The 115,343-nt window shown below is 41.0% G+C and carries 94 protein-coding genes and 1 tRNA gene (2 of these 95 cut by a window edge); 42 read left to right on the forward strand and 53 right to left on the reverse strand.

Going from position 1 to position 115,343, the window contains the following annotated elements; translation table 11 throughout:
• The 4 genes from acnD to HQQ94_RS13880 all read right to left on the reverse strand — a co-directional run.
• Window positions 1-1,272, reverse strand: the beginning of a protein-coding gene (gene acnD, locus HQQ94_RS13865; protein ID WP_173294971.1) for a Fe/S-dependent 2-methylisocitrate dehydratase AcnD. 1,353 nt of this gene lie to the left of the window's left edge; the window shows 1,272 of its 2,625 coding nt (coding positions 1-1,272); the start codon lies at window positions 1,270-1,272; its stop codon lies off the left edge, out of view.
• A 137-nt stretch (window positions 1,273-1,409) separates the two neighbouring features.
• Window positions 1,410-2,534, reverse strand: coding sequence for a 2-methylcitrate synthase (gene prpC, locus HQQ94_RS13870; protein ID WP_173294972.1), 1,125 nt, complete (start codon window positions 2,532-2,534; stop codon window positions 1,410-1,412).
• Window positions 2,535-2,627: 93 nt separating this feature from the next.
• Window positions 2,628-3,506 (reverse strand): methylisocitrate lyase, encoded by an 879-nt coding sequence (gene prpB / locus HQQ94_RS13875; RefSeq protein WP_173294973.1) that lies wholly within the window; start codon window positions 3,504-3,506, stop codon window positions 2,628-2,630.
• Between the two features lie 15 nt (window positions 3,507-3,521).
• Window positions 3,522-4,190: a GntR family transcriptional regulator gene (locus HQQ94_RS13880; protein WP_173294974.1), complete on the reverse strand. Its 669-nt coding sequence runs from the start codon at window positions 4,188-4,190 to the stop codon at window positions 3,522-3,524.
• A gap of 168 nt (window positions 4,191-4,358) precedes the next feature.
• Here HQQ94_RS13880 and HQQ94_RS13885 point away from each other — a divergent pair, with 168 nt between their 5' ends.
• The gene (locus HQQ94_RS13885) at window positions 4,359-5,168 is read left to right on the forward strand and encodes a hypothetical protein (protein ID WP_173294975.1); all 810 of its coding nucleotides are present in this window, start codon (window positions 4,359-4,361) and stop codon (window positions 5,166-5,168) included.
• Window positions 5,169-5,820: 652 nt separating this feature from the next.
• Window positions 5,821-7,581 (forward strand): enoyl-CoA hydratase-related protein, encoded by a 1,761-nt coding sequence (locus HQQ94_RS13890; RefSeq protein ID WP_173294976.1) that lies wholly within the window; start codon window positions 5,821-5,823, stop codon window positions 7,579-7,581.
• Window positions 7,582-7,704: 123 nt separating this feature from the next.
• On the opposite strand, the gene HQQ94_RS13895 is transcribed toward HQQ94_RS13890, so the two are convergent.
• The 5 genes from HQQ94_RS13895 to yejK all read right to left on the reverse strand — a co-directional run bounded on the left by HQQ94_RS13895 (window position 7,705) and on the right by yejK (window position 12,612).
• Window positions 7,705-8,514 (reverse strand): rhodanese-like domain-containing protein, encoded by an 810-nt coding sequence (locus HQQ94_RS13895; protein WP_173294977.1) that lies wholly within the window; start codon window positions 8,512-8,514, stop codon window positions 7,705-7,707.
• Window positions 8,515-8,712: 198 nt separating this feature from the next.
• A complete protein-coding gene (locus HQQ94_RS13900) occupies window positions 8,713-9,171 on the reverse strand; it encodes a hypothetical protein (protein WP_173294978.1) in 459 nt (152 codons plus the stop codon).
• Window positions 9,172-9,617: 446 nt separating this feature from the next.
• Window positions 9,618-10,448, reverse strand: a complete 831-nt coding sequence (locus tag HQQ94_RS13905; RefSeq protein ID WP_375335720.1) for a M23 family metallopeptidase — start codon at window positions 10,446-10,448, stop codon at window positions 9,618-9,620.
• Window positions 10,449-10,501: 53 nt separating this feature from the next.
• Entirely contained in the window at window positions 10,502-11,383 is an 882-nt protein-coding gene (locus HQQ94_RS13910) for a 6-carboxytetrahydropterin synthase (protein ID WP_173294979.1), read from the reverse strand.
• A 194-nt stretch (window positions 11,384-11,577) separates the two neighbouring features.
• On the reverse strand, window positions 11,578-12,612 hold the full coding sequence (yejK, locus tag HQQ94_RS13915) for a nucleoid-associated protein YejK (protein WP_173294980.1): 1,035 nt from the start codon (window positions 12,610-12,612) through the stop codon (window positions 11,578-11,580).
• 295 nt (window positions 12,613-12,907) lie between these two features.
• Here yejK and HQQ94_RS13920 point away from each other — a divergent pair, with 295 nt between their 5' ends.
• From HQQ94_RS13920 to HQQ94_RS13940, 5 genes are all read left to right on the forward strand, one after another.
• Window positions 12,908-13,123, forward strand: coding sequence for a YejL family protein (locus HQQ94_RS13920; RefSeq protein ID WP_173294981.1), 216 nt, complete (start codon window positions 12,908-12,910; stop codon window positions 13,121-13,123).
• A 75-nt stretch (window positions 13,124-13,198) separates the two neighbouring features.
• The gene (locus HQQ94_RS13925) at window positions 13,199-14,986 is read left to right on the forward strand and encodes a DUF3413 domain-containing protein (protein ID WP_173294982.1); all 1,788 of its coding nucleotides are present in this window, start codon (window positions 13,199-13,201) and stop codon (window positions 14,984-14,986) included.
• A 188-nt stretch (window positions 14,987-15,174) separates the two neighbouring features.
• Window positions 15,175-15,251, forward strand: a tRNA-Pro gene (locus tag HQQ94_RS13930).
• A 164-nt stretch (window positions 15,252-15,415) separates the two neighbouring features.
• Entirely contained in the window at window positions 15,416-17,608 is a 2,193-nt protein-coding gene (locus HQQ94_RS13935; RefSeq protein ID WP_254304062.1) for a diguanylate cyclase, read from the forward strand.
• Complete coding sequence (locus tag HQQ94_RS13940; RefSeq protein ID WP_173294983.1) at window positions 17,589-17,891, forward strand: DUF6942 family protein; 303 nt, start codon at window positions 17,589-17,591, stop codon at window positions 17,889-17,891. The genes HQQ94_RS13935 and HQQ94_RS13940 overlap by 20 nt, the downstream gene beginning before the upstream one ends.
• 35 nt (window positions 17,892-17,926) lie before the next feature.
• On the opposite strand, the gene nadE is transcribed toward HQQ94_RS13940, so the two are convergent.
• Both nadE and HQQ94_RS13950 read right to left on the reverse strand, forming a co-directional pair.
• Complete coding sequence (gene nadE / locus HQQ94_RS13945; protein WP_173294984.1) at window positions 17,927-18,757, reverse strand: ammonia-dependent NAD(+) synthetase; 831 nt, start codon at window positions 18,755-18,757, stop codon at window positions 17,927-17,929.
• Between the two features lie 77 nt (window positions 18,758-18,834).
• Window positions 18,835-20,988: a CHASE3 domain-containing protein gene (locus tag HQQ94_RS13950; protein WP_254304063.1), complete on the reverse strand. Its 2,154-nt coding sequence runs from the start codon at window positions 20,986-20,988 to the stop codon at window positions 18,835-18,837.
• 342 nt (window positions 20,989-21,330) lie between these two features.
• Here HQQ94_RS13950 and HQQ94_RS13955 point away from each other — a divergent pair, with 342 nt between their 5' ends.
• Together HQQ94_RS13955 and HQQ94_RS13960 are read left to right on the forward strand one after the other, a co-directional pair.
• Window positions 21,331-22,152, forward strand: a complete 822-nt coding sequence (locus HQQ94_RS13955) for an AraC family transcriptional regulator (protein WP_254304064.1) — start codon at window positions 21,331-21,333, stop codon at window positions 22,150-22,152.
• Between the two features lie 98 nt (window positions 22,153-22,250).
• On the forward strand, window positions 22,251-22,889 hold the full coding sequence (locus tag HQQ94_RS13960; protein ID WP_173294986.1) for a LysE family translocator: 639 nt from the start codon (window positions 22,251-22,253) through the stop codon (window positions 22,887-22,889).
• Window positions 22,890-23,002: 113 nt separating this feature from the next.
• Here the strand turns inward: HQQ94_RS13960 and HQQ94_RS13965 are convergent, their stop codons facing one another.
• The 3 genes from HQQ94_RS13965 to HQQ94_RS13975 are packed head-to-tail and all read right to left on the reverse strand — an operon-like array spanning window position 23,003 to window position 26,019.
• Window positions 23,003-24,502 carry an ABC transporter permease gene (locus HQQ94_RS13965; protein WP_173296652.1) on the reverse strand — a complete coding sequence of 500 codons (1,500 nt, stop codon included), beginning with the start codon at window positions 24,500-24,502 and terminating at the stop codon, window positions 23,003-23,005.
• Complete coding sequence (locus HQQ94_RS13970; protein WP_173294987.1) at window positions 24,495-25,172, reverse strand: ATP-binding cassette domain-containing protein; 678 nt, start codon at window positions 25,170-25,172, stop codon at window positions 24,495-24,497. The genes HQQ94_RS13965 and HQQ94_RS13970 overlap by 8 nt, the downstream gene beginning before the upstream one ends.
• Window positions 25,165-26,019, reverse strand: a complete 855-nt coding sequence (locus tag HQQ94_RS13975) for a putative selenate ABC transporter substrate-binding protein (RefSeq protein WP_173294988.1) — start codon at window positions 26,017-26,019, stop codon at window positions 25,165-25,167. Before HQQ94_RS13975 ends, HQQ94_RS13970 begins: the two co-directional genes overlap by 8 nt.
• Window positions 26,020-26,258: 239 nt before the next feature.
• Between HQQ94_RS13975 and HQQ94_RS13980 the strand changes: the two genes are divergently transcribed.
• Window positions 26,259-26,933: a response regulator gene (locus tag HQQ94_RS13980; protein ID WP_173294989.1), complete on the forward strand. Its 675-nt coding sequence runs from the start codon at window positions 26,259-26,261 to the stop codon at window positions 26,931-26,933.
• Window positions 26,924-28,273 (forward strand): ATP-binding protein, encoded by a 1,350-nt coding sequence (locus tag HQQ94_RS13985; protein WP_173294990.1) that lies wholly within the window; start codon window positions 26,924-26,926, stop codon window positions 28,271-28,273. The genes HQQ94_RS13980 and HQQ94_RS13985 overlap by 10 nt, the downstream gene beginning before the upstream one ends.
• A gap of 278 nt (window positions 28,274-28,551) precedes the next feature.
• On the opposite strand, the gene corA is transcribed toward HQQ94_RS13985, so the two are convergent.
• The gene (corA, locus tag HQQ94_RS13990; protein ID WP_173294991.1) at window positions 28,552-29,499 is read right to left on the reverse strand and encodes a magnesium/cobalt transporter CorA; all 948 of its coding nucleotides are present in this window, start codon (window positions 29,497-29,499) and stop codon (window positions 28,552-28,554) included.
• A 229-nt stretch (window positions 29,500-29,728) separates the two neighbouring features.
• Between corA and HQQ94_RS13995 the strand changes: the two genes are divergently transcribed.
• Window positions 29,729-30,400, forward strand: a complete 672-nt coding sequence (locus HQQ94_RS13995) for a DUF2057 domain-containing protein (protein ID WP_173294992.1) — start codon at window positions 29,729-29,731, stop codon at window positions 30,398-30,400.
• Window positions 30,401-30,509: 109 nt separating this feature from the next.
• On the opposite strand, the gene HQQ94_RS14000 is transcribed toward HQQ94_RS13995, so the two are convergent.
• Together HQQ94_RS14000 and HQQ94_RS14005 are read right to left on the reverse strand one after the other, a co-directional pair.
• Complete coding sequence (locus HQQ94_RS14000; RefSeq protein WP_173294993.1) at window positions 30,510-30,662, reverse strand: hypothetical protein; 153 nt, start codon at window positions 30,660-30,662, stop codon at window positions 30,510-30,512.
• Between the two features lie 206 nt (window positions 30,663-30,868).
• Window positions 30,869-31,963 carry an RDD family protein gene (locus tag HQQ94_RS14005; protein ID WP_309247247.1) on the reverse strand — a complete coding sequence of 365 codons (1,095 nt, stop codon included), beginning with the start codon at window positions 31,961-31,963 and terminating at the stop codon, window positions 30,869-30,871.
• A gap of 287 nt (window positions 31,964-32,250) precedes the next feature.
• On the opposite strand from HQQ94_RS14005, the gene cysK reads away from it, so the two are divergent.
• From cysK to HQQ94_RS14025, 4 genes are all read left to right on the forward strand, one after another.
• Complete coding sequence (gene cysK, locus HQQ94_RS14010; RefSeq protein WP_173294994.1) at window positions 32,251-33,219, forward strand: cysteine synthase A; 969 nt, start codon at window positions 32,251-32,253, stop codon at window positions 33,217-33,219.
• Between the two features lie 314 nt (window positions 33,220-33,533).
• Window positions 33,534-33,965, forward strand: a complete 432-nt coding sequence (locus HQQ94_RS14015) for a CBS domain-containing protein (RefSeq protein WP_173294995.1) — start codon at window positions 33,534-33,536, stop codon at window positions 33,963-33,965.
• 172 nt (window positions 33,966-34,137) lie between these two features.
• The gene (locus tag HQQ94_RS14020) at window positions 34,138-35,106 is read left to right on the forward strand and encodes a TDT family transporter (protein ID WP_173294996.1); all 969 of its coding nucleotides are present in this window, start codon (window positions 34,138-34,140) and stop codon (window positions 35,104-35,106) included.
• 502 nt (window positions 35,107-35,608) lie between these two features.
• The gene (locus HQQ94_RS14025) at window positions 35,609-38,257 is read left to right on the forward strand and encodes a TonB-dependent siderophore receptor (protein WP_173294997.1); all 2,649 of its coding nucleotides are present in this window, start codon (window positions 35,609-35,611) and stop codon (window positions 38,255-38,257) included.
• 86 nt (window positions 38,258-38,343) lie between these two features.
• On the opposite strand, the gene yfcC is transcribed toward HQQ94_RS14025, so the two are convergent.
• The 3 genes from yfcC to HQQ94_RS14040 form a co-directional block, all read right to left on the reverse strand.
• Window positions 38,344-39,822 (reverse strand): putative basic amino acid antiporter YfcC, encoded by a 1,479-nt coding sequence (yfcC, locus tag HQQ94_RS14030; RefSeq protein WP_217274186.1) that lies wholly within the window; start codon window positions 39,820-39,822, stop codon window positions 38,344-38,346.
• Between the two features lie 242 nt (window positions 39,823-40,064).
• Entirely contained in the window at window positions 40,065-41,507 is a 1,443-nt protein-coding gene (panF, locus tag HQQ94_RS14035; protein WP_173294999.1) for a sodium/pantothenate symporter, read from the reverse strand.
• Complete coding sequence (locus HQQ94_RS14040) at window positions 41,500-41,691, reverse strand: DUF997 family protein (RefSeq protein WP_173295000.1); 192 nt, start codon at window positions 41,689-41,691, stop codon at window positions 41,500-41,502. Before HQQ94_RS14040 ends, panF begins: the two co-directional genes overlap by 8 nt.
• A 305-nt stretch (window positions 41,692-41,996) precedes the next feature.
• On the opposite strand from HQQ94_RS14040, the gene HQQ94_RS14045 reads away from it, so the two are divergent.
• The 3 genes from HQQ94_RS14045 to HQQ94_RS14055 all read left to right on the forward strand — a co-directional run bounded on the left by HQQ94_RS14045 (window position 41,997) and on the right by HQQ94_RS14055 (window position 46,816).
• Window positions 41,997-43,346 (forward strand): DASS family sodium-coupled anion symporter, encoded by a 1,350-nt coding sequence (locus HQQ94_RS14045; RefSeq protein ID WP_173295001.1) that lies wholly within the window; start codon window positions 41,997-41,999, stop codon window positions 43,344-43,346.
• A 467-nt stretch (window positions 43,347-43,813) separates the two neighbouring features.
• Window positions 43,814-45,337, forward strand: a complete 1,524-nt coding sequence (locus HQQ94_RS14050; protein WP_173295002.1) for a metallophosphoesterase — start codon at window positions 43,814-43,816, stop codon at window positions 45,335-45,337.
• Between the two features lie 279 nt (window positions 45,338-45,616).
• Window positions 45,617-46,816, forward strand: a complete 1,200-nt coding sequence (locus HQQ94_RS14055; protein WP_173295003.1) for a leucine-rich repeat domain-containing protein — start codon at window positions 45,617-45,619, stop codon at window positions 46,814-46,816.
• Between the two features lie 111 nt (window positions 46,817-46,927).
• Here the strand turns inward: HQQ94_RS14055 and HQQ94_RS14060 are convergent, their stop codons facing one another.
• From HQQ94_RS14060 to HQQ94_RS14125, 14 genes are all read right to left on the reverse strand, one after another.
• Window positions 46,928-47,407, reverse strand: a complete 480-nt coding sequence (locus HQQ94_RS14060; protein WP_173295004.1) for a GNAT family N-acetyltransferase — start codon at window positions 47,405-47,407, stop codon at window positions 46,928-46,930.
• A 101-nt stretch (window positions 47,408-47,508) separates the two neighbouring features.
• A complete protein-coding gene (locus HQQ94_RS14065; RefSeq protein WP_173295005.1) occupies window positions 47,509-47,928 on the reverse strand; it encodes a GNAT family N-acetyltransferase in 420 nt (139 codons plus the stop codon).
• Window positions 47,929-48,062: 134 nt separating this feature from the next.
• Window positions 48,063-48,416 (reverse strand): nitrilase-related carbon-nitrogen hydrolase, encoded by a 354-nt coding sequence (locus HQQ94_RS14070; protein ID WP_173295006.1) that lies wholly within the window; start codon window positions 48,414-48,416, stop codon window positions 48,063-48,065.
• A 150-nt stretch (window positions 48,417-48,566) separates the two neighbouring features.
• Entirely contained in the window at window positions 48,567-49,013 is a 447-nt protein-coding gene (locus HQQ94_RS14075) for a GNAT family N-acetyltransferase (RefSeq protein ID WP_173295007.1), read from the reverse strand.
• A 52-nt stretch (window positions 49,014-49,065) separates the two neighbouring features.
• Window positions 49,066-51,252, reverse strand: a complete 2,187-nt coding sequence (locus tag HQQ94_RS14080) for an OsmC domain/YcaO domain-containing protein (protein WP_173295008.1) — start codon at window positions 51,250-51,252, stop codon at window positions 49,066-49,068.
• A gap of 181 nt (window positions 51,253-51,433) precedes the next feature.
• Complete coding sequence (locus HQQ94_RS14085) at window positions 51,434-52,702, reverse strand: methyl-accepting chemotaxis protein (RefSeq protein WP_173295009.1); 1,269 nt, start codon at window positions 52,700-52,702, stop codon at window positions 51,434-51,436.
• A 96-nt stretch (window positions 52,703-52,798) separates the two neighbouring features.
• The gene (locus HQQ94_RS14090; protein ID WP_173295010.1) at window positions 52,799-53,428 is read right to left on the reverse strand and encodes an acyl-homoserine-lactone synthase; all 630 of its coding nucleotides are present in this window, start codon (window positions 53,426-53,428) and stop codon (window positions 52,799-52,801) included.
• A 262-nt stretch (window positions 53,429-53,690) separates the two neighbouring features.
• On the reverse strand, window positions 53,691-54,320 hold the full coding sequence (locus tag HQQ94_RS14095) for a thiol:disulfide interchange protein DsbA/DsbL (protein ID WP_173295011.1): 630 nt from the start codon (window positions 54,318-54,320) through the stop codon (window positions 53,691-53,693).
• 43 nt (window positions 54,321-54,363) lie between these two features.
• Window positions 54,364-55,179 (reverse strand): SDR family oxidoreductase, encoded by an 816-nt coding sequence (locus HQQ94_RS14100; RefSeq protein WP_173295012.1) that lies wholly within the window; start codon window positions 55,177-55,179, stop codon window positions 54,364-54,366.
• 67 nt (window positions 55,180-55,246) lie between these two features.
• Window positions 55,247-56,443 (reverse strand): HD-GYP domain-containing protein, encoded by a 1,197-nt coding sequence (locus HQQ94_RS14105; protein WP_173295013.1) that lies wholly within the window; start codon window positions 56,441-56,443, stop codon window positions 55,247-55,249.
• Window positions 56,444-56,710: 267 nt separating this feature from the next.
• The gene (locus tag HQQ94_RS14110; protein WP_173295014.1) at window positions 56,711-57,178 is read right to left on the reverse strand and encodes a DUF2919 domain-containing protein; all 468 of its coding nucleotides are present in this window, start codon (window positions 57,176-57,178) and stop codon (window positions 56,711-56,713) included.
• A gap of 148 nt (window positions 57,179-57,326) precedes the next feature.
• Complete coding sequence (gene ligA / locus HQQ94_RS14115) at window positions 57,327-59,336, reverse strand: NAD-dependent DNA ligase LigA (protein WP_173295015.1); 2,010 nt, start codon at window positions 59,334-59,336, stop codon at window positions 57,327-57,329.
• Between the two features lie 77 nt (window positions 59,337-59,413).
• Entirely contained in the window at window positions 59,414-60,295 is an 882-nt protein-coding gene (zipA, locus tag HQQ94_RS14120; protein ID WP_173295016.1) for a cell division protein ZipA, read from the reverse strand.
• Between the two features lie 27 nt (window positions 60,296-60,322).
• Complete coding sequence (locus HQQ94_RS14125) at window positions 60,323-63,721, reverse strand: AAA family ATPase (protein ID WP_173295017.1); 3,399 nt, start codon at window positions 63,719-63,721, stop codon at window positions 60,323-60,325.
• A 213-nt stretch (window positions 63,722-63,934) separates the two neighbouring features.
• Between HQQ94_RS14125 and cysZ the strand changes: the two genes are divergently transcribed.
• Together cysZ and HQQ94_RS14135 are read left to right on the forward strand one after the other, a co-directional pair.
• The gene (gene cysZ / locus HQQ94_RS14130) at window positions 63,935-64,708 is read left to right on the forward strand and encodes a sulfate transporter CysZ (RefSeq protein ID WP_173295018.1); all 774 of its coding nucleotides are present in this window, start codon (window positions 63,935-63,937) and stop codon (window positions 64,706-64,708) included.
• A gap of 273 nt (window positions 64,709-64,981) precedes the next feature.
• A complete protein-coding gene (locus tag HQQ94_RS14135; protein WP_173295019.1) occupies window positions 64,982-65,755 on the forward strand; it encodes an ABC transporter substrate-binding protein in 774 nt (257 codons plus the stop codon).
• A gap of 115 nt (window positions 65,756-65,870) precedes the next feature.
• Here the strand turns inward: HQQ94_RS14135 and HQQ94_RS14140 are convergent, their stop codons facing one another.
• The 4 genes from HQQ94_RS14140 to HQQ94_RS14155 all read right to left on the reverse strand — a co-directional run bounded on the left by HQQ94_RS14140 (window position 65,871) and on the right by HQQ94_RS14155 (window position 69,797).
• Window positions 65,871-66,737, reverse strand: a complete 867-nt coding sequence (locus HQQ94_RS14140) for a nitrilase-related carbon-nitrogen hydrolase (RefSeq protein ID WP_173295020.1) — start codon at window positions 66,735-66,737, stop codon at window positions 65,871-65,873.
• Complete coding sequence (gene preA / locus HQQ94_RS14145; RefSeq protein WP_173295021.1) at window positions 66,722-68,065, reverse strand: NAD-dependent dihydropyrimidine dehydrogenase subunit PreA; 1,344 nt, start codon at window positions 68,063-68,065, stop codon at window positions 66,722-66,724. The genes HQQ94_RS14140 and preA overlap by 16 nt, the downstream gene beginning before the upstream one ends.
• Window positions 68,066-68,067: 2 nt before the next feature.
• On the reverse strand, window positions 68,068-69,426 hold the full coding sequence (locus tag HQQ94_RS14150) for an NAD(P)-dependent oxidoreductase (RefSeq protein ID WP_173295022.1): 1,359 nt from the start codon (window positions 69,424-69,426) through the stop codon (window positions 68,068-68,070).
• A gap of 62 nt (window positions 69,427-69,488) precedes the next feature.
• Window positions 69,489-69,797 (reverse strand): aldehyde dehydrogenase family protein, encoded by a 309-nt coding sequence (locus HQQ94_RS14155; protein WP_173295023.1) that lies wholly within the window; start codon window positions 69,795-69,797, stop codon window positions 69,489-69,491.
• A 128-nt stretch (window positions 69,798-69,925) separates the two neighbouring features.
• Between HQQ94_RS14155 and HQQ94_RS14160 the strand changes: the two genes are divergently transcribed.
• A complete protein-coding gene (locus tag HQQ94_RS14160) occupies window positions 69,926-70,849 on the forward strand; it encodes a LysR family transcriptional regulator (RefSeq protein WP_173295024.1) in 924 nt (307 codons plus the stop codon).
• 38 nt (window positions 70,850-70,887) lie between these two features.
• Entirely contained in the window at window positions 70,888-72,330 is a 1,443-nt protein-coding gene (gene hydA / locus HQQ94_RS14165; RefSeq protein ID WP_173295025.1) for a dihydropyrimidinase, read from the forward strand.
• 119 nt (window positions 72,331-72,449) lie between these two features.
• Here hydA and HQQ94_RS14170 read toward each other — a convergent pair whose 3' ends face one another.
• Window positions 72,450-73,247 (reverse strand): ABC transporter substrate-binding protein, encoded by a 798-nt coding sequence (locus tag HQQ94_RS14170; RefSeq protein WP_173295026.1) that lies wholly within the window; start codon window positions 73,245-73,247, stop codon window positions 72,450-72,452.
• A 663-nt stretch (window positions 73,248-73,910) separates the two neighbouring features.
• On the opposite strand from HQQ94_RS14170, the gene HQQ94_RS14175 reads away from it, so the two are divergent.
• Entirely contained in the window at window positions 73,911-75,755 is a 1,845-nt protein-coding gene (locus HQQ94_RS14175) for a M4 family metallopeptidase (RefSeq protein WP_173295027.1), read from the forward strand.
• Between the two features lie 250 nt (window positions 75,756-76,005).
• On the forward strand, window positions 76,006-77,463 hold the full coding sequence (locus HQQ94_RS14180) for a sensor domain-containing diguanylate cyclase (protein ID WP_173295028.1): 1,458 nt from the start codon (window positions 76,006-76,008) through the stop codon (window positions 77,461-77,463).
• Between the two features lie 244 nt (window positions 77,464-77,707).
• Here HQQ94_RS14180 and fabB read toward each other — a convergent pair whose 3' ends face one another.
• Window positions 77,708-78,919 carry a beta-ketoacyl-ACP synthase I gene (fabB, locus tag HQQ94_RS14185; RefSeq protein WP_173295029.1) on the reverse strand — a complete coding sequence of 404 codons (1,212 nt, stop codon included), beginning with the start codon at window positions 78,917-78,919 and terminating at the stop codon, window positions 77,708-77,710.
• 112 nt (window positions 78,920-79,031) lie between these two features.
• Between fabB and mnmC the strand changes: the two genes are divergently transcribed.
• A complete protein-coding gene (gene mnmC / locus HQQ94_RS14190; protein WP_173295030.1) occupies window positions 79,032-81,080 on the forward strand; it encodes an FAD-dependent 5-carboxymethylaminomethyl-2-thiouridine(34) oxidoreductase MnmC in 2,049 nt (682 codons plus the stop codon).
• 53 nt (window positions 81,081-81,133) lie between these two features.
• Here mnmC and HQQ94_RS14195 read toward each other — a convergent pair whose 3' ends face one another.
• A complete protein-coding gene (locus HQQ94_RS14195) occupies window positions 81,134-82,381 on the reverse strand; it encodes a HAMP domain-containing sensor histidine kinase (RefSeq protein WP_173295031.1) in 1,248 nt (415 codons plus the stop codon).
• Window positions 82,382-82,412: 31 nt separating this feature from the next.
• Window positions 82,413-83,090 carry a response regulator transcription factor gene (locus HQQ94_RS14200; protein WP_254304065.1) on the reverse strand — a complete coding sequence of 226 codons (678 nt, stop codon included), beginning with the start codon at window positions 83,088-83,090 and terminating at the stop codon, window positions 82,413-82,415.
• 82 nt (window positions 83,091-83,172) lie between these two features.
• On the opposite strand from HQQ94_RS14200, the gene HQQ94_RS14205 reads away from it, so the two are divergent.
• A complete protein-coding gene (locus tag HQQ94_RS14205; protein WP_173295032.1) occupies window positions 83,173-84,483 on the forward strand; it encodes a DUF5666 domain-containing protein in 1,311 nt (436 codons plus the stop codon).
• 127 nt (window positions 84,484-84,610) lie between these two features.
• Here HQQ94_RS14205 and HQQ94_RS14210 read toward each other — a convergent pair whose 3' ends face one another.
• The 6 genes from HQQ94_RS14210 to prmB all read right to left on the reverse strand — a co-directional run bounded on the left by HQQ94_RS14210 (window position 84,611) and on the right by prmB (window position 90,139).
• Complete coding sequence (locus HQQ94_RS14210; RefSeq protein ID WP_309247248.1) at window positions 84,611-85,123, reverse strand: RNA methyltransferase; 513 nt, start codon at window positions 85,121-85,123, stop codon at window positions 84,611-84,613.
• A 17-nt stretch (window positions 85,124-85,140) separates the two neighbouring features.
• Window positions 85,141-85,410: a YfcL family protein gene (locus HQQ94_RS14215; protein WP_173295034.1), complete on the reverse strand. Its 270-nt coding sequence runs from the start codon at window positions 85,408-85,410 to the stop codon at window positions 85,141-85,143.
• A 64-nt stretch (window positions 85,411-85,474) separates the two neighbouring features.
• Window positions 85,475-86,599 (reverse strand): ATP-NAD kinase family protein, encoded by a 1,125-nt coding sequence (locus HQQ94_RS14220; RefSeq protein WP_173295035.1) that lies wholly within the window; start codon window positions 86,597-86,599, stop codon window positions 85,475-85,477.
• Between the two features lie 17 nt (window positions 86,600-86,616).
• Window positions 86,617-87,792 (reverse strand): MFS transporter, encoded by a 1,176-nt coding sequence (locus HQQ94_RS14225; RefSeq protein ID WP_173295036.1) that lies wholly within the window; start codon window positions 87,790-87,792, stop codon window positions 86,617-86,619.
• Between the two features lie 160 nt (window positions 87,793-87,952).
• Window positions 87,953-89,047 carry a chorismate synthase gene (aroC, locus tag HQQ94_RS14230; RefSeq protein WP_173295037.1) on the reverse strand — a complete coding sequence of 365 codons (1,095 nt, stop codon included), beginning with the start codon at window positions 89,045-89,047 and terminating at the stop codon, window positions 87,953-87,955.
• Window positions 89,048-89,194: 147 nt separating this feature from the next.
• The gene (prmB, locus tag HQQ94_RS14235) at window positions 89,195-90,139 is read right to left on the reverse strand and encodes a 50S ribosomal protein L3 N(5)-glutamine methyltransferase (RefSeq protein ID WP_173295038.1); all 945 of its coding nucleotides are present in this window, start codon (window positions 90,137-90,139) and stop codon (window positions 89,195-89,197) included.
• Between the two features lie 119 nt (window positions 90,140-90,258).
• On the opposite strand from prmB, the gene smrB reads away from it, so the two are divergent.
• Window positions 90,259-90,789 (forward strand): endonuclease SmrB, encoded by a 531-nt coding sequence (smrB, locus tag HQQ94_RS14240; protein ID WP_173295039.1) that lies wholly within the window; start codon window positions 90,259-90,261, stop codon window positions 90,787-90,789.
• Between the two features lie 16 nt (window positions 90,790-90,805).
• Here smrB and sixA read toward each other — a convergent pair whose 3' ends face one another.
• Window positions 90,806-91,276 (reverse strand): phosphohistidine phosphatase SixA, encoded by a 471-nt coding sequence (sixA, locus tag HQQ94_RS14245; RefSeq protein WP_173295040.1) that lies wholly within the window; start codon window positions 91,274-91,276, stop codon window positions 90,806-90,808.
• A 230-nt stretch (window positions 91,277-91,506) separates the two neighbouring features.
• Between sixA and HQQ94_RS14250 the strand changes: the two genes are divergently transcribed.
• Entirely contained in the window at window positions 91,507-94,281 is a 2,775-nt protein-coding gene (locus tag HQQ94_RS14250; protein WP_173295041.1) for an insulinase family protein, read from the forward strand.
• A gap of 119 nt (window positions 94,282-94,400) precedes the next feature.
• Here the strand turns inward: HQQ94_RS14250 and HQQ94_RS14255 are convergent, their stop codons facing one another.
• From HQQ94_RS14255 to fadI, 3 genes are all read right to left on the reverse strand, one after another.
• A complete protein-coding gene (locus tag HQQ94_RS14255) occupies window positions 94,401-94,604 on the reverse strand; it encodes a hypothetical protein (protein WP_173295042.1) in 204 nt (67 codons plus the stop codon).
• Window positions 94,605-94,842: 238 nt separating this feature from the next.
• A complete protein-coding gene (gene fadJ, locus HQQ94_RS14260; RefSeq protein ID WP_173295043.1) occupies window positions 94,843-96,984 on the reverse strand; it encodes a fatty acid oxidation complex subunit alpha FadJ in 2,142 nt (713 codons plus the stop codon).
• A 6-nt stretch (window positions 96,985-96,990) separates the two neighbouring features.
• Complete coding sequence (fadI, locus tag HQQ94_RS14265; protein ID WP_173295044.1) at window positions 96,991-98,301, reverse strand: acetyl-CoA C-acyltransferase FadI; 1,311 nt, start codon at window positions 98,299-98,301, stop codon at window positions 96,991-96,993.
• A gap of 448 nt (window positions 98,302-98,749) precedes the next feature.
• Between fadI and HQQ94_RS14270 the strand changes: the two genes are divergently transcribed.
• From HQQ94_RS14270 to HQQ94_RS14330, 13 genes are all read left to right on the forward strand, one after another.
• Complete coding sequence (locus HQQ94_RS14270; protein WP_173295045.1) at window positions 98,750-99,706, forward strand: MoxR family ATPase; 957 nt, start codon at window positions 98,750-98,752, stop codon at window positions 99,704-99,706.
• The gene (locus HQQ94_RS14275) at window positions 99,707-100,636 is read left to right on the forward strand and encodes a DUF58 domain-containing protein (protein WP_173295046.1); all 930 of its coding nucleotides are present in this window, start codon (window positions 99,707-99,709) and stop codon (window positions 100,634-100,636) included.
• Complete coding sequence (locus HQQ94_RS14280) at window positions 100,636-101,172, forward strand: DUF4381 domain-containing protein (RefSeq protein ID WP_173295047.1); 537 nt, start codon at window positions 100,636-100,638, stop codon at window positions 101,170-101,172. Before HQQ94_RS14275 ends, HQQ94_RS14280 begins: the two co-directional genes overlap by 1 nt.
• Complete coding sequence (locus HQQ94_RS14285; RefSeq protein ID WP_173295048.1) at window positions 101,166-102,158, forward strand: VWA domain-containing protein; 993 nt, start codon at window positions 101,166-101,168, stop codon at window positions 102,156-102,158. Before HQQ94_RS14280 ends, HQQ94_RS14285 begins: the two co-directional genes overlap by 7 nt.
• Before the next feature lie 2 nt (window positions 102,159-102,160).
• Complete coding sequence (locus HQQ94_RS14290) at window positions 102,161-104,179, forward strand: VWA domain-containing protein (RefSeq protein WP_173295049.1); 2,019 nt, start codon at window positions 102,161-102,163, stop codon at window positions 104,177-104,179.
• Between the two features lie 85 nt (window positions 104,180-104,264).
• Entirely contained in the window at window positions 104,265-105,911 is a 1,647-nt protein-coding gene (locus HQQ94_RS14295) for a BatD family protein (RefSeq protein WP_173295050.1), read from the forward strand.
• A 116-nt stretch (window positions 105,912-106,027) separates the two neighbouring features.
• Window positions 106,028-106,591, forward strand: a complete 564-nt coding sequence (locus tag HQQ94_RS14300) for a sigma-70 family RNA polymerase sigma factor (RefSeq protein WP_173295051.1) — start codon at window positions 106,028-106,030, stop codon at window positions 106,589-106,591.
• Window positions 106,584-107,288, forward strand: coding sequence for a DUF3379 domain-containing protein (locus tag HQQ94_RS14305; protein ID WP_173295052.1), 705 nt, complete (start codon window positions 106,584-106,586; stop codon window positions 107,286-107,288). Before HQQ94_RS14300 ends, HQQ94_RS14305 begins: the two co-directional genes overlap by 8 nt.
• A gap of 158 nt (window positions 107,289-107,446) precedes the next feature.
• Complete coding sequence (putP, locus tag HQQ94_RS14310; protein WP_173295053.1) at window positions 107,447-108,898, forward strand: sodium/proline symporter PutP; 1,452 nt, start codon at window positions 107,447-107,449, stop codon at window positions 108,896-108,898.
• 362 nt (window positions 108,899-109,260) lie between these two features.
• A complete protein-coding gene (locus HQQ94_RS14315; RefSeq protein WP_173296655.1) occupies window positions 109,261-110,550 on the forward strand; it encodes an OmpP1/FadL family transporter in 1,290 nt (429 codons plus the stop codon).
• A 210-nt stretch (window positions 110,551-110,760) separates the two neighbouring features.
• A complete protein-coding gene (locus HQQ94_RS14320; protein ID WP_217274041.1) occupies window positions 110,761-111,474 on the forward strand; it encodes an SIMPL domain-containing protein in 714 nt (237 codons plus the stop codon).
• A 523-nt stretch (window positions 111,475-111,997) separates the two neighbouring features.
• Complete coding sequence (locus tag HQQ94_RS14325; RefSeq protein ID WP_173295054.1) at window positions 111,998-114,400, forward strand: S8 family serine peptidase; 2,403 nt, start codon at window positions 111,998-112,000, stop codon at window positions 114,398-114,400.
• A 269-nt stretch (window positions 114,401-114,669) separates the two neighbouring features.
• Window positions 114,670-115,026: a VF530 family DNA-binding protein gene (locus tag HQQ94_RS14330; RefSeq protein WP_173295055.1), complete on the forward strand. Its 357-nt coding sequence runs from the start codon at window positions 114,670-114,672 to the stop codon at window positions 115,024-115,026.
• A gap of 88 nt (window positions 115,027-115,114) precedes the next feature.
• On the opposite strand, the gene HQQ94_RS14335 is transcribed toward HQQ94_RS14330, so the two are convergent.
• Window positions 115,115-115,343: the 3' portion of a malate synthase gene (locus HQQ94_RS14335; RefSeq protein WP_173295056.1), read on the reverse strand. Its footprint extends 284 nt past the window's final position; only the last 229 of its 513 coding nucleotides appear in the window; its start codon lies off the right edge, out of view; its stop codon occupies window positions 115,115-115,117.

Genomic DNA, 115,343 nt, shown 5'->3' on the forward strand with positions numbered 1-115,343 from the left:
ACCGGCAGCAATCACATTGCGAGGGTTAGAGGTATTGGTACAACTCGTTATCGCCGCGATAATGCAAGCCCCATCAGGCATCAAGCCTTTGGCAATATCTTGTTGATAAGACTCTGATCTTATACTAATACCCTTTGCAGCCAGATCTTGAGTGGCAACGCGGCGATGAGGATTCGATGGGCCTGCAATGCTGCGGCTCACCGATGACAAATCAAAATACAGTACACGCTCATATTCTGCACTTTGTAGGCTATCAGCCCATAAACCGCTTTGCTTTGCATACGTTTCGACTAACTTGACTTGCTGATCATTTCGACCAGTTAATTTAAGATAATCAATGGTTTTTTCATCAATGTAAAAGAGTGCTGCTGTGGCACCAAACTCAGGTGTCATGTTTGAAATTGTCGCTCTATCGCCTAAGGTCAGCGCTGCTGATCCTTCACCAAAAAACTCTAAATAAGTCGATACTACTTTTTCATTGCGTAAAAACTCAGTGATAGCCAACACAATATCTGTCGCTGTGATCCCCGCTTGAGGTTTCCCCATTAACTCAACGCCGACGATTTCTGGCAAACGCATATAAGAAGGTCGCCCTAACATCACACTTTCAGCTTCTAGCCCCCCAACCCCAATGGCGATCACGCCAAGTGCATCAACATGGGGCGTATGACTGTCGGTGCCAACGAGCGTATCAGGAAAAGCGACACCGTCTAGGGATTGTACCACTGGGGACATTTTTTCAAGATTTATCTGATGCATAATCCCATTACCTGGCGGGATCACATCAATATTTTTAAACGCCGTTTTTGTCCAATTAATAAAATGAAATCGATCATCATTGCGCCTGTCTTCAATGGCCCGATTTTTATCAAACGCATCTTTATCAAACCCGGCATATTCAACCGCTAATGAATGATCAACAATCAGCTGAGTCGGCACCACAGGGTTAACTTTAGATGGATCGCCACCTTTGGCCGCAATCGCATCACGCAGACCCGCTAAATCAACCAAAGCCGTTTGGCCCAATATGTCATGACACACCACTCGAGCGGGATACCACGGAAAGTCTACATCGCGTTTCCGCTTAATTATCTGCTCTAACGAGACCGTTAATTTATCAGGCTCGCAGCGACGCACGAGGTTTTCAGCATACACTCGAGAGGTATAATCGAGCTTGTCATAGGCACCTGGCATAATCGAATCAACCGCGGCGCGCGTATCAAAATAATCAAGATCGGTATTGAGTAAAGGTTTACGGTAAGTCGTATTCATAAGGTGCTCCCCAGCTTATGCTATTCACTGCGCTAGTCACCCATTAATGATGAATATATTTGATGTGAATAAAATATTAATCGCTATGATTATCTTGATGAAAGGAACTTTACGCTCCCCTCATCACATTTTATGCTTTATCTTGCCTCGATAGGCTTAACCACCCTAGGATCTGCACCGATATAATCGGCACTAGGGCGAATAATTCGATTGTTTACACGTTGCTCCATCACATGAGCAGCCCAACCAGTCAAACGTGAACAAACAAAAATAGGTGTAAACAATTTTGTCGGGATCCCCATAAAATGGTAAGCCGAAGCGTGGAAAAAATCAGCGTTACAGAACAGTTTCTTGGTATCCCACATGAATTCTTCACACGCAACCGAGATATCATACAAAGCCGTATCACCATGTTCTTGGGCAAGCTTTTCAGACCACGCTTTAATAATCACATTACGGGGATCGGATGTGCGGTAAATGGCATGACCAAAGCCCATGATTTTTTCCTTACGCTCAAGCATACCCGCCATCTTTTCTTTGGCATCTACTGGTGATGAAAAAGATTGGATCATCTCCATCGCTGCTTCATTCGCTCCACCATGAAGCGGACCTCGTAAAGTGCCTATTGCGCCTGTAATGCAAGAATACATATCTGATAAGGTTGACGCACAAACCCTTGCAGTAAAGGTCGATGCATTAAATTCATGCTCGGCATAAAGGATTAACGACACATCCATCACACGCTGGTGTTGTTTAGATGGGGAGTTACCTTTCAGTAAATGCAAGAAATGACCAGCCAGTGAATCTTCATCGGTAACGCAATTTATCTCTACCCCTTCATGAGAAAATTTGTACCAATAACACATGATAGCTGGAAACGCTGCCAGCAAGCGATTAGCAGCTTGCTGCTGCTGACTAAAACCAGTCTCTGGCTCTATATTACCTAAAAAAGAGCAACCGGTACGCATCACATCCATTGGATGAGCATCAGCAGGAATGCCTTGTAAAGCGGCTTTTAATGCTTGAGGTAAATCCCTCAGTGCCATTAAGTGTGTTTTATACCCATCCAACTGTAACTTGTTAGGTAGCTCGCCGTTAAAAAGCAAATACGCCACTTCTTCGAAACTTGCATTGTCAGCTAAATCCGCCACATCATAACCACAATAGGTTAACCCTGAGCCAGATTTACCCACAGTACATAGGGAGGTTTCACCTGCGCTTTGGCCACGAAGTCCGGCACCGCTGAGTTTTTTATCTGTCATCACTTACTCCTGTTACTTTGGTGTGCCATCTAATGCCGAGGTTGTGTGGTAACCTGCCATAGAGGCATAAACAATAAAGGGGATTCATTGACGTTATTTATTTTTACCAACGGCAAATAAACTGTCTAATTTCTGCTCATAGTCGTGATATCCAAGATAATGATAGAGCTCCATGCGCGTTTGCATCGAATCGACCACCGCTTTTTGATCGCCATTGTCGAGTATCGAGCGATACACATTCTCAGCCGCCTTATTCATGGCGCGAAACGCACTTAATGGATACAGCACCATGTTCACCCCCCACTCTCCAAGCTCCTGCTTATTCCAAAGCTCTGTTTGACCAAATTCAGTCATATTGGCTAAGATCGGTACCTCAACCGCGGTTGAAAATGCGCGGTAGTGAGCTTGTGTTTGAATCGCTTCAGCAAATATTCCATCCGCACCCGCAGCAACATAGGCTTTGGCACGTTCGATGGCCGCGTCAAGTCCCTCTTGGGCGAATGAATCAGTACGAGCCATGATAAAAAAATCAGCATCGGTACGTGCATCTACAGCCGCTTTGATACGATCGACCATCTCTTGTGTGGATACAATTTCCTTATTTGGACGGTGTCCACAGCGTTTCTGAGCCACTTGATCTTCAAGATGAACTGCAGCCGCACCGGCTTTTTCCATATCACGAATGGTTTTGGCAATATTAAAGGCCCCCCCCCAGCCAGTATCGATATCGACCATTAATGGCAAGGGGCACGCTGCTGTAATGCGCTGCACATCAGCAATCACATCATTAAGCGATGTCATCCCTAGATCAGGTAATCCATAAGAAGCATTGGCCACGCCACCGCCCGATAGATAAATCGCTTGATGACCTATCTGCTGTGCCATCATGGCCGTGTACGCATTAATCGTACCGACAATTTGTAGTGGTTTATTGTTAGCTAATGCTTGACGAAATTTTTTTCCTGCACTCATGATTATCTCCTATGCTTATGGCGTCTTGATGCTCAATTTGTTAGCCACATTCTGCTTTGAATACATGATGTGGCGACGCATCAGCATCTCAGCTAACTCTTCATCACGATTCGATATCGCTTGCACAACATGTCGATGCTCATCAAAGGCGGTGGTAATTCTGGGTCCTGACATCCCAAGCTGCACGCGATACATACGTACCAGATGGTATATTCCGTCGAGCAACATGGTGATCAGGTATTGGTTTTTACTGCCTAAAATAATCCGATAATGAAAATCCACATCACCCGCTTCTTGATAATAAGACTCACCTGTTTTCACCTTTTGAGAATGACAATTAAGCAAATGATTAAGATCGTCAATTTCTTGCGTCGACATATTTTTTGCAGACAGTCGAGCAGCCATTCCTTCTAAAGACTCCCGCACTTGGTAGAGTTCTGCTAACCCATCAGGGGTTAATGCGACAACTCGCGCGCCGATATTGGCCTTACGCTCCACTAAATTACACGAGACTAACCGATTAATCGCTTCACGGATCACAGCACGGCTGACACCACATTTTGTCGACAACTCAGTCTCACTTAGCTTAGAGCCTGCTAATATATCTCCTTCAACAATATCTTTCCGTAACTTGAAAAAAGCCCTATCCGCTGTAGTGATAGGGTTCTCATTAAAAAAAGCCATAAGGTTAACATTTTAATTACACAGTAAATTGTCGACAATATAGCCGCATATTGATGTAAGATCAATCATGAATCATCAAATTATCAACATAAATGGACTGGCATTGTGTCATTCACCGCTTTAAGCTAGTCTCCCACATTCGCTAATCCTCTTCTTAGTAAGGATATTATGTTTACACAAGTGACTATCATAGGTAATGCTCAGGGTAACTGGGAACAGGCAGCCATGGGACTGACTATTGTCTTTAACGAAACAGGTAAACTAGACAGCACAGGCCAACTCGCCAAAAACCTCATTAATATCACCAATGGTCCTTTTGCAGGAATAAAAGCCCCCTTTCTGGTGTCAGGTTTAGCCGATGCTGAAGCGTTAACAAATTCGTTAGTTGAAACCGCCACAGATCTTGAATTGGCTCTTGACTGCTGGCCGTCTACGGGACTTGTCACAACGGTATTAATGAGCCAACAAGCACACAAGCTTGATGTTGCTCGCATGTCATTATTACCAAGTTTACAGCGAGATATGAATATGTCAGCAACGGCATATTTACCCTGTATGGTGCATAATTGGTTAGGGGAACGACGTATCGCATTGACATTATCAAATTCAAACCTCAATTGGCCTCAATTGCAGTTAAGTCAACCTGATTTACCTCACATCTTGACTGATAATGAATTCAGTCACTTTTCAGCACTATGCCCTTTTAGCCTACTCAACAACATCCACCAGCAAGCAATCACTGAGGCACTGGAATGTGAAGACACGCTCGCCATCCTAGCCTATCTCGCCAACACCAATATTGACATTTGGCTACAACACTCAAACCAAGAAAAGTTATTAAATTGTGAGCCATTATTTTTTAACCAAACACCGGAGTTGACATCCTCCTACTGGTATTTAATCAATAACCTCGCATCACAATATTTAGATCCTATTCGTCATCGCTTGGCCTATTGTCAGCAAGTGTTATCTCGCTAAAACAATATAAAGAGACACACGACGCCTAGTTAGCAAAACGCCCTATGAGATTTATGTGCATAACGATAGACTGCTTCTGCTACGGGAATTTCAATGCTGATATTCCGGTGTTGATCAATTCCGAATTCAATAATCATTCGGTGGTGAATGCCTTGATACAATGTAAAAATCAATTCACCCGCTATCTTTTAGGCGAACTTAATTGACATAAAAAGTGTATTTTAATGAATTTACTTTCTTCTTCAGCACAAAGGAACCACATCATTTACTCGGGTCTGTTTATCTTTATGATTGTTTTTGCAAGGAATGGTTGAATTTTGATACAAAACAGAACTTGTACAGCCTCATTATTCTACACAAACAAGTAATAACGCAATAGAAAGGGTCAACAAACCTTGCCCTAGAGCGTAGACGGCTTTGTACTAAATCCATTAAGCCTGATCGCACGACGTCTTTTACTAAATCCATTGAGATTGAGTAACATTAAAGCTCGAAAGATAAGCAGACGCTAATAGCCATAAAAACACCACTGTCAAAAAACTCATCTCCACAACTATTAAGAATCAAAAAAACAACCTATATTGACATTTTATTAACAAGAGACTAAGTTACTGCACGCAAAATACAACAAAATAGACGATTAAGGAAGTGCATGAATATTTTACTGATCTCAACTGGATTTAATGGTATGACACAGCGCGTGCATCGTGAACTGGCATTAATGGATCATACTGTGTCAGTTGAGCTGGCAATTAGTCCGCAATTAATGCTCGATACGGTATCTTCCTTTGCCCCTGATTTGATCGTGTGCCCATTTTTGACCAAGCGTATACCGGATTCCATTTGGCAGAATTACCCATGTTTAATTGTTCATCCAGGTATTGAGGGTGACCGAGGTGCATCCTCTATCGATTGGGCGTTAACTAATCATTGCACCGAATGGGGCGTCACACTATTACAAGCTGCTGAAGAAATGGATGCTGGTGATATTTGGGCAACGCAAAATTTTCCACTGCGCCAAACGTCAAAAGCAAGCACATATCGCCGTGAGGTTACAGCGACTGCAGCTGCATTGGTAAAGCAAGCAGTCACCCAGTTTGAAAATCAAATGATTAAGCCTAGGGTGTTGGATTATTCCAATCCCAATGTGAAAGGTTATTTGAACCCAACCATGACTCAGAGCAAGCGTGAAGTTGATTGGGAACTTGATAGCACTGATTTAATTTTGAAAAAAATTAATGCTGCAGACAGTTGCCCCGGTGTGCTAACCGACATATTGGGCATTGAAGTCGCGCTATTTGGAGCAAGGCTAGCCACTGATTTGTGTACTGTTCCTTCAGCTGTAGCGGGATCGTTAATTGCGCAAAGTCACGGTGCAATTGCTATCGCAACAATTGATGGTGCCATCTGGGTGCGGCAATTGAAATTAAAAGCCCCAATAGGTGAACGTACGATGAAATTACCGGCGACTCTCGTGTTGGCTGATGCTTTAATAGTCCAAGAGCTTGATTTACCGCATTACAACCATTCAAATTCACAGGATGCTTGCTTTGATATCAATAATCACAGCAATGAAATTTCGATTGAAATTGTCAATGCCGTTGCTTACCTACATTTTGATTTCTATAATGGTGCGATGGATACCGAGCAGTGCCACCGCCTTCGCCACGCATTAAATTATGTTAAATTAAATGAGGATGTAAAAGTGATCGCCTTAATGGGCGGTGAAGATTTTTGGAGTAATGGCATACATTTGAAAACAATTGAACACGCTTCAAACCCTGCCGATGAATCTTGGGCGAATATTAATGCCATTAATGATATTATTAAAGAAATTATTGAAACCACAGATAAACTAACTGTAGCAGCTTTACGTACTAATGCAGGTGCAGGTGGCGCTATGATGGCATTGGCTTGCGATCATGTAGTAATACGCGACGGAGTCATATTAAACCCTCATTACCAATCGATGGGCTTGTACGGTTCTGAATATTGGACTTATTGTTTGCCGAGACGTATCGGTATTATGATGGCGGATAAATTAACCACTGAATGTATGCCTTTGTTGGCAGCTGAAGCCTTGAATCTATCTTTTGCCGATGAATTGTTCGAAGAAAACTGGGATCAATACGATAAAAATCTGCGCGCTTATTGCGAAGCTCTGGCTGTCTCCAATGATTACATCGACAATTTGTTAAGTAAGCGTACTCTGCGTGAGATTGACGAAATAATTAAGCCATTACAACAGTATCGTAATGAAGAACTAGCGAAAATGCATGCGTGTTTTTATGACAATAACAGTGAATATCATCAGGCACGCTATAATTTCGTTTATAAAATCCCTGTTGATGAAGCACCTGCATACATCGCTATTCACCGCAGCACTGCAGCCAAAGAAAAAAATACTGCTTGAAAACCTTCAGCATAGTTATCGGGATGAATGTCTCGATAACTATCGATGCTTGAATATGCTCAGGAAGAGGTCACTGAACTCAGACAATAAAGTTCGAAATGTTATGATAACCTAGTATCTCGATTATGACTGATTGTTGACTGTTAAGTGATGAATTAACTCCTCATTCGCTGCTCCATTTCTCAAAAAAAAATAATTATTATACTTATACTGTTCAAAATAATATTGTAACCATTTCACTTGTGTGCCTACTGCATCAACAATAACAATCGTTCTATCTTTAAATTTTTTAACTGTTATTACATTCTGCACCATATTCTTGAAAGATATATTTCTGAATTTTAAACTCTCAAGTGTGATATGACTCTCTTTTCTTTGCCTTTGCTCACGAATATCAACTAATATAACTTTACTGTCATCTTCGAGGATTTTAAGTAAATGTTGAAAGTCAATAAATTTAGCTTCGAGCCTGTCTTTAGAAATTAAGTCGTTAACATCCATAGGCGTTTCTTTCAATAATGTTGTCAAATCTGGATATTTTTTTGCCCAATCAAATATTCCAGCATCAAAGGAAAAGACATTATCAAATCCTAGTTTCATTGCAAGACGTACTGCTCTATAACTTTTTTTACAAGTATGACCATTACAATACATAACTAAAGGTTTTTTAGCATTTTTACTTCTATACTCCTCTAGATATTCATTAAACCCTAAATTAGACCAAGGAAGACAATGTGCTTTATTTATTTTGATAACATTACATTCTTGAACTGAGCGAACGTCTATAATTGTGACTAAATCATAGTTTTCTTTTAATTCCTCCAATCCTATAATTGGTACATCACTAAATGTCGAGCGAAAAGGGAAGCTATCATCACCAACGGAATAATTACAATGTAGGAACAGGAACATTAATATAACTAAAATCCTCATAAATCCCTCATTCAACAATATTTAGTGACTAACATGAAAATTCTATTCTTTACTCATAAATCTATAGCATAAATTAATCAATTTGGCTTCTGAATGAGTTTATTTTTGTAAGCTAAAATCATATTATATTTTCCTAGACATAGCTAAAGGCCTAAAACAGTTGTTTACACATCAAAATTAAGTGAACTTGAATATAAATTAGATTTTATTCGCCCATACAACCATCGACATCCTTGCCGTATCACCAACACTAACAGCATGTTCTAACCCAACAGGGATCGCCATCCAAACGCCCTGTTTTTCCTCTACCCGTTCACCCTTAATTAAAAACCGTGATGACCCATAACAATCCAATCGACAAATATAAGCAGTCGAATAACCGTATGCGTTATCAGCATGATTAATCACAAAGTCATCTTTCTCAAATAAATGCACTCTCGCTTCAACCACTTCATAGCCACTAAATAAAGAGCGTATCTCAGCTTCAAGTGTCGATGTCAATAACGAAAACCCTGAAAAATGGTGATGTTCATCGGCGATTATCGGCCTCATCGCGTTTAAGGCTTGAGCGATATACCAACCACACTCTGTTTGAGATAACTTGCTAATCGTTCCATCTGTGACACTATTACATTTTACATCATCACCTCTAGCCATATTCATTCCCTTCCAATCATTATAATTTAAGCCGTCATTCTCGCTGAGATTTTACCAGTAACGCTTATTATTTCTGTACTTAATTAAGCACTTAGGATAAAAATATTCATACTAAATAATAAAAGAGCATAGAAACATCCAATTTAGTCATAGCTTTACCAAGAAAATCATACAGCAGTTGTGTATTTAACAATTTGAGCACCACGAAAGAAACTAACAGTCAACCTAGTTAACCTGAACTAGGAATAACGAGCATCAGATATATTTCATTTAAAATCAACTCTTACCTGATTGTTTTTCACCCTCCTCTCTTGCTTGATGCCGAAATTTTGTCGATATCAAAGCGGAATTTCTAGTAACAACAGGCTATTACTAGAAAGCACAACGAAGATAGGAGTCAAAATAGCGACATTAAGCGGCGCTGCTTAACCTGAGCTCAGGTTAGTTTAATTAGCAGGTGACTTTTTTAATGCATCTGCCATAGATGGCACTATGGTCACAGGATCTAAGCGCATTTGATACCAGTTAATACGCCAATCCAAATGAGGGCCTGTCACTCGCCCTGTCGCCCCTACTTCGGCTATGGGTTGGCCTTGTTTAATCACATCACCCTCTTTGACATATAGCTTACTTAAATGCAAAAAACTCGAACTGACGCCATAACCATGATCCAAAATAATCGTGCCACCTGAATAAAACATATCAGCAACCGATAAACTTATCACACCATTAGCTGGAGCAACAACAGGAGTGCCGGTTTTAGCCGCGACATCGACACCGTAATGTGGGTTTCCAGGCGTACCATTATAGACTCGTTGACTGCCATACACACCTGATATTCTGCCAGTTAATGGCCAAATAAATGTTTGACTGAAAGCGGTTTGCTCTGAGAAGTGTGCTCGTGCTGCTTTAACTTGCTGACTGTCCTTTCTTGAACGTGTAATGTCCTTAGGATCTGGTGTCATGATTTTCTTACTGATCCCATTAACCTTATCAATCTTATATTCTTTAGGGCTTAGTATCAGTGGCATCACTTGAGTTAATCCATCGGGATAAACCAATTTAAGTTCTTGAGTTAATACAGCATCACGGGAAAAGCCAAAAGCCAAATATCCTTTAGGTGAAACCTTAATCGCGGCGCCATTTAGAAAAGCGCGAGTGCCCGACTCAACATGAGCACGGATTAAAGCGCCCTGCTCCATTTTTCCCATCAAGTCAATTTGAGCTGATGCTGTATTTGATACCAATAAGCTGACGGCGACGAAACTATGCAGTATGGACGAATAAATACGAGAAAATATCACGCGAGTCTCCAACAGAAAAATAGTATTTAGATTTGCGGGCCTTTCACTGATATAGCCCCTTTACCTACACCTTCATAAGCAATGACCTTAAATTGATCACCTGGTGATTTTTCTACTAAGGTGTTAGCCACAAACTCAGCCAACAACTCCACCGTGGTATCATGAGGGATAATGTCACAACAAGACTTTGGAATAGCTAACTGAAAATCGCCCTGAGGCGCTTGATAATGAAAAGCAAAATGTGTTTCATCACTGACTGTAGCCTGAGGTGAAAGTAACAGCTCGTCTAACTTAACCATATCTTCCTCAGATCCTAAATAGATATCTTTCCAACGCTTTGCCCAATACTCATCCCATTTAGGCGCAGCAATCCCATTTTCAAAAATATTAATCGGACTACGATGTCCATGAGCAATTCGCTGACAATTGCCATCATGTTTTTTTAATCCGTGGGAGTAATGATAAAAAGGAGTCTCGTGAATTTCATTCCTCAGTGTTAACGATAGCCCCTCTATATTATCCGGCAACACTGTGCTTAATGCAGTGTGTAAAAAAAGATTAACGCTTTCAAAGTCAATCATTTCACTTGGAATAAGTGCAAACGCTTGTTCAGGGCAAGCTAGATGTATACCACCTTGTAAACTTGTAAAGTCCACCCAAACAGTGTCGCTCTCTTGTTGCCAATGGGTTTTATTACAAACGGTAGGGATCAATAATCGATGATCGACCAAATTATCAATGGTGTCTTTGATGATGCGTTTCATTTTTGAAAAATCCAGCAGCATATTCTGCTCATCTAATCCTCCATCCAATAACACATCAACAATCCAGCTTTCTCCTACCATTCCACGGATCGGGCACAAGTAAGAAAAATCGATCACGGTCAGGTCTCTCACAAAAAGTTGCATCTTATCTCCTAGATAGAAAAACAGTCTATCGGCTAATACATCCAACCGGCAATGGCCGAAGGACTTAATGATGTTGAGGTGATAACCAAAAGTCATCACCTTTGAAGCACTAGTTTACATGGGATACTCCCATTTTTCGAGCCGTTTCATCAAGCACTGAATGATTGATGAAATAACCATCGAAATCCATCAAACTAATTATTGCCACCTTGCAAACGTCTATCTAACTGGTCTTTCAAATTTGCAGGGACACCTTTAATAATAATGGTATCAGAAACAGGATCATACATGACCCGCTCCCCAAGATGTGCACCATCAAAACTTAAGGTAACGCCTCCACCCGTGCCTGAAAATTTCTTTAACTGTCTTAAAGTCGGCTTATCACCGGGGAATTCATCTTCAAGACCATATTCACCACTGTGGGCAAAATCATAAAAAGAGTCCATGCCAGAATCTGCCAGCTCATCAGCAAGATCTTTAAGCTCTATATCACCACCAAGATCACAGCGCTCTGCACAATAGTCATATACTTTTTCACGGCATTGCTGACGTTCATTTTTAGTTAATTCATTGCTTGAAACAAAATCTTCAACTGCATTCATCAACTGTTTATTTTGTGCCTTGGTATTAGCCCCTTCAACACACCCCATAAAATCAAGAAAAAAATCAGCGACTTTACGTCCTGCACGACCACGAATAAATGATATATATTTACGAGAGTCGCTGTCAGCTTGCCATTCAGTCAAATCAATACGAGCCGCTAACTGCACATCTTTAAGATCTAAATGGGTATTTTGTGACAGCTCCATATCATCAAGCACTGTCATCGATGACTTGGCATTCAATAAAGAAACATACAAGTAATCACTAGTCATATGGGTGTAACATGATAACAGCAGGAATCCTCCCTGACTGAAATCATATTTAGACAATTCCTCTTGCAGTAATTTACCTGCTAAGCCTGAAAACTCAACGAATCCGAGCTCACCATTGCGATATGCCGTTAGTGCCTGTTCAAACTTAGGATCAGCCTCACCATCTTCGCCGTGTGTTCCAAAGTGACCAAAACCTTTACCAGCTTTGGTGGTATAAGTTTGGTGTAGCTCTTCAAGCATGGCTTCTACTGCCTCACTATTTAACAAAGGCTGCGGGCGTAATCGACAACTCAGTTGACCTTCACGATCCTGAGAAATGGCATGGATAATAGCTTGCTCAACGTTAATACTCATAGGCCTCAATATTGATAATTAATGTAAGAAACAACGATATGCTCGTTGCCAATAATAAGAGAAGCATAGGATAGTAAAATTTAGCTTAAATGGTAACAAATATATTGCTCAAATTGCGATAACGCACTAAATCGAAGAAGCTGAAGATTTATGGCCACGAACTCTTGTCACCATTGCCTTTTTATAACTCATTACGCGAAAATCAGACATTTTAACTGTGCAAGGATATCGTGATCTGATCAAATTTCAGTTATGCTATACAGTCATATTAAGTTTACAGTGACACTTTTTAATTATGGCTATCCAATCAAAGTATTCCAATACACAAGTTGAATCAATTATCGCCGAACTCAGTGCAGTGCTCGATAAACATCAAGCTCCGACCGATTTAAGACTCATGGTGCTAGGAAACTGTGTCACCGACCTTTTGGCACGTAAAGTGCCTGCAGAGGCAAGAGCGGGTGTTGTTGAGCAATTTTCAAAAGCACTTGCCCAATCAGTGAAAGGGTAATATCTTCATTTTAGATGCAAGCAAGATGCATAAACGGATAAATAGAGCCCTTAGCTAATCAATAAGCGGAGCAACATGGTCGAGCGTAAAACACAAATGAGCCGCGATCGCGTATCGCGCTTAATAAGTTGGGGGCATTGGTTTGCCTTTTTCAATGGCTTTCTTGCCATGATTGTCGGATTTCGTTATCTAGATACTGTTGGCTACCCAGAATCTTGGATTGGCTGGGGTTACTTGGCCATGAGTACCATTGGTCATTTTAGCTTTTTGTCTTTTATTGTTTATCTAGTACTTATTTTTCCTGTCACCTTGCTCCTACCTTACTCTAAAATATTACGTGGATATGCAGCATCCATTGCAACGTTAAGTCTGTGTATTTTACTGTATGACACCATCATTTATAATGACTATGGTCTCCATTTAAGTCCATTTGTATTCAATTTAGCATGGGCAGATCTTAATGCGTTACTGCACGGTACTTCCTATATAGTGACGCCATTATGTATCATAGCGATCGAGCTCACAGTAGCTAATTTTCTGTGGAAGCGCATCGATAACATTCATAAGATACAATGTGGCAACAAAGTCGTGGCTTTCATTGGACTTTGTTTTGTTAGCAGCCATCTTATTCATATCTGGGCAGATGCTGCGTCAGTCAAAGACATTACCCGCTTGGATGATGCTTACCCCTTATCTTACCCTGCAACCGCACGTTCATTTATGGAAAGTCACGGTATAGAGAGTATTGATAGTACATCTAATTTGAATAATAAAAACAAAAGTAACATCCGTTATCCTATTACACCATTACAATGCATCAGTGAAAATAAACCCAACATCCTCTTAATTACTATCGATAGCTTAAGAGCTGACATGGTCGATGACCTGACTATGCCATTTCTTCACCAATATGCTAGTGAAAATCAAGATTTTCAACAACACTTAAGTGGTGGAACTCAACTGTCCAATGGGATGTTCTCTATCATGTATGGCTTGCAAGGAAGCTACATTAATGATGCCACTTTAGCTGACACTCCTCCGGTACTTACTCAGATACTGAAACAACAAGAGTATCAAGCAGCTCTGTTTGCAACCGACGATATCGCCATCAAACCCAATGCTATCTTTAAAGGGCTAGAACATCACATATCACATGTTGAGGATAGCCATGCATTAGCAGATATCGCCTCTATTGAAAAGTTCAAACAGTGGAGCACTGGTCATCAAACACCTTGGTTTAGCCTGATCAATTTACGTTCACCAGAAAGTTATGATACTCCCATTGGCTTTTTAGGGGTAGAAACCGTTCCGCCCAAAAAATCATTGAAGTCTGCTCAAAAGGTATTATTCAGACAATATCGTCAATCATTAAATTTCATTGATAAAACGCTTGCTACACTGTTACAAAATTTACCAGAGAACACCTTGATTATCATCACAGGTGTCAGTGGTAAAGTGTTTACCAGTAACCCAAACGAAGTTCGCAGTAACATGTCACCGGCCAATGTGCATGTCCCCCTTATCATTCATTGGCCTGGCAGCGTTCCAGCAAAAGAAATTCAATATCGCACCAGTCATTATGGTATTGCTCCAACGTTACTCAGCCAAGTACTTGGATGTACTAATGCGACAACTGATTACAGTGTAGGTAGAAGTTTATTGCAACCCAATAGTAAATCCTGGGTCTATGTTGGCGATAATCTTATCTTTGGGATCTATCAAGATGCTGAAATAACCATTATCGACCGACATGGGCAGTATCGTATTTACGATGAAAATTATGAACGTCGACTCACTAAAAAATTAAGTGCACCTGAACTCATTGAAGTCATGCGTGAAGGTCGACGACTATACAATCACTAAGTAAAGGATTATTGCACTACCAAGATCGCCACCAAGAGGCGGTTAAATAAGCTTAATGTGAATATTAAGCAATAAAAGCTGATAAAATAAGCAATTAAACAAACAGAATGACTAATCACTTGCGTAAACTACAGTGAATTGCTAAAGTCCTGCCTCATCTTACTGGCCTTATTTAGTAAGATTAAAATCGGGATATGGCCTAGTCCGGTAAGGCGCTTGTCTGGGGGACAAGAGATCGCAGGTTCAAATCCTGCTATCCCGACCAAACATAGAAAAGCCGCTAATCGAAAGATTAGCGGCTTTTTAGTATAAAAATAACCCGTCACACATTGTTGCTTATGATTAATCAGCAGCAGAAAGCATAAGATAATGGATCACTCACAACACACCTTTTGTCGAAGCTCTCATTCTTAACGGTAAGCATCTATAATGAGTATAATAGATAAAAACAATACTCCTAATATGCACAAAATAAACCTGCAACACGTAAAGTTATCTGTCATATTTGGCCTAATAGGTTTACTGGTAAACCTTTATCCCATACAACTCTTTGCTAACAGCCAATTAATATTAGGGAATATTTTTTTTGTCATTACTGCTATATTATTAGGTCCTTGGTTTGCTCTGCTATGTGCAATTATATCTTCAATCGGGTTAATGATTGCTTGGGCAAGCCCACATATTTTACTATTATTTAGTTTAGAAGCTATTTGGCTTGGCTACGCCAGAAAAAAAGACATATATTCACTGTACGCTGACATAAGTTATTGGTTTTTTTTAGGCATGCCACTGTTTTACTTGTATTCGACTCACCTTTCAGATCTCCCAACCAGTCACATCTTTTTTATTACATTAAAGCAGGGGATTAATGGACTTATCTATGTCTCTCTAGCTTCATTAGCTGTCATTATTTTTTCTGGGTTATGGCATCTAGAAGGTAAAATAAAAGATAAAAAAAGACGGACTTTCAACGCTCAATTAACCTACAACTTTATCCTAGTGCTAACCCTTTCGTTACTCTGTTCAGCGTTGGTTTTCAACCATCAAATAATGTTACAACAACAAACCAATCTTAATCAAAAATTACACAACTCGGCTATCCATTTAGGTCACGCAACAGAAGCGTTTATCGATACTCACAAAAAAGCCATCGCTACAGCCTCTCGTTGGCTAAGCCTGTCGTCACGAGATCTTCAAGGGATGCAATCGAAATTAATAAAATTACATCACAGCTATACTGATTTTGGCAGCATGATAGTCACAGATGCTGAAGCTAGGGTTATTGCTGCAGCGCCCATTACAATACTCAACTTAGACAAACTCAACAGTAAGAGCTTAACCGTCAAAAACCCTCATTATTTCCAACAAGCATTCAATAAACAAGAAACATACGTTTCTCCTCCTTTCAGGGGAAAAGGAGACTTAGGTGCCCCTACTGTGTCAATAAGTGCGCCTATTTACCATAAAGAAGGCGCAGAAGAACCTGTAGGGGTCATCGAAGGCTTTATAAACTTAGCCAGTTTTGTCAATATAGAGAGAGCTGATCAAACAGATAATCTACAATCTATGATCATCATGGACGACAATAATCGTATTATCTACGCATCGGACAAGTTAACACTACCTGCACTTTCAATATTCAAATCAGTAAAAAAAGGCCAAGGTTACAATACCAGCTTACATTTATTCAACCTTTATGATTTTGAAAACTCAACTCCTGAATTTGTCTATAGTCGGTACCAGTTAAATAATGGTTGGAAGTTGTATATTGTGGCACCATTTTCTCCATTACTAAGGCTATTGGAAACACAATACCTCACCACTCTTACTGCCTTATTGTTTTCTTTACTCATCACTATTATTGTCGCTCAAGTGATCAGCATGAGATTAACTCATCCCTTAAACATAATTTCCAATAAATTTGCCGGCAAAGGCACGAGTAATGTCGACTCATATCATATCGATGAAGAATCACCTCAAGAGTTTTTAACATTATATCAGAGTATTAAAATGAGTAAGCAAGAACTTATTCGCTATCAATTAGCACTAGAAGAAAAAGTAGCAACTCGTACATTTGCGCTAGAAAAAGCCAATAAAAAGTTACAACTTTTAGCAGAGCATGATGATTTAACTAATTTATATAATCGCCGTAGTGCGGAAATAAAATTTAACACTACGCATCATTTATGCCTAAGAAGTGGTGAAATGATGGTTGTAGCGATTATCGATATTGATCATTTTAAAACGATCAATGATACCTTCGGTCATCTTGCAGGTGATGAGTGTTTACGCGCTATCGCAAATAATATGAAACTCTTTTTTAAGCGTGATAGTGATGTCATTGCCAGATACGGTGGAGAAGAGTTTCTGATCATCCTTCCAATGGCACAGCTCGAAAAAATTGAACAACATTTAAATAAATTCAGGGTACAAATAAAAAAAGGGATCATGCTCTCAACACAAGAAAAAACTGAAATAATAATGACTGTCAGCATTGGCGCTGTCGTCGCTAATCCAAATTACAGTAAATCATTACAAGAGTGGTTTAAACAAGCAGATAAAAACTTATATCAAGCAAAAAATCAAGGACGAGATAACGTCGTTGTTAGCCATCTTGCGTAAATTGTCATTAACTTTCGCACTTAAACAAGATAAGCTCATTATCATAGGGGCAAATCAATTAATCAACAAGGAAGTTAACACTAGTTTATGGCATATCCTTGCCGGTGCTGTTGTAGTAAAGCAACTTTCGATGGACCTCAACAACATTTCTTTTATGACTGTCGATAACGACCCAACACTGCATTACAGCAGCATGTCGATACTCAAAACACCTTACTTAGATCACCGACAGTATTCCAACCAATTAATAGCAAACACCCGTCAGTTAATTTCGAGACATTAAAAAGGCGCTTAACACGCCTAAAATAAATCTACTTCCTAGTCATAAATTGTCGGTATGGCATCTCGTTTATGCTGTGTCGCTTTATAGATCCCAATCAGCTTATCATCGACATAAGAGTCTACTGATTTGCCCTCTAAAAAATCATCAATCTGATCATAGGTCAAACCTAATGCGATTTCATCCTCAAGCTGAGGCTTATCCTCTTCAAGATCTGCTGTAGGAGCCTTATTCACCAGCACTAGAGGGGCACCTAAATGGGATGCTAGTTGACGAATTTGACGTTTATTTAAACCAAATAACGGTGCCAGATCACAAGCACCATCACCCCACTTAGTATAAAAGCCGGTAATATTTTCAGCACTATGATCTGTTCCCACAACGAGACCACCGGTTAGCCCTGCAATCTCGTACTGAGCAATCATACGCATTCTGGCTTTAGCATTGCCTTTCACAAAATCACGCTTTGAACTATCTAATATGTGTATATCACTCGCATCAAGTCCATTTAGGACATCGCTGTGGATCCCATTCACCCCATCATGAATATTCACTGTCACTAATTTTGATGGATTAATGAACTTACAAGCTAACTGGGCCTCATCTTCATCTTTCTGAATATGATAAGGCAGACGAACAGCAAGAAACTGGTAGTGCGTCGAACTTGTATCTTGATTAAGCTCATCAACTGCCAATTGGCATAATTTACCAGCAAGAGATGAGTCGACACCACCACTTATCCCAAGTACTAATGTGTGTGTGCTGGACTCTTTTAACTTTAGTTTTATAAATGCAACCCGTCTTTCAACTTCATAATCAGCCTCTATCGCTGGCTGAACTTTCATTTCACGTAATATCTGTCCTTTCACAAGCTGTGCTCCAAAATTAGTCTCATTTGCATCGCTAGTTATTATGAGCTAAGCATAAATGAATACCAATAAAATACTTACACATCACGTAATTTGAAACGCGATAACATCAACTGTAACTGCTCAGCTTGTTGAGATAACTGTACCGCCGCTGCTGCACTTTGTTGAGCTGTTTCATTATTTTGCTGCGTCACACCATCTATTTCAACTACGCCTTGATTGATGGTTTCTGCGCCTATTGCTTGTTCGTTGCTTGCCGTCGCTATTTCAGCAACAAGGGCTGAGGTTTGACTGACCGTCTCGAAAATATTTCTTAAACTTTCAGCAGTTTCATTGGCAATCGCACTGCCATTTTCAGTTTTCACAACAGAGCCTGCGATTAACTTAGATGTTTCTTCCGCCGCACTCGTGCTCCTCGCCGCTAAATTACGCACCTCATCCGCAACCACTGCGAACCCTCGACCTTGCTCCCCGGCACGAGCAGCCTCAATAGCGGCATTCAAGGCAAGTAAGTTGGTTTGAGCTGCAATTTCATCAATAATACTAATAAATCCTGAAATACTTTTACTTGCCTCTGACATTTCAGACATAGCCACGATCATACCTGCCATTTTCTCAATCCCTTCTTGAGCTGCAGTCTGCGCTTGACTGGCAAATTCACTCGCCTGATTCGCATTTTGTGCATTGGTATTAATTTGTGTGCTTAACTCATTGAGAGAGCTGGCGATATTATCTAGACTAGCTGATTGTTTAGAGGCACCATCTGACAGTGATGCGCTACTGGACGACACGTTGGCACTGCCTTGAGATATTTCATCGCTGGCTGTTTGAGTCTGAGTCAATACATCATTTAAGTTATCAGTCATGGTTCTCAATGCAATACCTAAAGAATCACAATCTGACGCCAACTCAACATTTTGATCTAAATCACCCTTAGCAATACGTTCTGCCAAACTCACTTTGGTATGTAACGATGCCATCATGCGCTTCATTTCAGCAAAGATACCTTTATCGACGCCATTTTTTTGTAGATCCATGGATAAGTCACCTTCTGCCACTTTCTTAGCAATACTGGCAATATAAACTGGTTCATCGCCAAGCAGATCCATAATGTGCCTTGTCAGCCAAAGTGCAATTGCAATCCCAATAATAATGGCGCATAACGTACCAAAAACGGCGACGTTAATGACCAACGCCTCTGTCGTTGCTAACGACTCCATACGTGCTTCCATTAGCACATGCTCTCTTCCTTTCAAGGTTTTGATCTGACCTCTGAACTTATCAAAGTAGATATTTCCTTTGGCTTGCACAATAAAATCAGAGATATCATCCATGGTTTTGGAATCACCTATCTGATGCCTTAATTCAATTTGCTTTTCAACAACCTTGCTAATCCAATCATCAATGGTCACCCGACTCTCTTGTAGCAACGTAACTTGAGCAGGATTATCCGACACCTTACTAGATAGCTCATCGATTAATTGATAGAAGTGCGTTTTCCCCTTGTTATAAGGTATTAAAAATCTCTCTTGCCCTGCAAGTAAATACCCTCTCATTCCCGTTTCCATATCAATAGCAGAGAGAAGAAGTGATTGAGCCATCGAGATAGCCTGATATGTGTGCTCTACCCACTGGGTTGATTTCCTCAGCTCCTCAATGTCATAAGTTCTACTTGCTTTTGCTTGTCGCGAAACCATCAAGGTGTTTTCACGTTCAATAAATGTGGCTAACTGCTCTCTAAACTTATCTAAATACTGCTCACCTTTAGCTTGCTGAACTTCTACAGCAATATCGTTCATGCTTTTGGAATCACCAACCTCACCTCGCAATACAAGGGCTGGTTCAGCGACATTTTTTTGCCAGTCGCTGAGTGTCGCCGAGACATCATTAAGTAAGGCCACTTGTGCTGTATTAATCGAAAGCTTGTCTCGAAGCTCATTGACGAGTTTATCAAAAGCTTGACTACCATTATTGTACGGGGCTAAAAAACTCTCTTCCCCGGCCAATAAATACCCTCGCATGCCGGTTTCCATATCAACCGCTGCAGCTTCAACTTTTGAGGCCTTGCTCAATACATCATGTGTAAAACTAACCCATGATGTATTGCTAGAAAGTGACTTAACACTGACAAAGACGACGAGTGTGATAACAAGCATCATGCCTAATATCAGTCCATATCCTAATAACAATTTTGTTCTAAAACTCATCTTGCCAAGCATGTTACTATCCATCTTCTACCTCTGTCATTCATTAGAAACCACATCCTTCTCAGACTAGTGGTTAACTTTTCACTCATGAATTATACAAACTCAAAACAAATAATCTTCTATATTAGGATTTAAGTATTGACGTAAAAAATGGCTATAGGGGAATTTATTTATAACTTTTTAAACTAAAAAAATTTAATTTTATATCAAAAAGTAGTATTTAGTTCACCGATAAATGTACTTTTTGGCCACTAAAAACAGAACCCATAGTGGAAAAATATTGGCACCGTTGCAATTTTTTACTCGCTCACATCACGCAGTCATTGCTATGATTAATACAGAATAAAGATGGCAAAAGATAAAATAATGAAACATGAAAACATGGAGTATTGGCGTAATCCTGCAATCAATGATGTGGTACTATGCAAAGCAGATATTTCCAAATTCGAATTTCAACAGCACGTTCATTTGGATTATCATATTGGTGTGGTTTCTCAAGGATGCCAACAGTATAGCCATAAAGGCATAAGTTACCAATTATCTCCGGGGTCTATTTCGACATTAAACCCAGACGAAGTGCATAATGGTCACAGTGTCGACCCTCTTGGTTACCAAGCGCATATTATGTCCATCCCTTACGAGTATCTTGTTCAAATCAGCCAAGAATTAAACCATAAAGAAATTTTTTTTAGCACTCCACTTGTTGAAGACTTTCAACTACAACAAGCATTTTTACAGCTACACCAAATGCTCACGACACCACAAGAAAGCAGCTTGCTGATTGAAACCAATTTAATGGCTTTTATCACAGAGCTTTTTTTAAGGCACGGTCATATGACACCACAAAAAAAACATACAAATAACGGCCTATCTCAGCTGCAAGTTAACTATATACGGGAACTCTTTCATGATGACCTTAGCCAAGCCTTTCAACTTGAGGACTTAGCAAGATCACTGGAGTTAAGTAAATTCCAATTTTTAAGAAAATTTAAACAGTCCGTGGGTATGACTCCCCATGCTTACCTGAAACGGATCCGATTAGAATATGCAAAAAAAGCATTAATTAAAGGTGAAAGTACCATTGAGATCGCCCATAACGTGGGGTTTTTCGATCAAAGTCATTTCAACAAAGCATTTAAAAGTGCCTATTTAATCACCCCAGCGTATTTTCAACAACGCGTCCTTTAGTTAAAATACACGTTGTTTTGCAATTTTATCCTATTCCTTATTGCCACAGCCCATCAAAATATCCTTAGCTTCTAACACTCTTATCTAAGGATATACACATGGATCTTCATCTACTTTTTTCACTCGTTATTATTCACAGTGCCGCACTAGCCAGTCCTGGGCCAGACTTTGCGTTAGTGCTCAAAATGGCCAGCCAAGAGAGCCGCCGCACAGCCCTTGCTGCAGCGTTGGGAATTTCAATGGCTATTTTGCTGCATACTTTATTAAGTCTTACTGGGGTCAGTCTCATCATTAAAAGTTCAGCAACCTTATTTTTAATTGTCCAGCTAATCGGAGCGAGTTACTTAGCTTGGATAGGCGCTAACGCATTAAAGGGGGCTATAGCACAATGGAAAACAAGCTTTAATGACACTAAAGTTGAGTGTGGTTATCTTCGATTAACCCCCATACAAGGCTTCAAACAAGGGTTTTACACTAACTTACTCAACCCAAAGGCAATGGTTTTTTTTATTGTCTTGTTTTCCGCTATGATAACACCAGATGTCAGTGTATTAACTAAAATATCTGCAACGTTAATCTTACTTTTACTGTCGATTTTATGGTTCTGTATTATCGCCCTAGTGCTTTCTAAGCCTGAGATACAACAAAAGATGAGCAAAGCCACTCCGATAATAAATCTACTAACAGGTCTTCTTTTTCTCACCATAGCACTGTTCATCATTTATGGTATTATGTGAACTAAATTTGACATGGATTTAACTTAATAAACTGTAAATAAAGTCATGTCCCATGGTCTTTCTGCTGATGGACCTTTATTCAAACGAGACATTTATTAAAACAAAACATTCATTCAGCTTACTATTCCTTTACAAAGCAATTTTCCCTGAATATTGTTTGCCAATAAATATCGACTCATTATGTCGATGGTAATATTAAGTAAACCGGTTACCCCCATTAAAAGTAAAGCTGAGCTGTAGCGGATCTCAACAAAGCAACTATCAATATAAAATCCTAAAGTAGCGACACCTAACATCCCAAAAATAGCAGTTTCTCTTAATATGACTTCAAAACGATAAAAAAGTAATCCCATCAAATTAGGGTATATTTGGGGTAAAATATCATAGCAATACCCATCAACGCGGCCATTATAGACCGAAGATGTCGTGAGCGTATCTGACTGCTTTAAACAAAGAAAAGCAATAAGCGCTCCATTATGCAATGCTAACGCTAACATCGCTGGTAACATGGAAGGACCGAGTAACATCATAAAAATAAAAGCAAAAATATATTCTGGGATTGATCTTAATATAAGTAAGAACAACTGCATTAAATGCGAAAACACCCCTGTCATTAATAGCTTACATGTCAGAAATAAGGCTACAAAGTGCGACATAGCCAGTGCCGTTAATGCCAAAAGCAAAGTAATTATCACGCCTGGAAAGGCTTGTTCAAATAATATATTTTGGCCCCATTTAATCACACCCACAAAGTGAAGGGGAGTAAATGACTCTAGATTTGGGAGTGCTGGTGGTAAAATATCCTGACTAATAAAACGCCACAATAGCATGCCATCGATAGAGGGAATACTCGGTAAGGTGAGCAAAGATAAAATCAAATAAATAACGATTAAGCGTGGCCGACACCAAAATGAAATAGTGCCTATTAGCGCAATAAACAGCATCAATAACGCAGATCCTTCATGGTAATTGCCCTGCCTAAATGCCGTCTCTAAATAGAAACCTAATGTCGGCATACCAATGAACCCCAACACAGCACTGCTTCTTAATGCACATTCAAAACGATACCTGACATAGGCCAATATGGGCGTCAGGGCATGGCTTATCCGCGCATAACAATACTCGCTAATTTTATCCGTATTAGCAGGTAAAATTTGTCTTGTGACTGTGGGTGACTGCAATAAGATGTCATGAAACACTCGAGCAAAAGTCGCACCATATGGCAGTGCAATGGCAAGGATCCCCGTAATAGGAGATAAGCCAAATACTTGCAAAAATAACATCGCCCAAAAAATCTCATGGATTGAACGGATCATGGCACATAAAACGGCAATGAAGGGATGAGCATATATCAGCGCTAAGGGAGCACCACAAAACAAGCCAACAATGATCCCCAACAAAGCAAAACTGACCGTTTGCCATAGTGCTTCAAACAAATATTCAGTGGCAAAAAAATCAGGACTCATTAACCCAAGTCCTATACGCTGAAACTCACTCCAAGGATCGAGTGAAATAATTTCAGTGTCACAGAAATAGAAACAAACACAAGCAATAGTCCATAAAGCCAAGGTAACTCTTTGCCAATAACCTATAAAAAGTAATGGCCTAAGCATTTCTATGCTGAAATAATGATTTTCCAGAGTAAAAACAGTCAACCAACTCTTTACTCATGTCACCTTGAGTGACGTCAAGGCATAATTCCCCTTCACGTAAGCCGATAATACGATCAAAATGCGCCAATGCATCGGATTTATCGTGCAGTACCATAATGGCAGTCGAATGACGTGTTAACACCATTTTTAACAAATTGTCAGCCATCAATGGATCTAACGCAGAAAATGGTTCATCACCAATAAAAATTGTCTTTTTTTGGTATAGGGCTCGTGCTAAAGCCACCCTTTGCCTTTGTCCACCAGAAAGTTCAGCCACTCTTTGATGCATAGAGACATCTAACGATAATTCCCGGCACAGAGCTTCTACCTCCATCAGCGGCGTCTTAAAAGGCAAGATTAAGTTAATCACATTATAGAGCCAATGATGTCGTGAAAGCCCTCCCATATACACATTATGATAGGCACTTAACCCTTCAACTAATCCCTGCTTTTGAGAACAATAGGCGGCATTATCTTCAACTAAGGAGTATAGGTGGAAGAGTAAAGTTGATTTACCTGCACCAGAAGAGCCTATGATAGCCAGTTTTTCACCGTGTTTTACTGACAAAGAAAGCTGACGAATAGCCAGCTTATCCGCATACTTAAGTGTAATATTATTAAGACTAATCAATAAGTCCTACCGCTTTAGCTACATTCTCAATCGGTTCATAATCAAGATTATCGGCAGGGACAAAAGACCTTCTAGGAAAGCTAGCAAGGAGCGCAGGATCATCCATACCCAGTAATGCTTCAGTCAAACGTTGCTTAAAGTTTTTACCAAAAATGTCATTAACGCCTTCTCGAACCGTCCACTGGTAATCTGGATAAGTCGGACTTCGCCATATCACGCTAACTTTATTCAAATCAACACGTCCCTTCTCAACAGCCGTTTCCCAAACTTTATAATTGACTGCACCGACTTGATAAGCACCAGACTGCACTTGTATAATAGTTCGACTGTGATCGCCTGAAAAACCAATCCGCTTAAATACATCTTTGGCTTTTTTACCTAGATTTCTTTCAATAAAGAACTCAGGCATCAAACGACCAGATGTAGAGCCTTTAGCACCGAAGGTAAAGGTCAGACCATTTAAATTAGGGAAACTGTCAGATGGAAAAATCTGTGCTGACTCATGGGCAATAAAATAACTTTGAAAAAATTGATCTTCATCACCCTGGGCTATTGCCTCAGAGCCTGGTACTAAACGACGTGCTTGAACCCCTGATAATCCTCCAAACCACGCCAATTGAACTTGATTGTTTCTAAATGCAGTTACTGCGGCAGAATAAGATTTAACAGGAATATATTTCACTTCCACGCCCAATTCTGTTTCTAAATAGGTGGCCACCTTTTCAAAACGTGTACGAAGCTGACTCTCATTTTCATCAGGAATGGCAGTAAAAGTAAAAACAGCAGCAAAGGCACTGGAGGTTATTATGCTTAAGACAACAAACAGCCCCATTTTAAACAATCCCATTAGATGTTTCTCATTGGTAACGAATTTGCGGCATTTTAACGAATCTAACGTTACATAACTAGCAGTTTCTCTGATAAAACCACATCTAATAGCGTTTATATCATATCAGTTCAATACACAAGTCAGCTCTGGTTAAGATAACTTCACGTAAAATAATTGATTAGATCAATATACACACTGTTGGCACATCGCAGAGTATGTAGGTAAACTGTACAAAAGAACAATAAAGGCATAACAACATGAGAATTTTGGTTGTTGAAGATGATCCAATCCTTTCCCATCATCTCAAAGTACAATTAAGCGATTTAGGTAATCAAGTTCAAGTGGCATTAACAGCCAAAGAAGGGTTTTATCAAGCCACTAATTATCCTATTGACGTGGCTATTATCGATCTAGGTTTACCGGATCAAGATGGTATAAGCCTCATCCAAAGTTTACGTGATAACGGTTTAAAAGCCCCTGTGTTGATTTTAACAGCAAGGGTAAATTGGCAAGATAAAGTAGAAGGTTTAAATGCTGGAGCAGATGACTATTTAGTCAAGCCATTTCAAAAAGAAGAACTCGTCGCTCGACTCGATGCCCTAGTGAGACGCAGCGCAGGCTTCGTCAAGCCAGTTATCACCAGCGGACCGCTGCATTTAGATCTTGCTGCAAAACAAGTAAGCATGCACGAAGAGCTCATGGAGGTCACTGCTTTTGAGTATCTGATCCTCGAATATTTGATGCGACATTGCCACGAAGTCGTCGCTAAACAACGGTTATTGGATGTCGTTTATGCAGATAAAGAAGGTGATCCTAACACCATAGAAGTGATGGTTTCACGATTAAGAAAGAAACTAACTAAGGGAGGTCTCGACAATCCTATTGCCACGATACGCGGCCAAGGCTATAAATTTAACTTGCCATGCAGCTAAAATTTAGGCCTAGAAAACGTCTGCTCACTCGGATGTTTCTCACTTCATTATCAATTATTGCCTTGGTAGGTTTTGGCCTCGCTTGGATGATCAACATTTTACATGCTCAAAATAGCTACAACAAAGAGACAGCACAACTCATCGCTGAGATCCCCAAAGTAGCAGCCGAGCTTAGAGAACATGATTTGATCCCTGAAACCAGTGAATGGCTTGATGAGAATAACACCCCTAAACGCTATGTTATTGCCAGTTGTGACGATACATTTAGGCAAGTATGGACCTCATCCTTAGCAGTCGATAAAGGGCTATTTGATACCTGCGAACGATTTAATGAGATCCGTAATGACTCCCCACCTTACTATCTCAGCTTAGCGGATAAGAAAGGTTACTTTATTTATCTTTTAGCCGTTGAAATTGCCGGTAACAAGTACAATTTATTGGTAATGAAGGATGCTGAAAACCTTGAAGCAGAAATGGATAAATTTAGTCGTCGAACCTATATAAGATTAGCCATGGTATTAGCATTAGCATTTGTGTTACTTATCAGTGCAGGTTACTGGGGGATGCGGCCTTTAGTACGAATGAGATCCGAACTAGAAAGCGTAAACAACGGAAAATCAAGAAGCTTATCTCAAGATTACCCAATAGAACTTGAAGGTGTAACGCAAGCACTGAACCAATTATTACGTCAATCAAGCGCACAGCAAGATCGATATCAAAATGCGATGAATGATTTAGCCCATAGCCTTAAAACCAGACTCGCTGCTGTTCACGCCATAACAGATGATGCCAGTTTAGATAAAACCAGCGCCAGTGAAAAAATCATGGAACAAGTGAGCCAAATGGATCTTTTGGTGAAATACCAACTAAAACGCGCCATGTTAGGTCGTAAAGGATTAAAACAAGAACATACGTTAGTTGCACCTCTTGTCAATCAATTATCACAGATGTTGTTTAAAGTTTATCGTGATAAGCAAGTCATTTTTGAAGCATATATTCCCATCGAACATGTGTTCCCAGGCGACAAGGGCGATCTAATGGAACTTTGCGGAAATTTAATGGAAAATGCTTTTAAACTCTGTATTAGCCAAGTAAGAGTCAGTGCCAGCTATAATGACCACGGAGAGTTTGTATTGACTGTTGAAGATGATGGTCAAGGCGTTGATGATAGCATAAAACAAAAAATCATCCAGCGTGGTGTCAGAGCTGATACCCACAAACCAGGACAAGGAATAGGGCTGGCAGTATGCCATGAAATTGTCACCAGCTATGGTGGTAAACTTGAAATTGAAGATTCACAGCTCGAAGGAGCAAAATTTATTATTACTATCCCTTTATAACAGGTAATAAGGCTAATCCTGAACCACTAGCCTCATTACCAATCCCTTCCAAGCACATCCTCAAATGCATCAATGTCACGTTTCATTTTTAGCCACTAGCGAAAATGGTTCAAAATACCCTAAGAAATAAAATAGAAACTCATTTCATCGGGGAATTGAATCTACATAAACGTCAATAACACCCATAACAGAGAATTTTTGATGATATAAACATCGCTGTGTCGATATAGAGCGTAAACATTTATATCCTAATATTAGGATATTTGACTTTACCAAGACTATAGCCAACCTTTCCTTTTAAAGAAAAAGTAAGTCCCAGCCGCACTAGCTATCATCATCACAATGGCCATAGGATAACCAAAACGCCATGCTAATTCTGGCATATTAACAAAGTTCATCCCATAGGCACTGGCAATCACCGTTGGGGGAAGAAAAATAACCGCAGCAACAGAGAATATTTTAATGATTTTATTCTGCTGTAATCCACTGAATCCCATCGCCGCATCTAACAAAAAATTTAACTTGTCAAAAATAAACTGACTGTGTGGCATTAACGACTCAATATCAGATAACATTTCACGCAGATCTTTCAGGTTCTCCTCGGTTAACTGCCCACGATAATAGCGTTGCATGTAACGTAATGAGCGTTGAGTATCCAAAAGGCTAAGTCGAATTTTACCATTTGAATCTTCTTGTAAAGTGATCAACTTAAATACTTTATCAAGCTTATCATTGTCAAAAACTTGCTCACTAACACCATCGACTACTGAATAGATATCCTCAATAAGATCAGATAAATAGTCAACTTTAAGATTGAAAAGTTCCAGAAACAATCCTTGTGGGGTACTCACCTCAATACGCCCTAATCGAAGGTAGTTACGTAACAAGCGGATCAAACCAACGTCATCCTCTCTCATCGTTAAGAGAAAATCTTTGCGTAGGTTAAAAGAAACGTTAACGCCACGTATATCTTGGCCCAGTCTCAGAGGAAATAAGGAATTTATGTGCAAGCCATCATTGTTTTGATAAAAACGTGCAGACGCTTCAATTTCATTAATATCCTCTTCATCAGGCACTTCTTCAACAGAGTATTTACTGAGCCATTCTCTTTCTTCATCGCTTGGCTTAAAAAGATCTAACCAAAGTGTCCCTTGAGGTACACCATCTTTAATATTTAATTCATTAATTGCTAATTTTCTATCAGTATAAACATACGCTGTTATCATCGTGACTCCTGAACAAACACTTCCCGTACACATTCTTAGCAAAGCGCAAGCTAAAATAACGGCATTTTACCTGATAAACAAATATTGAGAAGAGCTAAACGGCAACATTTTGAGATTGATTTTACGATCATGGTGCATAAGCCATCTAAAAATGATGCGGTATTTCTCCAACAAAAGTGCTATAAAGGCCTATAAATAAAAAAACATATGTTTACACTAGGATCGTTTGATGAAAAAAGCCCTACTGCTCACCAGCCTATCAGGTTTAATATCCTTTATTTTTACCGCACCAACATTAGCAAATATCAGCTTAACATTGCCAGAATCCGCTGAGATTCTTGTGGTAAATGGGGAAAAAACAACTTCAAAAAAAATAATTGAACTTGAAAACGGACGCCATCAGATAGTCTTTAAGTACCACACCACATACAGAGATCAGGGACAAATCAATCGATTTAATTCAGCAGCTATCATCATCAGCTTCACAGCAACAGATGCAGATTATCACTTATCTTTACCTACCTTAAAATCCAACAGTCAAGCTCGACACTTTAACCAATCACCCGATGTTTCCATCGAAGATAAACAAGGTCATCAACTTGAAAGTCAAATCGACACCCTAAACAAAGAAGGGATCCAGCTGGGACGTGATTATGATAATGAGATTCTCGCTTACAATAAAACAGATGGCCATGCAGCCATTAAAGCATTAGCACCTATCAATGTCGTCCCCTCTATTACTGCAAATTCAACACAAGCAGAAAAAGAAGCCATTTTGCAAACAACACCCGCTTTACAAGATCAGAAAAGTATCAGTGAAATGCTCGATTTCTGGTACAGTCAAGCAGATGAAGAGACCAAAAAAGCTTTTAAATTAAAAATTGAACATCAATCTATCTAAACAGTAATCAATAATGGTGTTGAAAATCATAAAACTAACACCATTAAACATATATAATTAAGACATATTATTCTTCACTTAGCTCACTGACTATGGCTACACCCATTGGTCAAGTCACTTCATTGCCTGAAAATGTACCTACCACTTCAAAAATTCTGATAATCATCAGATAAACCGTAACCATCAGTTCAGCGACCACATAAAAGTTATCTGTAGTAACAGATAATAATATCGAGATCCCTGTAACACCTTGAATTAGCATTTTGAAACTTTCATATGCGCTAAGTGGCAAGGATTCATATTTTGCTTTTTTCACAACATTTAAATGAGACTTAATTCTGGGCAATAAGGCGGTTAAAAAACAGAGATAGGCCTACTTTCCTGCCATATAAGGGAGCAGGGACATAAATTCATTGAAGCGGTGTATTGAGTATTATTTTGCTGATAAAATTAATGATATTAAGCAATTTACTGTTTGAATTTGCTGATATTTCTATTAACTCTCGATTGACTCAAATCAATCACCACAGTAGCCGATATTTTATCTTGAATAGCTTGTCTATTAGCATCCCAATAAATCTGCAAAAAACCTAATAATCCAGTCGCAAAACCTGCACCATAACCGCCATAACGGACAAAGGCACACCAAAACGACAGTTCTGTACCATCGAGTTGAACTACTCGTATTCTAAATAATTTTTTTCCTAACGTCTGTCCGTCAAAGCAGGCAGTAAAGACAGTAAAATATAATGCTGCCCACCCAAAACCAAGTCCCAGATCATTTAACAAGCCTTTAGTCCACTCGAGTAAGCTGTATTTATCATCCGATTCTTGTTCGATTCTTGACTCATTCTGGTAAGAATATTTTTTTGAAGAATTGTTATCGGACATCTGATAAGTCGCTTTTTTATCTGGCCATTGGTTAGCTGTTACATCCCCAATGTCAGTCATATTCGCTGAATACTGAGGTAACTCAGTATTCAGTATATCTAGCAGGGTATTTTTTTCTACTGAGGAAAAAGATAAATCATTAACCAAATTGATTAATACCGAACTTTTCAAATTATTATTTACATTTGATTCTTTAAGTACTGTGATCAAGTCTATTAGTTCGTTTTCCGCACACTCAATATCTTCACACTGATAAAGGCTCATAACTTTAGACCCAGAACCCAAAAGCACAATACGCTCTTTCATTGTACCTAACTCTTCACCTTCATTACCGTTCTCAACTTCACTTGATGTGGCAGGTGAAACTAAATTGTTAACTGTAACCAAGAGCATAAATAACATCACAAGGTACAAAAACCATTGGAATAATTTGCCTAATTCACGGCTTTTTTTCTGTATTGATAAGGTTAAACCAACAAAAAATATAAAAATAAACCCCGCTTGCTCAGCCAATACAGCCACAAATAAAGCATCGATGAACATTGCCAAAAAACGCTTTAAAGGGCTAGCCAGTGGAACATAAAGTAGTTCAGGTGCCATCTGAAAAGCCAACGGTGTCACCATGTATTTAGGATCAGCATCCTGATTCTGAATCGTCATATCATTAATCACTTATTATTATTATTATTATTATTATTATTATTATTTATTTTTTAGCGGCATACTGACAGTTTGACCGAAATGGACCTATATTCAATCATTGAACAAACGCTTAAGATAATGTTAAATTAATCATAAAAAACATCATACTAGCACTTTATAACATATGAAAAATTAAAAAATTCGAATAAATAAAGCAATATTGATAACTAAATGGAATAAAGAAGAACAAACAATCACTTCTATTGCTGTAAAAGGCGATTATGATTCAACTACTGTATTGTTAGGAGCTGCGAGCCATGAGCAACATTTTTGAAGATAATTCACATACTATCGGTCACACCCCCCTTGTTCGTTTAAAACGCGTTAGTCAAGGTAATATTTTAGCTAAAATTGAAGCTAGAAACCCAAGTTTTAGCATTAAATGTCGTATCGGTGCCAATATGATATGGGATGCCGAAAAAAAAGGGACACTGACTCAAGATAAAGAGTTAATAGAGCCAACTTCAGGCAATACAGGAATAGCACTCGCCTATGTCGCTGCAGCTCGTGGTTATAAGCTGACACTAACCATGCCAAACACGATGAGCCTGGAACGTCGTAAACTTCTCAAAGCTCTTGGTGCTAAACTCGTGCTTACTGAAGGGGCTAAAGGCATGAAAGGAGCGATAGATAAAGCGGAAGAAATTTGCCAATCTGCTCCCGACAAATATATTTTATTACAGCAATTTAACAACCCTGCTAATCCCGATATTCATGAAAAAACCACAGGGCCAGAGATTTGGAATGACACTGATGGTGAAGTCGATGTTATTGTTGCTGGCGTTGGCACTGGTGGTACGATTACTGGTGTGAGCCGTTACATCAAAAACGTTCAAGGTAAAGCCATCACTTCCGTCGCGGTAGAGCCTACCGATTCGCCGGTTATTCAACAAACTCTTTCAGGGCTGGAGATAAAACCAGGCCCCCATAAAATACAGGGAATAGGCGCAGGTTTTATTCCTGGCAATCTTGATTTAGAGATGATTGATCGAGTCGAAGCAGTGACCAATGAAGAGTCTATTGAAATGGCTCAACGCCTAATGAAGGAAGAAGGCATTCTCGTTGGGATCTCTTCCGGCGCAGCAGTCGTTGCTGCAAATCGTATTGCTGCATTGCCTGAGTTTAAAGATAAAAACATTGTGGTGATATTACCTTCTGCAGCAGAACGTTATCTATCATCAGCATTATTTCAAGGTGAGTTTAGTGATACTGAAAACATTCAATAACATAACCCAATAGTGACTTAAAAAAACCAGATCCTATCTGGTTTTTTTATAACTATACTTTTTACATTTAAGGAGATGGTCATTATCTCAATCATTGCCTTACTCATCTATCCTACGGGGACTCTGAAACAAACATCATGAAGTCGCTTGAGTATAGGCCCATCCTATCAAATACATGCTAAGTCACAGATATTTTATGTTTTTTAACAAAAAAAATAAAATCAGACTAACCTTATACACAGTGAGATAAGAATAATCAAAGTGCTAACTTACTGACTAGTGAATACAATTTAGTTAACATTAAGGGATGGAACATGGAATCAATTAAAATATCTAGTTTTATGAACCAACATCCAGTGACATTTACTGTCAATATGCATATTGCAGAAGCTGTGGAACTCTTCCTTAACGCTAAGCAAATTGGTGGGCCTGTTATTGATGAAAACAATTATGTTATCGGTTTTTTATCTGAGCAAGATTGTCTAATAAAAATGCTTGAGGCTACCTACCTGAATGAAAACCATTATGTCGTAGGTGATATAATGCATGCTAACCCGCTTACTGTGCGACCTGAAGGCTCAGTGCTAGATTTAGCACAACAAATGACACATGCTAAACCTAAAATATACCCCATCATCGATGAATCGAATAAACTGATTGGTATCATTAACCGTACCGATGTGCTCAAAGCTATTGATGACCAATTAAAAGCAATGTATAAGCAGGGCCATTCTCGTCTAGTTTAATTCATGTAATAAGATACATATTTTATCTGCCGTTATTATCGTGATAAGAAATCACAAGGCTTCAATTTGAGGTATTAAGTAAAAATGAACTAAAGAATAATTAGAATCAAATATTATTATCAAAAATACTCTTTTACTATTAAGCCATGGACGACTTATTAGGACAATAGAGATGAAATATTCATTAAAAAAAATCTCACATCATGCATCTCGACTCCCAAGCCCTATGGCAGGATTGGCATTAGCCATTGCTAGCTTAGGTTGGGCATGGGAAAGCATGCTGCCTGACATCGATGGCTGCGGGCAACTTATCGGCGCAGCGATAGCCGCAGTGATGTTAATCTCATTAGTGATTAAATTTATCCTTCACCCAAACATCCTAAAACAGGAACTTTCACACCCTGTGGTAGGTAGCGTAATTCCCACCTTCGCAATGGGATTGATGATAGTCTCTAATACTTTAGGGCAGTATTTCCCCAACCAAGGGCTGTTGTTATGGCTAGCAGCCATTGCTATTCATATTGTATTTTTAACCATGTTTGTTTACTTTCGCGCGATTGATTTTAAACTCGAACATATGGTACCAAGCTGGTTTGTGCCCCCAATTGGGATCATTGTCGCAGCGGTGAGTTTCCCCGGCGATCAATACCAGTGGCTAGCCAATGCCACACTCAACTTTGGCATGGCCTGCTACCTCATCATGCTGCCCATTATGCTATACCGTTTAATATTCTGCGCACCGATTCAAGATGCTGCCAAGCCTACCATTGCGATAATGGCAGCACCAGCCAGCTTATCTTTAGCCGGATATTTAACGGTGAGTGCCCAGCCTTCACTCGTCATCGTCGGGCTGCTGCTGAGTATTGCAGTATTAATGACCAGTGTTATCTACTTAGCTTTCCTTCACTTATTAAGACTGCCATTTTCACCAGGTTATGCCGCCTTTACCTTCCCCATGGTGATTGGTGCAACGGCACTCTTTAAAACAGCCCATTGGTTAAGCCAGTCTTACGGGCAAAGTCAGTTCACGGATTGGGTCACCTATGCAGCACAAGGAGAATTATTGATATCAACGGCAGTGGTGGTTTATGTTGCATACCGTTACCTGTCTCACTACCGCCCCAATACACTCACCGCCTAATAACCCAATAGATACCACACAAGTTACAGCCATTAAATCTATGTTAATGGCTTATTTTTATCATAATCAAAACTATCGAGCAAACCACTTTTCTTCCATTTCCGAAACCAATGTGGATCACATATTCTAATATTAACACAGTCAACCTAATATTTAATTTTACTCGCCCCTTCGCTTACCTTTCCTTGAAGTAAACACATTTTAAAACAGCAGATATCCCTCCTTTTAAGCTGTAAAGAAAAATAAACATATTAATCGTAATTAGCGGTATTAGATCCAAAAAAATGTATCACCACCAATTGCTAATGTTACTGAAAAGTGCTTCTATTCCCACCCAGTAATTACGATTGCAAAACAAAACAAACATAGACAAAACACACGATAAACATATTGGGAGCACAAAAAACAAAGGAGGCGTAAAGGAACTACTCCACTGTTACACAAAAAAAACAACAATAAACTCTAATAATAAAAATTGAAGATTACACCAGGGAGAGACGAGATGTTATTAAATTCAACAATAGCAAAGGCTATTCGATACTCATTAATCACGAGCGCAGCAGCGGCAACAGCGCTAACTGCACCCGCAGTATTTGCAGCAAATGAAGATGAAAAAGTAGAGCGTATTTCCGTAACAGGATCACGTATTAAGCGTACCGATATGGAAACAGCCTTACCTATTACCGTATTGTCATCTGAGGATATAGCAAAAACAGGCCTCAATGATATTTCTGCAGTATTAGCACAAATGCCATATAACACTGGCGGCAGCTTTATTAGTGATGCAGGTAGCTCTGCCAGTAATCATGCTAGTTCAGGCATGCGGGGGCTCGATTCCAGTCGTACATTGACACTGATTAATGGGCGCCGTATTGCCCCATCAGCGAGCCTAGGGGATGGGGCAACCAACTTAAACTTAATACCAATGGAAGCCATTGAGAGAATTGAAATTCTTCGTGATGGCGCATCTGCAATTTATGGCTCTGATGCCATTGGCGGCGTCATTAATATTATTCTAAAGAAAAGCTTCGACGGCCTAGCTTTAGGGATCAATATGAGTAACCCAACTCAAGGTGATCGAGATGAGAAATCTGCAACACTCACTTTCGGGAGTAACAGTGATAAAAGTACCAGCTTAATCGTCATTGAACATAAAGATTTTGATTCACTTCAAGGGGGCAGCCGCGAACACCTATCCGCCAACTGGGATGAAGGCTACGCGCGAAGTCAACTATATGCACCTGAAGGAACATACAGGCCTGTTCCTGTGTATGGAGGAACTAAAGATCCAATTACTGGCAAAAAAGTTTACACAGGAGATTATGTCGCAGGTAAAGACTGTCCAGCCGATCGCATTGTAAACAACGAAGGCACACGTTGTGGTTGGAATTACTACGATGGTAAAGATTATTTACCAGAGCAAACCAAAGACTCACTATTTACCAATATGACCTATAACATCAGTGATGAAATTGAATGGTTTGGCCAAGCCATAATCATGAGAGATAAATCAATAACGGCTTCTACATCTCTGTACTCAGAGGATCTATACATGACCGCGGATAACCCCAATAATCCAACACGAGGGACAGCTGATGTTTCAGATATCCAAGTATTCCATCGATTAACCGATGTTGCTGATCGCGAAACTGCATTTGAATCAAATGTCATTGACTTTGTTACTGGTATAAACCTTGAATTAGAAGCTGGTTCACTAAACTGGTATGTACAATATTCAGATCAAAACGTCGATATTACAACCAACTCGTACGTATTTAATGACGAGCTACAAGTAGCGGTTGACACAGGACGATACAATCCTTTCGTTCGTGGCGGTAATGCGACTCAAGAGACATTAACTAGTTTTCTTCATACCGCAACGCGTAAAGCGGAAACGACAACAACAGGGACGAGTCTGTCTTGGGCATCTGAGCTACCACTAGAGTTACATGGCGGCACGATCGGCTACGCAGTTGGCGCTGAATACCAAAAAATGGAATATTCAGATAAACGTGACGCTCAACAATCAAATGAAGACCTTATCGGTACATATGGAGGCGATGCAGCAGGTGAAAGAAGCTATAAAGCCGCTTATGTAGAGGTCGATATTCCTGTTCTTAGTAATGTCACCGTCAAACTCGCCAGTCGTTATGACGAATATAGCATTCCTGATGAAGGTCAGGTATCAAGTTCTATTAATGTCCGTTATGAGGTTGTAGATAGTTTAGTACTGCGAGCCTCATATGGTCAAGGATTTCGCGCCCCAGCGCTTGATGCCCTTTTTAGTGAAAAAGCAACCAGTTACGGTAGAGTTACCGATACAAAAAGCTGTCAAGCCCTGCCTCAAGCCGATAGAAAAAAAGCTGATGTTTGTAAAGAAAATTCATATTTGAGAACAAGTACCGGTAACCTTGACCTTGAACCAGAAGAGTCAGATCAATATTCTTTCGGTGGTGTTTGGAACATTGTTGATGATGTATCCTTATCTTTAGATTATTACAATATTCAAATCAGCAACCAAGTTAATTTTCTCGATGAACAAGCTATTTTAGATTTAGAAGCGAGCTCAGGTTTAGACGCTTATGATCCAAACACAATTTTTGTGAAACGTAATGCGGCTGGAGAAATAGAAGAAATTGGCGCTGGTTTTATCAACATGGCAGGCGTTGAAACCTCAGGTATTGATATTTCGTTTAAGTCTCAATACGAACTAGCCGATTATGGGACACTCAATTTTGGTGTCGAGGGAACCTATGCACTCACTTTTACCGAACAAGATAGTCCAATTGCAGAACGTTACGATGTCTTAGGCAGCAAAAGCTATCCACCCATACGTGTAAACGCCTCATTTGGTTATAGTTACGGTGCAATAACAGCATCTTTACTGGCTAAATATATAGATGCATATGATGGAGAAACCGCCGCTCAACAAGCATCTGGTATCAATAAACAAGACTTTGCATCAAGTACAATTTGGGATTTAAGCCTAACATACGATATGGATAACTATGGTAGAGCCTCTATAGGTGCGCGCAATTTATTTGATGCTATGCCTAATGTAAATTACGAGCTGGGATACCCAGGCTACGACGATAATACTCACAATATCACTGGACGCGTAATTTTTGCAGGTTACAAAATTCAATTTTAATAAAATGACAATAAGATACTGTTGATAATTTTCATATCGTACTAAAGTAAAACGGCATCCATGATGCCGTTTTATTGCCTACTTTATCAACTAAACCCCAAATAATGCGCCCCCACCACAACCACACTCGAGAGCACAAATAGTGCCAGCATAAATCGCCAGATAAACTTGAGCCAATCGCCCCAGTCCACACGGCACACGCCTAAGGTGGCCATCAATGAGGCCGATGTGGGCACCAAAGCATTACTAAAACCATCTCCGAGTTGAAATGCCAATACAGACACCTGCCGGGTCACGCCAACAAGATCAGCAAGTGGTGCCATTAACGGCATCGTTAATGCGGCTTGTCCCGAACCTGAGGTCACAAAGAAGTTAAACACGGTTTGAAATATCAGCATAAACCAAGCTGACAAAGCATCAGGTAGCTGGCCGATTAGATTGCCGGCACTGTTAAGAATAGTATTGAGTACGCTAGGCTCACTGGGGCCGCCATTACCCAATAAAATCAGGATCCCCGCGGCGCAGCCGACTAAAATACAAGGCTCTAACATGGTTGCAGCGCCTTGCTTAAAACTAATAGCAATATCATTGATTTTCATCGCATTGAGTTTAAATACCACCCCGATGATACCAATCACAATCCCCATGGTAAAAAACTGACTCGCGATTTCAGGGATAAACCAAGCTTGGGATACCACCCCCCAAATCACCCACACTAGCGTCGCCACAATCGTCATTAACACGAGAATATCACCGAGATTAAAGCGGCAATCTAGGCTGGCTTTACTTTGACTCTCTCGAAAATGGGCATCACTGTGATAGCTAAACGAATACTCAGGATCTCGCTTCACCTTATTAGCGTAACGCAGGGTAAAAGCAAGCGCCATCAGGGTAAATCCACCCCACATCACCACCCGAACACCTGAGCCTGACAGTACAGGAACATCCGCAATACTTTGAGCAATGGCCACACTGAAAGGGTTCATCCAGGAGCTGGCAAAACCTATCTGGGTGGCCACATAGGTGACCATCACAGTCGTGATCCCGTCATAACCGAGCCGTATCATCAAAGGGCAGATTATAATGGCAAAGGCGATCGCCTCTTCCCCCATGCCAAAAACAGCACCACCGAGTGAAAAAAGCACAAAGATCACTGGAATAAATAGCGCTTCATTACCCCGAGTTTTATCAATCAGTTTTAAGATCCCATTGTCTATGGTTCCCGTTGCCATGACCACACCAAATGATCCGCCGATCACCAGCATAAACATGATCACCCCAATCGCACTGCCCCATTTAGAGCCAGATACTAGCCCCTCAAACGCAAAATTAAAGAAACCTGCACCACCATTCCCCTCAAACAACCCAACCGGAGCCAATTGGGGCTCACCTTTATCATCAAGCGCATAGGCAAACGAGCTAGGATCAATAACACTGCGGCTTTTTTCAATACCCTCGGTAAGGTAGCTCACTTCCTGAGTTTGAAAGGAGCCTGTTGGAATAATATAGGTTAGCAATGCTGCCGCTAAAGCAACAAAAAAGATGATCACTAGGGTGTCTGGCATTTGCCAAGTTTTGGGCTGAGTGGTCGTCTCATTTAATAACGGCTCAGATGATATGACTGACGACACATCATCAGTTGAAGAGGTTTGAGTATGCATATTGGCACCATTATAATTATTATATGGCACAAATATAAACTAATTCTATTTTGAGTTACACACTCGCATCAAAATACACACAAGTAAATGCCTCAATATTAAAAAAATCGAATAACAATCATGACATACATTAAAATTATCATTCACTATTCTAAAGAATTAAGCACCTTGCTATTCATTTGTATCACAATCACATGCGACAATAACATCACCAATAATGACAAGGCTAAAGCCGGCACGATAGGATGGACATGCCACATGAGCGGCGCATTTAGTTGTAAGCCAAGATAACTGATTAATCCAGAGAACATGGCTAAAAAGGCGCTATGTCCTTTAATATTAGGCCAAAACACCCCCGCTATAATCGGCCATAGAAATACTGCCTGCAACGCACCAAATGCTGCCAAATTGATCCACACAATCATCTCTGGCGGCTTCATGGCCCAATAAGTTGCCACGACGGTGATCAGCAACATCGCCACGCGGGTTAACCTGATCTGTTGCGATGCATTTAAGCTAGGGTATAATTTTACCGCACCATCACGAACAAGGCTCACCGCCGATTGCAATAACATGGAGTCCACCGACGACATCACTGCTGCTATGGGAGCTGCAAGTAACACCCCTGCCCAAAATGGACTAAACAAACCAGAAATCAACTTGGGCATAATGTCATCAGGTATGGTTAATTCAGGATAAAGCGCACGGCCCAGAACACCACACAAATGCGGTAATAAGGTCATCAGGAAACAAATCACCGTTCCCCATACCATGCCACGTTTCAGTGAATGACGGTCTTTAACCGCAAATAAGCGCACTAAGGTATGAGGTAAGCCCATGGTACCAAAACAAATCAATATCCAAAATGACAACATCATAGGCCAGCCAAGGTAATTATTCACACCATGAGGGCTCAATATTTCAGGAGAAGAGACACTGGCTTTCGCCATCAAGTCACTTAATGTTCCTTGAGATAATATGGTGCCAAACAAGAGTATTAGCCCAGCCAACATCACTACGCCTTGCAGTGCATCAGTCATCACCACCGCTCTAAACCCACCCGTTAGGGTATAAGCCAGTACTGTGATGACAAACAACCCTAACCCTAGCTCATAACTCAAGCCGCTCACACCAGAAAACAAGCGGGCTCCGCCAATAAACTGCACCGCTATTATGGCAATGAACCCGATGACTAAACTCACAATGGCCAGACGACTCAACCAAATATGCTGATATCGACTGTCAAGCCACTCGATAAGTGTTGTGTGCTGTTGCTGTTTAATTTTTAAAAGCTTGGGCCCTAATACCCCTAAGGTTAATATGGCAACGGGAACTTGAATTAAGGCTAACCACACCCAACCTAGACCCATTTTATACGCAGCCCCTGGGCCGCCAATAAAAGAGCTAGCACTGGTGTAAGTGGCCACCAATGTCAGTGCTAATAAAGGTCCATTTAAAAACGAGCCTCCAATAAAAAAACGCTTCGCTTTATCTTGGTGCAAAGTACTGGCATCTTGTCGCTGACTCCACCATCGGGTGATCATGAGGCTTAAGAGCAAATAGATAAGCACTGGAACTAAGTTAATCATGTTTTAGTCCCACCAAAACGATAAGTAAACAAATCAATAGCATTGGCGCAAAAATACACGAAAACCAAAACCAAACAGGTAATCCCATATAAATCCAAGTATCATCAATCAATAATGGGCCTGCGCACCATAATATAAAATAACCTAAGGTCAATATCAGTGCAGTTTTAGGCAGTGAAGACATAATCAGCCCGAAGAAAAAGTCAAAATAGATAGCAGATTCTATCCCCAAACATGATAATTAAGCTAGCAGTTATCTTATTTTGACAATAATATATTACTCAAGACTTCATGCTCTAATTTAAAGGATAAATCAATAATAATGTCAGCCAATGTGGTTTCATTTCGCACAAAAACATGAAATTGAATGACTACTTTTAATCTCTTTTAGATCAGTGTTAAGCTTTTTATTGGCTTTGGTGGCTGGAAATATTAAAGTAATGAACAATAAATTCGATGTCGTTATTTAAACGTTAACGGAATAAAAATATGAATAATCTTTCACTCCCCTTAAAACTAATCTTAATTTTACTCTGGTCAATCACCAGTTATTTTGTGGGTAGCATGCTCGTCGAAGAAGCTGACACTCAGCTTGGCATATTCATGCTGTTAGTATTTGCAGGACTCTGGATGACGGAAATTATTCCATTATCCGTTTCTGCTATTTTAGTCCCTGTTGTCGCCGCGTTATCTCATGTGCTGACATTGAAAATTGGCATGAGTAACTTCTCTGCCAGTATTATTTATCTGTTCATGGGCGGCTTTACCTTGGCAGCGCTGTTGAATAAACACGGTATTGATCGCTGGCTCGCTTCTTCTGTTACTCAGTTCACTAATGGCAACTTATGGCTAACAGTGATTTTATTTCTCGCCGTGGTGTCCTTACTGTCCATGTGGATGAGCAACACCTCTACCACGGCGATGATGTTGCCAATTGCGATTGGTCTTATTGAGAAAAAATACATTCGCATGCGAGCGTTTGTTATTTTAGGTACAGCCTATGCTGCCAATATCGGCGGCTTAGCAACCATCGTTGGCTCCCCCCCTAATGGTATTGCAGCCGCTGCGCTAAATATTGATTTTTTCACTTGGTTAAAAGTGGGTTTACCCGCCACTATTCTTATGTTCCCAGCCGTTTTATTTGCATTATGGGTAGTGATCCGCCCAGAAAAAGAGGCGCAAGTGGTGCATTTATCAGCTAAAGAACCGATGCAATGGACACCTGAAGCAAAAGGCTCCATTGCTTTGTTTTTGTTTACTGTTATTTGTTGGGTGTTTGCTAAACCTATTGGTGATTTTTTACAGGTTGACAGTTTTGATCGCCTGATAGCATTGCTAATAACAGCCGCCGCTCCAGCATTAAAGTTAATTAGCTGGAAAGAATTAGAACATAAAATTGATTGGGGTATTTTATTACTCTTTGGAGGTGGTTTGTGTTTGTCCATGGTGTTAAAAGAAACAGGCACTTCGGTATGGATGGCTGAAAATTTGCTTGCAGGCTTAGAGCACGCACCTTCATGGTTACTGATATTATCCTGTATCGCTTTCATGATTTTTTTAACCGAGTTGGCGTCAAATACTGGTTCTGCAGCGATTTTAATCCCCATCATGATAGCCCTTGCGGACCAATTTAATCCCGCCATTACCTATTCACTGGTCTTTGGCGTCGGCGTCGGCGTCGCAGCAACCTGCGCCTTTATGTTACCAGTGGCAACTCCGCCTAATGCACTGGCTTATGCCACCGGGGAAGTTAAACAGAGTCAGATGCTGAGAGCTGGGATGATATTGAATATTATTGGTATTTTTACCGTGTATTTATCGGTGACCGCATTTTCATAGCCCCTCTCCCGCCGAGATGCACTCACTGCATTTCGGCACTCTTATTTGGGATGTTAAGACGAGTGTAAATAGCGATGATTAATATCAAGTTTCATCTATTTTAATTTTTATATTTTCAAATACTTGTTTGCATTATTGCTTCATTTTCACTTAATCCAAATTCTGATATTTAGCGAACGATGATCCCCTTAACTCCCCCCAACACACTTAACCTTCTAACAAACGTCTGTCTATTTTAGATGATCGCTAAATAGACGATGCCGTTGTCACCGCAATCCACTCAGCATAACAATGAAGCTGAATTAATTAGCGTACTGGCTACTTTGATAAGCACTGAACAACCACATCAGGTTACTAATTGTCACAAACTATCAAGTGCATTCAGCAATAGCATCAATTACATTACATGTAAATAACTGTTATAAATATAAAATAATAATGCGTATATTGCATAACGAAGGATTCTCATGAAACTAACACGTTTAGCACTGCTTCTTGTTGTCACCACATCCTCCCTTACCTCTACTCATGTTCTCGCCAATACAGTAAAATCGACACCAATGACACGTTTGTTATTTACAGCAGATCCCCAGTTTTATACTAAAAGATCCGATATCAACGATCCAACATTAGACAAACTATCAGGTGTGATCAGTGAACTCAGGGTTAGCCAAAACAGCCCAAATCCTATTTTGGGTCTGCTCGTGGGTGGAGATATGACACAAACCGCTCATGATACAAGCATCACAGGATGGGAGTTTCGTTTTTGGAAGGACATAATTAAATACTATGGTGTGACAAACAAAGCCTATGAAACAATAGGAAATCACGATGAAACAACTGGCGGTGCATCAGCACCAAAAGATATTATTAAATTTATTGACCGAAACCGTCAATACTCAAGACAGAGCTATCGTCGCACAGGGGCTTTATATTCTTGGAATGTGAATGACATTCATTTTGTTGCTCTTGGTACCGGCGTTTTTTCATCAGAAAACCCGACTGTTTTTGGAGATGTAAAGAATTCAAATCAGCTGGATTTTCTACAAAACGATCTCGATTTGAACGTCGGTAATAGCCAGAAAAAAGTGGTCTTAATGTTCCATATGCCTGCTAATCATAACGATTGGAAATTAGCAGATAGAAATCGGTTTTTAAATTTAATTCAAGAATATAACATCGTTCTATTGCTCACAGGTCACACCCACTCTTGGGGAGGTGAAACCTTTGTGTCCTTACCTAATGGGCGACGCATTCCTCAAGTCACTGCACCGACATTACGAGCAGATCAAAAACCACTTGGCCAATACACAGATATTAAATTCCGTAACCAAAGCGGACCTGCTATTGAAGTCGAACTCAAACACAATAATGGTACAACAAAATATAAAGGCACCCAAAATTTAAATTTACAAACAGATAGACTTTGGTATCCAGGGATCTCAGCTTACCAAGAGCCCAACTATAAAACTGAATACACATCATGGAATGGCAAAAACATCGCGACCAAAGGTGTTCATTACTATAATTTTACCAATTATTCTACCAATCGATGCATTACATACAATGAGTTAATCCCCCAAACCGGTACTCGACTTGTACAAGGAAACTGTAATATTACTGATCAGAGATCTCTGTGGTTCTGGTCTGCCAATACCCACCAAATTCATTCTAAGTTAGATTGGGATCTTTGCTGGACTTATGCTGGTAATTATCAAGGTGCTGCAATTACGCTAGAGCAATGCCGTGATAATGATAGTGATCAACGATTTAAATATATTAAAAAACATACTGATATGGATTGGGTACGCTACATACAAGCAGAAGATGATAGTCGCTATCAAGTCGATGGCTACGCCAATGGCAACACGATTGCACTGTATAATACTCATCAAGGCAATACACAAACATGGGGGGTCAGTCATGTTCGTTATCCTGCTAATGCATTGTCCTATGCTAAGGACTCAATGCCTAGACACCAAGATCAGTAGTATCTGCATATAAAAACAAAAAGCTGTAATGACACATCATAGCGAGCAAAGACAGAACAGTTATCTCAATACAGGCCCCAGCTAGTCATTATCGTGATCAATCAAGTATCAGGATAATGACGAGCTAGCTTTACATAAAAACGCTTGCGAATACTAAACTGGCTATAAAGTAACACCATGATCGTAAATGGAGTTGAAATTATGTAAAAAAATAGATTTAAAGCTTGATAATCTATATGATGCGCGCTGAAAAATAACAAAAATACAAGGATCTGTAACATGTTTAAAATATCATCGATTATCAGTCTGTTGACAGCTGTATTATTCCTCAATGGCTGTGGTGGCAGTAACAATAATAGTTCAGACACTCCCGCCGTTAACCCTCAAACTGCACCGCAAGTTAATCCGCCTATTGAACCTCAAACTGCACCGCAAGTTAATCCGCCTATTGAACCAATTTTGCTCAAGGATATTCATTTTGTCGATGATAACTTAAAAAATTGTATTATTGATGTTGCGACCAAGCAGAAATTGACGCGAGTCAGTCAAATAACGTCACTCAGCTGCATAAGTAAAAACATAACCGACTTATCAGGTCTAGCACAGCTTAGCGCCTTAGATGATCTAGTATTAAATGGTAATCACATCACAGATTTATCCGCTGTCGCTGGGCTCTTAAAATTGCAAAGCCTGAGCGTCGCTAATAATAACATCAAAACCTTACCTGACTTATCCAACCTGAATGCATTAACATTTTTAGATTTGTCAAATAATAGTCACCTTCAAGAGTCTGATGGGATAGATGATATTTCACCTCCGTTAAGTTCCATTAATGTCCCAAATATTGCCAACCTTGCCGATTTAACCAGCCTAATCACCTTACGTTTAGCTAACAACCATATTATCGATATTAGCCCGCTTAGTAACAAGGTGGCCTTAGAAAGGCTTTACCTTGATCATAATCGAATCGGAGATGTTTCAGCATTGTTTAATTTAACATCATTAAACACACTTGACCTCAGCACTAATATGCTTAGCAAACAGCAGATTCCTACAATAAACAATCTGACAAAATTAACTCATCTCTCATTAGCAGATAATTATATTTTCGATATTTCTGGGCTATACAGTTTAACCTCGTTAACCTCCTTATCATTAAGCGATAACCTCAGAACTGCTACACAAGGTGAACCCCACTATTTAAAACTGGGTGTATTAGCAAATTTCACCGCGTTAACTTCACTAGAGCTGGCTAATAATTTGATTTCTGATATAAGCCCACTAGCGTCATTGGTTAAGTTAACCAGCCTTGATTTAGCTGAGAATAAAATAACTGACATCTCAGTGCTATCTGGGTTGACTCAGGCTAGGATAATTAATCTACAAGATAACAATAACATAGCCTGTGCGGATATTGAGTTACTCATTGAAAAACTAGGAGAAACTGTGGTTGCAGCATCATCAAACTGCATAAAATAACGCTAAATTGGTCATAAGTGCAATATTCTGCCTGCAAATATCCCTTGCGGGCAGATACATTTATACCAAGCTCCTAAAAATACAGAATTGAGTATTTTGAAGTACTGTTATTTAGGTATTGGCAAACTCCTCAAGCGCTTTTCCGGATAAGCGGTAACCCACCCATTCATCTTGTGGCTTGGCACCAATGGATTGATAGAACTGGATTGCGGGTTCGTTCCAATCAAGCACACACCATTCAAATCGGCCACAACCTTCACTCACTGCAATATTCGCCAAATGTTTAAGCAGTTTTTTCCCCGCTCCGCTACCTCGCTCAGTATGAGAGATATACAAGTCTTCAAGGTACAGACCCCGCTTACCTAACCAAGTTGAATAATTAAAAAAGTACACAGCAAAACCAATCGCTACCCCCTTTTTTTCACAAATTATCGCTTTAGTCGAAGAATCTTTGCAAAAAATTGAATCTTCAATGGATAATTGAGTTGCGATCACTTCGTGTTCAGCTTTTTCGTATTTTGCTAATTCTTTAATGAACCCTAGAATTAAACTCGCATCCGCGTGATTAGCTTCCCTTACTACAATAGACATTGATACTCCTTGTTAACTCTTACATCGATTAACGGGCAAGATAACATATTTTCGTTAGCATGATGAATCAACTCAGGTTAGCTCACTGAATAACGCCAATTCTAGATGAATTTACACATCCCATTACCTAATGAATCATTTGGCCTTTCTGTATATCCAAAGCGAGCATAAAATTCTTCTTTTCCCTTTGCAGCGAGAAGAGCCACCGTTGCACCTTTCTTTGCAACGACAGATAAATATTTTTCTATTTCAAACATTAACCCATTACCAATACCTTGTTTTTGATAATCAGGATCAACAATGACATCTTGAACATAGAAATACATGAAACCATCACCAACCACCCGAGCCATTCCGATAACTTGGGATTTATCGCGGATAACGACGTGAAATAAGGAATTTTTCAAGCTCATTTTGGCCATTTCAACATCTGCTTCTCCCCAGCCGACTTTATTCCTCAAATTTAAAAATGCCTGCACAGATGGGGATTCTAACGTCGTAATATACTTTCCTAAATTCATTGTCAGTACCTTTTACCTTAACGCTTTGTTACATCACTCATTTGCAAATAAGCATTAAATCGATAGTTAAACCAGAATGAATTTATGGCATGGTTTTAAATAAAACCGTAAACTTATCAGTCATTCGTTGATGCTCAACTCTTGTATCTAGCACATTTATATTTCAACAACCAAACCAAACCAGACCAGCCATCGGCCGACTTTTCAGCAATAACCAGTGCATGTTGAGTTTCATTGGCCACTGCAAGTAACCCTGTATTTGACCAAATGGCACTTTTTCCCACAGGTAGGTACTCACCGGTTGCTTGATTATGATTGGCCATGGTAACCAGCATATTATATTCTTGAGCATAATTTTTCATAGCGGCCGTATAAGCTTCATACCCCCCTTCGGTGATCATGACTCCCGCAGTATAAACCCCTGCACCGATATTAGCGCAATATTTTACGTGTTCTGGGTGATTGGTATCGGCACAAATGGCATTCATCTAACATCCTTGTGTGTCCACATTCATTAATAAGCTCCAGCTGATAGCGATAAAAAAGGGTTAATTAAGCCATGATTTGTAGACTTAATAACGCACTTTATCACGACCTTAAAACGATGAAATACCACGGCCACATTGATTAACCTGTGCTCAAATATTGACATACAACCTCAGCATATCTTGGTGTTGTATGCCGTTTTCATAAATGGGCTTTGCATAATGTGTCAAAAAATGATTTTTAATCACCGAGTCCACTCTAAAACCCGCACGCTGATAAAATGTCAGTTGATAGCCAAAGCTACCAGTACCCAATACAACACGCTGTGCACCTTTTAACTTTAACTGTGACAAGGTAAACGCCAATAGCGTAGAGCCAATACTCTGACCTTGAAATTGAGGTAAAACAGCGATATTAAACAGCTCTACCTCATCATCAGTGACTGGTTTAACGATTGATGCGCCAACAATCGTGTCGGCCTCAATCGCAACAAAACACCATGAGTCGCTCAAGTAATTTCGAATAGTGTCTTCACAAGGGTCTGCTTCCAGCAATAGCGCCATAGGGACTAGACTCGGCGCACACTCAATGTATTCCATGACTTTATACCTTACTTCCTTTTACGGTAACGCTCAAAAAATAGCAGAAAAACTAACGCGATACGCTAGCTTGACGCGCTTGGTGTAGTTTTTTATAACTTTCAATCAATCTTAGGTGTGGCTCTATGCCTTCTAGCTGCATGCTAGTTTTCGTCAGGCCGAAGAACTTGATCTCCCCCGTGACAGAGCCAACCACATTATCCATGATCTCTTTGCCAAACATTCTATTGAAGTTATGGGTAAAATGTTCAATGGCTAGCGCTTCATCTAAGCTCACCTCAAGCACGGCATGGACCGCTTGATAGAATAAACCCCGTTCAACTGTATTGTCGTTGTATTGTAAGAATTCGCCAACAAGCTCAATGGCGTCTTCATGTTCACCTAAAGCCAGATAAATCAGAATTTTCAGTTCAATAATGGTTAACTGTCCCCACACGGTGTTTTCATCAAACACAATGCCAATGAGCGTGGGAATATCGGTGTAATTATCTAACTGACTCTCTTCTAAACGAGCAGCTAAACCGACGAGTTCATCGTCTTTTAATCCATGTAAATTTAAAATATCTTCACGATAATCGAGGGCTTTATTGGTGTTGTCCCAAATAAGATCATCAACAGGATACACTTCAGAATAATCAGGCACTAAAATGCGACACACAGCAGCCCCTAATTCATTAAATTCGGCCACATACACTTCTTTGCCCAATGTTTCTAAAATACCAAATAAACGGCTAGACTCTTCCTGATTACTGCCAGAGAAATCCCACTCACAAAAGTCATAATCATGATCGCTACTAAAAAAGCGCCAAGAAATAACCCCAGTAGAATCAATAAAATGTTCAACAAAATTTTCAGGCTCTGTGACAGTCATGCTATTAAAGGTCGGTTTAGGCACATCGTTTAACCCTTCAAAGCTGCGACCTTGTAACAGCTCAGTCAAACTACGCTCTAACGCCACTTCAAAGCTTGGATGGGCACCAAAAGAAGCGAACACCCCACCCGTTTTTGGATTCATCAGCGTGACACACATGACGGGGAATTGACCACCTAGCGAGGCATCTTTCACTACCACAGGAAAGCCTTGCGCTTCCAAGCCATGAATGCCGGCCAAAATTTCAGGATACTTTTCTAGTACGTTCATCGGTACGTCTGGTAAGACAATTTCTTGTGCAATAATTTGCTTTTTAACGGCGCGCTCAAAAATTTCTGATAAGCATTGTACTTGGGCCTCAGGCAAATTATTCCCCGCACTCATGCCATTACTCAAAAATAAATTTTCGATTAAATTAGAGGGGAAATACACGGTTTCGCCGTCAGAGCGACGAACATAAGGGATCGTACAAATACCACGATCAGCACGACCGGAATTGGTATCAATCAAGTTTGAACCGCACAGCTCACCATCTGGATTATAAATATCGACACAATATTCATCTAACATGCCAGCTGGCAGGGCATCATCTTCTGTTAACTGAAACCATTTTTCATTGGCGTAATGCACAAACTCACTGTTGGCGAGCTCTGTACCAAAAAATTGATCATTATAGAAAAAATTACAGTTTAGCCGCTCAATAAACTCACCTAAAGCCGAACACAGTGCGCTCTCTTTACTGGCACCTTTACCATTGGTGAAACACATAGGCGATGCCGCGTCACGGATGTGCAACGACCACACATTGGGCACGATGTTGCGCCATGATGATATTTCTATTTTCATGCCCAGGGAGGCTAACATGTCAGTCATGTTCGAAATGGTTGTTTCAAGTGGCAGATCTTTCCCCAGAATATAGGTACTTTCAGCATCAGCACCTTGCCCCATCAGCAGAGTATTAGCATCTGCATCGAGATTTACAACCGTTTCAATGTTAAACTCGGGGCCGGTTTGAACGACCTTTTTCACCGTACAGCGATCGATTGAACGCAAGATCCCGGTGCGATCTTTCTCTGAAATATCCTCAGGCAGTTCTACCTGAATTTGGAAAATTTGGTTATAGCGATCTTCAGGATCAATAATATTGTTTTGTGACAGCCTGATGTTATCTGTTGAAATATCTCGGGCTTTACAATATACCTTGATAAAATAGGCCGCACAAAGAGCGGACGATGCTAAGAAGTAATCAAAAGGGCTGGGGGCTGAGCCATCACCTTTGTAGCGAATAGGCTGATCAGCAGTGACCGTAAAATCATCAAACTTGGCTTCCAGTCTAAGATTATCGAGAAAATTAACTTTGATTTCCATTGCATTAAGTCCAGAGTCGTGCGCTATCAAATGAGTTGTCTTGATAGGGGAGTAAACGTATTTTATCGCGGTAGTCTGCCACGTTCAACGCTTAAGTGCACCCTCTATACTTAAGTTTTTAGCGTTAGCATGAGAGTAAAGCTAAGGCTTACCAATTGATCATATGTTTATGGCTGATACGCTAACTTTTCGTTATTTTGGCTAAGAAGAAATCAACTTGTTTTTCTAACATTTGAGCCTCTTCAGCTAACTGCCTTGTTGTCATTTCTACCAGATCGGTTTTTTCACGTTGTTTTTTTACTGCTTTTTCTATTTTTAATGAACCTGCATGCACTTCTTGCAATGCATTATTTGATTGAAGAATTTTAGTTTCAATATTAGTAGAAACAGTATTGATATTTTCAGCCATATTGAAGACTTCTTTGGTCGAATTAGAAGTTTGTGAAGATAAGCTTTTCACTTCATCTGCAACAACAGCAAAGCCACGCCCATTTTCACCTGCTCTCGCCGCTTCAATAGCCGCATTTAATGCTAATAAATTAGTATGTGTTGCTATATTGCTAATATTTGTTGCTACTGTCTGAATCTCTTGAGTTGATGTCTTTAAACGTTCAGAATCTTCATTAGCTGAATTTAATTTAGATAATGACTCATCAATTTCATTTTTTGTTCTTCGACATTCTAACTCAATATTAGAAATATCTGACTTTAATTGTGTACAAGATTCTGACATATTAGTTAAAGAACTCATTATTTTCATAACAGCTCCCTTCACTTCCAGTTCAAATGTTTTTGCTAATTTTTCTTTTTCAATAATATTATCGAAATGATAAAATGCATGACTGATTTCTTTACCTACAAAATCTGTTACTTTAAGCACCATATTATTTATATTATTTTTTTCATTGTTAAAAAACTCAAAAATAGCGCGCACTTCACCATCGTGTCTATCTAATACTGGAAATGCAAAACAACCATGCACATTATTTTTTTTAGCGGGTACCGCCCGAATAAAACCTGGTAATACCGTCACATCTTTCACTGTTAAGCTATCTTTAGATTCTATAACCTGACCGATTAATCCTTTACCTTTAACAAATTGTGTATTTTCTGATATTTTTTTGAATTCTGCTATATTATTAACATCGATAGAAGAAGAGGTAAACCAGCAATGACACGATCTAGCTGTCAATACATCATCTTCAATATTAACGATATAAGCATGTCCAATAGGCCAATCTGCATAATGACATATATATTGTAGCGCTAAAGATATACAGTCATTAATGTTATTTGACTGATTAATAATATCGGTAACTGAATTAAGTAAACTCATCAATGCCAATGCTTTATTTTGCTCAATTTCTTCTATTTTATTTTTTGTCTCTGCTTGAGCTAACTCCACAGTTTGATCTACTTTATACTTAGACATAAATGAGTTAAAAAACATAAATTAACGCTCCAAATAATCGATGTTGTTCGATACTTATCAGTTAAAAATAATGAATATTTAAGTAGTCTAGCTGAATTATCTGATCATCAGCACTCATTTCGTATCACTAATTTTTCCATAAGACAAAACGGGTTCGCTTATCCCTGTTCTTTCTCTGACGGCGCTTAACGTATCGTGATTTATCACTAATCGTGCTGCTCTAATTTTTTTCCCTTCATCATCTTTCATTACCTCACCCAACCAAGCAAGCTGACACCCATTATTAATGAATACACTTTTCCAATATACTGGCAGCATGACTCCCACGATACTATTAATACCATGAGCAAGGCCATACTCCAGATAACCAAGTACCAGCTCTTGGCAGACTGTTTGCCTCTCACTCGGTGTTAGGTCTTTATCAACACAAAGCCGACTGCCTTCCCATGTTGAGGCACTTTTAGGTAAGCTTTCCTTTGTCACCAAGTTAGGAAATATATCCTCTAGCATATACGGATAAACAGTAGGATATAATCTCGCCACACCACACACCTGCTTACCTTTACGATATACAAAATAAACAGTGGCCGGATTATCATACTGATCGAACTCAAGATCTCCCATGGTTTTCAATTGCCAGTTTTGCCTCATGATTAAAGCTTTATAACGCAGTTGATGTTGCCCTGTTAGCAAATTATCATCAAATAAATGGCTATTTAATACTGATACACACTCAATGGTCACTTAGTCTATTCACTCTAGAAATGTTAATTGCTGACAATAGCTTATTTATAAGATGACTAAAAACTTATCCATCAAAATCAACTTAAAAATCAGTCTTTAATTCTGTAAAAAAGAACATGGTTTGGGTACGTAGTAAGCTCATTGAATATGCTGCTTGATAATCATGTGCTGCTTAGATCATCATTCAATAAATGTGAGTATAGGCGCATGACAACCATAGCTACCCAAAATTGTAATATACAGAATAGATACCATCTGACACTTAAGGTTTATCCCCAAGTTGAGAAAGATAATCCACTAAAGCCGCCAGCTCCTCTGCCGTCCGATGTGTAGAAGTTATCAGGTATTTACCATTCACTAATAAAGAGGGCACCCCTTTAATCCCTGCTAGCTGCGCCTGAGTATCATAATTAGATAGCGCTAAACTTGCATCAGCTGAATCCAAAGCTTTTTCTACATCATCACGTTTAATACCTTGATTAACAAAATAATCAGTGAGTTGTTCTTGACGCGTAAACGCGCCCTCTTTCTGATGAATACGTGTAAATATATGGCTGTGTATGTGACGACCAACCTTAAATTTTTTGGTTAAATAATATGCTTTTTGGCTCAAAATCCAACTTGGGCGACCAGCACCTATTGGTGTCCGTGTAAACTCTACTTTCCCCTTGAGTAAAGAAGCTGTTTGCTCAAAAAGCGGATCTTGGCGGTAACAATGGGGACAATTGTATGAAAAAAACTCTCTCACGACGGCAGGACTCGATTCAGGGATCCCTACAACCTTGGTATAATCAACTCCTTCAACATAAATCTGAGCGTTGATATTGGCAGAAAACAGATTAAGTGCCAAAATAAACAAGCCTGCTGTTAATTGGTATTTAATTAATGTCATCTGATCTCCATTAGTAATTTATTTCTAAGGATAAATACTTAATTTAACATGCAAACAGCATGTCCATCGGATCTTTATATCGATATTCAAATCCTAATTCAGTGGTGATTTTGCTACCATCTATGACTTTCCCCAATTGAGTTTCACCGCTAAAATCAGGCGCTACAAGAGAGAGTAATTGTGCCGCCTTAGTATAAAAATCTTGCCGTCTTGGATGCTGTGGAGCACATAGGTTGTAACTCCTACTAGTGTGCTTACTCAATAGCACACATAACACACCACCTATACAATCGTCTAAATGCACAATATTCACAGGAGAATCTGCACCCGCCAGTGCTTTTTTACCGGCCAAAAAACGACCAGGATGCCTTGCAGGGCCCACGAGTCCTGCGAAACGAAGCACACTAACATGACTGTACTCACTGAATAAGGCTTCTGCCTGCAATAATATGGTACTTGCCGATGAATGCGGCTGGGCATCTTGCTCCGTTATGGTCTTCTGGGATGGAGGATAAACACCTGTCGTACTAATAAAAATGATCTTCTTGTATGGGTGATCTGCCATACACTGTTTAAGAAGGTTCAATCGCTGGAGATAAGCACCTGGTGATTGTCGCATTGATGGAGGAATATTGATCACTATCGCATCAGTATGAAGCTGGGCAGATAATGATTGTTTATTAACACCATTGTTATCCAGATCTAAAGCAAACCCAATAATATCATCACGGTTTAATCTTCTGGCAGCTTCGAGGGTTCTTTTACTGCCACTAACGATAAACCCCTGCTTAACTAACGCGTTGGCCAATGGTAATCCAAACCAGCCACATCCGACAATACTGACCGTTTTTATGTTCAAGATGATCTCAATATTTCTGTCATTTGAAACATCATAACGAAAGCCGCACTAGGATGCTAGTGAGACATTAGCTATTGAAATAAAAGCTTATCCCCATTTCAGGCTGTAAGGTTTTCATGGCGCCTTCAGAGAGTTCTTCAATCTTAATCACTTGCTCAATAGTCACGTTATCCTCTATCAACAACTTCAAACCAGAATTACTGCCATCGGGATCACATACCCACACTTGAGGTTGTTTGACTTCTCTGGTCGTCATCATCACCTTAGCTACGTTACCATCAGATAACATCACTATGGTGCCTGGTGGATAAATCCCTAAGGTTTTAACTAGGCTGGCAACTAAAGAATCATCATGTTTACCGGCTCGTTTTTTAAATAAAAACCCTAACGCCACCTGAGGAGAACGAATACTTTCAGCCCATAATTGACTATCAAAATCATTCGCTAAACTGACAATTTGGGTCAACATTGGAATATTATCCGCTGTGAGCCCATCAGGATAACCAGAGCCATCGATAAATTCATGGTGATGCCGCACAATATTAAGCACAGACTCCGGAAACAACCCTGATTTACTCAACATGTCATAGCCGAAATTAGGGTGAGTTTTCATAAAATTGGCTTCAGTATCAGATAACGGGCCCTTTTTAGTACGGATATTCTCTGGCACCTTAAGTTTGCCTATATCATGATATAAACACCCTAACGCAATATCGCTCATATCAGATTCGCTCATCCCCAAGACTTTGGCCATCATTAATGCAACCACGGCAACGGAGATCCCATGTTGTGTGATACTGGTATCTGACTCACCTGCACTGACAAGGGCTAATTCAGGTCTGTCGACTTCAGACATATGCTCCATCATGCCTTTAACGATGGCCATCGCACTATGGTAGGCTCCTTCAGGATCACTGCTGGTTTTACTAAATGCTGTACGACTGTCATTCACATTTTGAATGAACCTTTGTTGGCTTACCTTTAAGGCTTTACGGGCTTGTGATTTAGTATCTATTTGAGGAGTCTCATCCACCACTTCCTGTACTTCTTCGATCTCTTCTTCATCTTCAGGGATAAGCTCATGCCCTGAGACAAGGATCACATAAGAAATACCTAAGCTTTTGATCAATTCTATCTGTGCTTCTTCTTTTATTTTGATACGGTTAAACAGGAAAGGATGATGCTTCCAAGATATGGGTAATTTTATCGTGATCCCAAGCTGTAACTTAGCTAAAGGTAAATGTATCTTTTCGGCTCTAGCCACCCGATGACACTCCTTCTAAATACGATCTTCAGAGTCATTTAATGTGTAGAAGATACGACTGGTTTCAGACTCAATATCAAGTTAGCTCACATACGCTTGATAAAAACCTTCTAAACTGAATGACATAACTATAGAACACTGAGAGATTTCTAATAAGTCAAATACTAAAATATTTCCTCCCCGCCCTCTCTTATAATAAAAAAATCTAACTATGGTGATTTTGATATATTTTAGCTATATAAAATATAGCTGCAACATAGAAAGGGATCATTCACCTTTATTCCAATCAGCAAAATAATGCTCCAAACGTATAGATTTGAATAAGTACAAGAGACTCCAAAAAAGGATCAGGCCATCTAGACCCATACTCCAGCTGTATAAATGGTGCGAGTTAATGCTCCTCTCAATCAATAAACATCCATCGATAGTGAGCAACACCAGTAGACACCATTTTAGCTGACCAAAAAAAGGCCTTATCCAATTCGGGGATCGCTTACGTTCAGCGATAATGGCAATATAAAGCAATAGTGCTCCGGCTCCTGCCAATAAGGCCATAATAAAATCCGCTTTTTGGGGATAAAAAAGAGCAACTAAGCCAGCGCGATCACTGGATTGTGTTAACGAAATAATAAGCACACACCAGCCACGAGCAATAAACGCTAATATCAAATAAAGGTATATTGGAGGTTTAATGCGCCCTTTATCGTCAAGCCAAGTGATATGACTAAAATTCATAACGTTACCTTTTAGGTGTTCTCTTCCTTCTCTATATGGAGACAAATAATGCCAATTCAATCCTAATAACTTGAGTTTCAGCGCTGTAAAACTACCGTTATTGCGCTAGCGAACATAAGAGCATACTCCCAAGCGCACTAAAAAATCATTAATGCACAGAGAGCACTTGCAAGAGACCATCTTCATCAATCACGTTAATGCCTAAATCTTGGGCTTTCGTCAACTTAGAACCCGCTGCTTCACCCGCAACTAAGCAATCGGTGTTTTTAGAAACACTGCCAGCGACCTTGGCTCCAAGTGCTTGTAACTTAGCCTTGGCATCATTACGATTCAATTTAGTCAACGTACCAGTCAACACCCAAGTTTGTCCTTTCAAAGATAACGTCTCTTGGGCAGCATCTTCAATTTCTGGCCAGTTGACACCCGCTTCGACTAAACTATCTACGACTGCTAGGTTATGTGGCTGTGCAAAAAAATGTGTTAAATTTTGGGCAACAATAACCCCCACATCATCCACTTTCATAAATGTTGCTGCATCGGCCACTTTCAACTTATCTAACGTCTTAAAATAATTAGCTAAATTCGCCGCCGTAGCCTCTCCAACTTCCCTGATCCCTAAGCCATACAAAAAACGATTAAAAGTCGTGGTTTTAGCCACCTCAATCGCGGTGACCAAATTGGTCGCTGATTTCATTGCCATGCGATCTAACATAGTGATCGCTGATGCCGTTAATGTAAACAGATCCGCAGGGCTTTCGACCAACTCTTTATCAATCAACTGTTCGACAACTTTATCCCCCATTCCATCAATATCTAAGGCTTTACGGGAGGCAAAATGCTTAATGGCTTCTTTGCGTTGAGCTTCACAGAATAAGCCGCCAGTACAACGTGCGGTAGCCTCACCTTCAACACGTTCAACTCTGCTGTCACATACAGGGCAGGTTTGCGGAAATTCAATGACTGCCGCACCTTCAGGACGCAGCTCTGCAACAATCGCCACAATCTGTGGAATGACATCGCCGGCTCGTCGCACGATCACCGTATCACCCACTTTCACTCCGAGGCGCGCTATCTCATCAGCATTATGCAAAGTGGCATTTGATACTGTCACACCGCCAACAAAAATAGGCTTAAGTCTAGCCACTGGAGTGACAGCGCCCGTACGGCCAACCTGAAAATCAACCCCCTCTAATACTGTCATCTCCTCTTGAGCAGGGAATTTAAACGCCGTTGCCCACCTTGGCGCCTTAGCAACAAAGCCAAGCAGTTTTTGTTGTTCAAGGGTGTCTACTTTAATCACAACACCATCAATTTCATAATCAAGCGTATCACGACGGGTCATAATATCCGTGTAATAGCGCATGACAGAACCGGTATCATCACACTGCTTAACTTCAGCACTGACAGGAAAGCCCCATGATTTAAGCTGCATGAGTTGATCATAGTGTGTATCAGCTAACGGCCAAGTGTCAGGTTCTACGACACCAAGAGCATAAGCATAAAACCCAAGCGCGCGACTGGCGGTTATTTTACTGTCTAATTGTCTAAGACTACCAGCAGCGGCATTTCTTGGGTTAACAAACACCTTATCTCCTTTAAGTCGGGCTCTATTATTGAGTGCATCAAATGCCTTCTTTGGCATAATCACCTCACCTCTGACTTCAAGCAAAGGTGGAAAATGATCACCACGTAACGTAAGCGGAATAGAAAGAATCGTACGCACATTCTCAGTGATATCTTCCCCTGTTGTACCATCACCTCGTGTGGCTGCTCGCTCATACACCCCATCACGATAGAGTATGCTTACCGCTAAGCCATCAAGTTTTGGCTCACAGCAAAAAGTAGGCGCTTGGTTAACTTTATCGCTAATACGCTTATAAAAAGCATCAAATTCCTCCTCGCTAAACACATTATCCAAACTTAACATAGGCTTAAGGTGGATAATTTGTTCGAACTTAGCTAACGCTACCCCTCCGACTCTCTGGGTTGGTGAAGTTGCCAGACATAAATCTGGATTGTCCGCCTCCAGTGCTTTTAATCGATTGAGCAAACGATCATATTCTGCATCTGGTACGCTAGGTTCATCTTCAACATAGTAGCGGTGGTTATGCTCATTCAGTGAGGCTGTTAGTTGTTTGATTTCTTCTATCACGTGCATTCTATGTATCCAGATAAGCATGACAAAGGCCGCGAAAGCGGCCTTTGTTAATTAATTAAAAATATTCATTTAAAGGCTTAGTCGAGCTGTGCACGAATACGCTGCAAATAAATTTGCTTAGTACTTTCACTCCAATCTGCTCGACCACCATCTAACAACCGACCATTCACATCATCGGCCATTTGCTGGGCGGAATTAAGCATAATTGAAAAATTCATCAAGGCATCACCATGGCAAGGCAATGTCATAAATAACACCACCCCTTCAGTCATAAACTGCTCCATATTATCCAAATCAAATACGCCAGGCTTAACCATATTGGCCAGTGAAAAGAGAACTTTTCCATTACCAGCATTGTCTGCATGACGATGAAAAATATCCATATCGCCAAATTTAAAATTTAATGACAATAAACAAGGTAACAATTCAGCACCACTTAGACCTTGTCCATCATTGCCGACAACATGCAATACTAAGACATCCTTTGGCTCTCCAAGCGTCTCAGACTCAGCCTCTTTCACTTCTGTGTCTGCTGCATCAAACATTGATCGTTGGCTATCTTGGCCCAAACCTAACGCCACCTGCGCTTCATCATCTTTGATTTGAGGATCGGTCTTCAGTACTGGCTCTTGCCTATCGAATGATTCACCTTCAGTTAAGATCATGTCATGATTATCTACAGCGACATTATCCGACAAGTCGACTGTCGGCTTATGGTGACTGCTCATCTTGGCATACTCAGCACGATGGATCTCTTTTTTAACTCTCACCTCACCAATGCCATCGACATCGAAGCCTTGAGAATCACGTACCGATGCTGGATCCTTATAAAACCCTGTTATCGGGCTTTCTTTTAACGATTTAGGCTGCTGCTTTCTGATAGACCAAAAACCATGCACAAGCACAGCGATAATTGCAATCGCACCTAATACAAATAATACCAGTTGCAAATTTTCCATTTGTTACCCTGTCTTTCATATAAATGGTTATACAGCGTCGGCAATCGCCACCGCTTCTTCAATATTGACTGTAACTATACGTGAAACTCCAAGTTCATGCATAGTGACACCAATGAGTTGATCTGCGAGTTCCATTGTGATTTTGTTATGGCTGATATACACAAACTGCACACTTTGAGACATCTCTTTAACCAAACGACAAAACCGTTCAACATTCGCATCATCTAATGGCGCATCAACCTCATCTAACATACAAAAAGGTGCCGGATTAAGTCTAAATATCGCGAATACCAATGATAAAGCGGTTAGCGCTTTTTCTCCACCAGAAAGAAGGTGAATCGTACTATTCTTTTTACCCGGTGGTCTTGCCATAATGGTCACTCCTGTTTCAAGAAGATCATCATGGGTCAAGGCTAAGTGGGCACTACCGCCACCGAAAACTTTTGGAAAAAGCAAACCTAAATCTTTATTTACCTTATCAAACGTCTCTTTAAAGCGCATTTTGGTCTCTCGATCTATTTTACGGATCGCTTCTTCGAGACTGGTCAACGCCTTGGTCAAATCGGCATCTTGACTGTCTAAGTAAGATTTACGTTCATTTTGCTGCTCAAATTCCTCAATCGCTGCCAAGTTAATAGCACCAAGATGAAGGATCTGAGTTTTCGTCCTTTCAAGTTCTCGCTGACGAGCCATCAGCGTCATATTCATGTCCATGTTAGATTGAATCTCCTCAACGACAATTTCTTGCTCTTTGAGTAACATAGATTGACTATCCGCTTGCCCTTTTATTCCCTCTCTACGTAACTTTAACGTGCTGATAGATTGAGTCAAGCCTTCTATCTTTGTCCGTTGTTGTTTTTTCTTTAATATAAGGTTATCACTCTCTTCATGGACATGAGTTTGTTGCTGACGTAACTGAGATAATTCATTTTGCTTAATTTGCTGTAATGATAACGCTTCGCTTAATTGACGGTGTAGCCCACTTAACTGTCCATCTTCTTGACTGTCTTTGGACACCAACTGATGTTCTAGTGCTAACTTAGCCAATTTAAGCTCATCTACCCGCTCTTTTTGTTGGACTGTGGCCTGCTCCTTAAGCGCTAATTTAGTCTTCAATGTCTGAATATCATTATTCGATGCAGCTTGTTTGGCTTTAATATCGTTACGATGGCTTTTTAGACCATTGACCTGAGTCAGGTACACTTGTTGCTTAGTTTCAAACTCTACTAATGATGCGCAAGCCACCGTATACCTTGCTTCATCTTGCGCAAGTTTGGCCACTAAATCACTCTCTTTTAATTCATCTTGTTCAATATCTACTCTCAATTGCTTCAATTCAGTGTCTAATCGCTCAACATTGACCTTATGCTCAGCCGTTCTCTGTTTAGACGCGGACAACTGTGAACTAAGACTGGCTATCGATAATTTAAGCTGTTGCAATTGTTCATGCTCAAGTGTCAACTCCTGTCGTAAAGATCCCAACATCGTCGCGTGTTCATCACAGGTACCATTAATCTCTGCTAACAACACTTCAGACTCGTGAATGCTCTTATCCAATGCTTGCTGCTCTTGTTTTAGTTGTACAATAGAACTTGAGTCAGTGCCTTTTTTAATGCAAAAGCCCTTTCCTAAAAGGTATCCATCAGCGGTCACGATCCGTTCATGTTCAGTAAGGCTATCAAGCTGTACCGCAGCTAAACTTTCGACCCAATGGACATTCGCTAACCAAGGAGAAAGGTTGGTATGACAATTAACACCTTTCCAACTTTGTTTTTCAAATACAGTAAAACCCATGGCATCAGCGTCCACATTCGCAGGCACTTTTAATAAGCCATCAAACAAAAGCTCAACCGCTTTTTCCCAACCAGGTTGAACATCAAGTAACTGCCATAATGCTTTGCCCTCTATTTCGCTGTCATCAGGCAAAAGTCTGCAAACCAAAGAAAGACGACCACGCTCTTCGGCTAAAGATTGACGTAAAGCTTCCTGTTTCACTGTTAACCTTGCTTGAACTTGATTGACACCATGATGCTTTTCATTCAACTCATCGATGATCTCTTGTCGGCTTACCGACGCCTGTGTAAGCCGTTCAAGTTCATCTAATTGCGACTGTTTAATGTGGTTAGCACTGTGATTTGATAGTTCATCAAACTGTTGTTTCACCTTAGTACTCTGCTGAGTCTTATGCTGTAACATTGATTGATGATGACTTAACTCGCCTCTGCTTATTTCCTGAGCAAGTCGATAAGCAGCGACCTGTTCTTTATGGGCATTCACATCACTAACAAGTTGTTGCCCTTGTGTTTCCTGCTCAGCAAGCTGATTAAGCACATGGTTAACTTGCTCTGTTAGCGTATCAAAAACGGGTAATTTATTAGCAAGTTCAATCGAAAAATTTGCCGTTAATGCTTGATCGGCTGTGAGCAACTCTCCCTGCTCGGTGATTTTCATCACCATATCTTCGATACGTTTATCAATATACGCATCTTGCTGCTGCCTATACTTCAGATCTTGTTCAAGTTTGGTGATCTGAGTACCACAAGCATAAAAGTCTTCTACTTTATTTTGTTCTTGTCCGTCAAATTCAACCAATTTCACTTTAAGCTGAGTTAACATTAACTCTGTGCTTTGTTGTTGTGCCAACAGTTCAGCTAAATTAACGTCAAGCAGATTAATCTCGCGGGTTAATTTTTCTACCTGCAGACTTAATTCAACATAACGACTCACGCAGAGCTCAGCATCAAGCTGGCGCTCAGATTGCTTTAACGCTCGATACTGCTTAGCACTGGACGCTTGTTCTGCCAGTTTATCCAACTGACGCCCCAACTCACTGCGAATATCACCCAGTCGTTCTAAATTTTCACGCGTATGCCGAATGCGAGTTTCGGTTTCACGTCGGCGCTCTTTATACCTTGAGATCCCCGCTGCCTCTTCGATAAACACCCGAAGTTCCTGAGGTTTTGATTCGATAAGTCTGGAGATGGTACCTTGCTCAATAATCCCGTAACTGCGAGGTCCAAGCCCTGTCCCCATAAAGAGATCGGTAATGTCTTTACGACGACATTTTTGACCGTTTAGAAAATAACCAGAGTCGCCATCACGACTAACTTGACGTTTGACTGCAATCTCCTGATAGCTGGCATATTCGCCCGATAAACGTCCATCTTGATTTTCAAATAATAGTTCAACATTGGCCACCGAAACAGGCCGCCTCGCGGTAGAGCCGTTAAAAATAACATCCGCCATCGAATCACCACGTAAATGCTTGGCAGAACTTTCACCTAATACCCAACGTACGGCATCAATAATATTGGATTTTCCACAGCCATTTGGGCCTATGACAGCCGTTAAAGGATGAAGAAATGGGATTTTAGTTGGATCAACAAACGATTTAAATCCAGCAAGTTTTATCTGTTTGAGTCTCATGGGGTCAGTTAGGTCATTTTTTAGCTAATCACGAATATGGGTCGATTAGCGAAACAGAGCTTATTTAGAGTGGATTTACTAGCAACTACTTTACCAAGCAAGCTGTATTTTGTAACGTTTTTATTCTCCATTTAAGTATATCGCTTGTGATCATCCAGTCATTGGCACACAATCCAGTTAAGCCTTTTTCAATTCAATAGTCGTGTCTAATTTATGAATCAAACAGCTGAAAGACCCCAAAAAAGTGGCGTAAACTATTTTCTCGAGGGATTTAGTCTCATTAAAACGAAAGGGTTAAGAAGTTTCGTTTTTATCCCATTAATGATAAATCTCATGCTATTTTCAAGCGTGATCTACTTCGCCATAGGCCAACTCGACATAATGTTTAACTGGATATCAGCTCAACTGCCTGATTATCTAAGTTGGTTAAATTTCCTGTTATGGCCACTGGCCGTGCTCACTTTACTTGTGGTGCTCTCATTTTTGTTTAGTTCGGTGATGAACTGGCTAGCAGCCCCTTTTAATGGGTTGCTAGCAGAAAAGGTCGAACAACACCTAACAGGGCAATCACTTAATAGCGGGACGACTGTCGATCTAATCAAAGACCTGCCACGGGTGTTAGGACGAGAATGGATCAAACTAAAATATTACCTACCACGAGCTATTATTTGCCTCATTTTATTCTGGATCCCTTTTATCGGTCAAACTTTTGCACCCATTATCTGGTTTCTATTCAGTGCGTGGATGATGGCGATCCAATATTGTGACTATCCATTTGATAATCATAAAGTCGCATTCAGTGATATGAAATTTGCCCTTAACCAAACCAGGGGAACCAGTTTCAGCTTCGGGGCTGCAGTCACGTTATTTTCGATGATCCCCATCATTAATTTTATTGTCATGCCCGTCGCCATTTGTGGGGCAACATCAATGTGGGTTGATAAATACCGAGCTGCATACAAACACCCAGAAATCGCACCAGATTAACATTCATTACATAAGGATTGTGCTAAGCGATATTATTTAACTTATTAAATAATATCGCTTACGTTGGATGTAGACTATGCACACTCACCACTGAGCTTTTAGACATATGCTGTCGGTGTTTGGCTAAAACACTGTGGCATAGAATATTGATACCTAAAAACGAATACATAATAATGCTTCAATGTAAATGTACATAAAATCTCATAACCTCGAAATACTAACTATAATCAGGTAACTAAAATTTTTTATCTATGTGAAAAGAGGCGATAGTTCATGAATAAAGTTATCTTGTTAAGTGGATTAATATTTTTTTCTAGCTCCATTTCGGCACAAACTAAGGTCACCATTTATGGTGATGATGATTATCCTCCCTATTCATACGCAGAAAATGGCGAAATGACAGGGATCTACACCATGATCCTTCAAAGTGTAGCGAAGAAGATGCCTGATTATAATATCGTCATAAAAAATACCCCTTGGAAACGTGGCTTGGCTGAAATCGAAAAGGGAAAGATGTTTGCTCTTTACCCACCTTACAATCGGCCAACAGAACGACCTTACATGGAATACGAAACGGCCATTTTAGATGAAGAATTGAGCCTTTTTTGCAGTGATAAAATAACCCAAGAAAAACGGGCTAAATGGCCTGAAGATTATTATGGACTAAGTATTGGTAATAATGCGGGTTTTTCCCCTGGAGGAGAAGCTTTTTTAAGTGCTGTAAAAGCAGGAAAAATCACATTAAAGGAAGTTAAAGGGACATCAAAAAATCTCCAAAAATTAATCAGTGGTCGCATTGATTGTTATTTAAATGATGGTCTATCAATTGAATGGGAACTTAAGCAATTACAAAAAAGTGGCAAATACAGTGGCACTGGCGTATCTAAAGCGCTAGTCATTTCAGCAGAGCAAGGGTATTTAGGGTTTGTAACAGACGGTAGCAAATTTGCTTTTAAAGATGACTTCAAACAACAATACAATGCCGTGTTAAGCCAAATGAAAGACAGCGGTGAGGTCAAAAAAATTGTTGAGGAATTCTTAAAATAAACTCACTAAATATCGAGTGAAAATTTAACGCTCAAAGCGGTGGTGGTGAAGCCCAATTGACTATTGAGCTTGCTTATCAAGGTCAAAAAAACGCCTTGATAAGCAACATTATCGGTTATATTTCGGTAAGTTTTTCATAGGTTTCAGGGCGTCTATCTCGATAAAAATGCCATACTGTTCTCACCTCATCCAGCATATCTAAATCCAATGTCGATATCAGTAGCTCATCATTATCCTCAGATGCAATATCGATGATTTCACCGCGTGGATTAACGTGGTAACTACTGCCGTAGAATTTACCTATATTCCAAGGCTCTTCTGTACCGACTCGATTAATGCAGCCCATAAAATATCCATTGGCAACAGCATGCGCTGGCTGCTCCAATTTCCATAAATGTTGTGATAAACCAGCAACAGTAGCCGAAGGGTTATAGACAATTTCAGCCCCATTTAACCCTAAAATACGTGCCCCCTCAGGAAAGTGTCTGTCATAACAGATGTACACACCTATTTTTGCGTAACGAGTTTGAAATACTGGCCATGCATTATCACCTGGTTTAAAGAAAAACTTCTCCCAAAAACCATTGGTGTGCGGAATTTGTTTTTTACGATACTTTCCAAGATAAGTACCATCTGCATCGATCACTGCGGCAGTATTATAATACACACCAGGTTGAACATATTCATAGACAGGAACGACCATCACCATCTCATATTTTTTCGCGTATTCTGCCATCAACTGTGTCGTCGGCCCAGGGACAGGCTCAGCGGCATCATACCAACGTGCATCTTGAGATGGGCAAAAGTAGGGACCGTTAAATATTTCCTGTAAACATAAAATTTGCACCCCTTTTCTGCCCGCCTCTTCGATGAAGGGGAGATGGTGCTCTAAGGCCGCTTGTTGAATCTCTTTCACTGATACTGATTCATCATTAATGGGATTATGGCATTGAATTAGGCCACTTATCACGTTTCTTGGCATGTCGTTTCTCCATGTCGTTTTCTGGATGGTTCAATATTGTCGTCGTACATATTTTCCTTACCCTTCTCTTCGCGAAATGGATTTGCAGGGTGATGTAACCAACTTAAATGTGGCTCACCGGTATCGATATCTCGCATCACAATCGCATCTGGCTCTGGACAGGTGATCTGACATAAATTACAGCCAACACAATCCTCATCAATCACAGAATAGGTATTATGGATCCCATCGAGTTTTAAAATTGCTTGGTGTGAGGTATCCTCACAGGCAGCAAAGCAGCGTCCACATTGAATGCAGTTATCTTGTTCGATATAAGCGACCCGCTTATAATTCATATTCAAGTGTTTCCAATCCGTGGTGTTTTTTATGGCTGCGCCACGAAATTCTGCAATATTTCGATACCCCTTTTCTTCCATCCAGTTGCTCAATCCATCACACAGCTCAGTGATAATCTTAAATCCAAACAACATAGCTGCAGTACACACCTGCACATTACTGGCTCCTAAACTAATAAACTCCGCTGCATCTCGCCAATTTGACACTCCACCAATCCCTGAGATCGGTAGTTGATGTGTTGCTTTATTGCGTGCAATTTCAGAGACCATACTTAATGCGATGGGTTTAACCGCTGGGCCGCAATAGCCACCATGAGTACTTTTACCGTCGACACTCGGCTCTGGCGACATGGTATCAAGGTTAACAGAGGTGATTGAGTTGATCGTATTAATCAAACTTACCGCGTCTGCACCTCCCACCATTGCGCCTTCTGCTGGCTTGAGGATATCCGTAATATTAGGCGTCAATTTAACAATCACTGGTTTTGAGTAGTATTGCTTACACCAACGAGTCACCATTTCAACGTAGGCGGGTATTTGGCCAACAGCCGCTCCCATACCGCGCTCAGGCATACCATGAGGACAGCCAAAATTGAGTTCAATCCCATCAGCACCTGTGGCTTCAACCAAAGGTAAGATATGTTGCCAAGCCTCTTCCTCACAAGGCACCATTAATGACACTATGATGACCCTATCTGGCCAGTCTTTTTTAACTTGAGTAATTTCATCTAAGTTAATTTGTAATGATCTATCGGTAATAAGTTCAATATTATTGAGCCCCAACACCTCACGTTTTTGACCATAATGCACGCCATAACGAGAAGACACGTTGATTGGTGCGGGATCTTGCCCCAATGTTTTCCATACCACCCCACCCCAGCCAGCTTCAAACGCACGTATGACGTTATACGCCTTATCTGTCGGCGGTGCTGAAGCTAACCAAAATGGATTAATGGATTTTATACCAATGAATTCGCATGATAAATCTGCCATATTCAACTCCTTTCACCCTGTAATTTTTGATGTATTGCTAAGGCAGCTTTATTACCGTGATCAACCGCTTCAACGACTAAATCCTTGCCATTTATACAATCACCACCTGCATAGACATCATCAAGTGATGTCTTAAAGTGATGATCAACGGCAAGGCGTCCTCGTTGACAAAGAGTAGGCATATCATCGAACTCATTCGCCAGTGAAGTCTTATCAAATTTCTGGCCTATTGCTTTAAATACCACATCGCATGGCAGAGTAATGATCTCCTTTTGTTGACTGACATTTTGGTGCTGATGATCACCTGTGAGGGTAAAGCTCATGCTGGTGATCCCCTTATTATCACCTATGATTTCTAGCGGTTGTGCGTGACAAATAAAACGGACCCCATGCCTATAAGCCAGATCTTTTTCATGATCAGATGCCCCCATTGAATCCATATCGCGCCGATAAACAATCGTGACTTCTTCAGCCCCTAATTTTTTACTCTGCACTGCGATATCAATGGCTGTCATGCCGCCACCAATCACTAATACCTGTCGACCTACCGGTAAATTTCCCATGCTCTGTGTTTGGCGTAACTGATAAATATACTCTACCGCATCTTCAACACCTGGATACTCTTCGCCGGGAATATTTAAGGCATTCGTACTGCCCATACCAATGCCAAGAAACACAGAGTCATATTGCATTCGTAATGCTTTAAGACTGATTTGCTTACCTAATGCAGTATCATATTGAATGGTGATACCTCCGATCTGTAATACGAAATCAACTTCTTGCTGGGCATAGTTATCTACCAATTTATAAACTGCGATGCCGTATTCATTTAAACCACCGGTTTTACTGGTGCTTTCGTAGATGGTAATTTGGTGTCCTTCACGGGCAAGTCGATGGGCACAGGCAAGACCCGCAGGCCCAGCACCGACAACAGCAATATGTTTGCCTGTATCAGGTGCTCTTGAGAAAGGATAATCACGTTGCGGATCTAGTTGCTCAACGGCATAACGTTGCAGCAAACCAATAGCAACGGGCGCATGTTCTTTGCTATTACGCACACACACGTCTTCGCATAACGTCTCCGTAGGGCAAACTCGGGCACAAGTGCCCCCTAAAATATTAGCTGATAATACTTCCTTACCAGCACCATGGAGATTACCCGTATTAATTTTACGAATAAACAATGGAATATCAATCCCTGTCGGGCACGCCTTTATACAGGGCGCATCGTAACAAAAAAGACATCGTTCACTCTCAACCAAGACTTGTTTTTTAGTCAATGGCGGGGAAATATCTGTAAAATTAGCGATTATTTCTGCATCAGATAATCGCGGTGATTCAATACATTGATGGATGCTCATGTGGTTTCCTTTTAAATAATAAATTCAGCACCTAACCTTTTATGACAAATAGATTAAGTGTGTTAGTGATACTCAAAAGAAAATTGCGTATTGAGTGCGAACCTCGAAGCAGGCCACTTTTGCGTAATGACTTTTCGCCGAGTATTGAACCTAACGGCACCACAAGCATATCCTGCATTTTCAATACTCCGAGCCAGCTCACCAACAGTATCACTGATCACTTTGCCATGCTCAGAGGTGAACAAAGAGCAAATTTCATCGCTATCCTCTTCAAGTAACGGTTTAAACCTAAACATCACCTGAGCCCCCTTCGCTACTGGCGTTGAACACCATGCAGGCAATGACATTTTTGCTCCAACTATGCTTTGCATACTTAATTTCCGGTTATTTAATCAATGTAATAATGACGAATGTAAGTGAGAAATAGTTTGCAATTTGTTTCTATATTGTTAAATCTAGCATATTGAAAATTAACTTAAGTAAATGATTAACTAAATACATGGGACAAGAACAGAAAATTATCAGTCAACTTTCAAATTTTGACATTCGTTTATTACGCGTATTTCGCACAGTCGTAAATTGTGGTGGGTTTGCCGCAGCAGAAGTTGAATTGAACATCAGTTGCTCAGCTATCAGTATCAGTATGTCTGATCTAGAAGAAAGATTGGGGTTGCGTTTATGTCAGCGAGGCCGTGCCGGCTTTTCACTGACCAATGAAGGCCGACTCGTATACGAGGCAAGTTTACAATTAATGACCTCACTCGAAACATTCAGAACTCAAGTTAACGCTATACACCATGAACTCAAAGGTGAGCTCAGCATTGGTATTACAGATAACCTCGTCACACTCAAGCACATGCAAATCACAAAAGCATTGCAAAAACTAAAGCAACAAGGACCTCAAATAAAGATTCAGATCCGCATGATCCCTCCAAATGACATCGAAAGAAATGTACTTGATGGCGGGCTCAATGTCGGTGTAATACCTCAATTACGACCATTACCAGGCCTTGAATATCAACCACTTTATGATGAAAAATCATTATTATATTGCAATCATGAGCATCTGCTGTTTGACATGAATGACGATGACATTACAGCACAATTACTCTATCAATGTGACGCTGTCGCACCAGCTTATGCACAATTAGCCCAAACCAAGGAGCATTATCAAAAATTAAATACCACAGCAACCGCTACGGATCGTGAAGGTGTGGCTTTTTTAATATTAACGGGGTGTTTTATTGGCTATTTACCCACCCATTATGCCCAGCGATGGGTCACGTCCAAAGAGATGAGAGCCATATGCCCACAACAACTCCATTTCACCACAGAATATCAATTGGTCTTACGCAAAGGAGCCTGCCCAAACTTAGTACTGGATACCTTTCTAAGAGAAGTCAATCCTAAAAATATCACATAACATTTATTGTAACTTCATTCATAATAGGAAAAATGCACATGTCAATATTAATTAGAGGTGGCACCATTGTTACCGCCGACCGCAGTTATCAAGCGGACGTATATTGCGAAGAAGGGATCATTAAATTGATTGGTCACCACTTAAATGTTCCCTGTGGGTGTGAAGTCATCGATGCTGGAGATTTACTGGTGATGCCCGGTGGCATTGACCCTCATACCCATATGCAACTTCCTTTTATGGGGACCGTCGCCAGTGAAGATTTTTTTAGCGGTACCAGTGCAGGGGCTGCGGGAGGCACAACCTCTATTATTGATTTTGTGATCCCCTCAGTTAATCAACCTTTAATGCAAGCCTACGAACAATGGATGGAGTGGGCACGAAAATCAGCGACCGATTATAGTTTCCATGTGGCGATCACATGGTGGGATCAATCTGTCAGTGACGACATGGGAAAATTAGTGAGAGATCATGGCGTTAATAGTTTTAAACATTTTATGGCCTATAAAAATGCCATCATGGCTGAAGACGAGACGTTAGTGAACAGTTTCGCTCGCTGTCTTGACTTAGGGGCGATGCCGACAGTGCACGCAGAGAACGGTGATTTAGTTTACCATCTGCAAAAGAAAATTTTAGCACAAGGAATTTCAGGCCCTGAAGGGCATCCATTATCTCGCCCAGTTGAAGTCGAAGGAGAAGCATCAAATCGGGCGATCAGAATCGCACAAGCATTGAATGTGCCTATTTATGTAGTTCATGTCTCTTGCGCCGAATCATTACAAGCCATCACTAGAGCAAGAAACGAAGGGCAACGTGTTTACGGTGAAGTCCTCGCAGGTCATTTGGAAATTGATGATTCTGTTTATCAACACCCTGACTGGGCATTTGCAGCAGCGCATGTGATGAGCCCACCCTTTCGCCCCAAAAAACACCAAGAATTACTTTGGCAAGGATTACAATCTGGAAACCTACACACAACAGCCACTGATCACTGTTGCTTTTGTGCCCCCCAAAAAGCCGCTGGTAAGGATGACTTCAGTTTGATCCCTAATGGGACTGCGGGCATAGAAGACAGAATGTCGGTTATTTGGGATTCTGGGGTTAATAGCGGCAGATTAACAGAAAATGAATTTGTCGCGGTAACCTCCACCAACGCCGCCAAAATATTCAATATATACCCACGAAAAGGCGCGATCACTGTGGGAGCTGATGCAGATATTGTGATTTGGGATCCCAATGGCAGTAGAACCATTTCAGCTAACACCCATCATCAAAATATTGACTTTAATATCTTTGAAGGCAGAACCGTTAAAGGGATCGCTGTGCACACATTAAGCCGCGGTAAACTGGTGTGGACTCAAGGAGAACTCAGGACCATAAAAGGGGCGGGTCAATACATTAAACGACCAGCATTTGGTGGTAACGTCCAAGCACCCCAAAAAATGGCACTGCAAAAAGAAAGCAAATCAGTGTCAAGATCATAACCATACAATAAACTGTGATGTGTGTGATAGTGCTGATTTTCTTCCAGCCGGATCACACACAAGCAACGCCAATCAAGTCATGGTATCAATAAATAAACAGCATCGATAAGACCATGAGCTCATAAATTACCATCTTTATATTTATCTAAAATGGCTTGGTAGGTACCATTTTGCTTAATTTCATCTAAACCTGTATTAAAGTCATCATTAATTTTTTTATCTAACGTTTTTAAGTTTCTTGCTGATGGGATAAACAAAGGATAAATAATTAATGACTCTGTAATGCTTTCTTCCAATAATTGTCCCTTATTATACGCCAGCTTACGCCAATACATGAAAATACGTTTATCTGTAATCACAGCATCTACCTTATTAGCATAAAGCTGTCTAATTTGCAGATGCTGGTGAGCGTGTTCCTTGTATTCTGGATTATTGTGGATAACAGACAGAAAATCTTGCCCTAAGTATTTACTGGCATGTTGGAAAGCAATAATCTTTAATGTCGATAAATCTTCTACCTCATTTATGATCAGTTGCTTTTTTTTCAAAGCAATAACAACATTTTGAAGGCTAATGATGGTGTTGCTTGTATACGTCGCCCCCCCAAGTTCTTTGCTCATGTCATAACTGCTGTTTTCTACCACACCATCGAAAGGATTATTTTTCACAAAATACAGTAACCGACCTGTAGGGACATAATTAAAACTCACAGTGTGGCCCACAGCCTTAAAAGCACTTCTTATGATATCAACCTCTATACCTGAGTCTTCAGATGAAATGACATAAGGGGGGAGAAATGAGCCTATGGTTATGTTGACCTCTTTGGCCGCTAGCCCACCAACATTAAAAAATAAGGCCATTGACACCCAGATAACGTGATTAAAACTCAACATATCTTTAATGATAAAAATACCCAATACTAATCGCTCCCATTTCCTATAAATAATCCATATTTACTTATTTTTCATTATTTTAATGACATTTTTAATAAATATAGTATAGGGTGAAATAGCATTACTCGCCAAAATATGATTAATGGCGTTAACATCTTAAGTCTTCGATATGCAACATTGTGCATTTTGCCGTCACTAGCGCGTATGGACACATCACAGCAACGAGTACACTGTGCGTTTCGACAATCATCTGTTTCAATCCATTAATCTATCACTCCATTACATTGAGACATAAATCGACTCAATTAATATCAGCTAGTTACAAACATAATCGCTATATTCAGCCACGTGTTAGCTTATTGGTTGATAGACAATAGACGATAGACTCTGACATTAAAATTTTCATGAAATATTTTATATCCCCCACTCACAAAACACTCAATAAATAAAATTAAATTTTTTTATTTAACATGGTAATAGCCACATAAAACAAAAAAAAACAAGGTTGTCCGCATGAACATTGCATTAGAATTTTTCTTGCAAAATAATTAATTCACCCCAAGTCATAAATCGGATGTCTACAATTATTTGGCTTCGTTCAAAAATGTATTTACAGCCATCTCAAGGTTTCTAAGGTAGCTGAAAAATCAATATTTAACATAGATTTAAATCAAAGGAATGTATTAAATGAATAAATTATTTAAGCTTGCTCCCATTGCTCTCGCCGTCGGGTTTAGTGTCAATATTAATGCCGCGCAATGGCAAGATATTCAACGTATCAATACTGACAAAACAATAAAAACTAATATGTTACCCTCCGCTTCCCTTAAACAACAACTGCACCTGACTAACAATATGCAGATGAAAGAGCTCCTTAGAGTAAAAACGGCTGACGGTGATCACAAAGCACGCTTTCAACAACTCTATAAAGGCGTTCCTGTTTATGATAGCTCGGTCGTGGCAACTGTGACAAAACAGGGAACCGTACAGGCACACTCTGGGAAAATATTAACAAATATAGCCCAAGATATTGCCGTCGTTAATGCTAAGCTCAGTCCTCAAAAAGCGGTCCAAACTCTGATTGATCAAAGTCAATTGGCCACAACAATTGAAAATAAGCAAAGCAAGCTCTTTATTTATCATCATCAAGATGAAACTCGATTAGTCTATCAAGTTTCATTTTTCAGCGCAGGTAAGCAACCCAGTCGTCCATTTGCCCTCATCGATGCCAACAGTGGTGAAATCATCAGCCAATGGGAAGGACTTAATCATGCTCTCATCGGTACAGGCCCTGGTGGTAACGAAAAAACCGGTAAATATGAATATGGCCAAGATAGGGGGTTCCTTGATGTCGAGCAGTCTGGCGACACGTGTACCATGAGCAATACCAATGTCAAAACCGTTAATCTAAACGGTGGCACAAGAGGCAGTACACCTTTTAGTTACACCTGCCCACGTAACACAGTGAAAGAAATCAATGGTTCTTACAGTCCCTTAAATGACGCTCACGCCTTTGGTGGGGTTGTTTTCGATATGTATAACGACTGGTACGATACGGCGCCGCTTTCATTTAAATTGACCATGAGAGTTCACTATTCAACAAATTATGAAAATGCCTTTTGGGATGGCTCTGCCATGACGTTTGGCGACGGTGGCAGTCGTTTTTACCCATTAGTGAGTTTGGATGTGTCCGCCCATGAAGTAAGCCATGGCTTTACCGAGCAAAACTCAGGACTGGAATACCGCAATCAATCTGGAGGCATAAATGAGGCTTTTTCAGATATGGCGGGAGAAGCTGCAGAGTTCTTTTTTCTTGATGAAAATGATTGGTTGGTCGGTGGCCAAATTTTCAAAAGTGACGGTGCATTACGTTATTTTGCCGATCCCACATTAGATGGTCGCTCTATTGGCCACGCCAGTGATTATTATTCTGGTATAGATGTGCATCACTCTAGTGGCGTGTTCAACAAAGCCTTTTATCTACTTGCAACCTCCGAGGGCTGGGACACCCGTAAAGCATTTGAAGTAATGGTTCGTGCAAACCAACTCTATTGGACTCGAACCAGTGATTACGATAATGCAGCTTGTGGTGTAAAGCAGGCTACTGATGATGCAGGGTATTCAAGTGACGATGTGATCAACGCTTTTACTCAAGTTGGAGTGGATGCCACTTGTGGAGATGACACACCTGATGATGATAAAGAGCTATTCAATAACGTCACTGTCTCTGATTTAAACGCGGACAAAGGTTCACAAAACTATTACTTTATCGATGTGCCAGCTAATGCTACTAATTTAGTCGTCCAAATGGCTGGAGGAGCATGGCGACAAGATGCCGATATGTACCTCAAAGCAGGTGAAAAACCGACTAAGAGTAATTATGAATGCCGACCTTATAAATCCAATAGCCAGGAAACCTGCGCTGTGGATACCCCTCAAGAAGGCCGCTATTATATTATGATTGATGCTTACTCTGGTTATTCTAATGTGACCTTAACAGCCCGTTTTACAGAAAATAGTGTCAAAAAATAACGATATCAATACTAAAAACAACAGATAGACTGGTATTTTATTGTGTTTATTGACTCACCAACGGGCCACTCTGGATCAGAGTGGCCCGTTTAATGTATTAACGACCCACTATAAAAATCAATATCTTATATAAAACCTGTCGAATGTCTCACTGCTCTATATATAAAGACTGTTTTTCTAGATGTCTAATGTACTACGCTTAATTCTGGTAACGATACTTAATGCGATGCAATGAACTGGGTGAGCAAGTATGAGTAATATTATTGGCAATGATAAGAAAAAATTTATTTTGATCTTATTTATTCTCTTGTTAAGTGCATTTATTGTCACCAGTGTGATCAGTTATCAAGTCGCACATAATTCGCTCAGTAAGCAAATTGAAGAAAACGCTTTACCCTTAACCAGTGATAATATTTATTCAGAAATTCAGCAAGATCTACTCAAACCTATTTTTATTTCATCCTTAATGGCACATGATACTTTTGTACGTGATTGGGTTATCAACATGGAAAAGGAACCTGATCAAATGGTGCGCTATTTACGAGAAATTCAAGATAGATACGAAACCATAACCAGTTTTTTCATTTCCGAAAAAAGTAAAGTCTATTACCATTCCACAGGGATCTTAAAGCAGATTCAAAGATCTGATCCTAACGATGCTTGGTATTTTCATGTGACTGGGCTGCCAGATTCTGAATCTTATGAAATAAACATAGATTTAAATTCTGCAGATAGGAGTCAAACCGTTGTTTATGTTAACCATAAAGTTTTTGATTTTAATCGACAGCTAATTGGAGTAACTGGCGTGGGCTTGGCCGTTGAGAAAGTGGTCAAACTCATTGAATCATATCAAAAAAAACATAATCGTCATGTGTATTTTGTCGATCGAGAAGGAAACATTGCTTTACATGGGCAACAGTATAAAGGAGGCACGACATTACAAAGCTCTCCAGCATTAGCTGAATTTGCAACCCGTATACTCACGAACGCCAGTGCATCCATTAATTATATTCGTGATAACAAAAAGGTCTATCTTAACAGTAGATTAGTCCCAGAATTCAAATGGTACCTTATGGTCGAACAAGAGGAAACTCAGGATGAAAAAAAACTACTCAATACCCTCTGGGGAAATTTAATGATTAGTTTTTTGGTTATCGTCTTGATATTAATCATTGCTAACCTGACCCTAGGCCGTTATCAACGAAAACTCGAAGTGATGGCAACAACGGATAAGTTAACAGGGACAGCCAACCGTCAGATATTTGATGAACATTTTCTTCAAGCTATTAACGAAACAAAGCGTTCAAAAGCAGCAATATCGATCATTTTACTCGATATCGATCATTTTAAAAATGTGAATGACACCTATGGCCATTGCATTGGGGATTTGGTGATTAAGTCGGTGGCTTATGTCATCCAATCGCAAATAAGAAGCCATGATTTGGTCTGTCGTTGGGGAGGAGAAGAGTTTTTAATCTTACTACCGAATCTTGGCATTAATCATGCGGTAGAAATAGCCGAGCAGATCCGGCAAGCAATCGCTCAAAATCAAATAAAGGAGGACGAACATCAAATTAATGTGAAAGTAAGCATAGGCGTTGCCGAGTATCAATCTGGAGAATTGAGCACAGATCTCATCAGTAGAGCGGATGTGGCATTATATCAAGCAAAAAATGGAGGACGAAATCAAGTCGTATTGTCTCATTGACGTATTGGCGTATTGGCGTATTGGCGTATTGGCGTATTGATAGTCATTTAAAAACATCGATTATCAATAAACACGGCATTTCCCATGTTATGAACTGACATGGGAAATGTCGTTAATACGGGAGCAATTAGCGCCCTTGAACTTTTTTGCATCTCAAGATGCAGGATCCTGCATCTTGAGATGGTTTGGGTCATCGTAGGATACACATAAACATCACGTGCTAGGTGTATCTATACATAACAAATTACTGATACTTACGCATAACTAAAGTCGCATTCGTACCACCAAAACCAAAACTATTGCTCATAACAGTATTAAGATCAGCATCACGGTATTGCGTCACAACTGGCATGCCTTCAGCTTTCTCATCTAAGTTATCAATGTTGATACTAGGTGCAATAAAGCTTTCTTCCATCATAATTAAGCTGTAAATCGCTTCATGAGCCCCCGCTGCGCCAAGTGCATGGCCCGTCAAAGACTTAGTTGATGCTATCGCTGGCAAATTTTCGCCGAAGGTTTCACGTAATGCCTCAAGCTCACGCATGTCACCAACAGGCGTTGATGTCCCATGAGTGTTGATGTAATCAATTGGGGTATCCACATCAGCAAGGGCCATCTGCATGCAACGTACCGCACCTTCACCTGATGGAGCCACCATATCATAGCCATCTGAAGATGCGCCATAACCAATGATTTCAGCATAAATCTTTGCCCCACGGGCCAGCGCATGCTCCAGCTCTTCAACGACCACGATACCGCCACCACCTGAGATAACAAAGCCATCACGATCGGCATCATAGGTACGAGATGCTTTCTCTGGCGTGTCATTGTACTTAGTAGACAGCGCGCCCATCGCATCAAAGCCCATTGTTAATGTCCAATCAACCTCTTCAGAACCGCCCGCAAACACCATATCTTGCTTACCCATTTGAATAAGCTCAGCCGCATGGCCAATACAGTGAGCGCTGGTCGCGCAAGCTGAACTAATTGAATAATTCATCCCTTTAATTTTAAACGGTGTCGCTAGGCAAGCACTCGAGGTACTCGACATAATACGAGGAACGATATACGGCCCAACACGTTTAACACCTTTTTCACGCAAAATATCTGCAGCAGCAACTTGATTTGCCGACGAAGCACCGCCTGTACCTGCAATTATCCCAACACGTGGATCTGAATACTGTGCTTCGGTTAACCCAGCATCTTCAATGGCTTCAGCCATCGCGATATATGCATAAGCAGCAGCATTGCCCATAAAACGTAATGCTTTACGATCAATATAATCTTTAGGATCTAATTTGATATCGCCCCAAACATGGCTGCGAAGCTTCATCTCTTCAAATTGATCTGAGTGAGTAATGCCACTACGGCCAGCTTTTAGTGACTCAGTGACTTCTTGCTTGTTGTTACCAATACTTGAGACTATGCCAAGTCCGGTGATCACGACTCTTTTCATTATTTACTATCCATTTTGTACATTTAAGTACACTTAGAACCCATTCACTGTGGCTATAATATCGCTTTTAGCACAATAAAGTGGTCAGCTTTCAATAAACATAGGTAAAATAATGCCTAATATCAGACGAAGAGTAAATTCATTGCTTCAAGAATGTGAGAAAAATACCCAAATGAACCATAAAAATGATTGTGCAGACTTATTTTTAAACCATTTAGTCATTAACTGGCCTCTTAAGCAAAATTGGGTGTGTGGACAGTTTGGTCTGGGCGATCCACAACAATTACTCGCATTTAAACAATGTTTGAAACTAGACATAAACCCTATGTCTGTCAATATAAAAATCTTTGAATCTGATATGAGTGCATTAACACGGTTCATCACGCAACTAGGCGCACTTACCACACAAGACTCAAATGATGCGCATTTTATCACTGCACTATTACAAGCTAACCCTGTGGCTATATCAGGTTGCCAACGATTTATCTTTGATGACGGCAAGTTCATACTCGATCTCTACCTTGGAGAACCCTTACACTGCCTTAAACAAATACACTGTCCATCAAACTCAAATGCCCTCATCGATTTTTGGACTGTTACCCTAAACGTGCAGGCGTTAAACGAAGCAATATTATGGCAAATGGCAAGGTTAAGCCAAGATAACGCTCAAATATACAGCTTACATCACAGTGTTAATGACACACTCTCGGATCTTGCCAGAAAAACAGGCTTCGCTTTTTTCGTTAAGTCATCAAACTCAGTTTCCTATACTGAGGCCTATTCACCGACGACCTTAAGTACCATTGATAGTCAAGTCCTCGCACAAGAAAGAAAAGCATTACGACAAGCCCATCGTCAAAAAACACAATACAATCCTCTTAACCCTGCCATGATAAATCACAGTACTGGTGCCGATACTATTGCGATCATTGGAGGAGGCTTAGCCAGTGCCCACCTGACACTTTCCCTTGCCCAACGACGGCAAAAAATCCATCTTTTTTGCAGTGACAGCACACTCGCGCAACAAGCTTCTGGCAATAAACAAGGAGCGATATACCCCCTTTTGACACCAGATAACGGTCATCTAAGCCATTATTTTCAACAAGGCTACTTATTCAGTCGCCGTCGGCTTCAATCATTGGTTGATGACGGATTTACTATCAACTATGACTTCTGCGGTGTACTTCAAACAGGGTTTGATGAACGCAGTAGTACCAGACTGAATAAGATCATTACCTCACAAACATGGAATGAACAGATAGCCAGTGCCATCAGCAGCGAGGATTCCAGTAAGGTTGCTGGTATTGATATCGATAAAGCGGGAATATATTATCCGCTTGGAGGGTGGATAAACCCTCATGAGTTTACGCAAGCCGCTTTCGATAAAGCCACCCAACTTAGCGACGTCACAGCAGAGTTTACCTGCCAAATAGTTCGAATAGAGCGGGTTGTAGATCAGTGGTATATTTATAAAATAGATAGCAATAGCCACCAAGAGATCACATTTGGCCCATTCAACACTCTAGTGCTGGCTAATGGGCCAGGGCTTACACAATTTAAGCAAAGTGAGCAGCTCGCCATCACAGGATTTAGGGGACAAGTGAGCCATATCCCCACTCAAGATTCACTTCTAAAACTCAACACGGTACTTTGCTCCCATGGCTACTTCACGCCACAGCATAATGGCTTCCACTGTACTGGTGCCAGTTATGTTAAAAATCCTCAGCACCTTGATTATTGCCCAAACGAGCAATTGGAAAATTTACAGAAAGTGACACAAAGCTATGCACACAAAGCCTGGACAGAAGATGTGGATATCAGCGATAACCACGCCCGCATCGGCGTAAGAATGGTCACGCGAGATCATGCACCTATGATGGGATGCACACCAGATATTGATGATATTTTAGTGCATTATCAAGAGCATCAACACACAAAAGAAAGTATCAAATACTGGCAGGAAACACCGGCACCCATCCATCAAGGGTTATATGTATTGGGCGGACTAGGCTCACGTGGGATCACATCAGGTCCTTTAGCAGCAGAAGCCTTAGCCGCCCAACTTTGCGGTGAGATAATACCACTTGACGGCCCCACACTGGAAATGCTTAACCCTAACCGCATGTGGATGCGTAAATTGATAAAAGGTAAAGCCCTGTAGTTACACTCTCGTTAACTCGCTTTACTGTATAAGCAGCAAGGCGAGTTAATCAATTAAACGTTTTTAGAAAAATTAACAATCGCAACATAATGGTCAGAGGTATTATGGTGTTCGAAAATCCAATCCATCCGCTCACATATACGCTCAACGATCACTAATCCACAGCCATAGCCTTCATTATACAGTTCATGACCATCATGGCAATTACTGATAGTTAACTCGGTATCTGTTATACTGATATCAATATCACCCACGCTGTAACTAAAGGCATTCTTAATCAAATTATCGATGATCACAGTGACAAAGCTTGCGGGTGCATAAACCAGACTTGGCCCTCTCACTCTAAGTCGATAGCTGGCATCATTTTTAGCAAATAATATCGCCAACTTACCTATCTGTTTTGACAATAAACTCTCCAATGAATAACTTGCCATATGCCTCTGCTCAACCGATCCCCTTCCCAGTAATAAAAAAGTGTCTGTCAGCAACGCCATCTCATCACTGGCGCGCTCTAACCGTGCTATCGCCTTGGTGGCTATATGGGGGAGGTCGGGGATTTTTTGTAGCAACTCAGTGGACCCTTTTATAACCATGATAGGTGTACGCAGTTCGTGTGAAGCAAACCGGCTAAACTCCTTTTCTCGTATAAAGAAATTACTAATATTAATTTTACTTTCAAGCAGAGAGCTTTCTATCTCACGGGTCTCGCGAAACTGAGTTTCGACATCAAACAATTCATTATCCAGTGGCATTCTACCCACTTTTTGTAGAATTTTAGCCAAAGGCTGCGACAAGGTTCGCACAACGTAAAGTCCATAAACTAGCATGGCTAACGTCATCGCTCCCCCCAAAAATAGCGTTAAGTAGTGTAGATCCGCTTCATAACTGTCTAAATAATCATCCGCATCATCTTGAAAAACAATATACATTAATCCTTTTCCTGAAGGATGCTTACTAACAATAAAATGTTTGTCTTCAGTGCCGATTAAATGCTCATAAAAGCCCATTTTGGTGTAATTTAACAGCCAATTAGGCAGTGCCTCTTCACTCCAATAACTTCTAAACTCGACAATATTAGGCAATGGTGCTGCAAAACCAAACTCATTAAAGTCTCTAGCATATTGGCTCGCTTCAGTATCAAGCCAATGATGTAAACTGAGTATCTCAAGTCTATCTTCAGCAAAATAAATAAGTGACCAAAACAAACTAAAAATACACAAGGTCATCAAACCGAAGCTCCAGCGGAGTCTCCAATAAAAGCTGGGGAAATGACTGTGATCTACGGCAGGGTTGTTATGCATTTTACTCTCATCATTAATAATTCACTTGCTGCTAGGCTTTTATCCTGTAGCCTTGCCCATGTAAGGTTTCCAAACGTGATTCGGTAAATCCTCTATCGAGAGCGGTTCTTAATCCATACACGTGACTTCTCAGTGAGTCACTGTCAGGTGACTCGTCGCCCCAAAGTACTTGGGTAATTTCTTTCCTAGAGACAATGGTAGGTGCATTTTTAAGCAATAATGAGAGGATCTTAAACTGAGTTCGACTCAATTTGATGGCTAACCCTTCGCGACTCACTTTATCAGTACTCGTGTCAATCACAATATCGGCATAACTCAGCAGTCCGACATCTCGTCTAGGACCACGGTTACTTAATGCATGTAAACGTAAACTCAATTCCTGCATGGCAAATGGCTTCAGTAAATAGTCATCTCCGCCCGCGTTAAATGCCGCAACTTTATCATCAAGATGATCTTTAGCAGTGAGAAATAAAATGGGCGTCGGACAAAACAACTCCTGTCTTAATTTCTTCACGGTTGAGATACCGTCAAGCTTAGGCATCATGATATCCATAATGATCACATCATAATAATTATCACTGACTAACTTAATCGCACTTTCTCCATGATAAGCACAATCTATCACGACCCCTTCGAGTTCCAAATAATCAGCAATTGTTTCTGAGACATTATGATTATCTTCGACAATTAACACTTTCATTAAATTCATGTTCTCCTTCACGATCTCTTCACACCTATCTCGATACCATGCTCAGCATATCTTTAACCTCATTCATTAAGGCACGACAACCATGAAATCTTTAAATACAAAAAATCTATTATTAGCAAGCATTCTCGCCACCTTCGTTGTCGGTTGTGGCGGGGGGAGCAGCGATAACGCCCCTGCAGCTAACGTTCCTGAAGTATCTGCAACACCGACTAAAATATGGGGAACGGTTGGCGCCGTATCACCAGCGAATCAAACCATAACAGTCAATGGTTATACTCTGCAAACAGCAGGAACACCGATTTACTATGAAAACAACACGCTTGCACTCGCAGATCTCACACCCGGTACTCAAGTCAAAGTTGAGACACAACAAGATAAAGCCACTGAGATTGAACTCGACCCCGCTATTACAGGCGTAGTCTCTCAAATACAAGGCAATAACCTCGTGGTTAATGGCACAACTTTTACATACTTAGAGTTAAACAGCGATATCGAGGTTGGAAGCTGGGTTATGATTTCAGCCCGACAGCAAACTGATGGACTCTGGTCAGTATCCTCTGTAAACGCTTCACCTGCATTATCTTATTCAGAAATAGAAGGCCGTATTTCAGCATTAGACACCGCAATAGGTAAGTTTACCATTGGTTCAATGCAAGTTGAATACACCAATGCGATTATCGAAGACGGCGATATACTCAGCAATGGCCAATGGGTAGAAGTTTACGGACACTATAATCAGGATATACTCACCGCTCTCGAAATCGATGTTGAAAATGATATTGATTTCGCTGGCGTTGAAGCTGAAGGAACGATTACGTGGGTGAACGCTGAACAGACGTATTTTGAAATTGACAATCGAACTAAAGTGCAGGTAACCAATCAAACAACATATGAAGATGGCACTCACACTGATTTAAAAAATGGAAACTTAGTTGATGTCGACATGATACAGAGTAACGAGGGCTTAATTGCAAAAAGCATTGAATTTGAAAATAAACAACCAGAAACACCGGTTGATCAAATTAAGGAGTTTTCTGTGCAAGGTTTAGCTGAAACTAACGACGGCATTGTCACCATCAATGGCATTGAATTTATCATAGATGCCGCAACTCACTTCGATGATGGCCTAACTGAGTCAGCCCTTAACAATTTGTGGGTAGAAATTGAAGGCATTGAAGTCAAAGCCAGCAATACCAACCCAGCTCATTGGTTAATTAAAGACATTGAGCGTGAAACTAAAGCTATCCATATTAGTCTAGAAGGACCTGTAAGTAATAATAGTTTATGGAATTACCCCTCATCTGATAACTCACTCGCTCAGTTTAATACTCGTTGGGTAGACCTTGAATGCAGGCTTAATGGGCATGATTTAATTCAATGCCGTTTAGATTAATTTTTCAATCAAGGCGACAAAAAAACCAGCAACATTTGTTAGCTGGTTTTTATGCTTTTGAGGCTATATGAAAACCGCTCCAAAACACAATCTCTCGCATCTTGAGAAGTGACTGGATTTTGCATCGTTAAGGCTTCACTCTCACCCGATTGTTAGTATCGCGACTGCGCTTAATCAATTCATCATTGCCATGATGACAACCTGACTTAACGAGTCTATCGTAAAGTAGTACATTGACTGATGCTGCCAAATTCATACACCCTATAGTGGGTACATAGACCACAGCATCAGCACTGTCTATGATCTCTTGATCTATGGTGCCATCTTCCGGGCCAAATACATATAGGACTTTATCTGGGTGAACAAACTCAGGCAGAGGGATCGCACCAACCACAAGATCCACGCACACGAGTTTCACGCCATCGGCTTTAGCCAAAAGCAAACTATCAACAGATTGCAGCGGGATAATATGCCCTGCTCTTTTAGTATCAGTATTGTACTGAGCATTCCCCTTACTGACCGCTAATGCATACCGTTTCCCCGTATAAAAAACGGCATCTGCCTGATAGCAACCTGCAGCGCGCATGATCCCACCCACATTAGTAGGACTTTTGGGATTAACAAGTCCTATCTGAACCACATGTTCACCTTCCACACTCACGGGGCTAATCTGTCACTAAGCTGTTTCCATGCCGAATCAACAAGTGCATAATCTGCATCTGCCAGTTCTTGTTTAGCTAATGTCATACATACATGCATTTTTTCATTTAAGGCTGAAAAGTTTTGTTCCGTTTCAATTTCAAGTTGTGAAATGGCCACAGCAAAATGTCCTTGTAGATAACCACTGGCAAACAGGGCATCTTCATTCCCTTTGGCAACGATATCGTCTATCCATTCATACAAGGCGGTTTCATACTGCTCTAACATAATAACTCCACTATTTTCTTCCGCAGCAAGCTGCAAACATTATTTCGATTGGCTTCGAGATCATTCACATTAAATCAGGATTAGCGACTTGGTACATCACATGATCATGAAAACCGGTGATCACTCGATAATAACCGCATAAGTCTCGGTCTAATTCAGGATCGCCACTATCCACAATTAATGGCCGTCCTTCAAGTGCTTTTAGCTTAGTTTTGGTCGCCAAGATAATAATATTGTCTTTTCCGACCCGTTTTATTAACTCACTGGACAGTTGCTGATTTCCTCGGCCTAAAATGTGCCCTTGTCCACCAATCAAAGTGATCACTAATTTTACCGATTGATCTAAGGTCTGTTCAAGCAATTGCTGGGCGCTTAAATCAGCGGCTATTAGCTCCCTATTCTGTACTAAATCAACACCTAATAAAGTATTGTCCAATTGCAATTCATCCATCACAGCTGCAACGGTGGTTCCGGATCCCATAATATAGAGCTCATCATCCATGTTATCGAGCACTTCTGCTGCAATATCAAGCAATACAAGCTCATCGACTTCAACGCCCCCCATTTTTACCGATTGAATAAATCTCGGCTCAGCAGGCACTTGCATCTCTCCATATCGGCGAGCCTTAACGGTTCCTTGTCTAAAGGCGACTTCATCAATGTCCATCACGTCAGCATTCATCAAGCTCACTAGCTCACCTTCAAGTAGCATTTTAACCACGGTTCCAGCAGCATGAGGAGTTATCCCATATACCCCTGAATGGATTTTCACCCCCGCAGGGACACCAAGTACTGGCAATGTATCGCCTGCAACATGATAAATGTCGCGCGCAGTACCATCCCCCCCAGCAAACAACAGTAAATCTAAGGTTTCATCTAAAAGTTTTTTAACCACAGCTTGAGTGTCTACTGCGCCGGTCTCTTGATTAACATGATGCACCACTCGCACATCAAAGCCCATTTCTAATGCTAATGACTCGCCCATAAGACCTGAAGCAGTCATGATTTCAATCTCATGACGATAAGGTCTTATCACCTCAAGAGCCTGTTTCATACGCAAATGTGACTTAGGTTGTGCACCTTTAGCGATCGCTTCATCAGCGACACCGTCGCTGCCTTTTAGCGCAACACTGCCGCCTAATCCTGCAAGAGGATTGATGAGCAAACCTAAACGAAAACGAATTGTCATTGCGGATCCTTATTCAATTAATCAATAGAGTCGTGGCTTAATCTGGACTCATGAGGGATAAAAAATACCGCGACCATAGACATGAATGCACAAACACTCGCCGCAATCCATGCCATTGATGCACCAGAGCCATTTCCCCAAATCACGCCGCAAAGCCAAGTGCCTAGAGCCCCTCCAACACCAAAACTAAGACTGGCATAGAGCGCTTGCCCTTTGCTCCTATGATGAATATCAAAATGACGATGCACAAACTGAATCGAAGCGGCATGCACTAACCCAAACGTAAAGGCATGGAGTAACTGGCTAATTCCCAACAACATAAAGTTATCAACAAAGTAAGCCATCAACCACCAGCGTACAGCGGTAAAACCTAGGCTGATAACCAAGAGCCAGTTAACCCCATAACGGCCTAATAGACGCGGTGCTAGCATAAACATAATAATCTCAGCTAACACACCCAGCGCCACATAAATACCTGCAATCGCTTCACTATAACCCGACTGTTTAAGGTACAAAACAAAAAAACCATAAAAAGGTCCCGCACTCATCTGCAATAAAATGGCTGAGATTAAGAACCAGAATAAGGCTTTATTTAATACCAGTGGTGACTTCTGAGTAGCGTGCTTAATCACCACTCGCTGTGACGGCAAAGGCAAGGCGCTTAACAATAAACCAATAAACAGCACCATGCCGACATAAGGCAGGATTTCAGTTCCCCAGACACTTATCGCAAAACCAACCCCCACGACAAATACCAAATAACCAAGACTACCAAAACTTCTAATGGCACCATAACGTGACGTGTTTTCACCTAATGTTTCCAGCGTTATCACCTCTAGCTGGGCTAAAATAGCATTCCAGAAAAAGGTATACACCATCAAACTCATGGCTAAATAGGTAAAACTGCCATTATAAAAGAAAGTCAGGTAGCTAATGGCAGCCGCAGCGGCGCCCCATTTAACCAACTGAGCTCTCATGCCTGTTCTATCTGCAACCATAGCCCAGATATTAGGGGCGATGATCCGAGTCGCCATTAATATGGCTAACAAAAAACCTATTTCTTGAGGATTAAAGCCTCGATTTTCAAAGAAAACACCAAGATATGGCACCATCACACCTAAAATGGCAAAAAAGAAAAAATAACAGGCGCTAATCCAACGCAGTTGTATACTCGCTGGAGAGGTTAACTTCATAAAACAATACCACAACATAACAATGGCGCTATATTAACGCCAAGTAAGCCAAACAGTAAGATACTTTTAAATATTATTCACCGTAAACAATAATAATAAAAAGGCGCTTAATGCGCCTTTTAAAATTTTTATTGTTAACGTCAGTCGATAACCAATAAAACTACCGCATGCCTATCATCGGAGTTTGACTATGCACATCCATATTCTGCGCTCTATGCCTTAACAGATGATCCATAAGGACTATTGCTAACATGGCCTCCGCAATAGGCACTGCACGGATCCCAACACAAGGATCGTGACGGCCTTTGGTGATAACCTCTGCTGACTCACCTTGAGCTGTGATACTTTCACCTGCAATACTAATACTCGATGTTGGCTTCATCGCAATATGGGCTACAATTGGCTGACCTGAGGATATTCCTCCTAGAATGCCACCAGCATGATTAGACGCAAACCCTTGAGGAGACATCGGATCTCTATGTTCAGAGCCTTTTTGAGTGACAACCTCAAAACCATCACCAATCTCAACCCCTTTTACCGCATTGATCCCCATAAGTGCATGGGCTATCTCCGCATCCAGTCTATCGAACACCGGCTCACCAAGCCCTACAGGAACGTTAGAGGCTATCACACTGACCTTAGCCCCAATGGAATCACCACTCTTTTTTAACTCTCTCATGTATTCATCAAGTACATCAAGTTTTGATGCGTCAGGAAAGAAAAAAGGATTTTGCTCTATCTGAGTAAAATCTATATGCTCAGCCTTAATAGGCCCAAGTTGAGAAAGAAAGCCATTAATTTCAATGCCATGAACTTGCTTTAAATATTTTTTTGCAACGGCACCGGCAGCGACTCGCATGGCTGTTTCACGAGCAGATGAGCGTCCACCGCCACGATAGTCTCTTAGACCGTATTTCTGTTGGTAAGTGTAATCTGCATGACCGGGACGAAATACATCTTTAATATTGGAATAATCTTTACTGCGTTGATCAGTATTTTCAATCATTAGGCCGATTGATGTGCCTGTGGTTTTGCCTTCGAATATGCCAGATAATACGCGAATTTCATCAGGCTCACGCCTTGCCGTAGTATAACGAGAAGTCCCTGGGCGTCGACGATCTAAATCATGTTGCATATCAGCTTCATTGAGTTCAAGACCTGGGGGACATCCATCAATAATGCAGCCTAAGGCGACTCCATGACTTTCACCAAACGTTGTTACCACGAAATTTTGACCAATACTGTTTCCCGACATCCGCTTTATCTACCTCTGAACTTATTATAAAAAACGCTAAATTAACTGTATTCACTCAGACTAGCCCATATGAGCGCTAAGTAACAGAATTAAAAGAAGCAAGCATATTCGTTAGCCTCTTTCATCATCTGTATTATTTAATGCCTATTATTGACCATCTTTATGAATAGCAAACACAGATCCATGCTCAAGCAACTGCCCACGAGTCAAGACAAACACACCGTCCCCACCATGTTCAAAACTAACCCAAGTAAACGGAACATCAGGGAATTGTTCTATAAGGTGGAGCATAGAATTACCGACCTCAACCACCAAAACCCCCTCCTCGGTAAGGTAATCGGCAGCATTGGCTAAAATACGTTTCGTTAGCGCTAAGCCATCTTGACCCGACGCTAAACCAATTTCAGGCTCATGATGATATTCTGCAGGCATATCATCAATATCTTCGGCATCAACATAAGGAGGATTAGACACAATCAGATCATAATGAGGCCCTTTAGGTATTGTGGAGAAAAGGTTAGATTCAATAGGGAAAACCCTGTCCATCACTCCTAATGTTTCAATATTGATTTGTGCCACGTCTAGCGCGTCGCTACTAATGTCGACAGCATCGACTTCAGCATCCTCAAACTCATATGCACAAGCGATGGCAATACACGCACTGCCGGTGCAAAGATCCAATATGCGATGCACTGATTTATTGTATAACCAAGGACTAAATTGCGTGGCTATCATCTCAGCAATCGGTGAGCGCGGCACAAGTACTCGTTCATCGACATAAAACGCCAACCCAGCAAACATCGCTTTATTGGTCAAATAGGGAACAGGCAGACGCTCCCTCACTCTTCTAACAATAAGCTCAACAATTTTATGCTTTTCACTGCTGGTAAGATTTGAAAGTATGACTTGCTGGCCAATCTCTTCAGGTAAATGCAACGCATGAAAAACCAATGCAATCGCTTCATCCCACGCGTTATCAGTGCCGTGGCCATAATAAATATTCGCGTCGTTAAAGCGACTGACACTCCAACGTAACATATCTCCGATGGTGCGTAATTCAGTCACGGCCTCATCCACAAAAATCTTATCCACAACTCACTCCAGTATAATAATTCTGCTTCATTGTAACTGAACTCTATTCATATGGCATCGGATTCAATAAAATAGAGGAAGAATTGACACTATTAACGATAAATATAACAAATAGCCTTATGAATAAGAAAAAAAAGCCCCTAGATAACACTTTATTTTCCACGTTAACGGAAGGGATGAAGCCATTTAAGCAAAATAAACATCATTTTGGTACGCCACAAAAAGATAAGCAACAACTTGCAGAAAAAGAACAACAACTCGATTCTGATAGCTATTTTTCCGATACTTATCAACCTAACTTACCCAGTGAAGGTCCTATGCGTTGGCGTCGTGATGATGTTGACAGCTTCGAAATTAAACGGCTACGAAGGGGGGATTATCAGCCCGATCTGTTGTTAGATCTTCATGGTATGCGCCAATCTGAAGCCAAACTAGAGTTAGCAGCGCTGATCAGAGCATGCATCAAGCAGCAGTCTCATTGCTGCTGCATCATGCACGGACATGGTACCGGGATATTAAAACAACACATCCCCATGTGGTTAGCTCAGCATCCTCATGTCATGGCTTTTCATAAAGCCCCTAAAGAATGGGGAGCTGATGCAGCCTTACTTGTATTAATCGATATTGGTGAACTTCCCCACCGAAGATAACACCCCATCGCGCAGATTAGCTGATTGAGTGTGGACTATGCTGCCACACAACACTGCACTGCTCACCATGTTTATCGATAAGAGATACCCCAGAGGTTGCAAACAAGGGCGGCTCAATACCTGAAACTAATTCACTCACCATATAGCCCAGTAATGGCATATGAGCGATGACGAGTACCTTATCAGCCTTATATTGCTCAGCATAAGCGAGGGTGAGATCGACGGCGGTGCGTGGATCGCCTGATGGTATAAGTTCATCAAGCACGAGCCACTTTCTTGGCTCAGGAAAATGTTGACTCACCTCTTGCCAGCTTTGCTGGGCCCGCAAGTAAGGGCTTACCAATACTAAATCAAATGCCATCACCGAGTTAACCAACCAGTGACTCATCTCACTCGAATGGTAACGTCCCGTGTCAGTCAGTGTTCTTTCTCTGTCTGAATGAGCAAGGTAACTTGCTTCACCATGACGCATTAAAAATAACTGCATACCACTCTCGCCATTGATTATTATTATCTTTATATCTCATATTGTAGCCTGAAATCTTATCTGGAAAAACCTAAATGTAGGGATTAATTACGCGAATAAACGTGGTCATATTTGCCAAACTCGCAGAACAGACCCACTATATAATATCAATGCAAGAAAATCCCACTCTCATCACCCCTTTATTGGTCACTATTAAAGGGTTAATACATCGACATAACGGAGTCAACGATTTGAGCGGAGCTAAGGAAATAATTAAAAGTCCACATGATCATCGTCAATATCAATACCTTGTATTAGACAATAATTTGTCGGTGTTATTGGTTGAAGATAGCTCGGCAAGCCAAGCAGCAGTGTCTATGGCTATCAACGTTGGTCATTTTGACGATCCCATTTCACGCCCAGGTATGGCACATTTTCTTGAACACATGCTTTTTCTAGGGACCGAAAAATTCCCAGAGCCCGGTGAATTCCATGCTTTTATTAATCAACACGGTGGCAGTAACAATGCTTGGACAGGGACAGAATACACTAATTTTTTCTTTAGTATAGATGCCCACTTTATTGAAGAGTCACTCGACAGGTTTAGTCAGTTTTTTATCGCACCTTTGTTCCATAAAGATTTAGTCGATCGTGAGCGACATGCCATTGAATCTGAATTTAGCCTAAAATTAAAAGATGATATTCGCAGAACGTACCAAGTTCAAAAAGAAACCGTTAACCCTGCTCACCCATTTTCAAAGTTCTCTGTCGGTAACCTGAAAACCTTAAGTGGAGATCAAGGTATATTAAGAGAAGAACTGCTCAGGTTTTATCATCATCACTATAGCGCCAACGTGATGACGCTCTGCATAGTCGCGCCCTCACCACTGAAAGATCTTGAACATCTAGCCACCCACTTTTTCAGTCCCATTATTGATAAGCAGTGGCAAAAAAAATACCCTGACGTGCCTATTTACCAAGTAGAACAACTGCAAACTCACATCAATATCATCCCGATGAAAGATCAAAAGCGGGTGGCTATTACCTTTTCTTTGCCTCAAATATATTCCTATTATAAACATAAACCCCTTACTTTTATCAGTCACCTACTCGGCTACGAAGGCCACGGCAGCTTGCTTTCATATCTCAAAAACAACGGTTATGCCATTAACCTATCTGCAGGGGGAGGAGTCAATGGTTATAACTTTAAGGATTACAACATCAGCATTCAATTAACAGATAAAGGAGTCATAGCACTAGATACGGTGATTGATTGTGCTTTTGAATATATTGAACTCATTAAAACACAAGCCATGCAAGATTGGCGTTACCAAGAGCAAGCTAATCTCTCCAAGTTGGCCTTTAAATATCAAGAGCACATTAAACCTGTCGACCTTGCCAGCCACCTCAGTATTAATATGCACCATTATGACGTCGAAGATTTGATATTAGGTGATTATAAAATGGATGGCCTTCATGTACCTCAAACCATGAAGCTGTTAAACCTCATGACGCCATCAAATATGCGTATTCAGCTCATTTCAGCAGAACTTGAAACCAATAGTCAGACGGCTTGGTACCATGCGCCTTACCAAATACAAGCGCTGCCAATGGATAAATTAACACGTTGGAAACAGGTCAATATTCGCTCAGAATTAGCTTTGCCGAATAAAAACCCTTTTATCATCAAAGATGCTATAGCTAGATCACAATCAAGCCAAACCAACATGCCTATTATCATCTCTCAACACCATGGCTACCGTATTTGGCATCAAAAGGATGATGAATTTAATCTGCCAAAAGGACACATATATCTCTCTATAGATTCGATTGAAGCAGCCTCTTCAGCAAGAAAAGCCACCCTCACCCGTTTATATGTTGAGATGTTACTTGATCATCTTATTGAACACACCTATCAAGCTGAAGTAGCAGGATTAAGTTACAATATCTATCCCCATCAAGGCGGGATCACTTTGCACCTTACTGGATTTTCGGGAAAACAAAAAATACTCCTAGCACTGTTAATCAAAAAAGCCAGAACGCCATATTTCTCTCAAGAGAGGCTGACTCTAATCAAACGCCAACTATTAAGAGCCTGGTACAACCACACCCAGGCAAAACCCATTTCACAGCTATTTACAGGTCTCACCGTATCACTGCAAAGACGCAGTTACGAGCCATCCACTATGGCAGATGAACTCACAACAATTACCTTAAATGAGTTACACGATCATATTCGTCAATTTTACCAAGAAACACATCTTGAAGGATTGATATATGGAGATTGGCTAGCCAGTGAAGCCAGCATATTGGCAAAGAACCTTAAAAACATTGTCTCTCTTATCTCATCCCCCTGCCAAGGAGCAGAAAGAGAATTAGTGAGCCTATCGGGCAAGGGGACTTTAATGCGACAGATCCCTGCACAGCACCAAGATAGCGGGATCATCGTTTACTACCAAGCAGACACATCAACCCCTGCCATGATGGCCATATTTAGTTTATTAAATCACTCAATGTCATCAGCCTTCTTTCATGAATTAAGAACAAAGAAGCAACTCGGCTATATGTTAGGTACTGGCTATTTTCCTTTAAACCGATATCCTGGGATGATTTTTTATATCCAATCCCCCTTATCAGGCCCCTTACAACTCTTAGAAGCCATTGATGAATTTATCGCAGACTTTAATTATACCATCTTACAATTAACCCATGAGCAATGGACACTCACTAAACAAGGCTTAATGAATCAGATAATGGAACACGATCCCAACTTAACAACCCGTGGACAAAGATATTGGTCAAGTATAGGAAACAAGGACTATGATTTTAATCAACGAAAACTTGTTGTTACAGAGATAGAGAAGCTCACTCGTGAAGATTTAATTAAACTCATGATGAAAAAAATGCGTCACAAGCACCGCGACCGCTTGGTGCTATTCTCAACAGGTGAACATCACAAAAATCTTCCCCCTTTAACCTCAGAAAACATGATCACTGATCTGAATATTTTCAAAGATACTCAGTAAAGCTCATCTATTTAGCATTGGTAGTACTGGCTAATTGAAAAGTGTCATTTGGAAAAATACAATACTAAAGTGTTCTACGCAGTTCATTTACTCTTTCAATGTGCACCATTAACAAAAGATCACAGTGTTATTGTGCTTGTAAACTGTCCCACAGCCCGTTTTATGGCAAATCGTTTATGTACATTAAACAAGGGATAACCCATTGGTCCTAACATAAAGCCGACAATCGCCCACCGCTTCACTCCTAATCCGGCTTCAAACGCAAGCTTGCCCATCACAAAGCCCGATAAGAGGACACAAGCAATGAAAACTGAAAATAGCATTTATCTATGACCTTTGACAACAATCTACGACAGATAAACAAAGCAAGCATTCGCTTGTTGTATCAAAAAATGAAAATGAAAAATACCGTCTATTCTCTAAACAGAGAATAGATTCTACACAAAGATAAGGGTCAAAAAAAGCACTAAATATTCTAACAAGCAAAATGATGCAGCATCATCATACTGCTGCATCATTAATCGGTAATCTAATCGAGTAAAATCTTAACAATAAACGATTCTACTCAAAAAATTTATTGCCATTTTCTGCCATTGCTATTAATCGATCACACGGCGTAAATCGATCGCCGTATTGATCACGGTATCTTGCCAGCAAAGACACTAATGTTTGAGCACCTAATGTGTCAATATAATGAAATGGCCCACCCAGAAATGGTGGGAAGCCTATCCCGAAAATCGCCCCAATATCTCCATCTCTTGCAGAGGCAATGATCCCCTCATCCAAACAGCGCACTGCTTCATTGAGCATTTGTACCACACAGCGTTGTGACATGTCTGTCAACTGGCTTGCATTTAACTCACGATTTTCTGGCGTTGACAAACCTAAAACCTGGTAAACAGAGGTATCGACTTGCTTCAACTTTTTCTTACTCTTACTGCCGTAAACATAAAAACCTTTGTTGTTTTTACGGCCCTTACGATCGTCGTTAAGTAACTTATCAAATGCAGCAGGAGCCTTGAAGCGATCGCCAAGCTCTTTTTCTAAAATAGGTGAAATTTTAGCGCCAACATCGATACCAACTTCATCCAACAATGTCATAGGCCCTACAGGGAAACCAAAGTTAACTAAGGCTTTATCTAAAGACGCAACACTTTGCCCTTCAAGCAGAATCTGCGCTGCTTCATTCATATATAACGCTAAGATGCGATTGACATAAAAACCGGCACCGTCTTGTACAACAATGGGCGTTTTCCCTTGTTTTCGCGCAAAAGCAACGGTTGTCGCAATGGTTTCTGCCGAGGTTTTCGCATGGGCAATGACTTCGACCAGTGGCATTTTTTCCACAGGGGAAAAATAATGTAAACCAATCACATTTTCAGGACGACTGGCGGCCTCTGCGATCTGAGAAATAGGCAATGAAGAAGTATTCGATGCAAAAATGGTATGTTCACCACATTCACGCTCCACATCTTTCACCATCTGATGTTTCAACGCTAAATCTTCAAATACCGCTTCAATCACGATATCAGCATCTTTAACACCGTTATACACTGTCGTGGTCGTCATTAACGACATCAGATTATCCCTCACAGCTGGCGTCATATGACGACGCTTAACGCCTTTATTCAGCAACGTATAAGCATAGGACAGTGCATTGCTTAATCCCTGTTCGCTGATATCTTTAACCCTTGCTGGGATCTTGGCTTTAGTTGTCGTCACCGAGGCAATGCCGCCGCCCATCAAACCACCGCCCAAAACCATGGCCTTTTTGACACTGCGAGGCTTGGCATCACCGGCACCACTTTCTTTTTTCATCTCTGTGGTTGCAAAAAAGAGACGCCTTAACGCTGCAGATTCTTTGGACATCACCAGAGAGGAAAAATGACTTGCTTCAAGTTCAAGCCCTTGCACCAACCCTTTACTCATGCCTTGGCGCACACAATCGATAATATTAGCGGGCGCAGGATAGTTGCCCTGAGTTTTCTTCAAAACTTGCTTACCCGCCTGATCGAAAATAATATTTCGGCCCATCGTTGTGCTTTCAAGCACACGATTCAGCAATGATAATTTGGCTTTTTTAGGTAAGCGTTTCCCTTTAAGCGCCATTTCCACTGCAGTTTGTAATAGGATAGTTTCAGGTACTATGTCGTCGACTAAGCCAAGTTTAAGTGCTTGTTTAGGCCGTAACTGTTTACCTGTCAACATCATGTCTAATGCGGTGGTGATCCCTACAAGCCGAGGTAGCCTTTGCGTTCCACCACCACCGGGGAGCAATCCAAGTTGCACTTCAGGCACCCCCATCATGGTTTTATGGTGCAAGCTGCACACACGTTGATGACACGCTAAGGCTAACTCTAATCCCCCCCCAAGACAGGCACCGTTAATCGCAGCAATAACTGGGATCGCCAATGATTCAAGTTCATTGAAAACAGCATGTCCTTGTTGGGATAATTGCTTTGCATCTGCAGCTGTAGCACAGGCATCTAGCATAGAAATATCAGCACCCGCGACAAAAGAATCGGGCTTCCCCGAAATAAGCACTAAGCCTTTGATCTGATCATCAGCCTTAATGTCGGCCAATACTTGACTGATTTCAGGTCCGAATTCAGCACGTAGTGTATTCATTGTTTCACCGGGAACATCCATCACCAGTACAGCAATACCGTCTTCACGTCTCGTTAAATTAAATGTCTTATCCATTATCATTTACTCCACTTCAACTATCATTGCCGCACCTAACCCACCTGCTGCACACGCGGTCGTTAATCCTGTACCGCCGCCGCGACGTTTAAGCTCGTTACACACTTGAGTTATCAATCGAGTCCCGGTTGCCGCAAAAGGATGTCCATAAGCAAGCGAGCCACCTAGTACGTTAAACTTACTCATATCAATCTCACCGATGGCTCGCTTACGACCGAGCTTTTCTTGGGCAAATTTTTTCGAGCCAAACATCTGCATATTCGCTAATGTTTGCGCCGCAAATGCTTCATGCATTTCGATCAACGTCAGATCTTCAAGCTCCATCCCTGCACGCTTAAGTGCCAATGGTGTTGCATAAGATGGCCCCATCAACATGTCTTCCCACACATCAATGGCACTAAATGCATAGCTCTTTATGTAACCAATAGGGGCATAACCCAACGCCTTAGCACGGCTTTCACTCATCAACAGCACTGCAGATGCACCATCAGTCAGCGGCGTACTTGTCGCCGCCGTTACTGTGCCGTGTTTACGATCAAAGGCAGGCCTGAGCTTGGCATAAGATTCAATCGACGCATTTTCACGAATATTGTTATCACGATCAATAAAACTTTTATAAGGGGGAACATGAGCTGTCATCACCTCTTGAGTGAGGTGACCTGCATTCCAAGTTTCGGCGGCAAGTGAGTGTGAACGGTGGGCGAGTGCATCTTGATCTGCTCGACTAATATTGTAAGTTTTCGCCATCTGCTCTGCGGTTTGCCCCATCGACAACCCAGTGGAAAATTCAGCCACTGCGGGAGGAACAGGCAATAAATCTTTTAAACCTAACCGACGGAAAATCGCTAGTTTTTGACCAAATGAACGCGCCTTATTAAGATCCACCAAGGCATGGGCCAATTTTTTTGATACTCCAATCGGTAAAACAGAGGATGAATCAGCACCACCTGCAATGCCTATTTCAATGTTACCCGTCATGATCGATTCAGCGACATTGACCGTCGATTGAAAACTCGTGGCGCAGGCGCGCGTGACGCTATAAGCATCGGTGCTAATGTCCATGCCTGTGCCTAACACGATCTCACGAGCAATGTTTGGCGCCGCAGGCATCAAGACCACCTGACCATATACAAGCTGTTGTATTTCTTTAGGATCTAACTCAGAACGTGAAAGTAATTCATTAACAACCATCTTGCCCATGTCTAATGCTGATACACCGTGAAATGCAGTCGCTTGTTTTGCAAAAGGCGTTCTTAAGCCTGTCACGATTGCAATACGATCGCCCTTGGCGTTCGTTACCTGTTGTCTGTCACTCATTTTTCACCCTCTTTTCTACGTCTCCCTGTCACAGCAGCCGACGGTATGATATCCCTGTGGCTATTAATGGTCATATCCAGAACGGCTTACAACAGGTCTGACCATCAAAATATCATCTGATTCTAACTGCTTAGTAGAAAATTTTAAACATATGTTTGTTTTTTTAGCGAAAATGTTGTCTAAAAAAATATTAATTATGTTTAATGGAGTTTCTACTAAATTCCGCTGTCTATACTCAAGCAACCTCAAGCTGCTGTGGCTTACTGTACAGTACGCCAACTCATGGCCAGTGAAGGGTGATTAAATAATGGACAGTTACACCGACTAAGCCATACCATCATGATAAATTTTTAAACTTAATGGCAAATTGGCACTAGCCAAACTCAGCCAGAGTTTTTATTATGTTGTTGGCCAATACACAAATTAACTAAAATAAACGAGTAGCATCATGCCTTTGAGTCAATTCCACGCATTACGCGAATACCTAAATAAAGTCATCTTAGGGCAACCGATCCTAACCGAAAACCTGCTAATAGCACTCATAGCGGATGGACACTTACTCGTCGAAGGCCCACCAGGCTTGGCAAAAACACGTGCTATTAAAGCGTTATGTGATGGCGTTGATGGGGATTTTCATCGCGTGCAATTCACTCCCGATCTACTGCCGGCAGATCTCACCGGTACCGATATTTATCGTGCACAAACTTCAAGCTTTGAATTTGAGGCAGGTCCTATTTTCCATAATTTAATTTTAGCCGATGAGATCAACAGAGCACCGGCAAAAGTACAATCAGCATTACTCGAAGCAATGGGTGAAGGTCAGGTCACTGTCGGGAAAAACAGCTACAAATTACCCGAGTTATTTTTGGTGATGGCCACTCAGAACCCCCTCGAAAATGAAGGAACTTATCCGCTTCCAGAAGCCCAATTAGATCGTTTTTTAATGCACCTAAATTTAGATTACCCCAGTGCTGAAACCGAATTTGAAATCATGCGAATGTCTCGTAAAGAGGCACTTAAGCAAGATGCTCCGACCGTGACACCCATCATTCAAAAAGATATTTTTGTCGCGAGAAATGAATCACTTGAGCTCTACCTTGCCGAGCCGCTAGAACATTACATTGTCGACATTATCATGGCCACTCGTCAGCCTCAAAAATTTAGCGATGAATTAGCCTCTTGGCTCGAATATGGTGTCAGCCCACGTGCTACCTTAGCGCTTGAACGCTGCGCACGTGCTCGCGCTTGGTTATATGAACGCGACTTTGTCTCTCCTGAAGATATTCAAGCCGTGGCCCCTAACGTGTTAAGACACCGCCTGCTGTTAAGTTATCAGGCACAAGCCGAAGGGATCACCAGTGATCATGTGATTAATCATATACTTTCTCAAGTTGCGGTACCCTAAATGGTCGATATTACACTGCCGCTTTTTTCTGATGGGGTTAACCTGACACAAAAAGAGCTGTTAGCCTGTCAAAGCATTGCTAAGGCCTTACCTGAAACACGCTCTAAGGCGCGTGCAAATTTGGCCGGCCATAGAGCCAGCCAGATCAAGGGCCGAGGCATGGAATTCGCAGAAGTACGTCATTATCAACCCGGTGATGATGTACGAACCATCGATTGGCGAGTCACTGCACGTACTGGCAAAGTCCACACTAAACTCTTTGTTGAGGAGCGTGAGCGACCTGTGCTCATTCTGCTCGACTTGAGTCACAGCCTCTATTTTGGTTCCAGTTTATTGTTACAATCAGTGCAAGCTGCCCACTTGGCGACCACGTTAGGCTGGAGTGCTATTCAACATGGTGACAAACTCGGCGCCTTAATCGCCACTGAGATGGAGCATCTGGAGCTGAAACCTAGAAGTCGTCAGCAGGGCATTTTGCAGCTGATCTCAGGGATCACCGCGCTCCATAAGAAGCAACTCAATCAAATCTCTGAATATCAAGCTGAGCCTGAACACTTACTTCGAGCTTGCCAGCGACTCAGGCGTATTGCTAAACCCGGCTCCTTAATATGGATAATCAGCGACGGCAGTAATTTCAATGAAGCCTGTCTTGCCCCTTTGTCAGATCTCAAGCGTCACTGCGACATGGGCGCCTATCTTATTACCGATCCATTAAGACAAGGTACTCTGTCTCTGCCTAAGCAATTTCAACTGCCAGTCAGAGAAGGTAATAAAGAAATGACTCTCAATAGAAAAGGTTATGATGCTTGGCTAAAAAACCAACTCAATTCGCAACATCATTTTACCCAAATGATGCAAAAACTGCATGTCAGAACTCGTGTGCTCGATGCAAGTAAAACACTGCACGATCAAATAGGAACCTTGAGGTAATGCAAACAGTCAACGCTAACCCTGCACTTGAGGCATTAAAAGATATCCATACTCCGGCGATTATCGAAAACTGGCCGATAGCAATGGGTTACTGGCTAGTCATCTTGATACTACTCAGTAGTTTCATTGTTACCACCATCTGGCTCACTCGTCGCTACAAACGCGCTGCGGCAAAACGCATAGCCATTAAAGAACTCGACTTTCTCGATATCAACAACGCTAATATCACTGTTGAGATAAATACCTTAATTAAACGTGCAGCGATAAGTTATCTTCCTCGAGATCTGGTGGCGGGGTTAGAGGGCCAAGCCTGGTATGGCTGGATGGATAGCCAAGTCAAACACTCGACACCCGCACTGCATCAATTATTAGATAAACGCTATCAAAGAAATGGCCTCACGCTACATGAAGTGAAGCAATTGAAATACTTAGCCAAACGCTGGCTCACAGAAGCGCTTCCTCTTAATTCTAAGGCAAGTCAATCATTGTCTTCAACCACATATGCAAAGCAGCAGGAGCAAGAAGTTAAATGCTAACATTCGCATGGGCATGGTTACTTTTGTTGTTACCTTTACCCCTAATATTTCGAAAAAAACAACAAGATATTGAGATCAGCGGCCATTTACTTCTTCCTGGTATCACTACAAATGGCAGTCAACAAATTAAACAAGCCCCTGCATCACGCAAAGCATACTGGTTAGTCTGGGGATTATTGATTATTGCCGTGACACGTCCACTGTGGATGGGCGAGCCTATCGAACTGCCGAGTAAAGGTCGCGATCTCATGGTAGCTGTCGATCTTTCTGGCAGCATGCAGATTGAAGATATGGTGCTTGATGGCAAAGCTGTCAATCGATTCACTATGGTTCAAAGTGTGCTCAGCGAATTTATCGAACGGCGTAAGGGGGACAAGCTTGGATTGATATTATTTGCCGACCATGCCTATCTTCAGGCCCCTTTAACCCAAGATAGGCGTTCGGTTGCTCAATTTCTGCAAGAAGCACAAATTGGCTTAGTAGGTAAGCAGACCGCCATTGGGGAAGCCATCGCACTTAGTGTAAAACGTTTTGATCAAATTGAACAAAGTAACCGCGTGTTGATCTTGTTAACTGATGGTTCAAATAACTCGGGCTCTGTGTCCCCAGATCAGGCAGCAAAAATCGCTGCCAAAAGAGGCATTAAAATATACTCCATTGGGGTTGGTGCCGATGTGATGGAACGTCGAACGATATTTGGTAAAGAGCGCGTCAATCCTTCAATGGATCTTGATGAAAACCAGCTCACGTCACTGGCTGATGCCACTGGTGGACGCTATTTTCGAGCCAGAAACTCACAGGAGTTAGCTCAGATCTACCAAGAAATAGATAAACTCGAACCCATCAGCCGTGATCAAGTGAGCTATCGCCCACAGTCGGAACTGTTCTACTTTCCATTGGCACTTGCCCTACTCGTGACCATCTTAATGGCCTTAACTCAATTGCCGATGATGAAACGTGTCAATATTCACTGGGGGAAAAAATAACCATGTTGCACTTCTTACGCCCCGAATGGTTTTTCGCGCTATTACCTTTGCTGATCATTTTACTGCTCATTTGGAAAACAGAGCGAGTAAACTCTACCTGGAGTCGCTATATTTCGCCACATTTAGCCCACTTTTTGATATCGAAAAGCCAGCACGTTAAACGCAGTAATCTCGCTTATCTATCTGTATCTTGGTTGATTGCTGTGCTGGCTCTGTCAGGACCTGCCATCACCAAACAATCTTTACCTGTCTATGAAGCTGCACAAGGTCGCGTCATTATCATGGACATGTCGTTGTCTATGTATGCCACGGATCAAGCACCCAATAGGTTAACCCAAGCAAAATTTAAAGCGACCGATCTAATAGGAGCACTAAAGGAAGGAGAAACGGGACTGATTGCCTATGCAGGTGACGCGTTTACCATCAGCCCACTGACACGAGACAGCGCCACCTTACTGAATTTATTGCCCACTCTTTCACCAGATATCATGCCCGTTAGAGGCTCAAACTTACCCTTAGCATTAGCACAAGGTAAAAATCTACTTATGCAAGGCGGCCATATTCGAGGTGATATTATTTTAGTGACCGATGGTGTCAGCCCAAGCCAGATAAATGCAGCGAAAAAAGTCCTTCAAGATAGCCAGTACCGTTTATCAATACTCGCTGTAGGCAGTGAACAAGGCTCACCAATACGTTTACCCGATGGTCAGTTACTGCGTGATAATGCCAATCAGGTGGTTGTGGCTAAAACAAATTACTCATTACTCAATGAATTAACGCAAGATACCGACGGTTTACTTATCCCCTTTCGTACTGACGGAACGGATTTAGCGCAATTGATTCAATGGTTTGATGCAAGCGGGGATACTAAGGCCACTGAATTAAATGGGGAAATTTGGCAAGATGCGGGCCCCTACATTGCATTATTACTGCTGCTACCTGTACTGCTCAGTTTCAGGCACGGTTTAGTCGCATCGCTACTGGTGTGTGCTATCTCATCGCCCTCCCCTGTACAAGCATCCCCTTGGGATGACTTATGGAAAACACAAGATCAGCAGGGAATGCAAGCATACCAAACGCAAGATTATACTCGTGCATCAACCACATTCACCGATCCTCAATGGCAAGCCAGTGCGCACTACAAAGCAGGGGAATATGATCAAGCCCTAGCGTTATTTGAACAAGATAGCCGCCCAGAAGGTCTTTATAACCAAGCCAATACCTTAATGCAACAAGGTGAGTTTGAGGAGGCAGCAAAACGCTACGCCAGTGCACTCGAATTGGATTCAAATCTTAATGGTGCTAAAGAGAATCTTGAGCTTGCCAATAAGTTGGCTCAACAGAAACAAGAGAATTCTGAGAGTGATCCCGATAAGGATAAAAATTCAGATCAGGATGATAACAGCGATCAACAAAAGCAAGATAAGCAAGATAAGCAAGATAAGCAAGATAAGCAAGATAAGCAAGATAAGCAAGATAAGCAAGATAAGCAAGATAATCAAGATAATCAAGATAATCAGGATAAGCAGTCAGAACAAGATCAAAGTAAAGACAAACAATCTGATCAACAACAAGGATCAGAGCAAGAAAATGAGTCAAAACAAGAGAATAAAGAACAATCTGAAAAAGAATCATCACAACAAAACAATAATGATGCGAAAATGGAAGCCGATCCCAGTCAGAAACAGGATAAATCAGAGCCTAATGATCCTCAAAATACCCCATCAGCTGATGATCCCAAAACAGCGCAAAATGAACAGGATCAAGAGCGCTCATCAAAAGACATGACGAAAGCAGAACAAGCAGAACAAGCAGAACAAAATGAAAATCCTGACAATAAAGATAAACCAGCTCAGGCCGCACAAGCGGTTGCAACACAAGAAGATCTGCCACCAGAAATGGAACGCGCAATGCGAGTCCTAGTCGATGATCCTCAGGTGTTACTGAGAAACAAAATGCAGCTGGAATACCAAAAACGCCGCATGCAAGGCTTAAGCCCTAAGGAGCAGGAGCAATGGTAATGCCTAAAAAGTTATTACTCATTCAATTCCAGCAGGATATTATGCTTGTTATTCATCTTCGTCTCATTTCAAAGGAATTAGGCCAGTGTTAATACGACAAATTATGCTTGTAGCCATCATCACGCTATCAGGCTCATTCCCAAGTTTTGCTCTCAGCAATCTCGAGACCAGTGTCGACAGAAACCCTGCTGTCGAGGGACAATATTTAGTCCTGACCATCACTGCTGACGATGATGTCAACACTGGGAAATTAGATACTTCAGGGTTACTAAAAGACTTCGCTGTTGGCCGTACTAGTGTCAGCCGTAATACTCAAATTATTAACTTCAATACGAGTAAAAAAACTATCTGGCAAGTCATGCTATCCCCGCTCCACTCTGGCAATATTCAGATCCCAGCGATGACAATAGACGGAGTCAGTTCAGCGCCTATTATGCTCACGGTTACCACAGCTGAAAATCAACCTGAACAAATGGAGAGCCTTTTCATTCGAGGCGAACTGTCAACAGATGAAGCCTATGTGGGCCAAATGATCACTTATAAGGTCAAACTATACTTAGCAGTAGATTTGCAGCGTGGCGTCCTTAGCGCCCCAGTTCTTGACGGTGCTCAAATAAAACAAATTGGAGAAGATACCGATAAAACAGAATTGCTTAAAGGAAAACGATATCGAGTCATTGAACGAACCTACAGTATTATCGCCGATCAACCAGGAGAGCTGACCATTGATGGTGCGAGTTTCTCTGGCGATGTAGTGGTACAATCATCGAGACGTGGCAGTATGTTTTCATTTAACGAAAGCAAACCCATGCAAGCTAAAGCGCCAAAATCTATTATATTGATAAACCCAATTCCTAATGAATCTCATGGAAAATGGCTCGTCTCTGATCTCGTTGCACTCACTGAAGATTGGCCTACTGAGCCACAAGAATATGAAGTCGGGATCCCCATTACCCGTACCATTAGCTTATTAGCCTCTAATACAGATGAAACCAGTTTACCTGAATTTACTATTCAAGTGCCTGCTGAACTCAAAAGCTATCCAGAAAAAGCCCAGAGAAAAACCTTTCTGCGCGATCAACAAATGGTGTCACAATTAACACAAACCTTGGCCATCGTCCCCACTACAGCGGGCACTTACATTTTACCTGAGATCCACATACCTTGGTGGAATCCTCATACTAAGCAACAAGAGACTGCCAGCTTACCTGCTCGAACGATTAACGTGATTGACAGTCAAGGCGTCACAAATGAGCCATCACCTCTGAACGGCAATGCAAATAAGTCAACAACAAGTGAATTTTGGCCATGGTCAACCCTGCTTTTTGCAACCTTATGGATAGTCACCCTATTTTTATGGCGTAAAGCCGCAAATCAAACAACCTCCGTTAATCCAAAAGTAAAAGATAATTCACCTCGTGCGTTATCATCTAAAAAAACCAGCACAGCATTACAAATATTCATCGCTGTTTGTGAAGAAAACGATGCAGGAAAAGTCCTCTTTGCACTGCAAACTTATTTTAATGAAATATACAACAAGCCCATGTCTTTAAATGAAATTGCTGAATTATCCACCGCGCTTAACAATGCCATCAGTGAACTGCAAGTCAGTGCATTTAGTCGCAACAAAAGCCAGGTAGACTATCAGAACATTTTGTCAGCTGTGAGTTCGGCGCCAGATAAGACCAAAGTAAAAAATCATAGCCCATTAGCACAGCTCAATCCTCGCTAATTAAGCTTCATATCCAATGCAAGAGGCTAATTTCACATTAACCTCTTGCACTTAATGTTCATCAGGTTAAGCTAACGGGCATGGTTATCGCTACCTGAAACGGCATAAATTCTAACATGTTTACTTTCACGCGAAATAAAAAAACCGTTACCACGGTCCATTCAGACATGGTAACTAAACAAAGACGATACGATAGCCTTGTCAAGGCACTCCATGCAGATATCTTCAGATATGGCTATTGGCTATGCGGGGATAAACATGTTGCGGAGGACATCACTCAGGAAACGTTTTTAAGAGCGTGGCGATCACTTGAATCGTTAAAAGATGATAAGGCAGCCAAAGCATGGCTTATCACGATCTTAAGACGCGAAAATGCACGACGTTTTGAACGTAAACAATTTGATTATTCTGATGTCGAACAAGACACACTAGAAGATAATATTGCATCAAGCTCTGAAGAACAGGTTGAACAACACCTGATCCGCCGACAAATCGCGACATTGGAACTTGAGTACCGAGAGCCATTGCTATTACAAATCATTGGCGGCTTTAACGGTGAAGAAATTGCAAACATTTTGTCGCTAAATCGCAATACCGTGATGACAAGATTATTTCGAGCACGTAACCAACTAAAAGACGTATTAGAGCAACCCAAAGTACGAGGCCAATCCAATGGATGAGTTAACATTTAGGCGTCAAGCCTACGAAGACCCAAACTGCCAAGATGCCGACTTTTTAGCTGAAATGAATGATTCTCCAGAGCAGGCTGCCTTTGTCAAGGATCTTAAAAAGTTAGATAACAAATTAGCACGTGCATTAACCATCAGTGTGCCAGAAGATCTTGCTGCCAAATTATTACTCAATCAACAGTTGCATCAACATCAGAGCCAACGTAAACGTTCTGGATTTACTCTTGCGTTGGTGGCTTCAGTTGCATTTATTGCTGGAATAAGTTTCACACTGTTAAGAATGGCCCCAGTTGATTTAGGGCAGCATGCACTTGCACACGTTTACCATGAAACCCAAGCGTTGAAAGCCGATAATCATGTGGACTTTTCCGATGTCAACGTGCAACTGGCCTCCCTCGGCACATTAGGAGACGCCCAATTTACTCAACAACCTGGCAAAGTATACTATAGCACCTTGTGTGATTTTCAAGGCGTTCAGAGTCTACACCTTGTGATGCAAGGTGAGCATAGCAAGGTCACGCTATTCATTGTCCCTATCGAACATCGTATGGTACTGGAAGCCGCCTTCGCCGATAACCAATATAAAGGCAGTGGTTTTGTCACTGATAACGCCTATATGTTACTTGTGGGTGAAACGAGTGAAGATATTAATTTTGCAAAAAAAGAAATAGGTCAAACATTCATCTGATATGTTTGCTAGAAGTAACAACCTATGGTGACATGTTATCACCATAGGTTACATCATAGACAAGAGCGACATTACCTTTAATATCTAGATTGAGGTTTACCGCTTACATCTGCTAGCATGTCGGCCACATTTTAAAAATAATAACGAATGGCACTCACATGAATATTGAATTACCAATCTTAATTACCTTTACTGGCTACCTTGCCTTAATGATGGGAATAGGACTTTGGGCTTATAAAGCCACGGATTCTGTTGATGACTATATTTTAGGTGGCAGAGGCATGGGGCCTGCTGTTACCGCGTTAAGTGTCGGTGCATCCGATATGTCAGGTTGGTTATTATTGGGTCTTCCTGGCGCGGTTTATCTTGGTGGCCTAGGTGAAGCATGGATCGGAATTGGACTGGTATTCGGTGCTTGGCTTAATTGGCTATTTGTCGCCAAACGTTTACGCATCTATACAGAATTTGCCGACAATGCGCTCACTTTACCTGACTTCTTTGAAAAACGTTTTGAAGATAGCAAGGGCTTACTTAAGCTTGTCTCAGCCGTTACCATCTTAGTATTTTTCACTTTTTATGCCTCATCTGGCATGGTCGGTGGTGCCATATTGTTCGAAAAAGTATTCGGCTTAGACTACACCTTGTCTCTCATCATTGGCTCAACCATCATAGTATCTTATACCTTCGTCGGTGGTTTTTTTGCCGTCAGTTGGACCGATTTTTTCCAGGGTTGTTTAATGCTCATCGCTCTGCTTATCGTGCCTGTTGCTATTTTTACTCAACCTGAAACTCAAGCCGGATTTGATAGCATTGATCCTGCCATGCTCTCTTTGTTTAATGAAAACACCACTGTTATTGGCCTAGCATCGTTATTAGCGTGGGGACTTGGCTATTTTGGTCAGCCACACATACTGTCACGCTTCATGGCAATTAAGCATGCATCGGATATTACTGTATCACGCCGTATAGCCATGAGCTGGATGTTGGTTGCACTAATCGGTGCTCTAGCAACAGGTTTAGCAGGTCATCTCTATTTTGCCAGTGAGCCACTGTCTAACCCTGAAACAGTGTTCATTCAATTAGCCCACGCTGCCTTTAATCCTTGGATCGGTGGCTTACTCATTGCAGCCATTCTCTCTGCCATCATGAGTACGATCGACTCTCAACTGTTAGTCTGTTCAAGTGTGATAACTGAAGACTTTTATAAAAAGTGGTTACGACCAGAAGCCAGCAGCAAGGAGCTGATGCTAGTCGGCCGTATCGGCGTGATTGCCATTGCACTTATCGCTGGCATCGTGGCCCTCAACCCTGAGAGTAGTGTACTTGGCTTAGTGAGCTATGCTTGGGCAGGTTTTGGCGCTGCATTTGGTCCCGTCGTATTATTGTCTCTTTTCTGGAAAGGTTATAGTCGCAATGGCGCCGTCGCAACCATACTCATCGGTGCGATTACTGTCGTGATTTGGAAGCAGCTATCCGGTGGTATTTTTGATCTCTATGAAATCTTACCAGGCTTTATTTTGGCAACACTAACAGGTGTCGTTGTAAGTAAAATTTCTGCACCATCAGATGTGATAAAAGAACAGTTTAGAGTATTTACTTCAAAACTTTAAATCCTAAAAAATAACCCTTTCAGCGGGTTAACATGATTTGGGCATACATTTGTATGCCTAAATCAGTATTTATTTTAACTAGCTTAATTTACAATTTATTAACTTCTACCCCAATGTATACAAAGCCCTAACTTAGCTATCCATAGGCAATCTAGACATTAATTAATATCGTGACGCTATTCAACATATTCTTACACATTGAAAATTAACAAAAAAATAACATAAAAGTGCAACTGGTCGGAGTTGTTACAAGCAAAAACCCCCCTACTATGCACTGGTCTAATAAGTGGATCTCACATTGAGCCCAAGCCAACACCATTTGGCACTCGATAGAAGTGAGACCGCCAATAAAGGAAAGAATGATGAAATACTTCAACAAGACAATACTCGCTGTAGCCGTAACACTCGCTAGCTCTCAAGCTCTAGCAGCAGGCTTCCAACTTAATAGCCAATCTGCAACAGGTATTGGCCGCGCATTTGCAGGTGATGCCGTTATCGCTGATAATGCTTCTGTACTGTCACGTAACCCAGCTGCAATGGCAATGTTTGATAAAAAATCATTGTCTGTTGGCGTTGCGTATGCCGATCTTGACGTCAACATCACAGATGTTACTGGCATAGCTGGCACAGCCAACTACGGTAGCGTAGACGGCGCAGCAGAAAGTAAGATCATCCCTAATTTTTACTACATCCAGCCGATTAACGACAGCTGGGCATTTGGTGTCGCAGGATTCAGTAACTTTGGCACAGGCACAGACTTAACGGGTCTTGCCAATGTCAACCCCCAGTTACCTAATGGCGCATCTCTACCCGCTCCGGTTGATCTACTCGGTAACACTGAAATTGTCACCATGAACTTCAACGCAAGTTTATCCTACCGCTTTAACGAGCATTTCAGCATAGGTGCTGGCGTTGATATCATTTATGGTGAAGGTAACTTAAGCCGTGAAGGCAATCTTCCATCCCCACCTGATGGCAACATGGTACCGACTTCTTTAGTCGATGTTGACGCCGATGGGGTGGCATTTGGTGGCATTATTGGTACCGTTTATGAGTTTAACGCCGATAACCGTTTAGGCATGAGTTACCGCTTCAGCCCAGAATTTAGCGCCTCCGGTCATGTCAACTACACACAAACTACATATGATGAGATTAATATCCCGATGCCAGATATTTTCCAAGTGGCCGGTTTTCATCAACTCAATGACACATTTGCACTGCATTACACCGCTCAGCTCACCACTTGGGGCGATTTCGATGAAATCACCCTTAGCGATGGTCAAATCGCCAATGGAACTGCTACTGGTAACGCATCATTGAAGCAATATCAATGGGATGACTCTTGGTTATTCAGTGTCGGCGGCACTTACACTATTAATGAGCAATGGAAAGTACGCGCAGGTTACATGCATGATCAAGGCGTTGTGGGCGAACTTAGCTCACTATCAATTCCTGACTCAGACCGTAACTGGTATACCGCCGGCGCAAGTTATAACCTGAGTAGCCAAACCACCATAGATATGGGCATTGCCTTTGTTCGTGGTGAAGATGTGCACGTCACTGAAGCAAGTGATGTTCTTAAAAGTGATGTAACCGCATCGACTCGCTCAGATGCCGTCTACTATTCAGTGCAGTATAACTATCAATTCTAAGTTATTAGTATCTGTATAGCACTAGTTTAAAGCCGCACTGATGTGCGGTTTTTCGTCTGTTGCCCCTTCTTTGATAACGACTCAAATCGTCACTACATTGGAAGATAAACGATAAAGTCCCCTAACATGCAAGGTTTACCGCCATAGATTTACGACCTGAAAAGCCGTATTATGCAAGCATTACCCCCTCGTTAGATATGGAATACTGTATTGAAAAGTAATACGTTAGCCGCCTTGATATTAGGCGGTTTATTAAGTCTTGGATTCGTGCTCTCAGCCAAGGACATTGGCGAAAGCTTACTTAAAATGAAATCCATGGAACGCACCGTTACGGTCAAAGGACTGGCAGAGAAAGAGGTTAAAGCCACGATTGCTATTCAACCAATTCGGTTTACCGAGGTTGATAATGATCTCAACACCTTATATGCTTCAGTGCAGGAAAAAACCGATAAGGTCATTAGCTTCTTAACCGAGCAAGGCTTCACCGCTGACGAGATCTCAACTTCCCAGCCCTCCATTGAAGACAGACAAGCACAAGGCTACGTCGATCCCAATGTGAAATATCGCTACACGGCTAAAGTGAGCATTTCTTTATACACTAAACGGGTTGATCTATTACTCAACAGCCAACAGAAAATACTAGTACTCGCCAAAGATGGCATTGCCATTTCAAGCGAAGACTATAACAGTCGTACTGAGTTCCTATTCACCGAACTGAATAAAGTTAAACCTGAGATGGTTCAATCTGCCACACAAAATGCAAGAGAAGTCGCCAGCAAATTTGCCAGTGATTCCAACTCTACACTCGGTAAAATAAAACAAGCAAGTCAAGGGCAATTTAGTATTTCAAATCGCGACAGTAATACACCTTACATCAAAAAGGTGCGTATTGTGTCGACATTAACCTATTACTTAGACGACTAATATCAACCCCATAAATACATAGCGGCCACAATTAAGCAACATTTGAATTGGGCCGCCTTAGCAAAAAACTGCCACCCCCAATCGCCTTAATTAATTGATTACTTATTACTTATTACTTATTACTTATTACTTATTACTTATTACTTTTAAGAATAGTATATACCTGTTGATAAAATCTAGATTAATAATAATACTTTCATCACGTTGTAATATTGCTATGCATCCAACCTCACTGGTATCTCAACACTCACCACCTTGACACTAGATGAATATAAACTTATTTTTTATGACTATAAAATCTAAAATCAACCAAAAATTGATTTTTATGGTTTATAAGTAAGATATTTATTCATTTCACCACGATTCTATCACGCCCAACCTAAACCACTTAAAAAATTAAACATTTCATTTACAACTTACACACATACAGATACATTCACTAATGAGGTGCTATTTCTTTAGCGAAAATACTAAAAAAACATCAAATAACAATGATTAATACTAATTAACATGGAAGGCAACTATGACAAATACCCAATACACGACATGGGCTTTAAGCCTGTCTGCATTCGTGATCTCTGCCGCCGTCACTGCAAATTCAACCTTTAGCCCAAGAGCATACTCCTTAGATGCAAACATGAATCAAACATCACCTTTACCTAAGCGCTATATCGTCAAGTTTAACCATTTAAACGCCCTCGATCGCTTTCAGCCTCAATCAAATGCAGCCCTCTATGAACCTAGCTCAAACGAAATTTTTTCACATTACAAAGCCATGAGCAGTATATCTGCCAAAGAGATAAAACAGATTGCTCGTAGTAATAGCTATTCAGTCAAACTCAATGCTAAAGGCATTCAGGCACTCAAGCTTAATGCTCATGTTGAATACATTGAAGAAGATGTTCCAAGAAGGTTTCTGAGTGAAACAACACCTTGGGGCGAAACGTATGTGGGAGCCACTAAACTCAGTGATTCACAAACAGGCAACCGAACCATTTGTATTATTGATTCAGGCTACGATCGAGACCACAGTGATTTAAAAGATAATAAGGTCACAGGCACGAACAACTCAGGCACAGGAAACTGGTATGAACCGGGTAACAATAATGCCCACGGTACACATGTTGCTGGCACCATTGCAGCAATCGCCAACAACCATGGGGTGATTGGTGTCATGCCAAATCAGCATGCCAATATCCACGTGATTAAAGTATTTAATGAATCCGGTTGGGGATACTCATCCTCACTCGTATCAGCTGTCGATACGTGTGTTCGCAACGACGCCAATATCGTCACCATGAGTCTTGGTGGAGGTGCAGCCACGAAAACGGAGCGTAATGCGCTCGAGATCCATGCAAATAATGGCATATTACTGATCGCTGCATCCGGTAATGACGGCAATAATCAGCATAGTTATCCAGCATCTTATGACTCTGTGATGTCTGTCGCAGCGGTTGATAGTAATAAAGACCATGCGGCATTTTCTCAGTATACCAATCAGGTTGAGATTTCAGCGCCAGGTGAAGCCATTCTTTCAACCGTTACAGTAGGTGAAGGACGTCTTGCTGATATCACCTCTGAAGGGAAGTCCTATTTCGCCGAAGGCATTGTTCCTCATAATCGTTATGTGAAAAATGAAACGAACCATATAGTGGCACAGATTAATGGCAGTGTTACCGCAGAGTTGGCTGAGTGTACAGTATCGGGTTCTGACTTTCACTGCGACGACATGAACGATAAAATATGCCTTGTTGAACGAGTTGGCAATCAGATTGAATCTTACCCAGAAATCAATGCAATTACAGCATGTTATAATGCAGGCGCAAAAGGGGTTATTGTGTACAGTAATACCGCTTTACCTGGTTTACAGAATCCATTTTTAATTGATGTCAATAATGACGCCCCAGTCATTTCAGTCTCTGTTAGTCGCGCAACCGGCCAACACTTTCACAAGCTCGTAGGATCAACGTTTACCCTTACCACTACCGATAACGAAGATTACCAATACTATAATGGCACTTCCATGGCTGCACCTCACGTTTCAGGCGTTGCCACATTAATTTGGAGTCAACACCCAGAATGCAGCGCAGCACAAATTCGCACAGCACTCAATGCCACAGCAGAAGATCTAGGCACGACTGGACGTGATGATAAAACAGGCTATGGGCTGATTGATGCTGTCGCCGCAAAAGCTTACTTAGATGAATCTTGTGATGGCCCAACTCATTCTGGCACTGAGCCTAATTATAATATGCTGGTTAATGGCATAGCAAAAACAAGCTTAGCTGGCACCAATGATAGGGCGCTTTATTTCTCAATTGATGTTCCTATTGGCGCATCAAATCTCACCTTTACCATGACAGGTGGAACAGGAGATGCTGATATGTATGTTCAATATGGTTCGACCCCCACAACTAATAGCTACAATTGTCGTTCATGGGAGAGCGGAAACAGCGAGTCCTGTGCTATCTCCCAATCTCAAACGGGCACTTATTATGTCATGATCCAAAGTTACAGCACATTTAATGACGTGAGTTTACTGGCTAATTACACTGAAGCCAACCCTCACGACAACCCAGACGGTGACACTTACACCAGCAACATACACTACCCTATCCCCGATGATGATTCGGCAGGGATCAGCAGTACTATCTCAGTCACTCGAACCGGTGATTCAGGTAACCTAATTGCTAAACTTGCCATTTCACATGATTTTATTGGTGATTTACACGTTGAAGTCCACAGCCCTGATGGCACAATATCCCTACTTCATGACAATACTGGTGGAATAGGTAACAATCTCAACCAAAGCTATCCCCTCGACATGACAGGTGTGGAGTCCGCAGGCCTGTGGACACTTAAAGTGGTTGACAGTGTCAGAAACGATATCGGGACCATTAACGCTTGGACGCTAAGCTTCCAGTGAACAATATTCACTAGATGATCAATAAAAGAGAGTATTCATGCTCTCTTTTATTGTATACCCACGCCACTTCAAGATGTTCGTTTCAGTGTTTCATAGAATAATGGGAATGTTGTGAATGCAGATGCCATTACCCCCTTCAAATACAGCGCTTCTCGACAGACGAATCCTGCAGTATCTTAGGGGCGTTTGCGTATAGAAACTACGCTGACTATATCCCCCCTCCTATTTGCTGGTATAATACTGTTAATTCCAACTGATCCAGTAAACTCATGACACAAGTAAACAACCCATTACACGGCATCAAACTAGAAAGCTTATTAACTGACTTAGTCGAGCATTACGGCTGGGAAGCGCTTGGAGACCGCATCAATGTACGTTGCTTTAAACATGATCCGAACATGAAATCGAGCCTACGATTCCTGCGTAAAACACTCTGGGCAAGAGAAAAGGTGGAATACCTTTACTTGAAAATGAATAAGTTACCTTTACCTGCACAAAAACCAAGAGAGGATGGCTATCAAGCAAGCGATAAAACTCGCCGCGCCGCCAGTCATAAAGTCAAACCCACAAAAAATTCAATTGATGACTCAAGTGTGAATACCGATATTTGGGGAAAATCGTCATAATAAAGATATCACACTAAAAATAAGGCTACCCTTTCGTCAAGGGTAGCCTTATTTTTATCTCATGCCGATCACCATCATGCTGTCGATATTATTTTAATGTATAGTCACTGCCATCTTTGGCTGTAAAAATTTGATCTTGTAGGGAAGTTGAAATCTTATTTTGCTCCTCGATACTGAGCAAGCTTATCCAATATTGATGCCCTTCAAGTTGAATATCTTCTAAATCAGCCAAATCTTGCGATCCTCTCATACCACAACGATCAAAGGTTAATGCGACATGGGTCCCCTTATCTTGTAATAAAATTGCTGAAGGCTCA

It is taken from the genome of Shewanella sp. VB17 (assembly GCF_013248905.1).
GTDB lineage: Bacteria > Pseudomonadota > Gammaproteobacteria > Enterobacterales > Shewanellaceae > Shewanella.

Bases quoted from the DNA above. Each gene is read 5' to 3' on its own strand.
- prpC (WP_173294972.1), bottom strand. From the start codon at position 2,534: ATGACAGATAAAAAACTCAGCGGTGCCGGACTTCGTGGCCAAAGCGCA.
- prpB (WP_173294973.1), bottom strand. From the start codon at position 3,506: ATGAGTGCAGGAAAAAAATTTCGTCAAGCATTAGCTAACAATAAACCA.
- HQQ94_RS13880 (WP_173294974.1), bottom strand. From the start codon at position 4,190: ATGGCTTTTTTTAATGAGAACCCTATCACTACAGCGGATAGGGCTTTT.
- HQQ94_RS13885 (WP_173294975.1), top strand. From the start codon at position 4,359: ATGTTTACACAAGTGACTATCATAGGTAATGCTCAGGGTAACTGGGAA.
- HQQ94_RS13890 (WP_173294976.1), top strand. From the start codon at position 5,821: ATGAATATTTTACTGATCTCAACTGGATTTAATGGTATGACACAGCGC.
- HQQ94_RS13895 (WP_173294977.1), bottom strand. From the start codon at position 8,514: ATGAGGATTTTAGTTATATTAATGTTCCTGTTCCTACATTGTAATTAT.
- HQQ94_RS13900 (WP_173294978.1), bottom strand. From the start codon at position 9,171: ATGGCTAGAGGTGATGATGTAAAATGTAATAGTGTCACAGATGGAACG.
- HQQ94_RS13910 (WP_173294979.1), bottom strand. From the start codon at position 11,383: ATGCAACTTTTTGTGAGAGACCTGACCGTGATCGATTTTTCTTACTTG.
- yejK (WP_173294980.1), bottom strand. From the start codon at position 12,612: ATGAGTATTAACGTTGAGCAAGCTATTATCCATGCCATTTCTCAGGAT.
- HQQ94_RS13920 (WP_173294981.1), top strand. From the start codon at position 12,908: ATGGCTATCCAATCAAAGTATTCCAATACACAAGTTGAATCAATTATC.
- HQQ94_RS13925 (WP_173294982.1), top strand. From the start codon at position 13,199: ATGGTCGAGCGTAAAACACAAATGAGCCGCGATCGCGTATCGCGCTTA.
- HQQ94_RS13935 (WP_254304062.1), top strand. From the start codon at position 15,416: ATGAGTATAATAGATAAAAACAATACTCCTAATATGCACAAAATAAAC.
- HQQ94_RS13950 (WP_254304063.1), bottom strand. From the start codon at position 20,988: ATGGATAGTAACATGCTTGGCAAGATGAGTTTTAGAACAAAATTGTTA.
- HQQ94_RS13955 (WP_254304064.1), top strand. From the start codon at position 21,331: ATGAAACATGAAAACATGGAGTATTGGCGTAATCCTGCAATCAATGAT.
- HQQ94_RS13960 (WP_173294986.1), top strand. From the start codon at position 22,251: ATGGATCTTCATCTACTTTTTTCACTCGTTATTATTCACAGTGCCGCA.
- HQQ94_RS13965 (WP_173296652.1), bottom strand. From the start codon at position 24,502: ATGCTTAGGCCATTACTTTTTATAGGTTATTGGCAAAGAGTTACCTTG.
- HQQ94_RS13975 (WP_173294988.1), bottom strand. From the start codon at position 26,019: ATGGGATTGTTTAAAATGGGGCTGTTTGTTGTCTTAAGCATAATAACC.
- HQQ94_RS13980 (WP_173294989.1), top strand. From the start codon at position 26,259: ATGAGAATTTTGGTTGTTGAAGATGATCCAATCCTTTCCCATCATCTC.
- HQQ94_RS13985 (WP_173294990.1), top strand. From the start codon at position 26,924: ATGCAGCTAAAATTTAGGCCTAGAAAACGTCTGCTCACTCGGATGTTT.
- corA (WP_173294991.1), bottom strand. From the start codon at position 29,499: ATGATAACAGCGTATGTTTATACTGATAGAAAATTAGCAATTAATGAA.
- HQQ94_RS13995 (WP_173294992.1), top strand. From the start codon at position 29,729: ATGAAAAAAGCCCTACTGCTCACCAGCCTATCAGGTTTAATATCCTTT.
- HQQ94_RS14000 (WP_173294993.1), bottom strand. From the start codon at position 30,662: ATGCTAATTCAAGGTGTTACAGGGATCTCGATATTATTATCTGTTACT.
- cysK (WP_173294994.1), top strand. From the start codon at position 32,251: ATGAGCAACATTTTTGAAGATAATTCACATACTATCGGTCACACCCCC.
- HQQ94_RS14015 (WP_173294995.1), top strand. From the start codon at position 33,534: ATGGAATCAATTAAAATATCTAGTTTTATGAACCAACATCCAGTGACA.
- HQQ94_RS14020 (WP_173294996.1), top strand. From the start codon at position 34,138: ATGAAATATTCATTAAAAAAAATCTCACATCATGCATCTCGACTCCCA.
- HQQ94_RS14025 (WP_173294997.1), top strand. From the start codon at position 35,609: ATGTTATTAAATTCAACAATAGCAAAGGCTATTCGATACTCATTAATC.
- yfcC (WP_217274186.1), bottom strand. From the start codon at position 39,822: ATGCCAGACACCCTAGTGATCATCTTTTTTGTTGCTTTAGCGGCAGCA.
- panF (WP_173294999.1), bottom strand. From the start codon at position 41,507: ATGATTAACTTAGTTCCAGTGCTTATCTATTTGCTCTTAAGCCTCATG.
- HQQ94_RS14040 (WP_173295000.1), bottom strand. From the start codon at position 41,691: ATGTCTTCACTGCCTAAAACTGCACTGATATTGACCTTAGGTTATTTT.
- HQQ94_RS14045 (WP_173295001.1), top strand. From the start codon at position 41,997: ATGAATAATCTTTCACTCCCCTTAAAACTAATCTTAATTTTACTCTGG.
- HQQ94_RS14050 (WP_173295002.1), top strand. From the start codon at position 43,814: ATGAAACTAACACGTTTAGCACTGCTTCTTGTTGTCACCACATCCTCC.
- HQQ94_RS14055 (WP_173295003.1), top strand. From the start codon at position 45,617: ATGTTTAAAATATCATCGATTATCAGTCTGTTGACAGCTGTATTATTC.
- HQQ94_RS14060 (WP_173295004.1), bottom strand. From the start codon at position 47,407: ATGTCTATTGTAGTAAGGGAAGCTAATCACGCGGATGCGAGTTTAATT.
- HQQ94_RS14065 (WP_173295005.1), bottom strand. From the start codon at position 47,928: ATGAATTTAGGAAAGTATATTACGACGTTAGAATCCCCATCTGTGCAG.
- HQQ94_RS14070 (WP_173295006.1), bottom strand. From the start codon at position 48,416: ATGAATGCCATTTGTGCCGATACCAATCACCCAGAACACGTAAAATAT.
- HQQ94_RS14075 (WP_173295007.1), bottom strand. From the start codon at position 49,013: ATGGAATACATTGAGTGTGCGCCGAGTCTAGTCCCTATGGCGCTATTG.
- HQQ94_RS14080 (WP_173295008.1), bottom strand. From the start codon at position 51,252: ATGGAAATCAAAGTTAATTTTCTCGATAATCTTAGACTGGAAGCCAAG.
- HQQ94_RS14085 (WP_173295009.1), bottom strand. From the start codon at position 52,702: ATGTTTTTTAACTCATTTATGTCTAAGTATAAAGTAGATCAAACTGTG.
- HQQ94_RS14095 (WP_173295011.1), bottom strand. From the start codon at position 54,320: ATGACATTAATTAAATACCAATTAACAGCAGGCTTGTTTATTTTGGCA.
- HQQ94_RS14110 (WP_173295014.1), bottom strand. From the start codon at position 57,178: ATGAATTTTAGTCATATCACTTGGCTTGACGATAAAGGGCGCATTAAA.
- ligA (WP_173295015.1), bottom strand. From the start codon at position 59,336: ATGCACGTGATAGAAGAAATCAAACAACTAACAGCCTCACTGAATGAG.
- zipA (WP_173295016.1), bottom strand. From the start codon at position 60,295: ATGGAAAATTTGCAACTGGTATTATTTGTATTAGGTGCGATTGCAATT.
- HQQ94_RS14125 (WP_173295017.1), bottom strand. From the start codon at position 63,721: ATGAGACTCAAACAGATAAAACTTGCTGGATTTAAATCGTTTGTTGAT.
- cysZ (WP_173295018.1), top strand. From the start codon at position 63,935: ATGAATCAAACAGCTGAAAGACCCCAAAAAAGTGGCGTAAACTATTTT.
- HQQ94_RS14135 (WP_173295019.1), top strand. From the start codon at position 64,982: ATGAATAAAGTTATCTTGTTAAGTGGATTAATATTTTTTTCTAGCTCC.
- HQQ94_RS14140 (WP_173295020.1), bottom strand. From the start codon at position 66,737: ATGCCAAGAAACGTGATAAGTGGCCTAATTCAATGCCATAATCCCATT.
- preA (WP_173295021.1), bottom strand. From the start codon at position 68,065: ATGGCAGATTTATCATGCGAATTCATTGGTATAAAATCCATTAATCCA.
- HQQ94_RS14150 (WP_173295022.1), bottom strand. From the start codon at position 69,426: ATGAGCATCCATCAATGTATTGAATCACCGCGATTATCTGATGCAGAA.
- HQQ94_RS14155 (WP_173295023.1), bottom strand. From the start codon at position 69,797: ATGCAAAGCATAGTTGGAGCAAAAATGTCATTGCCTGCATGGTGTTCA.
- HQQ94_RS14160 (WP_173295024.1), top strand. From the start codon at position 69,926: ATGGGACAAGAACAGAAAATTATCAGTCAACTTTCAAATTTTGACATT.
- hydA (WP_173295025.1), top strand. From the start codon at position 70,888: ATGTCAATATTAATTAGAGGTGGCACCATTGTTACCGCCGACCGCAGT.
- HQQ94_RS14175 (WP_173295027.1), top strand. From the start codon at position 73,911: ATGAATAAATTATTTAAGCTTGCTCCCATTGCTCTCGCCGTCGGGTTT.
- HQQ94_RS14180 (WP_173295028.1), top strand. From the start codon at position 76,006: ATGAGTAATATTATTGGCAATGATAAGAAAAAATTTATTTTGATCTTA.
- fabB (WP_173295029.1), bottom strand. From the start codon at position 78,919: ATGAAAAGAGTCGTGATCACCGGACTTGGCATAGTCTCAAGTATTGGT.
- mnmC (WP_173295030.1), top strand. From the start codon at position 79,032: ATGCCTAATATCAGACGAAGAGTAAATTCATTGCTTCAAGAATGTGAG.
- HQQ94_RS14195 (WP_173295031.1), bottom strand. From the start codon at position 82,381: ATGCATAACAACCCTGCCGTAGATCACAGTCATTTCCCCAGCTTTTAT.
- HQQ94_RS14200 (WP_254304065.1), bottom strand. From the start codon at position 83,090: ATGAATTTAATGAAAGTGTTAATTGTCGAAGATAATCATAATGTCTCA.
- HQQ94_RS14205 (WP_173295032.1), top strand. From the start codon at position 83,173: ATGAAATCTTTAAATACAAAAAATCTATTATTAGCAAGCATTCTCGCC.
- HQQ94_RS14215 (WP_173295034.1), bottom strand. From the start codon at position 85,410: ATGTTAGAGCAGTATGAAACCGCCTTGTATGAATGGATAGACGATATC.
- HQQ94_RS14220 (WP_173295035.1), bottom strand. From the start codon at position 86,599: ATGACAATTCGTTTTCGTTTAGGTTTGCTCATCAATCCTCTTGCAGGA.
- HQQ94_RS14225 (WP_173295036.1), bottom strand. From the start codon at position 87,792: ATGAAGTTAACCTCTCCAGCGAGTATACAACTGCGTTGGATTAGCGCC.
- aroC (WP_173295037.1), bottom strand. From the start codon at position 89,047: ATGTCGGGAAACAGTATTGGTCAAAATTTCGTGGTAACAACGTTTGGT.
- smrB (WP_173295039.1), top strand. From the start codon at position 90,259: ATGAATAAGAAAAAAAAGCCCCTAGATAACACTTTATTTTCCACGTTA.
- sixA (WP_173295040.1), bottom strand. From the start codon at position 91,276: ATGCAGTTATTTTTAATGCGTCATGGTGAAGCAAGTTACCTTGCTCAT.
- HQQ94_RS14255 (WP_173295042.1), bottom strand. From the start codon at position 94,604: ATGCTATTTTCAGTTTTCATTGCTTGTGTCCTCTTATCGGGCTTTGTG.
- fadJ (WP_173295043.1), bottom strand. From the start codon at position 96,984: ATGGATAAGACATTTAATTTAACGAGACGTGAAGACGGTATTGCTGTA.
- fadI (WP_173295044.1), bottom strand. From the start codon at position 98,301: ATGAGTGACAGACAACAGGTAACGAACGCCAAGGGCGATCGTATTGCA.
- HQQ94_RS14270 (WP_173295045.1), top strand. From the start codon at position 98,750: ATGCCTTTGAGTCAATTCCACGCATTACGCGAATACCTAAATAAAGTC.
- HQQ94_RS14275 (WP_173295046.1), top strand. From the start codon at position 99,707: ATGGTCGATATTACACTGCCGCTTTTTTCTGATGGGGTTAACCTGACA.
- HQQ94_RS14280 (WP_173295047.1), top strand. From the start codon at position 100,636: ATGCAAACAGTCAACGCTAACCCTGCACTTGAGGCATTAAAAGATATC.
- HQQ94_RS14285 (WP_173295048.1), top strand. From the start codon at position 101,166: ATGCTAACATTCGCATGGGCATGGTTACTTTTGTTGTTACCTTTACCC.
- HQQ94_RS14290 (WP_173295049.1), top strand. From the start codon at position 102,161: ATGTTGCACTTCTTACGCCCCGAATGGTTTTTCGCGCTATTACCTTTG.
- HQQ94_RS14300 (WP_173295051.1), top strand. From the start codon at position 106,028: ATGTTTACTTTCACGCGAAATAAAAAAACCGTTACCACGGTCCATTCA.
- HQQ94_RS14305 (WP_173295052.1), top strand. From the start codon at position 106,584: ATGGATGAGTTAACATTTAGGCGTCAAGCCTACGAAGACCCAAACTGC.
- putP (WP_173295053.1), top strand. From the start codon at position 107,447: ATGAATATTGAATTACCAATCTTAATTACCTTTACTGGCTACCTTGCC.
- HQQ94_RS14315 (WP_173296655.1), top strand. From the start codon at position 109,261: ATGAAATACTTCAACAAGACAATACTCGCTGTAGCCGTAACACTCGCT.
- HQQ94_RS14325 (WP_173295054.1), top strand. From the start codon at position 111,998: ATGACAAATACCCAATACACGACATGGGCTTTAAGCCTGTCTGCATTC.
- HQQ94_RS14330 (WP_173295055.1), top strand. From the start codon at position 114,670: ATGACACAAGTAAACAACCCATTACACGGCATCAAACTAGAAAGCTTA.